78 protein-coding genes, 3 pseudogenes and 1 other annotated feature (1 of these 82 running past the window's edge) are annotated in these 94,553 nt (G+C 67.7%); of the genes and pseudogenes, 41 read left to right on the forward strand and 40 right to left on the reverse strand.

The window, feature by feature from the left end; translation table 11 throughout:
- Window positions 1–17, forward strand: the 3' portion of a protein-coding gene (locus N1F91_RS13100; protein ID WP_289992724.1) for an ABC transporter ATP-binding protein. Its footprint begins 1,051 nt before the window's first position; the window shows 17 of its 1,068 coding nt (coding positions 1,052–1,068); its start codon lies beyond the left edge, outside the window; the stop codon is at window positions 15–17.
- 315 nt (window positions 18–332) lie between these two features.
- Here N1F91_RS13100 and N1F91_RS13105 read toward each other — a convergent pair whose 3' ends face one another.
- The 4 genes from N1F91_RS13105 to N1F91_RS13120 all read right to left on the reverse strand — a co-directional run bounded on the left by N1F91_RS13105 (window position 333) and on the right by N1F91_RS13120 (window position 4,224).
- On the reverse strand, window positions 333–1,298 hold the full coding sequence (locus N1F91_RS13105) for an NAD(P)-dependent oxidoreductase (RefSeq protein ID WP_289992821.1): 966 nt from the start codon (window positions 1,296–1,298) through the stop codon (window positions 333–335).
- Window positions 1,299–1,312: 14 nt separating this feature from the next.
- On the reverse strand, window positions 1,313–2,029 hold the full coding sequence (locus tag N1F91_RS13110; protein WP_289992725.1) for a FadR/GntR family transcriptional regulator: 717 nt from the start codon (window positions 2,027–2,029) through the stop codon (window positions 1,313–1,315).
- A gap of 3 nt (window positions 2,030–2,032) precedes the next feature.
- Entirely contained in the window at window positions 2,033–3,202 is a 1,170-nt protein-coding gene (locus N1F91_RS13115; RefSeq protein ID WP_289992727.1) for a mandelate racemase/muconate lactonizing enzyme family protein, read from the reverse strand.
- Window positions 3,203–3,336: 134 nt separating this feature from the next.
- Window positions 3,337–4,224, reverse strand: coding sequence for a sugar phosphate isomerase/epimerase family protein (locus N1F91_RS13120; protein WP_289992728.1), 888 nt, complete (start codon window positions 4,222–4,224; stop codon window positions 3,337–3,339).
- Window positions 4,225–4,564: 340 nt separating this feature from the next.
- On the opposite strand from N1F91_RS13120, the gene N1F91_RS13125 reads away from it, so the two are divergent.
- From N1F91_RS13125 to N1F91_RS13140, 4 genes are all read left to right on the forward strand, one after another.
- Window positions 4,565–5,623 carry a sugar phosphate isomerase/epimerase gene (locus tag N1F91_RS13125; RefSeq protein WP_289992730.1) on the forward strand — a complete coding sequence of 353 codons (1,059 nt, stop codon included), beginning with the start codon at window positions 4,565–4,567 and terminating at the stop codon, window positions 5,621–5,623.
- A 210-nt stretch (window positions 5,624–5,833) separates the two neighbouring features.
- A complete protein-coding gene (locus N1F91_RS13130) occupies window positions 5,834–7,018 on the forward strand; it encodes a Gfo/Idh/MocA family oxidoreductase (protein ID WP_289992732.1) in 1,185 nt (394 codons plus the stop codon).
- Between the two features lie 28 nt (window positions 7,019–7,046).
- Window positions 7,047–7,895, forward strand: coding sequence for a sugar phosphate isomerase/epimerase (locus N1F91_RS13135; RefSeq protein ID WP_289992733.1), 849 nt, complete (start codon window positions 7,047–7,049; stop codon window positions 7,893–7,895).
- 76 nt (window positions 7,896–7,971) lie between these two features.
- Window positions 7,972–8,559 (forward strand): DJ-1/PfpI family protein, encoded by a 588-nt coding sequence (locus tag N1F91_RS13140; RefSeq protein WP_289992735.1) that lies wholly within the window; start codon window positions 7,972–7,974, stop codon window positions 8,557–8,559.
- A gap of 271 nt (window positions 8,560–8,830) precedes the next feature.
- Here the strand turns inward: N1F91_RS13140 and N1F91_RS13145 are convergent, their stop codons facing one another.
- The 5 genes from N1F91_RS13145 to N1F91_RS13165 are packed head-to-tail and all read right to left on the reverse strand — an operon-like array spanning window position 8,831 to window position 15,024.
- On the reverse strand, window positions 8,831–10,438 hold the full coding sequence (locus N1F91_RS13145; protein ID WP_289992736.1) for a carboxyl transferase domain-containing protein: 1,608 nt from the start codon (window positions 10,436–10,438) through the stop codon (window positions 8,831–8,833).
- A 5-nt stretch (window positions 10,439–10,443) separates the two neighbouring features.
- The gene (locus tag N1F91_RS13150; protein ID WP_289992737.1) at window positions 10,444–10,947 is read right to left on the reverse strand and encodes a biotin/lipoyl-containing protein; all 504 of its coding nucleotides are present in this window, start codon (window positions 10,945–10,947) and stop codon (window positions 10,444–10,446) included.
- A gap of 2 nt (window positions 10,948–10,949) precedes the next feature.
- The gene (locus tag N1F91_RS13155; protein ID WP_289992738.1) at window positions 10,950–12,434 is read right to left on the reverse strand and encodes a biotin carboxylase N-terminal domain-containing protein; all 1,485 of its coding nucleotides are present in this window, start codon (window positions 12,432–12,434) and stop codon (window positions 10,950–10,952) included.
- Entirely contained in the window at window positions 12,431–14,248 is a 1,818-nt protein-coding gene (locus N1F91_RS13160; RefSeq protein WP_289992739.1) for an acyclic terpene utilization AtuA family protein, read from the reverse strand. Before N1F91_RS13160 ends, N1F91_RS13155 begins: the two co-directional genes overlap by 4 nt.
- A 5-nt stretch (window positions 14,249–14,253) precedes the next feature.
- Window positions 14,254–15,024 (reverse strand): enoyl-CoA hydratase-related protein, encoded by a 771-nt coding sequence (locus N1F91_RS13165; RefSeq protein ID WP_289992740.1) that lies wholly within the window; start codon window positions 15,022–15,024, stop codon window positions 14,254–14,256.
- Between the two features lie 229 nt (window positions 15,025–15,253).
- Between N1F91_RS13165 and N1F91_RS13170 the strand changes: the two genes are divergently transcribed.
- The 5 genes from N1F91_RS13170 to N1F91_RS13190 all read left to right on the forward strand — a co-directional run bounded on the left by N1F91_RS13170 (window position 15,254) and on the right by N1F91_RS13190 (window position 20,207).
- Window positions 15,254–16,459, forward strand: coding sequence for an acyl-CoA dehydrogenase family protein (locus N1F91_RS13170; protein WP_289992741.1), 1,206 nt, complete (start codon window positions 15,254–15,256; stop codon window positions 16,457–16,459).
- Window positions 16,456–17,421, forward strand: a complete 966-nt coding sequence (locus N1F91_RS13175; protein WP_289992742.1) for an SDR family oxidoreductase — start codon at window positions 16,456–16,458, stop codon at window positions 17,419–17,421. Before N1F91_RS13170 ends, N1F91_RS13175 begins: the two co-directional genes overlap by 4 nt.
- Window positions 17,418–17,867: a MaoC/PaaZ C-terminal domain-containing protein gene (locus tag N1F91_RS13180; protein WP_289992743.1), complete on the forward strand. Its 450-nt coding sequence runs from the start codon at window positions 17,418–17,420 to the stop codon at window positions 17,865–17,867. The genes N1F91_RS13175 and N1F91_RS13180 overlap by 4 nt, the downstream gene beginning before the upstream one ends.
- Window positions 17,868–18,104: 237 nt before the next feature.
- Window positions 18,105–19,010 carry a site-specific integrase gene (locus N1F91_RS13185; RefSeq protein ID WP_289992744.1) on the forward strand — a complete coding sequence of 302 codons (906 nt, stop codon included), beginning with the start codon at window positions 18,105–18,107 and terminating at the stop codon, window positions 19,008–19,010.
- Window positions 19,011–19,013: 3 nt separating this feature from the next.
- On the forward strand, window positions 19,014–20,207 hold the full coding sequence (locus N1F91_RS13190) for an IS91 family transposase (RefSeq protein WP_289992745.1): 1,194 nt from the start codon (window positions 19,014–19,016) through the stop codon (window positions 20,205–20,207).
- Window positions 20,208–20,970: 763 nt separating this feature from the next.
- Here N1F91_RS13190 and N1F91_RS13195 read toward each other — a convergent pair.
- From N1F91_RS13195 to N1F91_RS13220, 6 genes are read right to left on the reverse strand one after another with little or no spacing between them, the layout of a single operon-like run.
- Window positions 20,971–21,852, reverse strand: coding sequence for a VOC family protein (locus N1F91_RS13195; RefSeq protein ID WP_289992746.1), 882 nt, complete (start codon window positions 21,850–21,852; stop codon window positions 20,971–20,973).
- 13 nt (window positions 21,853–21,865) lie between these two features.
- Window positions 21,866–23,173, reverse strand: coding sequence for a TRAP transporter large permease (locus N1F91_RS13200; RefSeq protein ID WP_289992747.1), 1,308 nt, complete (start codon window positions 23,171–23,173; stop codon window positions 21,866–21,868).
- Window positions 23,174–23,177: 4 nt separating this feature from the next.
- Window positions 23,178–23,657: a TRAP transporter small permease gene (locus tag N1F91_RS13205; RefSeq protein ID WP_289992748.1), complete on the reverse strand. Its 480-nt coding sequence runs from the start codon at window positions 23,655–23,657 to the stop codon at window positions 23,178–23,180.
- 2 nt (window positions 23,658–23,659) lie between these two features.
- Entirely contained in the window at window positions 23,660–24,685 is a 1,026-nt protein-coding gene (locus N1F91_RS13210) for a TRAP transporter substrate-binding protein (protein WP_289992749.1), read from the reverse strand.
- Window positions 24,682–26,343 (reverse strand): FAD-dependent oxidoreductase, encoded by a 1,662-nt coding sequence (locus tag N1F91_RS13215; RefSeq protein ID WP_289992750.1) that lies wholly within the window; start codon window positions 26,341–26,343, stop codon window positions 24,682–24,684. Before N1F91_RS13215 ends, N1F91_RS13210 begins: the two co-directional genes overlap by 4 nt.
- 51 nt (window positions 26,344–26,394) lie before the next feature.
- Entirely contained in the window at window positions 26,395–27,252 is an 858-nt protein-coding gene (locus N1F91_RS13220) for a fumarylacetoacetate hydrolase family protein (protein WP_289992751.1), read from the reverse strand.
- A gap of 107 nt (window positions 27,253–27,359) precedes the next feature.
- On the opposite strand from N1F91_RS13220, the gene N1F91_RS13225 reads away from it, so the two are divergent.
- Entirely contained in the window at window positions 27,360–28,094 is a 735-nt protein-coding gene (locus tag N1F91_RS13225) for a GntR family transcriptional regulator (protein ID WP_289992753.1), read from the forward strand.
- Window positions 28,087–29,334 (forward strand): MFS transporter, encoded by a 1,248-nt coding sequence (locus N1F91_RS13230; protein ID WP_289992755.1) that lies wholly within the window; start codon window positions 28,087–28,089, stop codon window positions 29,332–29,334. The genes N1F91_RS13225 and N1F91_RS13230 overlap by 8 nt, the downstream gene beginning before the upstream one ends.
- Here N1F91_RS13230 and N1F91_RS13235 read toward each other — a convergent pair.
- The 4 genes from N1F91_RS13235 to N1F91_RS13250 all read right to left on the reverse strand — a co-directional run bounded on the left by N1F91_RS13235 (window position 29,324) and on the right by N1F91_RS13250 (window position 32,965).
- Window positions 29,324–29,746 (reverse strand): hypothetical protein, encoded by a 423-nt coding sequence (locus N1F91_RS13235; protein ID WP_289992757.1) that lies wholly within the window; start codon window positions 29,744–29,746, stop codon window positions 29,324–29,326. The genes N1F91_RS13230 and N1F91_RS13235 overlap by 11 nt on opposite strands.
- A gap of 57 nt (window positions 29,747–29,803) precedes the next feature.
- Window positions 29,804–30,031, reverse strand: coding sequence for a TetR family transcriptional regulator (locus N1F91_RS13240; protein WP_289992759.1), 228 nt, complete (start codon window positions 30,029–30,031; stop codon window positions 29,804–29,806).
- A gap of 352 nt (window positions 30,032–30,383) precedes the next feature.
- On the reverse strand, window positions 30,384–31,652 hold the full coding sequence (locus tag N1F91_RS13245; RefSeq protein WP_289992760.1) for an IS3 family transposase: 1,269 nt from the start codon (window positions 31,650–31,652) through the stop codon (window positions 30,384–30,386).
- Window positions 31,215–31,333 (reverse strand) — a sequence feature (AL1L pseudoknot). Its footprint overlaps the gene before it by 119 nt.
- A gap of 341 nt (window positions 31,653–31,993) precedes the next feature.
- Window positions 31,994–32,965, reverse strand: a complete 972-nt coding sequence (locus N1F91_RS13250; RefSeq protein WP_289992761.1) for an aldo/keto reductase — start codon at window positions 32,963–32,965, stop codon at window positions 31,994–31,996.
- A gap of 134 nt (window positions 32,966–33,099) precedes the next feature.
- Here N1F91_RS13250 and N1F91_RS13255 point away from each other — a divergent pair, with 134 nt between their 5' ends.
- Window positions 33,100–33,981, forward strand: coding sequence for an AraC family transcriptional regulator (locus tag N1F91_RS13255; RefSeq protein ID WP_289992762.1), 882 nt, complete (start codon window positions 33,100–33,102; stop codon window positions 33,979–33,981).
- Between the two features lie 465 nt (window positions 33,982–34,446).
- Here N1F91_RS13255 and N1F91_RS13260 read toward each other — a convergent pair.
- Together N1F91_RS13260 and N1F91_RS13265 are read right to left on the reverse strand one after the other, a co-directional pair.
- Window positions 34,447–35,474, reverse strand: a pseudogene (locus tag N1F91_RS13260) (IS91 family transposase); the annotation flags it as partial.
- 590 nt (window positions 35,475–36,064) lie between these two features.
- Window positions 36,065–36,346, reverse strand: coding sequence for a hypothetical protein (locus N1F91_RS13265; RefSeq protein WP_289992763.1), 282 nt, complete (start codon window positions 36,344–36,346; stop codon window positions 36,065–36,067).
- A 3-nt stretch (window positions 36,347–36,349) separates the two neighbouring features.
- Here N1F91_RS13265 and N1F91_RS13270 point away from each other — a divergent pair, with 3 nt between their 5' ends.
- Window positions 36,350–36,946 (forward strand): tyrosine-type recombinase/integrase, encoded by a 597-nt coding sequence (locus N1F91_RS13270; RefSeq protein ID WP_289992764.1) that lies wholly within the window; start codon window positions 36,350–36,352, stop codon window positions 36,944–36,946.
- An 81-nt stretch (window positions 36,947–37,027) separates the two neighbouring features.
- Here N1F91_RS13270 and N1F91_RS13275 read toward each other — a convergent pair.
- From N1F91_RS13275 to N1F91_RS13295, 5 genes and pseudogenes are all read right to left on the reverse strand, one after another.
- A pseudogene (locus N1F91_RS13275) lies at window positions 37,028–37,222 on the reverse strand (transposase zinc-binding domain-containing protein); the annotation flags it as partial.
- Between the two features lie 3 nt (window positions 37,223–37,225).
- Window positions 37,226–38,134, reverse strand: a pseudogene (locus N1F91_RS13280) (tyrosine-type recombinase/integrase).
- 230 nt (window positions 38,135–38,364) lie between these two features.
- A complete protein-coding gene (locus N1F91_RS13285; RefSeq protein WP_289992766.1) occupies window positions 38,365–39,912 on the reverse strand; it encodes an AMP-binding protein in 1,548 nt (515 codons plus the stop codon).
- A gap of 44 nt (window positions 39,913–39,956) precedes the next feature.
- Entirely contained in the window at window positions 39,957–40,664 is a 708-nt protein-coding gene (locus N1F91_RS13290; protein WP_289992768.1) for a TetR/AcrR family transcriptional regulator, read from the reverse strand.
- Complete coding sequence (locus tag N1F91_RS13295) at window positions 40,661–41,476, reverse strand: enoyl-CoA hydratase/isomerase family protein (protein WP_289992769.1); 816 nt, start codon at window positions 41,474–41,476, stop codon at window positions 40,661–40,663. The genes N1F91_RS13290 and N1F91_RS13295 overlap by 4 nt, the downstream gene beginning before the upstream one ends.
- Window positions 41,477–41,737: 261 nt before the next feature.
- Between N1F91_RS13295 and N1F91_RS13300 the strand changes: the two genes are divergently transcribed.
- The 9 genes from N1F91_RS13300 to N1F91_RS13340 all read left to right on the forward strand — a co-directional run bounded on the left by N1F91_RS13300 (window position 41,738) and on the right by N1F91_RS13340 (window position 52,170).
- Window positions 41,738–42,526 carry an ABC transporter ATP-binding protein gene (locus N1F91_RS13300; RefSeq protein WP_289992771.1) on the forward strand — a complete coding sequence of 263 codons (789 nt, stop codon included), beginning with the start codon at window positions 41,738–41,740 and terminating at the stop codon, window positions 42,524–42,526.
- The gene (locus N1F91_RS13305; RefSeq protein ID WP_289992773.1) at window positions 42,523–43,299 is read left to right on the forward strand and encodes an ABC transporter ATP-binding protein; all 777 of its coding nucleotides are present in this window, start codon (window positions 42,523–42,525) and stop codon (window positions 43,297–43,299) included. Before N1F91_RS13300 ends, N1F91_RS13305 begins: the two co-directional genes overlap by 4 nt.
- On the forward strand, window positions 43,296–45,140 hold the full coding sequence (locus N1F91_RS13310) for an AMP-binding protein (RefSeq protein ID WP_289992774.1): 1,845 nt from the start codon (window positions 43,296–43,298) through the stop codon (window positions 45,138–45,140). The genes N1F91_RS13305 and N1F91_RS13310 overlap by 4 nt, the downstream gene beginning before the upstream one ends.
- The gene (locus tag N1F91_RS13315; protein ID WP_289992776.1) at window positions 45,140–46,012 is read left to right on the forward strand and encodes a branched-chain amino acid ABC transporter permease; all 873 of its coding nucleotides are present in this window, start codon (window positions 45,140–45,142) and stop codon (window positions 46,010–46,012) included. The genes N1F91_RS13310 and N1F91_RS13315 overlap by 1 nt, the downstream gene beginning before the upstream one ends.
- On the forward strand, window positions 46,012–47,058 hold the full coding sequence (locus N1F91_RS13320) for a branched-chain amino acid ABC transporter permease (protein WP_289992777.1): 1,047 nt from the start codon (window positions 46,012–46,014) through the stop codon (window positions 47,056–47,058). Before N1F91_RS13315 ends, N1F91_RS13320 begins: the two co-directional genes overlap by 1 nt.
- Window positions 47,059–47,099: 41 nt before the next feature.
- Window positions 47,100–48,269, forward strand: coding sequence for an ABC transporter substrate-binding protein (locus tag N1F91_RS13325; protein WP_289992778.1), 1,170 nt, complete (start codon window positions 47,100–47,102; stop codon window positions 48,267–48,269).
- A 57-nt stretch (window positions 48,270–48,326) separates the two neighbouring features.
- Window positions 48,327–49,262, forward strand: a complete 936-nt coding sequence (locus N1F91_RS13330) for a nitronate monooxygenase family protein (protein ID WP_289992779.1) — start codon at window positions 48,327–48,329, stop codon at window positions 49,260–49,262.
- Window positions 49,263–49,382: 120 nt separating this feature from the next.
- Window positions 49,383–50,156, forward strand: a complete 774-nt coding sequence (locus N1F91_RS13335; protein ID WP_289992780.1) for a cyclase family protein — start codon at window positions 49,383–49,385, stop codon at window positions 50,154–50,156.
- Window positions 50,157–50,223: 67 nt separating this feature from the next.
- Entirely contained in the window at window positions 50,224–52,170 is a 1,947-nt protein-coding gene (locus tag N1F91_RS13340) for a TRAP transporter large permease subunit (protein ID WP_289992781.1), read from the forward strand.
- Window positions 52,171–52,312: 142 nt separating this feature from the next.
- Here N1F91_RS13340 and N1F91_RS13345 read toward each other — a convergent pair whose 3' ends face one another.
- Both N1F91_RS13345 and N1F91_RS13350 read right to left on the reverse strand, forming a co-directional pair.
- Window positions 52,313–53,317 carry a TRAP transporter substrate-binding protein gene (locus N1F91_RS13345; RefSeq protein ID WP_289992782.1) on the reverse strand — a complete coding sequence of 335 codons (1,005 nt, stop codon included), beginning with the start codon at window positions 53,315–53,317 and terminating at the stop codon, window positions 52,313–52,315.
- Between the two features lie 132 nt (window positions 53,318–53,449).
- Window positions 53,450–54,358 (reverse strand): LysR family transcriptional regulator, encoded by a 909-nt coding sequence (locus N1F91_RS13350; RefSeq protein WP_289992784.1) that lies wholly within the window; start codon window positions 54,356–54,358, stop codon window positions 53,450–53,452.
- A 105-nt stretch (window positions 54,359–54,463) separates the two neighbouring features.
- Here N1F91_RS13350 and N1F91_RS13355 point away from each other — a divergent pair, with 105 nt between their 5' ends.
- The 5 genes from N1F91_RS13355 (at window position 54,464) to N1F91_RS13375 (ending at window position 59,152) form a co-directional block, all read left to right on the forward strand.
- A complete protein-coding gene (locus tag N1F91_RS13355) occupies window positions 54,464–55,621 on the forward strand; it encodes a prolyl oligopeptidase family serine peptidase (protein ID WP_289992785.1) in 1,158 nt (385 codons plus the stop codon).
- A gap of 17 nt (window positions 55,622–55,638) precedes the next feature.
- Window positions 55,639–56,580 (forward strand): VOC family protein, encoded by a 942-nt coding sequence (locus N1F91_RS13360; protein WP_289992787.1) that lies wholly within the window; start codon window positions 55,639–55,641, stop codon window positions 56,578–56,580.
- Complete coding sequence (locus tag N1F91_RS13365; RefSeq protein WP_354670542.1) at window positions 56,577–56,924, forward strand: Rieske 2Fe-2S domain-containing protein; 348 nt, start codon at window positions 56,577–56,579, stop codon at window positions 56,922–56,924. Before N1F91_RS13360 ends, N1F91_RS13365 begins: the two co-directional genes overlap by 4 nt.
- Window positions 56,921–58,048: an FAD-dependent oxidoreductase gene (locus tag N1F91_RS13370; RefSeq protein WP_289992790.1), complete on the forward strand. Its 1,128-nt coding sequence runs from the start codon at window positions 56,921–56,923 to the stop codon at window positions 58,046–58,048. Before N1F91_RS13365 ends, N1F91_RS13370 begins: the two co-directional genes overlap by 4 nt.
- Before the next feature lie 126 nt (window positions 58,049–58,174).
- Window positions 58,175–59,152 carry a fumarylacetoacetate hydrolase family protein gene (locus tag N1F91_RS13375; RefSeq protein ID WP_289992791.1) on the forward strand — a complete coding sequence of 326 codons (978 nt, stop codon included), beginning with the start codon at window positions 58,175–58,177 and terminating at the stop codon, window positions 59,150–59,152.
- A 108-nt stretch (window positions 59,153–59,260) separates the two neighbouring features.
- Here the strand turns inward: N1F91_RS13375 and N1F91_RS13380 are convergent, their stop codons facing one another.
- Window positions 59,261–59,848, reverse strand: coding sequence for an XRE family transcriptional regulator (locus N1F91_RS13380; RefSeq protein ID WP_289992792.1), 588 nt, complete (start codon window positions 59,846–59,848; stop codon window positions 59,261–59,263).
- A 110-nt stretch (window positions 59,849–59,958) separates the two neighbouring features.
- Here N1F91_RS13380 and N1F91_RS13385 point away from each other — a divergent pair, with 110 nt between their 5' ends.
- The 8 genes from N1F91_RS13385 to ftsZ all read left to right on the forward strand — a co-directional run bounded on the left by N1F91_RS13385 (window position 59,959) and on the right by ftsZ (window position 68,510).
- Complete coding sequence (locus tag N1F91_RS13385) at window positions 59,959–61,098, forward strand: FAD-binding oxidoreductase (protein WP_289992793.1); 1,140 nt, start codon at window positions 59,959–59,961, stop codon at window positions 61,096–61,098.
- A complete protein-coding gene (locus tag N1F91_RS13390; RefSeq protein ID WP_289992795.1) occupies window positions 61,095–62,384 on the forward strand; it encodes a TRAP transporter large permease in 1,290 nt (429 codons plus the stop codon). The genes N1F91_RS13385 and N1F91_RS13390 overlap by 4 nt, the downstream gene beginning before the upstream one ends.
- Before the next feature lie 50 nt (window positions 62,385–62,434).
- On the forward strand, window positions 62,435–63,406 hold the full coding sequence (locus N1F91_RS13395) for a TRAP transporter substrate-binding protein (RefSeq protein ID WP_289992796.1): 972 nt from the start codon (window positions 62,435–62,437) through the stop codon (window positions 63,404–63,406).
- 5 nt (window positions 63,407–63,411) lie between these two features.
- A complete protein-coding gene (locus tag N1F91_RS13400) occupies window positions 63,412–63,960 on the forward strand; it encodes a TRAP transporter small permease subunit (RefSeq protein ID WP_289992797.1) in 549 nt (182 codons plus the stop codon).
- Between the two features lie 4 nt (window positions 63,961–63,964).
- Window positions 63,965–65,416, forward strand: coding sequence for a M81 family metallopeptidase (locus N1F91_RS13405; protein ID WP_289992798.1), 1,452 nt, complete (start codon window positions 63,965–63,967; stop codon window positions 65,414–65,416).
- The gene (locus tag N1F91_RS13410) at window positions 65,413–66,264 is read left to right on the forward strand and encodes an alpha/beta hydrolase (protein WP_289992799.1); all 852 of its coding nucleotides are present in this window, start codon (window positions 65,413–65,415) and stop codon (window positions 66,262–66,264) included. The genes N1F91_RS13405 and N1F91_RS13410 overlap by 4 nt, the downstream gene beginning before the upstream one ends.
- Complete coding sequence (locus tag N1F91_RS13415; RefSeq protein WP_289992801.1) at window positions 66,261–67,238, forward strand: ornithine cyclodeaminase family protein; 978 nt, start codon at window positions 66,261–66,263, stop codon at window positions 67,236–67,238. Before N1F91_RS13410 ends, N1F91_RS13415 begins: the two co-directional genes overlap by 4 nt.
- 234 nt (window positions 67,239–67,472) lie before the next feature.
- On the forward strand, window positions 67,473–68,510 hold the full coding sequence (gene ftsZ, locus N1F91_RS13420) for a cell division protein FtsZ (protein WP_289992802.1): 1,038 nt from the start codon (window positions 67,473–67,475) through the stop codon (window positions 68,508–68,510).
- Between the two features lie 74 nt (window positions 68,511–68,584).
- On the opposite strand, the gene N1F91_RS13425 is transcribed toward ftsZ, so the two are convergent.
- Window positions 68,585–70,255 carry an alpha/beta fold hydrolase gene (locus N1F91_RS13425; protein WP_289992803.1) on the reverse strand — a complete coding sequence of 557 codons (1,671 nt, stop codon included), beginning with the start codon at window positions 70,253–70,255 and terminating at the stop codon, window positions 68,585–68,587.
- 508 nt (window positions 70,256–70,763) lie between these two features.
- On the opposite strand from N1F91_RS13425, the gene N1F91_RS13430 reads away from it, so the two are divergent.
- Genes N1F91_RS13430 through N1F91_RS13440 form a run of 3 tightly spaced genes read left to right on the forward strand, consistent with a single transcriptional unit; the run spans window position 70,764 to window position 74,484 of the window.
- Complete coding sequence (locus tag N1F91_RS13430) at window positions 70,764–71,954, forward strand: hypothetical protein (RefSeq protein ID WP_289992804.1); 1,191 nt, start codon at window positions 70,764–70,766, stop codon at window positions 71,952–71,954.
- 11 nt (window positions 71,955–71,965) lie between these two features.
- A complete protein-coding gene (locus N1F91_RS13435; RefSeq protein WP_289992805.1) occupies window positions 71,966–73,618 on the forward strand; it encodes a PKD domain-containing protein in 1,653 nt (550 codons plus the stop codon).
- A gap of 20 nt (window positions 73,619–73,638) precedes the next feature.
- On the forward strand, window positions 73,639–74,484 hold the full coding sequence (locus N1F91_RS13440) for an autotransporter outer membrane beta-barrel domain-containing protein (RefSeq protein ID WP_289992806.1): 846 nt from the start codon (window positions 73,639–73,641) through the stop codon (window positions 74,482–74,484).
- Window positions 74,485–74,565: 81 nt separating this feature from the next.
- Here N1F91_RS13440 and N1F91_RS13445 read toward each other — a convergent pair whose 3' ends face one another.
- Window positions 74,566–76,059, reverse strand: coding sequence for a pyridoxal-dependent decarboxylase (locus N1F91_RS13445; RefSeq protein ID WP_289992807.1), 1,494 nt, complete (start codon window positions 76,057–76,059; stop codon window positions 74,566–74,568).
- Window positions 76,056–77,147 (reverse strand): pyridoxal-phosphate dependent enzyme, encoded by a 1,092-nt coding sequence (locus N1F91_RS13450; RefSeq protein WP_289992809.1) that lies wholly within the window; start codon window positions 77,145–77,147, stop codon window positions 76,056–76,058. Before N1F91_RS13450 ends, N1F91_RS13445 begins: the two co-directional genes overlap by 4 nt.
- A 138-nt stretch (window positions 77,148–77,285) precedes the next feature.
- Between N1F91_RS13450 and N1F91_RS13455 the strand changes: the two genes are divergently transcribed.
- A complete protein-coding gene (locus N1F91_RS13455) occupies window positions 77,286–79,286 on the forward strand; it encodes a transcriptional regulator (RefSeq protein ID WP_289992810.1) in 2,001 nt (666 codons plus the stop codon).
- Window positions 79,287–79,430: 144 nt separating this feature from the next.
- Here N1F91_RS13455 and N1F91_RS13460 read toward each other — a convergent pair whose 3' ends face one another.
- The 8 genes from N1F91_RS13460 to N1F91_RS13495 all read right to left on the reverse strand — a co-directional run bounded on the left by N1F91_RS13460 (window position 79,431) and on the right by N1F91_RS13495 (window position 93,293).
- On the reverse strand, window positions 79,431–84,317 hold the full coding sequence (locus tag N1F91_RS13460) for an autotransporter domain-containing protein (protein WP_289992812.1): 4,887 nt from the start codon (window positions 84,315–84,317) through the stop codon (window positions 79,431–79,433).
- A 1,465-nt stretch (window positions 84,318–85,782) separates the two neighbouring features.
- A complete protein-coding gene (locus tag N1F91_RS13465; protein WP_289992813.1) occupies window positions 85,783–87,258 on the reverse strand; it encodes a mannitol dehydrogenase family protein in 1,476 nt (491 codons plus the stop codon).
- Window positions 87,246–88,019, reverse strand: a complete 774-nt coding sequence (locus tag N1F91_RS13470; RefSeq protein WP_289992814.1) for an L-iditol 2-dehydrogenase — start codon at window positions 88,017–88,019, stop codon at window positions 87,246–87,248. Before N1F91_RS13470 ends, N1F91_RS13465 begins: the two co-directional genes overlap by 13 nt.
- Window positions 88,016–89,017: an ABC transporter ATP-binding protein gene (locus N1F91_RS13475; RefSeq protein ID WP_289992815.1), complete on the reverse strand. Its 1,002-nt coding sequence runs from the start codon at window positions 89,015–89,017 to the stop codon at window positions 88,016–88,018. The genes N1F91_RS13470 and N1F91_RS13475 overlap by 4 nt, the downstream gene beginning before the upstream one ends.
- An 11-nt stretch (window positions 89,018–89,028) precedes the next feature.
- Window positions 89,029–89,859, reverse strand: coding sequence for a carbohydrate ABC transporter permease (locus N1F91_RS13480; RefSeq protein ID WP_289992816.1), 831 nt, complete (start codon window positions 89,857–89,859; stop codon window positions 89,029–89,031).
- A gap of 13 nt (window positions 89,860–89,872) precedes the next feature.
- Window positions 89,873–90,739, reverse strand: coding sequence for a sugar ABC transporter permease (locus tag N1F91_RS13485; RefSeq protein ID WP_289992817.1), 867 nt, complete (start codon window positions 90,737–90,739; stop codon window positions 89,873–89,875).
- A 108-nt stretch (window positions 90,740–90,847) separates the two neighbouring features.
- Entirely contained in the window at window positions 90,848–92,161 is a 1,314-nt protein-coding gene (locus tag N1F91_RS13490; RefSeq protein ID WP_289992818.1) for a sugar ABC transporter substrate-binding protein, read from the reverse strand.
- 100 nt (window positions 92,162–92,261) lie between these two features.
- Entirely contained in the window at window positions 92,262–93,293 is a 1,032-nt protein-coding gene (locus N1F91_RS13495; RefSeq protein ID WP_289992819.1) for a LacI family DNA-binding transcriptional regulator, read from the reverse strand.
- Window positions 93,294–94,002: 709 nt separating this feature from the next.
- On the opposite strand from N1F91_RS13495, the gene N1F91_RS13500 reads away from it, so the two are divergent.
- Window positions 94,003–94,485 carry a glycosyltransferase gene (locus N1F91_RS13500; RefSeq protein ID WP_289992820.1) on the forward strand — a complete coding sequence of 161 codons (483 nt, stop codon included), beginning with the start codon at window positions 94,003–94,005 and terminating at the stop codon, window positions 94,483–94,485.
- The last annotated feature ends 68 nt before the right edge of the window (window positions 94,486–94,553 follow it).

The following is a 94,553-nucleotide window of genomic DNA, read 5'->3' on the forward strand; positions in this document are numbered from 1 at the left end:
ATCTGGCGGGCGCGTAGCGGGAGGCGATCCGGGCTGCGGCCTGCCGGACACATGTCGCCGAACACGGGCGCACGAGCGTTGCGGCGCGTCGCCGCCCGGCATGGGGGGAGCGGCGTGGGGTATTGGGGGGCGAACCGATGGCGACACCCATGCCGACCCGCCAGCCGTCGATGCGCGGGAGCGTTGCCGTCTTTCGTGCCATGCCGCTCATGCTTGGCTTCCGCGGTCTCCGGTTCGGTCCGGCGGACTCCCCCCCTCCGCCTCGCTTCGCTCGGCACCTCCCCCCACTTCGTGGTGTTGGAGGATGGGCGGCAGCGTTGTCGGCGGGTCGCTCAGGCCGGGAAGCGGTTTTTGTAAGCGTCGAGGGCTTCGGGGTTGCAGAGGTTTACCGGCAGCTCGCCGCGCAGGACGCGGGCGGCTTCGTCGGTTGCGGCCATGCCCATGCGGCGCATGCTGCCTTCGGTGATGCCCGACATGTGCGGCGTGACCATGACGTTGTCGAAGCCGAGATAGGGGTGGTCGGCCGGCAGCGGCTGGCGGGCGAAGACGTCAAGTGCGGCGCCGCCGATGCGGCGTTCGCGCAGGGCAGCCAGCATGGCGTCGTCGTCGATCACCGGCCCGCGCGAGATGTTGATGACCAGTGCGTCGCGTTTCATCAGGCCGAGCACGCGCGTGCCGATGATCCCGCGCGTCTCGTCGGTGAGCGGGCAGCAGAGCACCATGATGTCGCAGCGCGCGGCCAGTTCGTCGAGGCCGAGGAAGGAGGCGTCGTCCGGGATGTCACGCCGGCTGCGGCTGTGGATCAGCACGTCGAGGCCGTAGCCGTGCCGGGCGATGGCGTGGACCTGGCGGCCGATATTGCCGAAGCCGACGACGCCTAGCGTTAGGCCGTCGAGATCGCGGGTGAAATCGGCATGATGGCGGGCGGCGTTCCAGCCGTTGGCATGCAGGTCGCGGTCGACGATGCGGAACCGGCGCAGCAGCGTCATGGCGGCGAAGAAGACGTATTCGGCGACGGTGCGCGCATTGGCGCCCGGCGTGTTGGCGACGATGACGCCGGCCCTGGTCGCCGCGGTCATCGGGATCATGTCCAGCCCCGCGCCATGGCGGATCGCGGCGCGCAGGCGCGGCGCCTGTTCGAACAGGGCAGGGGGCAGCGGCGCGCGCACGATGATGAGGTCGGCGTTCCGGCCCTCGGCGAGAAGCGTGTCGGGATCGTAGGCCGAGGCGAAGCGCAGGCTGCCCAGCGTCCGGAGCCTTTCGGCGACCTGCGGATGCAGGACGTTGGTGGACAGGATGTCGGGCAAGGGCGTCAGGCCTTTTCGAGTGTCTGTGTCGGCCGCTCGCCGTCGGGACCGTCGATCAGGCCCTTCCAGTAGCTCTCGGCGCCCTGGAGGTGGGCGCTCATCAGCGCCTGGGCGAGATTGCCGTCGCGCCGCTGCAGGGCCTCGAAGATGCGGATGTGCTCGGCATGCGAGCGGCGGCCGCGGTCGGGATCGTTGAAATAGATCGGCAGGCGCTGCTCGCCCATGATGTAGTAGACGCTGCAGACCTTGTGAAAGACGCTGTTCTTGGTCGCCCGCACGATCTCGAGGTGGAAATCGCGGTCCTCGCGCGCCAGGCCTTCGCCCGCCGCGATCTTCTGCTCGGACACCTGCAGGATCTCCCGAAGGCGCTCGAAATTTTCCTCCGTCGCCCGATCGCAGGCGAGCTCGGCCGCCTTGATCTCGTGGATCTTGCGCAGCTCGACGGTCTCGTAGATCTGGATCGGATCGAGCGGCACGCCGGCGCGGGCAAACAGCGCCATGGCATCGACGCTCGCCTGGTTGGTGGTGAGATAGATGCCGGACTTGGCCCGGCGCTCGACGATCCGCATGGCCTCGAGGATCGCCAGCGCCTCGCGGATCTGGCCGCGGCTCACGGAGAAATGGTCCGCCAGTTCCCGCTCCGACGGCAGTCGGCCGTTCTCCGCCTTCGACTGCTGGTACAGGAAGGCGGCGAGATCCGGCAGAAGGTTGTTTTCCTTCATGGCTTAGGCCCCGTGCGCGTGCGCCTCCAGGAACGATTCCGCGATCGTGAAACCGAGGCCCGGCCGATCCGGTATTGCGATCAATCCATCCTTGACCGACACGTCGTCCTCGACGAGGTCATGGATCATGGGATTGGCACCGAGCGAGTATTCGATCACGAAGCTTGCAGGCGAAGCCGCGCATACATGCAAGCCGGCGAAGAAGCAAGGCGCGCCGGCCCAGAGATGCGGCGAGAGCCGCAGGTTGAACGCGCTGGCCAGCGCGCCGATGCGCATCGCCTCGGTGATGCCGCCGCAGAAGGCGGGGTCGGGCTGAAAGACGTCGACGGCCTTGAGGATGGCGAGATCGCGGAAGGCGAAGCGGGTGGCCTCGGACTCGCCGCTGGCGATCGGCACCGGGCCGGAAGCGCGGACTTCCGCCATGCCGGCCTTGTCGTCGGCGATCACCGGTTCCTCGAACCAGGTCAGGTCGCAGTCGGCCACCATGTGGACGAAGCGCTTGGCGTCGGCGACGGTGTAGGTGCCGTGCGCGTCGACCATCAGCTGGACGTCCGGCCCGAGCGCTTCGCGCGCGGCCCTGACGCGGGCTGCCGACACGTGCGGCGGGCCGTCCATGGCGCCGACGCGCATCTTCACCGCGCGGAAACCGCCGGCGTCGATGTAGGACTGCAGCTGCTCGCCGATCCGGTCGGCCGGGGCCCAGCCGCCGGAGGCATAGGCCGGCAGGCGCTCGGCCTTGCGGCCGCCGAGCAGGCGCCAGACGGGCTGGCCGAGCGACTTGCCGAGGATGTCCCAGAGCGCGATGTCGACCGCACTGATGGCGGCGACCGAGATGCCGCGGCGCGACAGTTCCGGCATGGCGTGGCCAGCGGCGGCGGCCTTCTCGTGGCGCACGCCGTTGTAGAGCATTTCCCAGATCTGCGAGATGTCGGCGGGATCGCGGCCGATCAGCCGGGGCGCGACCTCGTGGTTGAGCATGTGGACGAGCGCGGCATAGGTGCCGGCGCTGCCGGCGGCGTTCTTGCCCTCGCCCCAGCCGACGAGGCCGTCGTCGGTCTCGATGCGCAGGATCGCCGCGTCGAAGGTGGTGAGCTGGCCGAAGTCGCTCTTGTGCTGGCGGCTCGCCTCGATGGGGATGCGGACCCACCAGGCCCGGGCTGATTTGATGCGCATCTCAGAACCTGCCCCCCCGAACCATCCGCCACACCTCTTCCCGACAAGCCTTCGCAAGCTCCGGCGGCGCAAGGCCGGCCGGATCGGTCGCTGTTGGTGTCATGGCGTCGGTCCTGCTTCGCCGCGTCGAATACCTACTTGATGAGCGGCAGGATGGTTTCCGCCGTGATCCGCATCTGGTCGGTGTAGAATTTCTCCGTCAGCAGGCTCGATCCGTGGTCCTGGATGAACTTGAGCTGCTCGGGCGAGATGTCGACGGGATTGCGCTCGACCATGTCGGGATAGCGGTTCGCCGGGGTGCGATCGACCGGCGCGACGAACTCGTTGGTGAGCGCCCCGTCATAGCCGATGTCCTTGAGGATGCCGACGATCTTTTTCCAGTCGATGGTGCCGAGGCCGGCCGCGAAGCGGTTGTTGTCGGCGATGTGGAAGTCGAACAGCCGCTTGCCGGCCTTGCGGATGGCTTCCTCGACGTCGAACTCTTCCATGTGGATGTGGTAGGCGTCGAGACATACGCCGCATTCGGGGCTGACCGCGTCGGCCAGCGCCAGCGCCTGTTCGCCGCGGTTGAAGAGGTAGGTCTCGAAGCGGTTGAGCGGCTCCACCGCCACGCGAACGCCGACCTTTTTCGCATGCGCGAAGCACTCGCGGGTGGCGTCGACCACCCAGGCCCATTCCTCCGCCTCGGTGCCGTCCGGCACGACTTTGCCGACGGTGGCGGGCACCAGCGTGATGATCTCGCCGTCGAGTTCGCTGACCATCGTCAGGACGTCCTTGACGTACTGGACCGAGCGCTCGCGCTGGCCCTGGTCGGCCGCGGCGAGGTTGCGCTCGCCCAGCATCAGCGTCACCGCGCCCCAGCAGCGGATGCCGTGTTCCTGGAGCAGCCGCCGCGTTTCCTTCGTCTCGTACTGGGCCGGCTCCCCCGAAATCTCGATCGACTCATAGCCGAACTGCTTGATCCGCCGCAGCGTCGTATCCAGCGGCTCCGCGCGCATCCAGTTGTGTGTCGATAGATGCATGGTCAGCGTCCTCCCGATTGCTGCAATATCGCCCGGTCGCCCGGCCCGTCTTTTTCCGTCGGTCAGCCGTTCCGGAGAAACTGGTGCGACCAAACCCGTCTGCCTGAAGCTCTAAACCATTCCCGAATGTGGCGCAAGCATCCGCCAAGGCGGCCGACTTTCGGCTTAGAAGCCTGTTTTACCTTGTATATGACGTGTCCGAGGTGGTCGGGGCTCTCTCAGTCTGGTCGGACCAGCTTGACCAATTCGCTGCATTTGGTATGACCAGAACGCGAAAGCGCGGAGGCCTTACCCGGAGGAGGGGAGGCTTTCGCAGGCAAGCAACGAGGCGAGGAGCATCATGGCGGCACGGATCAAGGGGCCTGCGATCTTTCTGGCGCAGTTTGCGGGCGATGCGGCGCCGTTCGATTCGCTGCCGTCGATCGCGGCATGGGCGGCGGGGCTTGGCTACGAGGGGGTGCAGATCCCGACCTGGGACGGGCGGCTGTTCGACCTGAAGAAGGCTTCGGAATCGCAGGCCTATTGCGACGAGGTCAAGGGCATCTGCGCCGACGCGGGCGTTCAGATCACCGAGCTGTCGACGCATCTGCAGGGCCAGCTGGTGGCGGTGCATCCGGCCTATGACGCGCAGTTCGACGGCTTTGCGCCCGCTTCCGTGCATGGCAATCCGAAAGCGCGGCAGGCCTGGGCCGTCGAGCAGATGCTGATGGCGGCGAAGGCCTCGAAGAACCTCGGGCTTGCCGCCTCGGTGTCGTTCACCGGCGCGCTCGCCTTCCCCTATCTCTACCCCTGGCCGCAGCGGCCGGCGGGGCTGATCGAGGAGGCCTTCGCCGAGCTCGGCCGGCGCTGGCGGCCCATCCTCGACGCCTACGAGGATGCCGGCTGTTCGATCGGCTACGAGATCCATCCCGGCGAGGACGTCTTCGACGGCACCACCTTCGAGATGTTCCTCGATGCGGTGGGCGGGCATCGGCGCTGCACGATCAACTACGATCCGTCGCACTTCCTGTTGCAGCAGCTCGACTATCTCGCCTTCATCGACATCTACCACGAGCGCATATCGGCCTTCCACGTCAAGGACGCCGAGTTCAACCCGACCGGGCGTCAGGGCGTCTATTCGGGCTATGCCTCCTGGACCGACCGTGCCGGCCGCTTCCGCTCGCTCGGCGACGGCCAGGTCGACTTCTCCGGCATCTTCTCGAAGCTGACGCAATACGGCTACGACAGCTGGGCGGTGCTGGAATGGGAATGCTGCCTGAAGCACCCCGAGCAAGGTGCCGCCGAAGGCGCACCCTTCATCCGCAGCCACCTCATCGACGTGACCGAAAAGGCCTTCGACGATTTCGCCGGCGGGACGACGGACCGGGCGGCGTTGCGGCGGATGATGGGGATTGGGTGAGGAGTGCGTGGTGCGTAGTTGGTAGTGCGTAGTGCGTAGTGCGGCGTGCGGAGTTTTGCAGTTCTGACAGCAGCTCACGATTGTCGCATGTAGATGAGCTATCACCTCTGACTACACGCCATTCACTACCCACAACGCACTACCCACTACTCCCTACTCCCTACGCACTACCAACTACGCACTACGAACTCCTCACCCCCGGAGCCCGCCATGGTCAGCGTATCGAACCTCTCCACCCGGTCCGGTCCCATCCGCCTCGGCATGGTCGGCGGCGGACAGGGGGCGTTCATCGGGGGGGTGCACCGGATTGCGGCGCGGCTCGACGGGGACTTCGTGCTCGTGGCCGGGGCACTGTCGTCGGATGCGGAGCGCGCGAGGGCGTCGGGGGCGGAACTGGGGCTCGACCCCGAGCGCAGCTATGGTTCGTTCGAGGAGATGGCGGCGGCGGAGGCGGGGCGGGCCGACGGGATCGAGGCGGTGGCGATCGTCACGCCCAACCACATGCATTTCCCGGCCGCCAAAGCCTTTCTCGACGCCGGCATCCACGTCATCTGCGACAAGCCGCTGACCTCGAACCTCGCCGACGCGAGGACGCTCGCAGCGGCGGTGGAGCGGAGCGGCAAGCTGTTCGTGCTCACCCACAACTACACCGGCTATCCGATGGTGCGGCACGCCCGCGAGATGGTCGCGGCCGGCGATCTCGGCGACATCCGCGTGGTGCAGGCCGAATATCCGCAGGACTGGCTGACGACGCGGCTGGAAGCGAGCGGGCAGAAGCAGGCGGCCTGGCGCACCGATCCGGCGAAATCGGGCGCGGGCGGTGCCACCGGCGACATCGGCACCCATGCCTACAACCTCGCCCGCTTCGTCACCGGGCTGGAACTCGACGCGCTGTCGGCGGATCTCGCCGCCTTCGTCGAGGGCCGGCCGCTCGACGACAACGCCCATGTGATGCTGCGCTTCAAGGCCAAGGGCGGCGCACCGGCGGCGAAGGGCATGCTGTGGGCGAGCCAGGTGGCGCCCGGCAACGAGAACGCGCTGAAGCTCAGGGTCTACGGCACGAAGGGCGGGCTCGAATGGCAGCAGGAGCAGCCGAACCACCTCTGGTTCACGCCCTTCGGGCAGGAAAAGCGGCTGATCACGCGGGCGGGTGCCGGTGCCGGCGCGGCGGCCGGCCGGGTCAGCCGCATCCCGTCCGGCCATCCCGAAGGCTATCTCGAGGGTTTTGCCACCATCTACGCCGAAGCCGCGCGGGCGATCCGCGCCGCCCGGGCGGGCGCCGCCCCCGACGCGGCGGTGACCTATCCTTCCGTCACCGACGGTGTCGAGGGCGTCGCCTTCGTCGAGGCCTGCGTTGCATCGTCGAAGAACGACGCCGCGTGGACGCGGCTGTGAGGGGTGGAGAGCGGACGGAGGGACGGCGATGAAGATCGGCATGTGCATGTTCCTCTGGACGACGAAGGTCACGGGGGAGCACGAGGCTATCCTGCGCGACATCAAGGCGACGGGTTTCGACGGCGTCGAGATTCCGGTCTGCGAAGGCACGCCCGACGACTACAGGCGCCTCGGCGACCTGCTGGATGCGATCGGGCTGGAGCGCACCGCCGTTTCGGCGATGGGCGATCCGGCGATGAACCTGATCGGTGCGGATGCCGCGACGCGGGCGGCCGGCGTTGCCCATGTCAAATGGGCGATCGACTGCGCGGCGGCGCTGGGCGCCAGCACGCTGAGCGGACCGCTGCATTCGACGCTCGGGCATTTTTCGGGCGATGGGCCGACGCGGGAGGAATTCGAGCGGTCGATCGCCTCGCAGCGCGCCATCGGCGAGCATGCAGCCCAGCGCGGCGTGACGATCGGGCTCGAGGCGCTGAACCGCTTCGAATGCTACCTCGTCAACACGATGGAGGCGCTTTGCGCGCATGTCGACGCGATCGGCCATCCCAACATCAGGGCGATGTACGACACCTTCCATGCCAATATTGAGGAAGCCGATCCCATCGCGGCCTTCACGCGCAACCTGAAGACCATCGTCCATGTCCACATCTCGGAGAACGACCGGGGCGTGCCGGGGCGCGGCAACATTCCCTGGGACGAGACTTTCGCCGCCATCAGGGCCAGCGGCTATGACGGCTGGCTGACCATCGAGGCCTTCGGCCGGGCGCTGAGGGACCTGGCGGCGGCCACCAAGGTGTGGCGCGACTTCGCCGAGAGCCCTGAGGCGGTCTACCGCGAGGGCTACGCGCACATCCGCCGCCACCTCGACGCGGCGTAGGGCGGCACGGCGACATTTTCCGGGACGGAGCGATCCCGCCCGGCCGCGACAGGCGCATCAACGGAGGAGAATCCCGATGCCAGGCAAGAAGATACTGATGCTGACGGGCGAATTCACGGAGGAATACGAGATCTTCGTGTTCCAGCAGGGCATGGAGGCGGTCGGCCACACGGTCCACGTGATCTGCCCCGACAAGAAAGCGGGCGACAAGATCCAGACCTCGCTGCACGATTTCGAGGGCCACCAGACCTATATCGAGCGCTTCGGCCATCTGGCCGACATCAACAAGACCTTTTCCGAGGTCCGGCTGGAGGAGTATGACGCGGTCTACTGCGCCGGCGGCCGCGGCCCGGAATACATCCGCACCGACAAGCGCATCCAGGCGATGGTCCGGCATTTCCACGAGACCAACAAGCCGATCTTCACCATCTGCCACGGCGTGCAGATCCTCGTGGCGGTGGACGGCGTGGTGCGCGGCAAGAAGGTCGCGGCGCTGGGCGCCTGCGAGCCCGAGGTGACGCTGGCCGGCGGCACCTACATCGACGTCAAGCCGACCGAGGCCTATGTCGACGGCACGATGGTCTCGGCCAAGGGCTGGACGGGGCTTGCCGCCTTCATGCGAGAATGCCTGAAGGTGCTGGGAACGGAGATCCGGCACAGCTGAGGCGGGGGGCCGAGGGGCGCTGGCCGGGGTGCAGTGACCCCGACGGTCCGCATCCTGAGGCGCGACCCTGAGCTTGTCGAAGGGGAGCCTCGAAGGACGCACGACGATGCCGGCGCGGGCCTCGTGGTCCTTGTCGTTGCAGGGGCTTGATGCGTCCTTCGAGGCTCGCTTCGCGAGCGCCTCAGGATGAGGTCCGGGAGTGGGCTGCACTGACGGGAGTATCCGCTCGGTATCTCCCCTATCTCCGGGAACGCGACTGCAGCGCGCTCCCTCAGAACCGGAACACGCCGTAGCCCGGGTCGGCGAGCGGGGCGTTGAGGGAGGCGGAGATGGCGATGGCCAGGGCGTTGCGGGTGTCGACGGGGTCGATGATGCCGTCGTCCCAGAGTTCGGAGGTGGAGTGGTAGGCGGAGAGCTGCTCCTGGTAGGCGGCGCGGGTCTCTTCCCACAGCTGCCGGACGACCGCCTCGTCGACGCCGCCGCCATTGCGCTTCATCTGGTTGATCTTGACCTCGGCCAGCGTGTTGGCGGCCTGGTCGCCGCCCATGACGCCGATCTGGTGGTTGGGCCAGGTAAACAGGAAGCGGCCGTCGAAGGCGCGGCCGCACATGCCGTAATTGCCGGCGCCGAAGGAGCCGTTGCACATGACGGTGAACTTGGGCACGCGCGAACAGCTCTGCGCCATGATCATCTTGGCGCCGTCCTTGGTGATGCCGCGCCGCTCGTACTCCTTGCCGATCATGTAGCCGGTGATGTTCTGCAGGAAGACCAGCGGCGTGTTGTTCTGGTTGCAGAGCTCGATGAAGTGGCCGCCCTTGAGCGACGAGTCGTTGAAAAGCACGCCGTTGTTGGCGAGGATGCCGACCTTGTAGCCCCAGATGTTGGCATAGCCGCAGATCAGCGTCGTTCCGTAGTTCGGCTGGTATTCGTGGAAGCGGCTGCCGTCGACCATGCGGGCGATGATCTCGCGCATGTCGAACGACTTCTTTATGTCGTCGGGGACGATGCCGTAGATCTCCTGCGGGTCGTAGGCGGGATCTTCCGGCGCGTCGCGCTGGCAATCCCATTTCTTGGCGCGATCCCACTGCGCGACGATCTCGCGGCCGATGTGGATGGCCTCCTCCTCGGTGGCGGCGGGATAGTCGCAGGTGCCGGAGACGGAGGTGTGCATGTCGGCGCCGCCGAGATCCTCGACGGACACTTCCTCGCCGGTGGCGGCCCTGACCAGCGGCGGGCCGCCGAGGAACACCGCGCCGGTGCCCCGCACGATGACCGAGTAGTCGGAGAGGCCGGGAATGTAGGCGCCGCCGGCCGTGCAGTGGCCGAAGACCAGCGCCAGCTGCTTGACGCCCATCTTCGACAGGATCGACTGGTTGCGGAAGATGCGGCCCGCCATGTACTTGTCGGGGAAGACCTCCGACTGGAGCTGCAGGAAGCCGCCGGCGGAATCGCACAGATGGAGGACCGGCAGCCGGTTCTCCATCGCGATGTCGAGCGCGCGCACGATCTTCTTGGCCGTCAGCGGATACCAGGCGCCGCCCTTGACGGTGGGATCGTCGGCGCGGATGACGACCTCGCGGCCCGAGACGATGCCGATGCCGACGATGGAGCTCGCCGAGGGGGAATCGCCGCCATAGGCCATGTTGGCGGCGAGCGAGGAGAGTTCGAGGAAGGGCGTGCCGGGATCGAGCAGCTTCTCGATGCGCTCGCGCGGCCGCATCTTGCCCTGGCTGGCCAGCCGGTCGAGATCGCGCTCCGGGCGCTGGTGGCGCGCGGCCTCCTGGCGGGCGCGGAAATCGGCGAGCATGGCGCGGTTGTGCCGGTCGAAGCGGCGGAAATCCGCCGACGACGTCGAGATCATGGACTGGATCTTGCGCATGCGTGTCAGCCTTCGTCGACCTGTGGCTCGAGTGTCGCGATGACCTCGTCCTTCTCGAACGTCTCGCCCTCGAAGCGGTGGATCGCGGCGAGGATGCCGTCGCGGGGCGCGGCGAGACCCGTCTGGAGCTTCATGCTCTCGATGGTGACGAGGACCTCGCCTCGCGCGACCGCCTCGCCGGCCCGCCTGTGGACCGAGATGACGGCGCCCGGCATCGGCGCGCGGACGACGTCCTGGCTGGCGCCGCCGGCACCCGCCTTCGAGAAGGGGTCGACGGTGCCGACCTCGAAGGTGCGGCCCGCGAGCCGCAGCAGCTGGCGGTCGGCGACCGTGGCGCGGGCGAAGCTGACGGCGTGGCCGCCCATCGCCATCGACGCGTGGCCGCGGCCTTCGGCCGGCAGTTCGGTCAGTTCGTGGTCCTGCCCGTCGATGCGCAGCACGAGATGCGGCCGGCGCCGGACGATGGAGACCTCGTGGACCTTGCCGTCGAGCGTGAGCTTGAGGCTCATCCTCAGTTCCTCCAGCCGCCGATGGCGGCGTGCGGCTCGGGCGTGCCGAGCGCGAGTTCGCGGAAGTCACGCAGGCCGAGCGCGGCGGCGGCGAGCACCTGCGCCCGCAGCTGCGGCGGGATCGGCGGGGGCGCCAGCGCCTCGCGCTGCTCGGCCACGAAGCCGGTGTGCAGGTCGCCTGCGCGGAAGGCGGCGTTGTCCAGCACGCGTGCGAGATAGTCGATGTTGGTGGTGACGCCGAGCAGCGCCAGGCCCTCCAGCGCCGCGATGGAGCGGTCGATGGCCTCGGCGCGGGTGGTGCCATGGGCGACGAGCTTGGCCAGCATCGGATCGAAGTCGGCGGTGATCTTCTGGCCGGGGTCGAGGGCGTTCTCGAAGCGCAGCCAGGGCGCTTCCGGCACGCCGAGATGGGCGAGCATGCCGGTCTCGGGCAGGAAGTCGCGATCCGGATCCTCCGCGCAGATGCGGCACTCGATGGCGTGGCCGCAGACGGCGATCTTCCCTTGCTTCGCGGGGAGTCCCCTGCCGGCGGCGATCTCGATCTGGGCGCGGACGAGGTCGATGCCGGTGACCATCTCGGTGACCGGATGCTCGACCTGCAGGCGCGTGTTCATCTCCAGGAAGAAGAAGCGGCCGTCGGCGCCGAGGATGTATTCCACCGTGCCGGCGTTCTTGTAGCGCGCGGCGGCGGCGAGCCGGACGGCCGAGGCGCAGATGGCGTCGCGCAGGGCGGGATCTAGGCGGGCGGCGGGGGCCTCCTCGATGATCTTCTGGAAGCGGCGCTGGACCGAGCATTCGCGCTCGAACAGGTGGATCGCGCCGCCGTCGCCGTCGCCCAGCACCTGCACCTCGATGTGGCGCGGGCGCTCGACATAGGTCTCGGCATAGACGCGGCCGTCGCCGAAATAGCGCTGCGCCTCGCCGGCCGCGATGCGGGCGGCCTCGCGCAGGCCTTCGGCGGAGCGGACGATCGACATGCCCTTGCCGCCGCCGCCGGCCGCCGCCTTGATCAGCAGCGGAAAGCCGATCGATTCCGCCCGGGCGATGAAGTCGTCGAGGTCGCCGGTGGGCATGACCGAGGGCGCCACCGGCACGCCCTGCGCCTCGGCGAAGGCGCGGGCGGAAATCTTGTCGCCCATCAGGGAAATCGTCGCGGCGTCGGGTCCGATGAAGACGATCCCGGCCTTCTCGACGGCGGCGGCGAAGCGCGCGTTCTCGGACAGGAAGCCGTAGCCCGGGTGGATGGCGTCGGCGCCCGACGCGAGCGCCGCCGCGACGATCGCGTCGATGTCGAGATGGGCTCCGACCGGCGTCTCGCCGTCGATCGCCACCGCCTCGCTGGCCATGCGCACATGCCGGGCGCGCGCCTCGACCGAGTGATGGATCGCCACCGAGGCGATGCCCATCGCGTCCAGCGTGCGGATGACGCGGCAGGCGATCTCGCCACGGTTGGCGATCAGGATCTTGCCGAACAAGGGAGCGGTCATGCGGGGTCCCTGCTCCAGCCTTCCAGCGGACCCGCAGCCTCCAGCCAGCGCGCCGGAACTTCGACGGGGAAGTCCATCATGATCTGCGCCAGCGCCTTGCCCTGCGGATCGTGCCGCAGCGAGGCGATGCCGCCGCCGCCGAGGCCCTGGTGGAGGAGGAAGTTGAAGCCTTCGAGGCCGGGCCATTCGAAACGCTCGACCTTGCCCCTGACGAAATGCGCAAAAAAGCGCCCGACCGCTTCCGGGGTAGCTGCGCGGCGGATGAAGGGCAGGTAGTTCGCATCCCGCGCAAGAACCCCGATGTTGCCGATGTCGCCCTTGTCGCCGCTGCGGCCATGGGCGAGCGCGATGAGCGGCACGGTGGCGAGAGGGCCGTCGAACGCCGCGCATTCGGCCGGTGCGGGCACTGCCGCAGGCGCGGCGTCCGCTGCGTTGGGCAGATATGGCGAAAGCGTCTGCTCGCCGACGTCGCCGGCAATGGTGACGGTCACGTCGTTCTTGGGCGCCAGGAAGGAGAAGAGGCGGATCACCGGCTGCGGCTCGGGGCGGCCGCCGGCGAAACCGGTGAGGCCCTGCGCCATCGCGGTGGCGGCGGGGAAGATCTCGCGGCCGAAGATCTGCAGCGCGTCCTTCGAGACGTGCCGGACGGCGATCTTGAGCACCACCTCGCGGGTGTCGCCTGCACGCGCATGGTCGCCGTAACTGGTCTCGCTGCCGAGGATCTCGATCGAGCGGTCGCTGAAGCCGTCGAAACCGGCGGCCTTCATCAGGCGCTCGGCGCGGGCGAGGATCGCCTCGGCGGTTGCCCTTGCCTTGGCGGCGGCCTCGCGTCCGGCGATCATCATGGTGACGGCGGAGCGGTAGCCGTCGGGGTGAGTGAGGCTCACCTTGTAGCTGTCGGTGGGTGCTGCGCCGCAGGCGCCGGTGACCCGGACGCGGTCGGGACCCGCCTGCTCGAGCCTGACCTCGCTCCAGTCCGCGACGACGTCGGGAAGGACGTATCGCGTCGGGTCGCCGACCTCGTAGACGATCTGCTCGGCGACGGTTTTCGTGCTGACCAGCCCGCCGGTGCCCTGCGGCTTGGTGACGACGAAGCTGCCGTCGGCGCTGCACTCGGCGATGGGAAAGCCCATGTCGTCCCAGCCGGCGACCTCGCGCCAATCGGTGAAGATGCCGCCGGTGACCTGGGTGCCGCATTCGAGCACGTGGCCGCAGAGGCTGCCGGCCGACAGGAGGTCGTGCTGGCCCGGTGCCCAGCCGAATTCATGGATCAGGGGGCCTAGGACGACGGCCGAATCGACCACGCGGCCGGTGATCACGACATCCGCGCCGGCAGCGAGCGCGGCGGCGATTGGGAAGGCGCCGAGATAGGCGTTGACGCTTGCCGCCTGCGCCGGCATCACGGCACCTGAGAACATCTCCCGCACGCCTTGGGCGCGGTAGCGTTCGACCTCGCCCGACAGGTCGTCGCCGCGCACGACCGCGACCTTCAGGTCGACGCCCGCTTCGCGGAAGACCGCCAGGAGGGCGTCGCGGCAGGCGTCGGGATTGACGCCGCCGGCATTGGTGACGACGCGGATGCGCTTCCCGGCGATCTCGCGCGCCAGCGGCTTCATGACCATGGTGACGAAATCGGTGGCATAGCCGAGCTCGGGACGCCTGGCCTTCATCCGCGCCAGGATCGACATGGTGATTTCGGCCAGATAATCCATCACCAGATAATCGATGCCGCCGCTGCGCACGAGCTGCGCCGGCCCCTCCGGCGTGTCGCCCCAGAAGCCGGCGCCGCAGCCGATGCGGACAATCTTGCCCATGCCCGCTACTCCCCCGTCCAGTTCGGCTTGCGCTTCTCGTTGAAGGCGAGGAAGCCTTCCCGCGCATCCTGGGTGCGGGACATGTTGGCCAGCATGAACTGGGCGTATTCCAGCGCCGCGTCGGTGGACATCTCGCGGATCTTGGCGAGCGCCTGCTTGCCGAGCCGGATGCCGGTCGGCGACTTGTCGGTGATGCGCGCGAGCAGCCAGTCCAGCTTTTCGTCGAGCTCGCCCGCGGGGACCGCGTAGTTGACGATCCGCTCGCCGGCCGCCTCGCGCGCCAGCATCGGCTCGCCCGACAGGCACAGTTCCATCATCCGGCGATAGCTGATGACGCGCAGCAGGAAGGGCAGGATCATCATCGGGAATATGCCGACCTTCACCTCCGAGACGCCCAGCATGGCGTCCTCGCGGGCGACGACGAGGTCGCAGGCGCAGACCAGACCGAGCCCACCGGCGAGCGCATGGCCGTTGACCCGCGCGACCAGCGGCAGGCGGCAGGAATCCATGCGGCGCAGCAGGCGGGCGACGTAGTGGCGCGGGTCGGCGACGTCGATGGTGAAGGGCGTGCCGTCGGCCTGGAGCTGCAGGTCGCCGCCGGCGCAGAAGGCCTTGTCGCCCGCGCCGGTCAGCACCACGGCGCGGATTTCGCGGTCGGCCTCGGCCCGGTCGAGACCGGAATGGATCCGTTCGGCCACCGTCTCGTTGAGCGCATTGCGGCGCTCCTCGCGATTGATGGTGATCCACAGCACTTCGCCGCGGCGTTCGATCGTCACCGGTTCCGTCACCTTTTCCCCCATGCTCTGCGGTCGGGTTCGAGCCTAAATGATTCCAATTCATCAGCGTTGTCAACCAATCCCGGCCGATCATCCTGCACGGAGATATTACCGAAAGGGCACATCACAATTGGCCGGCAAACACTTGACATGAGCCGGGCGATCGGATGATGAAATGACTTCATTAGCGGCGGCTGCAATGCCTCCGGCGTGATCGAGGGAGGACGTCTTGGACATTGCAGGATCGAACGAAAAGAACGCCGCCTTCGATCTCGACCCGGAACACGCGATGATCCTCGACAATGCGGACCGCTTCGCGCGCAGCGAACTCTATCCGCTGGCCGCGCGGATGGACAATGAGGAATGGTGGCCGGACGAGGCCTTCCCGAAGATCGGGGATGCCGGGCTGTTCGGCATCACCATTCCGGAAGCCTATGGCGGAACCGGCCTCGACCTGTTTGCCGCAGGGCTGGTGCTGCAGGGCTTCGCGCGCTGGAACCACGCCATGGCGCTGGCCTGGGTGGCGCATGACAACCTCTGCGCCAACAACATCTACCGCAACGGCAACGAGGACCAGCGCCGGCGCTACGTTCCCGACCTCTGCTCCGGCCGCAAGATCGGCGCGCTCGGGCTGACGGAGCCGGGAGCGGGCTCGGACGCGCTGGGCTCGATGCGCACGACGGCGCGCCGCGACGGCGACGACTACGTGCTGAACGGCTCGAAGATCTACATCACCAACGGCCCGGTGGCCGACGTGCTGCTGGTCTATGCCAAGACCGACCGCGAGAAGGGCGCGCACGGCATTTCCGCCTTCATCGTCGAGAAGGGCATGCCCGGCTTCAAGGTGGCGCAGAAGCTCAACAAGATGGGCTATCGCGGCAGCCAGACCGGCGAACTGCTGTTCGAGGAGTGCCGCGTGCCGGCCGAAAACCTCGTCGGCGGCGAGAATCGCGGCGTGGCGGTGGTGATGAGCGGGCTCGACCTCGAGCGGGCTATGATCTCGCCGATCTGCCTTGGCGTCGCCGAGCGCGCGCTGGAACTCTCGATCGACTACGCCAAGACACGCCGGCAGTTCGGCAAGCCGATCGGCTCGTTCCAGATGGTGCAGTCGATGATCGCCGACATGTATGTGCAGGTGGAGACGATCCGCACCTTCACCTACCGCGTTCTTTCGTCGGCAGCGCCGCTGGAGATCGGCGGCGGCGGGCGCGGCGACATCCACATGCTGACGGCGGCTTCGGTGATGTATGCGGCCGAGGCCTCGCACAAGGTGCTCGACCTCGCCGTGCAGGTGCATGGCGGAACGGGCTACATCTGGGAATCGGAGATCAACCGGCTGTTCCGCTCGACCAAGCTGCTCGAGATCGGCGCCGGTACGACGGAAGTGCGCAAGATGATCATCGCCGGCGAACTGCTCAAGGGCATGGAGCGGTGAGCGGGGCGGAGACTTTCGGCTTCACCGACGCCGATCTTGCCGCCCGGCCGACAGTCTACGCGCCCGGTACCTTCGCGGGGCAGGTGGTGCTGGTCTCGGGCGGCGCGGGCGGGATCGGCCGCGCCACCGCCTGGCTGCTTGCCCGGCTCGGCGCGCATGTGATCGTCAGCGGCCGCAGCGAGGAAAAGATCGCGGGCCTCGTCGCCGCCATGGCCGAGCAGGGCCTGACATGCTCCGGCCATGTCGTCGACATCCGCGATCCGGAAGGGGTGGCGGCCTTCTTCGACCGGATCTTTGCGACGCACGGGCGGCTCGACCTCGTCGTCAACAGCGCGGGCGGGCAGTTTCCGCAGGCCGCGATCGACTTCAGCGTGAAGGGCTGGAACGCCGTCATCAACACCAACCTCAACGGCACCTGGTTCATGATGCAGGCGGCGGCGCGCAAATGGCGCGACGCCGGCCAGCCGGGCAGCATCGTCAACATCGTCGTCGTCACCACGCACGGCCTCTACGGCGTGGCGCACACGATCGCCGCGCGGTCCGGCGTCATCGGCCTGTCGCGCGCCGTGGCAGTGGAATGGGCACCGCTCGGCATCCGCGTCAACTGCGTGGCGCCGGGGGCGATCGAGACGGAGGGCTGGAAGGTCTACACGCCGCAGGTTCGCGCCGCCTATCCGATGACCAACCCGATGATGCGGGCGGGCGACGCCTGGGACATCGCGGAGGCGAGCGTCTATCTCGGCGGCCCGGCCGGCAAGTTCATCACCGGCGAACTGCTCACCGTCGACGGCGGCGGCCAGCTCTGGGGCGAGACCTGGACGACCGGCAAGCCGGACTATTTCAACGGTCCCGGCGGCGCCGATGCGGGGGACGGCGGTTCCACGGGCACTGGCGCGGGGGGCGCCGGTCGCAAGAGTGCCGAGGCGAGCGCCGCCCGGCCCGACGGAGGCGAGGAACCATGATCGAGCTTCGGCCCGGCACCACCGTGACGACCCCCGGCCGGACGATCGGGGAGGGCGACATCTCGCTGTTTGCGGGGCTGGTCGGCGACTTCACGCCGATCCATGTCGACGATGTATTCGCCAGCGCCTCGCCGCACGGCGCCCGCATCGCGCACGGCCCGCTGACGCTTGCGACCGCGATCGGCATGGCGACGCAGACCGGGATGTTCGGCCCGCGGGTGATCGGCCTCGTCAACCTCAACTGGGACTTCATGGGCGTGGTGCGGATCGGCGACACGATCCGCTCGACGGTGACGGTGGAGACGCTGCGCCCGACCTCGAAGCCCGGGCGGAGCCTCGGCACGTTCCGGTTCGAGGTGTTCAACCAGGACAAGGCGGTGGTGCACCGCGGGACGATGACGGTGGTGCTGCGGGATGTTGGGGGCGCTGAGGTAGCCGAGGCTTGAGTGGAGGATGGGGTAAGGCGGGTAGGCTCCCTGTGTCTGACGCTTAACCAACATTTGCATTCGCCTGAAGGCGGACGTTGCGGAGATCGCGGACTGCAGTCAGCTTAGCGCCCCCATGCACGAACCCGCTTCGCGGGAGGGGCGCCTTGGCTTGAGATGGCGTAGTATCCGTAGCCTTTGAGCAGGTGTCGGCGGGTGGGCCGATCCTGGAGTTCCCTTCAACGAGAGGAACTCGCCATGTCTAACCCGTCGATCGATGCACCCGTCTCGCCGCTTCGCCAGCGCATGCTGCACGACATGATCATGCGGGGCCTCGGCTCCCATACGCAGCAGGACTATGTTCGTCACGTCCGCTGCTTCGCCGCGTTCCTCGGCCGCTCGCCCGACACCGCGACGCCGGAGGATATCCGCCGCTTCCAGCTGGATCAGCATGAGAAGGGCGTGGGACCTGCGACCATCAACGGCGCGGTCTCGGCGCTGCGGTTCCTGTTCCTGGTGACCCTGCAGCGCCGGGATCTGTCGCGCGCACTGGTGATCACCCGCTATCACCGCAAGCTGCCGGATGTGCTCAGCGTGGAGGAAGCGGGACGGCTGCTCGAAGCCGCACCGGGCCTCAAGTACAAGGCCGCGCTTGGCGTCGCCTATGGCGCGGGCCTACGTGTGTCCGAGGTCGCGCATCTCAAGGTCGACGACGTCGACTCGGGGCGAATGCTCCTTCGTGTTGAGCAGGGCAAGGGCCGCAAGGACCGCAACGCGATGCTCTCGCCGCAGCTCCTGGAACTCTTGCGGCTGTGGTGGCGCGAAGGCCGGCGGCGCGGGGTCATGCTTCCGCATGGCTGGCTGTTCCCCGGCCGCAGCCGCACCGATCCGGTCTCGTCGCGGCAACTGCACCGCGCCGTCCAGGAGGCCGCCGAGGTCGCCGGCATCCGCAAGCGCGTCAGCCCGCACACGCTGCGTCACAGCTTCGCCACCCACCTGCTCGAACAGGATGTCGATATCCGCGTCATCCAGGTGCTGCTCGGCCACAGCAAGCTTGAGACGACCGCGCTCTACGCCAAGGTCTCGACCCGGACGATCCACGCTGTCACCGGGCCGCTCGACCGCCTGATGGCGCTGATGGAGGGCAAGACGCCGCCGGAGTAAGGCGTGCGCGCCTCGATCGAGGTCGCCGACATCTTCCGCGCAGCAGGGCCTGCATACCGGGCCGCCCATGCAGGGCGCTTAAGCCTCGCCCAGCTCAAGGTGATGTCGGCGATCGAGAACTGCCGCACCGCGGCTCTCGGCGGTCATGTCGAGGCCTGCGAGGACTGCGGCCAGTGGCGCATCGCCTACAACTCCTGCCGCAACCGGCACTGCCCGAAGTGTCAGAGCGCGGCAGCGCGGACGTGGCTTGCCGAGCGCGAGGCGGACCTGCTGCCGGTCGGCTACTTCCACGTCGTGTTCACGCTGCCCGCCGAGGTCGCCGACATCGCGTTCCAGAACAAGGCGCTCGTCTACGACCTGCTGTTCCGAGCGGCGTCGGAGACGATGCTGACCGTCGCCGCCGATCCAAAACACCTCGGCGCACGCATCGGCATCACCGCCGTGCTCCACACCTGGGGTTCGGCGATGACCCACCATCCGCACGTGCACATGATCGTGCCGGGCGGCGGCATCGCGCCGGACGGAAGCTGCTGGATCTCCTCGCGTCCAGCCTTCCTGCTTCCGGTGCGTGTGCTCGGCAAGCTGTTCCGACGGCTCTTCCTCACGCGGCTGGTCGCTCTGTACGACGCTGGGCAGCTCGGCCTCTTCGGCACCCTCGCTCATCTCGCCGAGCGGCGAGCCTTCCTGCACCACCTTGCTCCCGTTCGCGGGAAGCGATGGGTGGTATACGCCAAGGCGCCGTTCGCGGGACCGGAGGCAGTGCTCGCCTACCTGTCGCGCTACACCCACCGGGTCGCGATCTCGAACAGCCGCCTGATCGCCTTCGACGAGAGGGGCGTCACCTTCCGCTACAAGGATTATCGCCGCGACGGCGCAGACCGGCAGCAGGTCATGACGCTTGCAGCAGACGAGTTCATCCGCAGCTTCCTGATCCATGTCCTGCCACGCGGCTTCCATCGCATCCGCCACTACGGCCTGCTCGCCGGCTCCGCCCGCAGGGCCAGCCTCGCGCTCGCCCACAAACTCCTGGATGTCGCCGCGTCGCCTGATGACGACACACCAGGCGAACCGGACGACTACCGCCCGCCATGCCCATGCTGCGGCGGACGCATGATCGTCATCGAGACCTTCGAACGTTGGGGGCAGCCGCGTGGACCGCCGCACGCATCAGCGACGAACCGGGAGACCGCGCCATGACCCGGCATGGCATGGTCGAGCCTACAGCCGCAGACGTTCCGCCTCCGGCAACGAACCCGCGCGCGGCCACAGCAATCGCTGACGCCGACATGGGTCTCCCCGAACCAGTTCCGGGTCGCCTATGTCGCCAATACCGCGCGGAGGCGCAACGAAGCAGCCTGTCCGCATCCTCCATCGCTCCTCCCAGCGCCGGTCGCGCCATCGCCGACATCGGCCGCAGTTCGAAATCCCCATAGCCGTCGATGGTGGCCCGCGGGTTCCTGCATGAGAGGCTTTCGTACGCCTGCCGGCACCCGAAACCCTTCACCATTCTGGACGTACAGCTCTTGATGGTGGCTTCCCGAAAGCAGCCATTGATCGACCCCATGCGCTGACGACGCCGTTCGGGCCATCTTTAGGCAGTAACTTACTTCGCTGATGCGCTAAAAGGCTATGTACGCGACATAACACGCAGTTCGCGTTGTCACTTCCTCAAACGATCGCCGGCGTCACACCGCCATCTATGCAAAAAGCAGCGCCATTCGGCGCTGGGACGGTGGGCTCGCGATTTCCTCGTTTCCGGCTCGCGCGAAAGTCCGTTTCATACGCTGGCAAGTTCCGCGGCGGTGTCACCGGCGATGGTTGAGATGGGGGGCTCATCGCGAAGTCACCACTGCACCGGTTCGTGGAGTTCACTGGGAAGGGGCCACGCGGCGCTGGAACGCCGCGACAGAGAGATTGCTCATTGTCGAAGTGGATGCGGCTTCCTTAGCGAACCGAAGCGTCAGCCTTGCGCTAGGTCGAAGCCGAACTCGACCTCCCAGGCGCTGAACTGCGGATCCCAGCGCCTGGGCTTCATGGGATAGTGCTCGTGCCACGGGCGGGGTTGGCACATGCCGAGTCCCGGAACGAAGACATCCATGTCGGTGTAGAGCTCGATCAGGTTCTTGTCGGGATCGTAGTGGTAGGCCGCTACATTGTGGCCAGCGGTGTGGCGCGATGGGCCCCACTTCGTGGGAACGCCATCGGCGATCAGCCGATCGGCCGCACGGAACTGATGGCTGTTGTCCTGCAGTTGGAAGGCGATGTGGTGGACCTTCGACAGCGGCGCGTTGACGATGTTGACGACATGGTGTTCGTAACTGCAGGTGAGGAAGTTGGCCAGGTCGCCGATCCAGTCGGTTTCCCAGAAGCCCAGGAAATCGCGATAGAAAGCGATGAGTTTGCCCGCCTCCGGCGAGATCACGGCGACGTGGCCGAGGCTCAGCGGCGAAACTGTGCCCGACTTGAAGCCGGGTGCGGGTGCGTCGATCGTTTCATAGAACTGGAAGACGTTGCCTGCTGGGCCTTCCACCTCGACGAGTTCGGCGATGCCGGGCTGGGAATCGGTCTTCCTCTCCGCCTTGAGCCCGAGGGCGCGCACGTCCTTCGCGAAGGCATCGAGGCCAATTCCGGGCGTGAGCTGGTAGCCGAGATGCAGGAGCGACTTGCCGTCGGCCGGCCGCAGGACGATGTCGTGGTGATGATAACCGAGGCTGAGATAGACGGTCCCGTCCTTCTCCCGGTCGACTTCGGTCGTTCCGAACGTGTCGACGTAGTAGTCCCGCGTCCTGGCGAAGTCGGCGACTGCGAGAGCGACGAAACCGAGCTCGAATACCTTGGGCATGCTGGCCTCCATTTCAGTGAAGTTGCGAGGGGAGCCAGAGCGCCAGCTCCGGCCACAGGATGAGCATGGCGATCAGCACGAGGGGCGCGGCGAGGAAGGGGAAGGCGCCGCGATACATCTGCGCTATCGTGATGCCCGGGCTGACGGCCCGGATGACGAAGAGGTTCATTCCCATGGGCGGCGTGATCAGGCCGATCTCGATGAGGATGACCAGCATGACGCCGAACCAGACCGGATCGAAGCCGAAGGACAGGATCAGCGGCAGCGTGATGGGCACGGTGATCAGGATCATCGCTACGCCTTCGAGGAAGCAGCCCATGAGGATGTAGACGGCGCACAGGAGGAGGATCACCCCGGTCGCGCCGATGCCGGCCGACAGCATGGCGGACGAGATCGCATCGGCCACGCCGGTCTGCACGATGAAATAGGAGAACATCGTCGAGGCCATGACGATGAAGATGATGCTCGACACCAGCCGCACCGTCTCGGTGAAGGACAGCGCGAGGTCGCGCAGGCCCATCCGGCGCAAGGCGATGCCGAGGATGATCGCGCCGAGCGCGCCGACGGCGGCCGCTTCCGTCGGCGTGAACCAGCCGGCATAGATGCCGCCCAGCGTCACGACGAACAGAAGCACGACGTGCCAGATGCGGGCGAGCGCCGGCAGCACCGGCTCGCGCGGCGCAGGGGCCGGGGCGGCGTCGGCCTCGCCTTCGGACGTGCGCCGGACGAGCAGCAGCGCCACCGCGCAGTAGAGCACGGTGAGCACCAGGCCGGGCACCAGTGCTGCCATGAAGAGCTCGGCCACCGACTGCTGGGCGATGATGGCGTAGATCATCAGGATGAGCGACGGCGGGATGAGGATGCCGAGCGTGCCGCCGGCCGCGACGGATCCGGCCGCCAGGCTCGGTCGGTATCCGGCCGCCAGCATCTGCGGGATCGACACCTTGCTCATGGTCAGCGCGGTCGCGACCGAAGAGCCGCAGACCGCGCCGAACAGGGCCGAGGCGAAGATCGAGGCGATGGCGAGCGACCCGCGCGTGCCGCGTAAGAGCGCGTTGCTCGCCCGGAAGAGGTCGCTCGACAGGCCGGCGCTGGCGGCCACCGCACCCATGAGCGTGAAAAGCGGGACGACCGAGAAGCTGTAGGCCTGCGCGAGCTCGATAGGGGCGGCGCCCGCCGTGAGGCTGGCCCGGTGGAACCCTTCGACGAGGCCGTAGCCGACATATCCGACCAGACCGAGCGCGACCGCCACGGGCATGCGCAGCATGATGAGGGCCACGAGGACGACGATGCCGATCCAGCTCAGCGTGATGGGTTCCATCGTCCTATCGCTCCCCGCCGGCGATTTCGCGGAGCATCGTCGCCGCGCATGTCAGGATCGAGGCGGCGAAGGCGAAGATGATGAGCGCATAGAGCGGCCAGACCGGCATGCCGAGGTCATATTTGAGGTCGCCGAACTGGCGGGCGTCCAGCATCGGCTGGAAGACGTTCAGTGCGATGGTGCCGAGCAGGATCACCGAGAGAGCGAGGCCCGCGATCTTGAGAAGAGCCAGCGCGCGCCGCGGCACGAACCCGTCGACGAGATCGACGCGGATCTGCTCGTCGCGCAGGAAGGTTTCGGGGAGCCCGAGCATGGCGCTGGCGAGCACCATGATCTCGACCAGCTCCACGACCCCGTGTAGCGGCCTGTTCGCCGCCCATCGGGCGACGATGTCCCAGCAGGTCGCGAGCATCATCACGGCGATGGCGAGCGCACCGACAAACGTGCAGACCCGGGCCAGCCGTTCGAGGGTGCGCCTCGCCATGGTCAGAGCTCGGCCATCTTCGCCTTGATCTCGGCGATCATCCCGTCGATGTCCTGGCCCGCGGCCTTCAGATCGGCGATCTGCTTGTCCGCGACGGGCTGCAGGGCGGTCCGGAAGGCTCTCGCGGCGTCGCCCCTGAGGTCGATCACTTCGATCCCGGCGTCCTCCATGAACTTCCGGCCGACACCCTCGGCGGCGTCGTAGAGCCCGCCGACCCGTGCGGCGGCATCGGGGCCCGTGGTCTCGGCGATCGCGCGCCGCCCTTCCTCGGGCAGACCGGCGAGCCTGTCACCGTTCATGACGAGCGCGAAGTAGCCGACGGAGTTGGCGAGCGTGCTGACCTTGGTCACCGACTGCTGGAGCTGGAACGCCTTGCCGCCCTCGAAATTGAAGATGGCGCCGTCGACGACTCCCTTGGCGATCGCGTCGGCCAGTTCGGTCGGCGGGATGGTGGCCGGCGAGGCACCCAGCGCGGCGATCTGGGCAGTAGCTGCGGCACTGGTCGGGCGTATCCGGAGGCCCTTCATGTCGTCGGGCGTGCGGATCAGCTTGTCGCGCATGAACCAGCCGCCCGAAGTCGTGACGACGGCGTAGAGCAGTTCGATCCCCTGGAACTCGGCCGCGGTGCGGGCCTTGATCGACGTGGCGATCCGCGAGGCCTCGGCAGTGGTGACGGGGTTTCCCTCCTCGTCGGCGAAGAGGAACGGCAGGGACAGCGCGTCAACGAGCGGGAAGCGTCCCGGCGTCAGCGCAGTGAAGATGAAGGAGATGTCGGACACGCCGGTGCGGGCGAGGTCGTACTGGCGCGGCGGCGGTCCCATCTGCCCGGCCGGAAACACCTCGATGTCGGCCGCGCCGCCGGACTTCTCGCGGACCTCGTCGGCCCAGCGCATCAGCTCGGCGTTGATCTGGTGCTGCGGCGGCAGATAGTGCGACAGCTTGAGCTTGCCCGCCTGCGCGCGCCCGATCGCCGGCATGGCCAGCGCCGCGGCGGTCGCCGCCACGAATCCACGTCTCGTAAGCTTCATTTTCCTCTCCCTTTTGCTGTAGCTGCCGCCATTCGCGGGTCCGTCGCAGGCTTGCCGCGGATGCGGTCGAGCAAGGCTGCGGGCGCGGCTAGCCGGCTTCCGCGCCAGGCGACGTGCTGGTCGGGGCGGACGAGCGCGTAGTCGGCGCCGTAGCGTTCGCGCACCGCCGCGTCGCGCGGCGCAAACAGCGTCAGCGGCAGGTTCCGCTCGGCCGCGGCCTCCGTCAGCTCCCGCTCCGCCGCCGCGTCGGGCTCGCCGAGCCGCAGCAGCGTGAAGCCCGCGCCGAAATGGTCGTAGAGCGCCGATCCGTCGTCCAGCCACGCATGCGGCGCGAGCGAGCCGGGATAGGCCGTCGGCGTGTAGCGCGTCACCGAAAATGCCGGCGGATCGCCCGCCTCGTCGACCACGACCAGCGGCGAGGCGTAGCGGTAGCCGAGCACGACGCCGAGCGAGCGGAACTCGGGCGCCTTCGCCTCCTCCACGGCCCTGGCGGCGGCCGCACGCGCGTCCGCGCCTTGCGGCGTGTCGTCGCCGAGGCCCGGCGCGAGGAACTTGTCGCTCAGCGCCGCGACGTTCTCCGTCGATGTCTCGATGACCAGGCGATGCGCAGGCTTGCGTTCGGTCTCGTAGCTGTCGAGCAGGTCGTCCCCGGCCCATCCCTCGAGCGCGGCCGACAGTTTCCAGCCGAGATCGACCGCGTCGGCGATGCCCAAGTTCATGCCGTGCCCGCCGAAGGGCGAATGGAGGTGGCAGGCGTCGCCGGCCAGGAACACGTCGCCGTCGCGGTAGCGGTCGGCCAGGAGCTTGTGCACGGTCCAGGGGTCGCGCGCCAGGATCTCCATGGCGAAGTCCCTGCGCATCGCCTTGCGGACGGTGGCGAGCAAATCCTCGTCGGACATCTCCCGGCCCGGCGGCAGAGGCATGCCCCAGAACCAGACGTCCTCCTTGTCCATCGGTCCCATGACGCATGGCGCGTCGGGACTGACCAGCCAGTGGAACAGCGCCGGCTGCAGCGCCGGGTCGGCATTGAGGCCCGGGATGCGCAGGATCAGCGTCACGAAGGACACCAGCGAGTGCAGGCCCTGCATCTGGATGCCAAGCAGCTTGCGCACGCTCGAGCGGGCGCCGTCGGCGCCGACCAGGAAGCGCGCCGTCACCCGTTCGACCAAATCGGTTTCGAGATCCCGCACCGTGGCGGCCAGCCCGCCTCCGGCCATCCGCTCGAACGATTCCAGCCGCGTGTGGAAGCGGACGGTGGCGAGCGGATGCGCCGTCACGTGGTCGAGCAGGATGCCTTCGACGACGTATTGCGGAATGAACTCGGCATGTTCGGGAAAGCGCTCGTCGCGGACGGGCGAGGCGCAGAAGGCATTGTCGAAGGCGAAGATGTCATGGCCGAAGAGGCCCGTCGCGAAGCGGACGCGGCGCGGGAAACCCGGCGCGAGCGGCGAGCGGCGGCGCATTTCGGGCGCCAGGCCCCAGCGCCGCATGTGCGTCATGGTGCGCACGTTGGTGGTCTTGGCGCGCGGCTGCACGCCGACGCGGTCGTTCTGCTCGATGACGCAGACGCTATGGCCGCGCGCGGCGAACTCCGTGGCGAGCGCCAGGCCTACCGGCCCTCCGCCGATCACGGCGACGTCGTAATCCCAGTTCCTCACATGCTCCTCCCGCATGAAGTCGAGGTCTGTCGTGCCCTTGGGCGGGCCTCGTCACCCGCCTTGCGACACGATCCTGTTCCTCAGCGTCCCGATGCGCTCGATCTCGACCTCGCAGATGTCGCCGGGCTTCATGAACACCGGCGGCTTGCGCGCGGCGCCCACGCCCGAGGGCGTCCCAGTCACGATGACGTCGCCGGCCTCCAGCGTCATGGCGATGCTGAGCAGCGAGACGAGCTTGCGCACGTCGAAGATCAGGTCGCTCGTGCTGGCGCTCTGCATGACTTGGCCGTTGAGCCGGGTCTCGATGTGCAGGCCGGCCGCGCCATCCGGCAGTTCGTCGGCCGTGACGAAGACCGGGCCGAAGCCGCCGGTCCCGTCGAAGTTCTTGCCCACAGTCCATTGCGGGGTGCGCAGCTGGAAGTCGCGGATCGAGCCGTCGTTGAAGATCGAGTAGCCGGCGATGTGGTCGAGCGCGTCGGCCTCGGCGATCTCGCGGCCGCGCTTGCCGATGACGGCGACCATCTCGCCCTCGTAGTCGAACGCGTCGGAGGCGTTCGGCTTCACCAGCGGCGCACCATGCGCGACCAGCCCCGAATTGAAGCGGGCGAAGACGGTGGGGAAGTCGGGCGCCTTCATGGCGCTTTCGGCGGCGTGGTCGCTGTAGTTCAGGCCCACGCACAGGATCTTGGAGGCGCGCGTCAGCGGCGGCCGGTGGATGGCCGACGCGGGATCGACCGACGAACCCGCCTGCAGCCGCCTAGCCGCGCCGGCAAAGTCGCCGCTGCGCACGATGTCGTCGAGGGTGCCCGGAAAGGCCTCGGACGACGCCAGCAGGCCCCGGAACTCGCCGGTTCCCGTGTCGACGGCCAGGCCGCCCGTTCCATCGACTTCGTAACTGAGGAAGCGCACGACACCATCCATTGCGATCTGCGTTTCCAATGCACTTACGGCGATAAAAAGTATCAGTCAACAAAAAATACATTTTTTTGGCCGGCCAAGTCGGATATGGTGACGCCATGAAATCCCCCGACGAGACGGACGGCGTCAGCGTCCACAAGAGCATGACCTCGCGGACCTACGACAGGCTCCGCCACGCGATCATCACCGCGCGCTACCGGCCCGGGGAGAGGCTGCGCATCGACGCGCTCAAGGAGGAATTCGACGCCAGCCTTGGCGCGGTGCGCGAGGCACTGGCGCGGCTGACCTCGGAGGGACTGGTGACGGCGGAGCCGCAGCGCGGGTTCTCCGTGTCGCTGATCTCGCGTCAGGACCTGATCGACCTCACCCAGGCGCGCATCGTCATCGAGACCACCTGCGTGGAGTCCTCGATCGCCAACGGCAATCTCGCCTGGGAGGGCAGAGTGCTCTCGGTGGCGCACCAGCTTTCCAGGCTCACCCTGTCGATCGGCAAGGTGAGCGCGGACACCGAGACGTGGCATCGCTATCACGAGCGCTACCACGACGAGATCGCGTCGGCCTGCACCAACAGCTGGTGGCTGCGGCTGCGCAAGCAGCTCTTCGTGCAGTCGGAGCGTTACCGCCGGCTGTCGGGCCCCTTCGCCGAGTACGACCGCGACATCGACGCCGAGCACCGCGCCATCTCGGCGGCCGTGCTGGCACGCGACGGCCCGCGCGCGAAGACGCTCCTTGCCGACCATCTGCGCGTGACGACAGACATTCTGCTGGCCTCCAAGATGCCGTTCTCCTCCGATCCCGCCCCGGCTCAGCTAGCCAGGTCCGCCGGTGGGTGAAGCGGCCCTGTCGAAGCCGGCCGGACGCCAAGGCTACCGCTGGTTCCTGCTCTTCGGCATCTGGCTCGTCTATTTCTGCTTCGGGCTGGTCGCCGCGTCGATGGCGCCGCTCATCCCCGTCATCAGCGCCGAACTCGGCATCTCCAACGCCGGCATGGGAGCGATCCTCGGCGCCTGGCCGCTCGTCTACATCGCCGCCGCCATTCCGTGCGGGGTGATCCTCGACCGGCTGACGGCCCGCTGGTCGCTGCTCGTCGGCAGCGCGATCGTCGGGCTGTCGGCGCTCCTGCGCGGCTTCGCCTGGGACGAGCTTTCGCTCTTCGCGGCCGTCGGGCTGTTCGGGATCGGCGGACCGCTCATCTCCGTCGGCGCGCCGAAGCTGACCGCCCGATGGTTCGACGGGCGCGACCGGGGCAGCGCCATCGGCATCTACACGACCGGCCCGGCGCTCGGCAGCGCGGCCTCGCTGGCGCTCATGACGAGCGTGCTCATGCCGCTCTTCGACCAGGACTGGCGCATGGTGATGGTCGCCAACGCCGCCGTGGCCTTCGCAGCGGGCGCCGCATGGTTCCTGCTCGCCAGCCATCCGCTGGCCGACCCCGCGCCAGCCGCCGACGCGATCGCGCCGCGCGCCTTCGACCCGGGCACCGCGCTCGCCCTCCTCGCCAAGCCGTCCGTGCAGGTGCTGCTCGTCATGGGCGTCGGCATCTTCCTGATCAACCACGGGTTCAACAACTGGCTGCCCGAGATCCTGCGCGCCAAAGGACTCACGGCAGCGGAGGCCGGGCTCTGGGCGTCGCTGACGCAGATCGTCGGCATCGCCGGGTCGCTGGTCGTGCCGCGCTATGCCGTCGCGGGGCGGCGGCTGGCGCTGATCGGGCTCATCTTCGCCGGCATGGCGGCCGCCAGCCTGCTGCTGCTCCTGCCCGCGGGCGCAGCCCTGGTCGCCTCGCTCGTGCTGCTCGGTATCGCGCGCACCTCGGCCACGGCGATCGTGATGCTGCTCCTGCTCGACCTGCCGGGCATCGACCGGAAGCGGCACGGCCTGCTCGGCGGCCTGTTCTTCGTCGCGGCCGAGATCGGCGGCGTCCTCGGTCCGACGACGATCGGGCTGCTGTCCGACCGCAGCGGCGGCTTCGCGAGCTCGCTTTGGGCCCTCTCGGCAACCGGCATCCTCCTCGTCACGCTGGCGGGGCTGCTCGCGCGGGTCGGCCACCGCGGGCACGCCATCACTCGCTGATCAGCGCCCAGAAGTCGGAATCGCCCGAGATCGGCAGCTCGGGCACCTTCATCCGGCAGACACGCCGCGCCCGTTCGGCGTCGACCCCCAGGCCGATGAAGGGGACCATCAGTGTCTCGCGCACATGGTCGGGCTGTGTCCTGCCCAGGATGACCGGCTGAATGCTGCGGACGAGGCCGCCCAGGATTGCGTCATGCGCAACCTGCACCGCGGAAAGCCGAAAGTCTCCGTTGCCTGCGGCCATCTGGATGTCGTGCGGGAGGTAGACGTCGACCAGCTTGCCGCCCGCCTCACCCTGGGTGCCCACCTGAACGATGAAGCGCCCCCCGGCCCCGCTCTCGATGGCCAGCGACATGTAGGCGAGGCAGCCCGCGGCGATCCGCTCAAGCGGATCGTCGAAGGTCAGCACCATCTTGTCGATCACCTCCAGCACGCCGTCCGAAACCCCGGCGTTGACAGCCTGCAGCAGTTAGTGGATCGAGCGGAAATGGTTGTAGAAAGTCCCGCGCGACACGCCGGCCTGCTCGATGAAATCGTCGATCGAGGCGGCGTCCGGGCTCTTCTGTGCAAACACCGCGACCGCTGCCGCCACAGCTTGCGGCGCGTCTGCTCGCGCCGCACGATTCCGTTGCGCGTGCGGTGATCGCCATTCACGGCTTCGTCGATCGGGGCGGTCTGGTCGTGGGGCCGCATTCATGCGCGTCTCCCCTGGGCCGATTGCGGCAACACGAGCCGGAAGTCATCTAGTCGGTCATTCCGGTAGCCGGCCAGAAGCAGCGGCTCTCGGAAGACATTCAAGCCAGTGCAGATGTCCAATATGGGGTCGACTCCTGCCAGACTCCGGTCACGGGGCGTCCCGCGCGCCTGCACGGCTCGATCGGGGTGATTCCCGCTGGGCGGCTTTCAGTGAGCTAGGGACAAAGGACTGCACCGCTCATCTACAGCGGCTTTCGGGATATCCGATAGACGGACGCGGGTGGAAAGTTCAGCAGCGCGCGTCCGATGAGCTTTGAACCGCCCCGGGTTTGCCGGAGGCTGTTTCGTTTGAGTCACGCTGCCATGGCCGGTTCCTCCAGCATGGCGTAGTAGCGTTCCTCGGCTTGGGCCGGCGGGATGTTGCCGATGGGCTCCAGCAGCCGGCGATTGTTGAACCAGTCGACCCAGGTCAGGGTGGCGAACTCGACAGCCTCAAAGCTCCGCCACGGTCCCCTGCGATCGATGACCTCGGCCTTGTAGAGGCCGTTGATCGTCTCGGCGAGAGCGTTGTCGTAGGAGTCGCCGACACTGCCAACGGAGGGTTCGATGCCAGGTTCGGCCAGTCGCTCGGTGTAGCGAATGCTGACATATTGAGAGCCCCTGTCGGAATGATGCACGAGGCCGCCGCGATGAATGGGCCGCCGTTCGTGCAGGGCCTGTTCGAGAGCATCGAGGACGAAGCTCGCGTGCGCCGTCCGGCTCACCCGCCAGCCGACGATCCGACGGGCGTAGGCGTCGATGACGAAGGCGACGTAGACAAAGCCCGACCAGGTGCTGACGTAGGTGAAGTCCGACAGCCAGAGCCTGTTCGGTGCCGGGGCATGGAACACCCGGTTCACATGGTCGAGCGGGCATGGCGCCGCCTTGTCCTGCACCGTGGTGCGGACGATCTTGCCGCGGATGACGCCCTGAAGGCCCAAGTCGGCCATCAGCCGCTCGACCGTGCAGCGTGCGACAGCGAAGCCTTCGCGTAGCATCTGACGCCAAACCTTGCGCGCGCCATAGACCTCGAAATTCTCGGCAAAGACGCGCTCGATCTCGGGCTTCAGCATCAAGTCCCGCTTCGCCCGCGCCGACAGCCTCTCGGGATCGAGACGCTTGGCGACGTGGTCGCGGTAGGTCGACGGGGCGATCGGCAGCACCCTGCAGATCGGCTCGACCCCATGCGCCTCGCGGTGATCGTCGATAAACGCGATCATCGCTTGAATGGGCGGTCGAGCTCCGTCCCGCTGCCCGGCAGGCGTTTGCTTGCAAACGCCGAGAGGGGGGGCAAAGTAAGCGCTCGCCTTGCGCATAACCTCGTTGGCCTGCCGAAGCTCACGGTTCTCCCGCTCCAGAGCCTTCAGCTTCGCTACCATGTTCGTCGGCATACCGGCCCGTTTGCCGGCGTCGACCTCCGCCTTCGTCACCCACTCGTTCAGCGTTTGGCCCGTGCAGCCGATCTTGGACGCGATCGACATGATCGCCGCCCAGCGGGAGGGGTGTTCATGTTCGTGATCCAGCACCAGCCGCACGGCTCGCTGGCGCACTTCCGGGGAAAACTTGTTCGTCGTCTTGCTCATGATGGCTCCATCCTACTCATGAGTTGGAGCCTCCGGCAAACCCGGGGCGGTTCAATCGTGGTGCGGCCAACCGCTCAGGACTGAGTGCAGAAACGACGGAATCTTGGCGCCGAACAGAGGCTGAGGGTCTAGTCCTGCGTCGTCGGTCGGACAGTTCGCAATGAGGTCGACTCCTGCCAGTCCCCGGTCGGGCGCGCCGCGCGCGCCTGGACGGCTCGAACGAGGCGGTTTGACGTCTGTCCCCTTCTGGTCTCGCAATCACCTTCATCTGACATCGACGTGTGAAGCCTCTCGTCAAGGGCAGTTATGGGTGGCGGGCAATGCCGGCCACCCAACGTTTGTCAAACCCAGTCTGGGACCATATCGCCGGCGTAGCGCGCGCCGAAAGCGCCATCAGGCAGGATACTGCCGATATGGACCAGTTCATCGGCGGCCAGGGTGACGTTTGCAGCAGCCAGGTTTTCTTCGAGGCGCTCGATCCGGCGTGTACCGGGGATCGGCACGATGTTGTCGCCCTGCGCCAGGATCCAGGCCAGCGCCAGCTGGGACACCGTGATTCCTTTGACCTGGGCCAGGGCTTCAAGCTGGCGAACCGCATCGAGGTTCCTTTCGAAATTTCCAGGCTGCCAACGGGGATCAGAGCGACGCATGTCGCTCTCTTCATAGTCGGCGGCCGGCCTGACGGCACCGGTGAGGAAGCCGCGGCCCAGCGGCGAATAGGGCACAAAACCGATGCCCAGTTCGCGCAAGGTCGGGAAAAGCGTTTCGACGTCGCGCTCGAACACCGAATATTCGGTCTGCAGTACTGTGACGGGCTGCACGGCATGGGCTTTGCGAATGGTTTGCGGCCCAGCTTCGCTGAGGCCAAAATACTTGACCTTGCCCTCGGAGATCAGGTCCTTGACCGTGCCTGCGACTTCCTCGATCGGCACATTGGGATCGACGCGGTGTTGGTAGAGAATGTCGATCTGCTCGACGCCGAGATAACGCAGGCTGTTCTCGGCGACCTTGCGGATATGCTCGGGCTGGCTATTGGCGCCGAACGTGCCGTTATCGAAGGTGAAGCCGAACTTGGTGGCAATGGTGATGTCGTCGCGAAAGCCTTTCACGGCCTGGCCGATGAACTTCTCGTTCTCGCCCCAGCCATAGAGTTCGGCGGTGTCGAAAAAGGACACACCCAGATCATAGGCGCGCTTGACGAGGTCGAGGCCCGACTGGGCGTCGGCCGCGCCATAGGCCAGGTGAAACCCCATGGCACCGTATCCGATAGCCGAAACGTCCGGTCCGTTCTTGCCGAGTTTGCGCTGCTGCATCGCAATATCCTTTCCTGCGTGTACTGCCGGAATGTAGGACGAGAGGCGCCGGACTGGATGTCTGATGGTCCCGAATGATTGCCTGATCCTGCCGATCACTTGACCTTTTGAGGCAAGCACCGTCGGATAGCGGCATGACAGACCTCGACGATATCCGCGCCATCGCCAGGCGCCATGCAGGCCCGCCGAATCCGGCCATGCCGCGGCTTCACATTTATCGCGTCGACAACCCCACCGATGTCGGCGGGCTGATCTATGAGCCGGTTGTCTGCCTGCTCGTCCAAGGGCGCAAGCGCACTTTCATCGGCGATGGCACATTCGAATATGGTGCCGGCGAATGCATCGTGGTGGCCGCCGAGGTCGCGGCCATGGGGCAGGTCTGCGAAGCCTCGACGGACGAGCCCTACCTGGCGGTCAATCTCTATCTCGACCCAGCGGTGATCGCGACCATCCTGCTCGACATGAACGGTTTTGCCGAACCCGCCATAGGGTCCGCCTTTGGCGTGGCCAAGGCGGGACCGGCGCTGCTCGAGACCTGGCGCCGCTTCATCAGTCTGCTCGACCGCCCGGACGAAATCGCGGTTCTGGCGCCACATCTTGAGCATGAGTTGATGTTCCGGCTGCTGATGGGCCCGCACGGCACTCTGCTGCGCCAGATGGCCGGGGCCGACACCCGCCTGGCGCATATCCGCCGCGCCATGGCATGGATTCGCCAGCGCTATGCCGAGCGGCTCAGCGTTGACGCCATGGCTGCGGTTGCCGGCATGAGCGTGTCGGTGTTTCATCGTCGGTTCAAGGCGCTGACCGATGTCAGTCCCTTGCAGTATCAAAAGCAGATACGGCTCCACGAAGCGCGCCGCCGTCTGGTCACCGAGCACGCCGAAGCCGCCATCGTGGGCTACGCGGTTGGATACGAAAGTGCGTCCCAATTTTCGCGGGAGTATAAGAGACTGTTTGGCGCCCCGCCGCGCCGCGACGTCGACACCTTAAAGTCAGCCGTTGAGGCCGGTCCTTGAAGACCTCGTGATCTCAATCGCCATCCTCGGCAGCTTTCGGCACACCATAGAAGGGCGAACGACGGCAATGGGGTCGTGCGTTGACGAGGCAAACTTTGCCCGATGACGCTAAGCTGTAACGGCGGCTTACCGCCGAGCGCTTCCCAGAACCGGACCGTCCGGTGTCGTGAAGAGTTTCGGGCGCCGGCAGGCGTACGAAAGTCCCCGAGGAAGGAACCCGCGAGCCACGATTCGATGGCTATGGAGATTTCGATCTGCGGCCGATGTCGGCGTTGGCGCGACCGGCGCTGGGAAGCGCGATGGTGGATGCGGATAGGCCGCTTCGTTGCGCCTCTGCGCGGTTTAGGCGACCCGGAACTGGTTCGGGGAGACCCGTGTCGGCGTCAGCGATTGCCGTCGCCGCACGCGAGTTCGTTCCCGGAGGCGGAACGTCTGCGGCTGTAGGCTCGACCATGCCATGCCGGGTCATGGGGCGGTCTCCCGGTTCGTCGCCGACGCGTGCGGCGGTCCACGCGGCTGCCCCCAACGTTCGAAGGTCTCGATGACGATCATGCGTCCGCCGCAGCATGGGCATGGCGGGCGGTAGTCGTCCGGTTCGCCTGGTGTGTCGTCATCAGGCGACGCGGCGACATCCAGGAGTTTGTGGGCGAGCGCGAGGCTGGCCCTGCGGGCGGAGCCGGCGAGCAGACCCCCGGATCAAGTCCGGGGCAGGCTCCATGCCGGATGCGATGGAAGCCGCGTGGCAGGACATGGATCAGGAAGCGGCGGATGAACTCGTCGGCCGCAAGCGTCATGACCTGCTGCCGGTCCGCGCCGTCGCGGCGATAATCCTTGTAGCGGAAGGTGACGCCGTCCTGGTCGAATGCGATCAGGCGGCTGTTCGAGATCGCGACCCGGTGGGTGTAGCGCGAAAGATAGGCAAGCACCGCCTCCGGTCCTGCGAAGGGCGCCTTGGCATACACGACCCAGCGCTTCGTCCGGACAGGAGCAAGGTGGCGCAGGAAGGCTCGGCGGTCGATGAGGTGCGCCAAGGTTCCGAAGAAGGCGAGCCGCCCGGCGTCGTGGAGAGCGATCAGCCGGGTGAGGAACAGTCGGCGGAACAGCTTGCCGAGCACGCGCACCGGAAGCAGGAAGGCCGGCCGCGAGGAGATCCAGCGGCTTCCGTCCGGCGCGATGCCGCCGCCCGGCACGATCATGTGCACGTGCGGATGATGGGTCATCGCCGATCCCCAGGTGTGGAGCACGGCGGTGATGCCGATGCGCGCGCCGAGATGCTTCGGATCGGCGGCGATCGTGAGCATCGTCTCCGACGCCGCCTTGAACAAAAGGTCGTAGACGAGCGCCTTGTTCTGGAACGCGATGTCGGCGACCTCGGCGGGCAGCGTGAACACGACGTGGAAGTATCCGACCGGCAGCAGGTCGGCCTCGCGCTCGGCAAGCCACGTCCGCGCTGCCGCGCCCTGACACTTCGGGCAGTGCCGGTTGCGGCAGGTAATGGGCGACGCCCATTACCTGCCTTATGGGCAAAGCCGGTAATGGGGAGCTGCCAATCGCGATCACCGTATTTTCCTGTGCATTGCCGCTCTCGATCTCTCCATTACAAGTCGCCCGTGCGGCCCCGTTGGGTCGGCCACTGATGGCTGATCACATACGGAGACGGACATGTTGGAAACATACTTCTCGGCAGCGAAGATGCTGGGGCATCTGCGAAGTGGGCCGAGCGGGCCGTACCTTGACGGGTTTGCAGCGGCGCTTGAGCGGCAGGGCTATGGCCCCGAGACAGCGGTTCGCTATTTGCGAGCGGCGGCTCACATCGGCCATTTTGTGGCCGAGCAAGGCGCGGGCCCGACGGACGTTGATCTCGCCGCGTTCGGCGAACACGTGCGGACTTGCCGGTGCCCACGCGCCAAAGGCGGCCGGCGCAACCATCACACCATCTACGGTGCAAGGTTCTTTCGTCGACACCTCGTCGAGCTCGGCCTTTGCCAGTCCGCAGCCGTGGGGGCAGCACCCGCTGAGCCGCAGCTGGTCGCCGACTTCAAGACGTGGCTGCGCAAGCATCGCGGCGCATCCGATGCCACCGTCAGGCTTTACGCCCGCGATGCCGCAGGCCTGATGATGGAGCTTCGATCTGACCCGGCCGATCGATGCCGGGCTCGTCAGCACCTTCCTTGAGCATCTTGAGGACGAGCGCAAACACGCGGCCGTAACGCGCAACGTTCGCCTGGCGGCGATCAAGTCGTTCGTCCGCTTCCTCGAGTACCGGCAGCCGGCGGCGCTCGAGCAAATCCGCTGTGTACTGGCGATCCCGTTCAAGAAAACTGACACGCGCCTTGTGCCCTACCTTCTGCGCGAAGAGCTCCAAGCCGTGCTCGACGCTCCCGATCCGACGACACGCGATGGCATCCTTTATCGCGCAATGCTGCACGTGGCCGTCTGCGCAGGGCTGCGCGTCTCCGAGCTGACGGGCCTCAAGGTCGATGACATCGACCTGCCTTCGATGAGCATCCGCGTGCTCGGCAAGGGACGCCGGGAGCGGACGCTTCCATTGTGGAAGCCAGCGGCCGCTGCGCTGCGTGCCTGGCTGGCCATCCGCAAACAGGTCGCGACACCCGAGGTATTTGTCAACGCCCGTGGTGAGCCGCTGAGCCGATGGGGCTTTGCCTATCTGCTCAGACAGCACGCCGCGACTGCGGCTCGCAAGCAGCCCGGTCTCGCCAAGAAACGCATCTCGCCCCACGTGCTCAGGCACACCTGCGCGATGGTCGTTCTGCAAGCGACGGGGGACATCCGGAAAGTGTCGCTGTGGCTGGGCCACGCTACGCTGACGACCACGGAGGCCCATACGCGCGGCGATCTAACCGAGAAGCTCGATGCGATGGAGGCGATCCTGCCGCCCCACCTGTGCCGCGGCGTCTTCCAGCCCACCGATCGGCTGATCGAACTCCTCAGGCGTACCTCGTAATGGAGAGCAGGATTGGCGGTGATTGGTGCCGGAGCGCGATCAAATTGCCGCCAGCTCCCCATTACCGGCTTTGCCCATAAGGCAAGAGTTGTAGGCGATGCGCCACTGGCCGCAGTCCTCGCAGGCCTCGACGTGACCGCCGAGGGCCGCGGCACGACAATGCTCGATCGCCGACATGACCTTGAGCTGGGCGAGGCTTAAGCGCCCTGCATGGGCGGCTCGGTAGGCAAGCCCTGCGGCTCGGAAGATGTCGGCGACCTCGATCGAGGCGCGCACGGCTCAGCCGTCGGGCGAGATCTCTGCCGGTCTGAACAGGCCGAGCTCGTCGAGCGGGCTCGTGACCGTGCGCACCGTCCGTGTCGCGACCTTGGCGTAGAGGGCGGTGTTGTTGAGCTTGGCATGCCCAAGCAGCACCTGGATGATCCGGATGTCGGTGCCGTCCTCCAGCAGGTGGGTCGCGAAGCTATGGCGTAGAGTGTGCGGCCCGACCCGCTTGGCGATCTCGGCGGCCCGGGCCGCCTCGACGACGATGCGATAGAGCTGCCGTGTGCTGATCGGCTTCATCGCGTGCTGTCCGGGGAACAGTCAGCCGTCGCGGTGCATCACGCCCTGCTGCCGTCCGACCTTCCACCACTCACGCAGGAGAGCGAGCAGATCCTCGGAAAGCATGGCGTTGCGACAGCGCCCGCCCTTGCCGCGTTCGACGCGCAGCAGCATGCGCTCGCTGTCGACGTCGGCAACCTTCAGCATCGACACCTCGGCGACGCGCAGGCCAGCCCCATAGGCGACAGAGTGCGCGGCCTGGTGCTTGAGGCACGTGGTGGCATTGAGCAGGCGGGCAACCTCGTCGCGACTGAGCACCACGGGCAGATTACGCCGATGCGCCAGCTGGACGAGCCTGCGCGCCAGGTCCGGGCGGTCGAGCGTGTGGGTGAAGAAGAAGCGCAGCGCCGACACGATGCTGTTCATGGTCGGCACGGGCACGCCGTCCGCCTGCTGCTCGATCTGGAACCGGCGCTGGTCATCGGCGGTCGCCGTGTCCGGTGAACGCCCGAGGAATGCCGCCAGGCGTCCGATGTCGCGGAGGTAGTTGCGTTGCGTCTCGCGTGAGAAGCGCCGCATGTTCATGTCGTCGATCAACCGCTGGCGCAGCGGGCTGATGCGCGTGTCGAGATGTGGGTGCTGCATGGTCAGGCTCCTTGTTGAAGAAGCCCATCATGCTCTGCCGCTATCGGGCGACGCTCAATGGATGCGCAACGTCCGGCCTGTGCCCTCTACCTCAACCCAAGGCGCATTCCCGCGCAGCGGGTTCGTTCTCCGGCCCCGATCCCGCCTCTCGCGATGCGCCGACCAAACGTCTGGTCATGGGCGACGACCTTAGCTTCCCCGCCGCCCACAACCGCTTCCCCCGCCCCCCCTCACCCCCTCCTCAACCTCTCCTCCATCTCATGCCGCAAAATCTTCCCCGTCGTGCTCCGCGGAAAATCCTCGAACGGAATGAATCGCACGGCCTTGGGGCGTTTGTAGGCGGCGAGTTGGGTGCGGCAGAGGGTTTCTATTTCGGGAGCGGTGAGGGTTTCGTCGTTGCGGGCGATGAAGGCGACGGGGACTTCGCCCCAGCGGTCGTCGCGCTGGCGCACGACGATCGCGTCGCGGATGCGCGGGTCGGACAGGAGCACGCGCTCGATCTCGGCCGGATAGATGTTCTCGCCGCCGGACTTGATCATGTATTTGGCGCGGTCGACGAAATCGTAGGTGCCGTCGGGGTTGCGGCGGAAGAGATCGCCCATGCGGAACCAGCCGCCGGCGAAATCGCGGGCATTGGTCTCGGCGGCGTTCCAGTAGCCGCTGAAGACGGTGGGGCCGCGTACCGCCGCCTCGCCGGGCGCGCCGTCGGGCACCTCGTTGCCGTCGGCGTCGAGGAGGCGTAGGTCGCAGAGCGCGCTGCGGCGCTTGGAGAGGCTTTCCGGGATCGTGCCCGGCGGGATCAGGTGGGAGGAGGCCGGCGGCAGGCCGGTCTCGGTCGAGCCGAAACTGTTGAGATAGGGGGCGCCGGTCAGCCGCGAGAGCTCGGCGATCTGGTGCCTGGGCACGAGGTCGGCCATGGCGCCGACCGCGCGGATGCTCTTCGGGCGGCGCCCGCTGCGCTGCAGCAGGTCGATGACGGGTTCGATCGAGCCCGGCATCAAAAGCATCCAGCCGATTTCGTGCCGCTCCATGGCGTCGACGATGGCCTCGGCGTCGAAACCGTCGACGACGATCACCGTCGCGCCCGACATCAGCGCGCCGAGCACCTGGTCGGTCGAGCCCATGTGGAACATCGGCGCCCAGGCGACGAAGCCGTCGCGCTCGGAGGCGTGCATGTCGACGCGCAGCACCATGTTGCGGGCGATCTCGGCACGGTGGCTGATCAGCGCGCCCTTGGGCATGCCGGTGGTGCCGCTGGTGTAGAGGATGACGAGGCCGTCCTCGGGTTCGATCTCGGGCAGCCGGTCGAGAGGGCGGGCCTCGAGGAGGGGCTCGTAGTCGCGCTCGAGGACGAAGTGCTGCCGCGTGCCCGTGTCGAGGGCGGCGAGCGTCGCTTCGAACCGCTGCGAGACGACGATCAGCGACGGGTCGACGAGGTCGATGCAGTGCTGCAGCTCGCCAGGCGCCAGGCGCCAGTTCTGGCAGGCGACGATGGCGCCCAGCGCTGCGCAGGCAAGCTCGATCTCGGCATATTCGAGACGGTTCTCCGACAGGAGCGCCAGCCGGTCGCCGCGGCACAGGCCAAGACCGTGCAGCGCGCCGGCGAGGGCCGCGACGCGGCGGTCGAGCTCGCGGTAGCTCACCTTGCGAGCGCCCGCCTCGATGGCGATCGCATCCGGATCGCGCCGCGCACAGGCGCGAAAAAGGCCGTGGACGGTGAGGCGGCCGGAAGCCACGACGTCCTGGCGCCAGGACGGTGTCGTGGTTGGTGACTGCATCAGATCCTCCCTGCCGATCCGCCCCGCGCACGGTCCGGCGCCTGCTACGGCGCTGCCGGACCGGTCATCCGCTCCAGCCTCGCCACCGCCCGTTCCAGCCGTTCGGCGAGGTCGGGCGCCGGCGGCGTGTCGGGCCTGCGCCGTTCGAGGCCGCTGAGCACGAGGTCGGCGATCATGTCGGCGGTGGCGTCGGGGTCGAAGTCGCCTTCGCCGCGGAGATAGGCGAAGGTGCGGTGCTCGGTGCAGCCGTAGATCATGTCGCGGATCAGCCGCAGCGGCACGTCCTCGCGCAGCTCGCCCGCCGCCATGCCTTCCTTGATGATGTCGAGCGTGCGACGCGTGTATTCGCGGTTGAGCTCGTGCACGGCGGTGTGGCTGTAGTCGCGGCCGGTGCGCAGGTGCTGGAACATCAGGTTGCAGAGCGCCGGCTCGTCGTGGATCGTCGACAGATGGCGCCAGATCATGAAGCGCAGCCGGTTGCGCGTGCCGCGGATGCCGGAAAGCTGCAGGTCGTAGTCGGCGAGCATGCCCTCGTACCAGTCCTCGATCACCTTGACGAGCAGGTCGCGCTTGTTCTCGAAGTAGCGGTAGATGCTGCCTTCGACCACGTTGGCGCGTTCGGCGATGTCGGAGAGGGGGGCGTCCTCGTAGCCCTTTTCGCGAAAGACGGCGCGGGCGGCCGACATGATCTCGGCGACGCGCTGCTCGCGGGAGAGACGGAAGACCTGCCGGCGGGGGGTGCCGCTGTTCATCGAGCCTCCAATCGGAAGGACGGGGCCCGTTTTTCGGTGAAGGCGGTCATGCCCTCCCGCCATTCGGGTCCGGCTGCTGCAACCGCGACGGCGTCGAGCGCGATCCTGTCGGCTTCCTCCGCCGTCGCGGTTTCGCAGCGGTACAGCGCGCGTTTCGTCTCCGCAACGGAAATCGGGCTGCAGAGCAGGAAGCGCCGGGCGAAGGCGAGCGCCGCTTCCGTAAGCTCGGCCTGCGGATGCACGGCCGCGACGAGGCCGATGCCGAGTGCTGCGTCCGCCGTCCAGGGCTCGCCGGGTAGGGCGAATTCCAGCGCCTTCGCGCGGCCGACGAGCCGCGAGAGGAGCTGGACGCCGCCCCCGCCGGGGACGGCGCCGAGGCGGGTCTCGGTCAGCCCGATCCGCGCCTCGCCCGACATCAGCCGGAAATCGCAGGCGAGCGCCAGTTCGCAGCCGCCGCCGAGCGCGTGGCCGCCGATCGCGGCCACCGTGACGAAGGGGCCGTTGCGCAGCCGCGCGAAGACCGCAAGGATGCGCTGCACGTAGTCGCGGATACCGCGCGGGTCGGCGTAGAGCGGCGAGGCGGGGTCGGTGAAGTAGCGGATATGGGCGCCGCCGCAGAAGGTGCGGCCGGAGCCGGTGACGATCAGGGCGCGCGCGCCCGCCGCCTCGACCTCGCCCAGCAGGGCCTCGAGCGCGGCCAGCAACTCGGTCGTGAGGGTGTTGTGCGTCTCGCCGCGGGCGAGCGTGATGCGGGCGATGCCGCCTGCCGGCCAGTCGATCGTCGCGGGCGGGTTCATCTCGGTCGAGGTCATTCTCAGCTCCGCGGGAAGCCATCGGATTCCGGGTTGACAAACCGATGGCTTCACCCGTTAATGAACACAATTCATCATCTTGCAGCAATAGGCAAGAGGTGGAATGAAAGCGCGATCGAGCGTCCTGGGAGGGGCAATGTCGGACAAGTCAATCGTTTCCAGCGGTCGCCCATCCTGCGGTGTCGATGATCGCCTGAGCGCCCGTCAGCCATTTCCGTCGGTTTAGATAAACAGAATTCATTACGAGGCGGCGGCAGGGCGATGCTCGCTTTGAACAACATCCAGATTCTCTACGACCGCGCCATCGAAGCGGTGCGCGACGTGTCGCTCGAGGTGCCGCAGGGCGCCATCGTGGCGCTGCTCGGCTCGAACGGGGCGGGCAAGTCGACGATCCTGAAGGCGATCTCGGGCGTGCTCTACCAGGAGGACGGCGAGATCATGAGCGGCTCGATCCTGCTCGAGGGCGAGCGGATCTCGGGGGCCGCACCGCGCGACATCGTCCGCAGGGGCCTGCTGCAGGTGCCGGAGGGCAGGGCGCTGTTTTCCACGCTGACGGTGGAGGAGAACCTCGTCATGGGCGGCTTCACGCGCAGCCGTTCCGAGACCGCGGCTGGGCTGGAGACGGTCTACGGCCTGTTCCCGCGCATCAAGGAGCGGCGGACGCAGATTTCGGGCTATCTGTCGGGCGGCGAGCAGCAGATGGTGGCCGTCGGCCGCGCGCTGATGGGCCGGCCGCGGCTCCTGATGCTGGACGAGCCCTCGCTCGGGCTCGCGCCGCAGATCGTCGAGACGATCTTCGAGGCGATCGTCAAGCTCAATGCCGAGAGCGCCATGACGGTGCTGCTGGTGGAGCAGAACGCGCAGCTGGCGCTGCAGACGGCCTCCTACGGCTACATCATCGAGAACGGCCGCATCGTGCTCGACGGGCCGGCCGAGACGCTGCGCTCGAACCAAGACGTGCAGGAGTTCTACCTCGGCTTCTCCGGCGGCGAGCGCAGGAGCATGCGCGACGTCAAGCACTACAAGCGTCGCAAGAGGTGGCTGTCGTGACCGCCTTCCTCGAACTCCATGGCGTCGTCAAGCGCTTCGGGGGGCTGGTGGCGGTGAACGACGTCAGCCTCTCCGTCGAGCAGGGCCAGATCTACAGCCTGATCGGCCCGAACGGTGCGGGCAAGACGACGCTGTTCAACCTGATCAGCGCCGTCTTCCGGCCGACGGAGGGCCGCATCCTGTTTCAGGGGCAGGACCTGACGCGGCTTCCCACCCATGCGCTGGCGCGGCTCGGCATCGCGCGGACGTTCCAGAACCTCGCGGTCTTCAAGCACGAGACCGTGGTGAACAATCTGCTGGTAGGGATGCATTCGCACCTGCGCTCCGGTCCCGTCGCGGCCGCCCTGTTCTGGGGCCGCACGCGGCGCGAGGAGATCGCGGCGCGCGAGCGCGTCGAGGAGATCATCGACTTCCTGGAGATCGAGGACATCCGCGACCACCCGGTCGGGACCCTGTCCTACGGCCAGCAGAAGCGGGTCGAGCTCGGCCGGGCGCTGGCGATCTCGCCGAAGCTGCTGCTGATCGACGAGATGGTGTCGGGCATGAACCAGGAGGAGCGGGAGGACATCGCCCGCTTCATCCTCGACCTGAAGGACGAACTGGGGATGACGGTGTTCATGGTGGAGCACGACATGGGCATCGTCATGGACATCTCCGACCACGTCTGCGTCATGAATTACGGGCGCAAGATCGCCGAGGGGACGCCTGCCGAGGTGGCGGCGAACCAGGCCGTGATCGACGCCTATCTCGGCAGCAGCCGGAGCGCGGCATGAGCGGCGCGATCGATCCGGGCGCCATGACGATGCCGCAGGTGCTGAAGCGGCACGCCGCCACGCAAGGCGCGGCGCTGGCGCTGCGCGAGAAGCAGAAGGGGCTGTGGCGGCGCACCAGCTGGCGCGACTATTTCGAGACCGCGCGGCTTGCCGCCATCGGCTTCTGCGCGCTGGGCTTCCGGCCCGGCGACCGGGTGGCGGTCGCGGGCGACGACAGCCCGGAATGGCTGTTTTCCGACCTCGGCGCGCAGATGGCCGGCGGCGCCTGCCTCGGCATCTATCCGACCAATCCCTGGCCGGAGCTGCAGTATATCGTGCGCCATTCGCGGTCGCGGATCGTCGTCTGCGGCGACCAGGAGCAGACCGACAAGGTGCTGGAGGCGCGGCGCCAGGACGGCGGGCTGCCCGACCTGGAGCACATCGTCTGCGTCGACATGAAGGGCATGCGGCAGTACCGCGAGCCGGGGCTGATCTCGTTCGACGACCTGGTGGCGCTCGGACGCGAGCGGGAGGCCGAGCTCGGCCCGATCGTCGATGCACGGATCGACGGCGGCAGTCCCGACGACGTCGCCATCGTGGTCTACACGTCCGGCACCACGGGCATGCCCAAGGGCGCGATGCTCAGCCACCGCAACATGCTCTATTCGGCGGCCGAGGTGGCGCGCATCCACGGGCTGACGCGCGAGAGCTATTCGGTGCTGTGCTACCTGCCGCTCTGCCACGTGGCCGAGCGCAGCTTCTCGACGGTGCTGCAGCTGGTGACGGGCTGCACGGTCTCCTTCGCCGAGTCGGTCGACACGGTGGTGGTCAACCTGCGCGAGATCGCGCCGAGGGGCTTTCTCGGCGTGCCGCGCATCTGGGAGAAGATGCAGCAGAGCGTCGCCTACCGCGTCAAGGACACGACGCCGTTGCAGCGCCGGGTCTACGAGGCCTGCATGGCGCGCGGGCGGCCGATCGCCGAGCGGCGGCTGGCCAATGGCGGGGCCTTCGCCAGCCTGTCCGACCGGCTGAGCTTCGCGCTGCTGTCGCTCGTCTGCTTCCGCAGCCTGCGCAACTTCCTCGGCCTGAACCGGGTTCGCGCCGGCTTCTGCGGCGGGGCGACGGTCTCGCCCGAGGTGCTCCTGTTCTTCTGGATCCTCGGCGTGCCGGTCTACCAGATCTACGGCATGACGGAGAGCGCGGGCGTCTCGCACAGCCAGCGGCGCGGCGCCACGACGCTCGGGCGCTCGGGACCGCTGATCGACGGGCTCGACCAGACGACGGCGCCGGACGGCGAACTGCTGCTGCGCGGCCCGAGCGTCTTCAAGGGCTATCTCTTCGACGACGAGGCGACGAAGCGCGCCTTTTCCGACGGCTGGCTGCACACCGGCGACATCGTCGAGGTGGAGGCGAGCGGCGAGGCGCATGTGCTCGACCGCAAGAAGGACATCCTGATCACGTCGGGCGGCAAGAACATCACGCCCTCGCTGATCGAGAACGCGCTGAAGGACTCTCCCTACATCCGCGAGGCGATCCTGCTCGGCGACGGCCGAAACTTCCTCGCCGCGCTGATCCAGATCGACCTCGAGACGACGGGCAAATGGGCGCAGGAACAGAACATCCAGTACACCACGTACCGGACGCTGGCCCAGAACGAGAAGGTGGTGGAGCTGATCGGCGCCGAGGTGAAGCGCGTCAACGACCGCTTCGCCCGCGTCGAGAACGTCCGCAAGTTCCTGATCCTGGCCAAGGAGCTCGACCATGACGACGGCGAGCTGACCGCCACGATGAAGGTGCGCCGACGGATCATCGAGGAGAAGTTCAAGACCGAGATCCGGTCGATCTACGGGGATGCCGCCTGATGGATTTCCTGCTCCTCCTCCTCGCCAGCGGTCTGGTCTCGGGTGCAGCCTACGGGCTGATCGCCATGGGCTTCGCGCTGATCTTCAAGTCGACCGGCGTGGTGAACTTCGCCCAGGGCGAACTGGTGATGCTGACGGCCTACATCTCGTTCACGCTCTACTCGACCTTCGACCTGTCCTTCTTCCCGCTGATGCTGGTCACCATCCCCATCTCGATGGCGATCGGGCTTGCGCTCGAGCGGCTGTTCATCCGGCCGATGCTGGGCGAGCCTATCTTCGCCATCGTGATGGTGACGGTGGGCCTGGCGGTCGTGCTACGCGGCATCACCATCATGATCTGGGGGCCGGATCCGTTCAACTTCAACGCCGGCATCCCGACGGAGGTCGTCGAACTGGGCGGCGTGCCGTTCTATCCCGCGCAGCTCTACCTGATCGGCGCGCTGGCGGTGCTGACGGCGGCGGGCTGGGCCTTCCTGCGCTTCTCGCGCATGGGCATCGCCATGCGGGCCGTGGCGGCCAACGAGACGGCGGCGCTGCTCGTCGGCATCAGCGTCAGCCGCATCCACGCCATCGCCTGGATGCTGTCGGCGGCGATCGCCTCGATCGCAGGGGTGCTGTTCGCGGCCAATTTCAAGCTGGCGCCGGACCTCTGGTTCCAGGGGCTGCGGTCCTTCCCGGCCGTCATCCTGGGCGGCATGGATTCGGTCATCGGCTCGGCGGTGGCCGGCCTCGTCATCGGCGTGATCGAGAACCTCTTCCAGGGATATGTCGGGCAGGGGCTGCGCGAGATCTCCGGCTTCATCGTCATCGTCATCGTGCTGATGGTCCGCCCCTTCGGACTGTTCGGCTCCAGGGACATCGAGCGGGTCTGATGCGCACAGGTCACTTCAAGGAACGCACCGCCCAGCTCGTCGCGCTCAGCGACAGCAAGGTGGTGTGGTCGTTCGCCGGGCTCCTGCTCGCGCTCGTGCTCGCCGCGCCGTTCCTGATCGGCAACTACCAGGTCACGCTGCTCGTCTCGGCGATGATCGCGATCGTCGGCGCCGTCGGGCTCAACATGCTGACGGGCACGACCGGCCTGATCTCGCTCGGGCAAGCCGGATTTCTTGCCGTCGGGGCCTACACCAACGCGATCCTGATGATGGACCATGGCTGGCCGGTGTGGCTGTCGCTGCCGGCGGCGGGCGTTGTGTCGGCGCTCGTCAGCCTTCTGGTCGGCGTGCCGTCGCTCAGGCTCAAGGGGCTCTACCTCGCCATCACCACGCTCGCCTTCGCCTTCATCATCAACCATGTGATCCTCTATGCGGAATGGCTGACGCACGGGCCGAACGGCATCTTCGTGTCGGGCGCCAAGGTGATGGGCGTCGACCTGCAGCGCGGCAAGGCGCTCTACTACCTGACCTTCGGCATCACGGTCCTGGTGGTGTTCGCGGCGCTCAACATCCAGCGGTCGCGGGTCGGCCGGGCCTGGATGGCGATCCGCGACCACGACATCGCGGCGCGCGTGATGGGCGTCGACCTCCTGCGCTACAAGCTCTACGCCTTCATGGTCAGCTCCTTCATCGTCGGCATCGCGGGCGCGCTGATCTCGCTGCAGATCCGCTTCGTCAACATCGACGTCTTCGCGCTGATCCTGTCGATCGAGGCGCTGGCGATCATCATCCTGGGCGGGCTCGGTTCGATCGCGGGCGCCATCCTCGGCGCGATCTTCCTGTCGCTGCTGCCGGAAGCGATCCGGCTCTTCTTCGACGCCTTCGCCGACACGAATTCGAGCTTCTACACGACCTACGTCTACGAGATCCGCGGCATCACCTACGGCATCGTCATCATCGCCTTCCTGCGGCTGAAGCCGGAGGGGCTGATCGGGCTGTGGCGCGACGTCAGGAAATACTGGAGCAACTGGCCGCTCGCCTACTAGCCGCGGAAACGGCGGGCGAGCAAAACAACGTGGAGGAAACAATGAAGAACGGACTGCTCGCGCTCAGCGCATTCCTGCTTGCCTCGACCGCCGCCTATGCCGCCGATCCCGGCGTCTCGGACACCGAGATCAAGATCGGCGACGTCAACATCATGACCGGACCCGCGTCCTTCATAGGCCGCGCCGTCTCGGTCGGATCGAAGATCGCGGCCGCCGAGATCAACGAGGCCGGCGGCGTCAACGGCCGCAAGATCACCATCATCACCGAGGACGACGGCTATGTGCCGGCGCGTTCGTTCCAGGCACTGACCAAGCTCATCGAGGTCGACGAGATCTTCGCCCTCAACGGCACCTCGGGCACGGCCAACGTGCTCGCCATGATGCCGCTGATCGAGGAGAACAACCTGCCGACCGTGGTGACGACGGCGCCGAACGAACTCGTCTACAATCCGGTGCGTCCCTCGGTCTTCACCGTCGGCGCCAGCTACTCGGACGCCTTCTACGCGCAGCTGAAATACATCCACGAGAACAGCGAGCCCGCGAACGCGGTCTACGGGCTGATCCGGCAGGACGACGATTTCGGCGGCGCCGTGGAGGCCGGCTACGACCGCGCCGTCAAGGAGTTCGGGGTCAAGGACGGGCTGCGCATCCGCTTCAAGAAGGGCACCGCCAATTTTGCCGCCGAGGTGGCGCAGATGAAGCAGGCGGGCGTCAACGTGCTGGCCAATGGCGGCATCATCGCCGGCGCGGCCAACATCCTCGGCGAAGCGCGCAAGCTGTCGATGGACCTGCAGGTCGCCTCGGTGTGGAGCGAGGACATGCCGCCCTCGGTCAATCTCTCGGCGCCGGCCGGCTACGACTACCTCGTCGCCGACTACGTGGCGCTGAGCGGCCCGGCGATCGACGCCTTCCTCGAGAAGGCCAAGAAATATGCCAGCGACGAGGAAGTGGGCGCGATCAACCGCTACACCTACGTCACCTATGTCGGCCTGAAGGCGCTGGCCGAGGCGATGGGCCAGTGCGGCCAGGAGCTTACCCGCGCCTGCACGGTGGAGAAGCTGCGCGGCCTGAAGGACTTCGACACCCAGGGCATCAGCGCGCCGCTGAGCTTCGACAATCCCGAGCAGCTCTCGGGCAAGGCGGTCGCGGTCTACCAGCTGAATGCGGCCGAGAAGACCTTCAAGGCACTGACCGACTTCGCCGATTATTGAGACAGCCGCGCGGACCCGCCGCTCGGCGGCGGGTCCGCCCTTTCCATCGGAGACCTCATGGCCATTCCCGCCGCGTGGCGCGGGCGCCTGCGCCTGCCGGTGCTGTCTGCGCCGATGTTCCTGATCTCCGGCCCCGACCTCGTGGTCGGCGCCTGCAATGCGGGCGTGGTGGGGTGCTTCCCGGCGCTCAACCAGCGCAGCAGCGAGGGCTATGGCGACTGGCTCGACGAGATTCTGGCGCGGCTTGCCGCGGACGCTGCCCCCTTCGGCGTCAATCTCGTGGTCCACCGCAGCAATCCGCGGCTCGAGGCCGATCTCGCCATCACCGTCGAGAAGAAGGTGCCGCTGGTGATCACCTCGCTCGGGCTCAGCCGCGACCTGATCGAGGCGGTGCATGGCTATGGCGGGCTGGTCTTCCACGACGTGACCAACCTGAAGTTTGCCGAGAAGGCAGCCGCTGCCGGGGTCGACGGGCTGATCGCGGTCGCGTCGGGTGCCGGCGGTCACGGCGGATCGCTCAATCCCTTCGCCGCCGTGCATGAGATCCGCCGGATCTTCGACGGGACACTGCTGGTCGCCGGCGGGATTTCGACGGGCCGGCACGTCGCCGCCGCGACCATGATGGGCGCGGACATGGCCTATATGGGGACGCGCTTCATGGCGACGGCCGAGAGCCTGGCGGTTCCGCGCCAGCGCGCGATGCTGCTCGAGGCCAGGGCGGCGGACATCGTGCTGACGCCGGCGGTCAGCGGCATCCCCGGCAATTTCCTGCGGGCGAGCCTCGCGGCGGCCGGGCGCGATCCGGACGACCTGACGCCGCCCGACAAGCTGAACTTCGGGACCACCGATGCCAGGGCCTGGCGCGACCTCTGGGCGGCGGGCCAGGGCGTCGGCGCGATCGACGACATGCCGCCGGTGGCCGCGCTCGTCGAGACGCTGCACCGCGACTATGTCGCCGCTTTCGCGAGCGCGGAGGTCTCCCGGTTCCGCTGACCCCCCGGCAAACCGGCGCTCCAGGTATTCACGAGCCGGCGCCGAGGTATTTCGACTATTCATTCGACTGATGCTTCACCGGGCGGCTAGTGTGCGGCCCGCAGTGGAGGAGCATGCGGGATGGCCAGGACAATCATCGACCTCGCGGTCGCGCTGACGGCGGGTATCAGGTCCGATCCGCCGGGACTGGGTCCCGAGATCGACTACATGGGCCATGCCGAGGGCGGGCGCGAATTCGAGGCGATGTTCGGCGTTCCGGCCGGCGCGCTGCGCGACGGCGCGGGCGCGGCCGCCGAGCGGTGCCGCATCACCACGCACAACGGCACGCACATGGATGCGTCCTGGCACTATCACCCGACCATGGATGGCGGGAAGCCGGCGATGACGATCGACCAGGTGCCGCTCGAATGGTGCTTCGGGCGCGGCGTCAAGCTCGATTTCCGCCATCTGCCGAACGGGCATACGGTGACGGCGGCCGAGGTCGAGGCGGAACTGGCGCGGATCGGCCACAGGCTTGCGCCGGGCGACATCGTGCTCGTCAACACGGCGGCCGGCGCCCGCTACGGGCAGGACGACTATGTCGGCACCGGCTGCGGCATGGGCCGCGAGGCGACGCTCTTCCTCACGGGGCAGGGTGTGCGGGTGTGCGGCACGGACGCCTGGAGCTGGGATCCGCCGCTGGCCTACCAGGCCGCCCGCGCGCGGCAGACCGGCGACTGGTCGGTGTTCTGGGAAGGGCACAAGGCGGGCGCCGACAGCGTCTACTGCCACATGGAAAAGCTCGCGAACCTGCACCTGCTGCCGTCGACCGGCTTCGAGGTGATCGCGCTGCCGGTCAAGGTCGAGCGCGCATCGGCCGGCTGGTGCCGGCCCGTCGCCCTGATCGACACGTGATGTGCGCAGACGGAGCGGCCGGCGCGCCCCAACGCGTGTCGACGGACAACCATCCGGGGCGCAGACGATGACGGAGACCTTGCCTGCCGCGCGCATGCGGCCGGCCGGCAGCGGCCTCTCGCGCTGGACCCTCGCCGGCACCGGCATGATCTCGCTGGCGGCCGTCGCGGGCATCCTGGCGGGTGCTCTGGTGATCTGCATCGACGTTCTGGGGCGCTGGTTGTTCGGCACCTCGGTGGTGGCGCTGAACGAGATCATGTCGGCGGTCTTCGCGGTGGCCATTGCGGCGACGCTGCCGGCCGGCGCGGCGCGGCGCGTCAACCTCAGCATCGACCTTCTCGGGCACATGACCGGGCCGCGCCTGACGGCCTGGCTCAAGGTGGCCGGATCGATCCTGCTGCTCGCCTTCTTCGCGCTGCTGGCCTGGCGGGTCTTCGGACTGGCCCTTCGCTACCATGCGCAGGGACGGGCGAGCTCGATCCTGCGGTGGCCGCTGGCGCCGACCTATTTCGCCGTCTCCGTCTCGATGGGCCTGGCGGGGCTGGTGCAACTGGTCAACGCGGTGGACGACGTGCGCGAAGCGATCGCGGTCCGGCCCGGCTGGCGATCGAGCCCGGTGGTGCTCGCACTGGTCGGAACGCTGACGGTCTTCGCCGCAGCGACCGGTCTGTGGATCGTCGTCGACTTCGACGGCTTTTCGGGCGCGGTGACGGGCCATCCCGCCGTCGCGGTGATCCTGGCCTTCCTGCTGCTCTGGGTGGGCGTCCTGGCGCAGCTGCCGCTCGCGACGGTCACGGCGATGATCGGCCTCGTCGGCACGCTCGCCTATGTGGGCGGGCCGGCGGCGGCAAACACGTTTGCCTCCGACGCGCTCGACTTCCTGCGCAACGAGCAGGTGGCGACCCTGCCGATGTTCCTGATCATGGGCGCCTTCGCAGTGGTGGCCGGCGTTTCCGACGACCTCTTCCGCGTGGCGAATGCCGTCCTCGGCCGCTTCCGGGGTGGGCTCGCCTATGCGACGGTTGCGGGCTGCGCCGGCTTCGGCGCCGTCTCGGGCAATTCGATCGCGACTTCGGCGACCTTCGGGCGCATGGCGCTGCCGCAGATGAAGCAGCGCGGCTATGCGCCGACGCTGTCGAGCGCCACCGTGGCGGCCGGCGGGACGCTGGGCGCGCTGGTGCCGCCGTCGGGCGTGATCATCCTCTTCGCGCTCCTGACGGAGCAGTCGATCGGCGCGCTGTTCATGGCGGCGATGGTGCCGGCGCTGCTCGCGGTCCTGCTCTATTTCGCCGCCATCTTCGTGGTGCTGCGGCTCGATCCGGCATCGGCGCCTGCGGCCGAACCGTCATCGGCGGGCGATCTGCCGGCCGCGCTGCGCGGTTCGCTGCCGGTCGCGGTCCTGTTCACCGTGGTGATCGGGGGTCTCTATGGCGGGGTGTTCACCGCGACCGAGAGTGCGGCGGTGGGCGCTGTCGGCGCGTTCCTGCTGGCGCTGGCGCGCCGGCGGCTGAACCGGACGAGCATGCTTGCCGTGTTCTCCGAGATCACGGCCTCGACGGCGATGATCTACGGCCTGATCTTCGGCGCGCTCGCCTTCTCCTTCTTCGTCAATCTCGGCCAGACTCCGACGATGGCGGCTGAATGGATCGCCTCGTTCGACGCGCGGCCGGTCGTCATCCTCGCGGCGCTCATCGTGTTCTACCTGCTGCTCGGCTCGGTCATGGACAGCTTCGCGGTGATGGTGATCACCGTGCCCGTGGTGACGCCGCTCGTGCTCGGCCTCGGCTACGACATGCTGTTCTGGGGCGTGCTGATGCTCGTCGTGGTCGAGACCGGCATGATCACGCCGCCCTTCGGCATGAACCTCTTCGTCATCAAGAGCCTGCAGCCGGATGTGCCGCTGTCGGTGGTGATGCGCGGCGTGCTCCCGTTCGTGCTGGCCGATCTCCTGAAGATCGTGCTGCTGGTCGCCTTCCCCGCGCTGTCGCTCTGGCTGCCCTCGACGATGAACTGACCGGCGGCCCTTGCCTTCGACCTTCGGCACAGCAACCGCCTGCGGCGAGAGCCGCGCGGTCTTCCTCCCGAAAGAAGAACGGCCGGCGAGCCCGAGAGCTGCCGGCCGTTTCCCGTCCGGTCGGACGAAGGGAAGGCGGGGATCAGGGCTTCGCGGCGGCGAGTTCCTCGCGGAAAGCGGCGATCAGCTCGACGCCGCCGGGGACGCGCTCGGCGAAACCGGCCTCGATGCGGCTGCCCAGCCGCGCCACGAGTTCGGCCACCTCCTCGGGCGAGCCGACCGTGAAGGTGTGGCTGCCGTGGGCGGCCACGAAGCCGCGGGCTTCGGCTTCCCAGCCGTCGACCGTGGCGCCCGCGGTGCGCGACGCCTCGCAGCCCGAATGCTTCGTCAGAACCGCGCGCGCCTCGTCCGATAGCGCGTCCCAGCGGTCCTTCGCCATGAAGACCAGACCGAGCGCCCCGCCGAGCGGCAGGTCGAGATGGTTCGTCGTCACCTCGTTGAGGCGGAAGCCGGGGAAGGCGGTGTAGTTCATGATGGTGCCGTCGGCTGTGCCGCGCTGCAGCGCCTGGTACTGCTCCGTGATGGTGATCGACAGCGGCGTGCCGCCATAGGCCTGGATGATGGCGGCCGAGATCGGGCTGCCGGAGATGATCTTCTTGCCGGCGATCTGGTCCATGGCGGTGAGTTCGGCGCCGTTCAGGTGGGCGGCCGACTGCGGAAACTGGACGAAGAGCAGCGGCACGATGGCGCCCGTCTCGTCGGCGAAGGCGCCCTTCTCGTGCATGCGGCAGAGCGCCAGCGATCCCTGCTGCGAATTCTCGACCATCAGCGGCAGGGTGGAGACCAGCATGCGCGGAAACCGGCCCGGATCGAAGACGGTCATGCCCCAGACCACCTGGACGACGTCGTCCATGACGCGGTCGTAGTAGTTCTCGTGGTTGACCATCGTCGGGCCGTGCCGCATCTCGATGGCGACGGCGCCGCCGCCTTCGGCGTTGACCGCGTCGGCCCAGGGCTTCAGCACCTTGGTGACGATCGGATGCTGCTCGGCGTTCGAGGTGCCGAAGAGCAGCGTTTCGGCGAATGCGGCCGTGCAGGCCGTCAGCGATGCGCCGCACAGCAGCGCCGCGATCAGGTGGCGTCTCATGGTTTTCCTCCCGTTTCAGAATGCCGGCCGATCCTCGATCGGCCCGCTGGCGGGAAAACTACCGGGCGACGATGCGTTTGGAAATTTGATTGGTTGAATGCCAGTTATTGATCCTGGTGATGGATGAACCCATCAATCCGGCGCCGCCGCGATGCTGGCGTGGAGTTCGATCCGCAGCCATTCGAGCGCCGGGTCCTGGCCGCGGATCGAGTGCCACTGGACGCACTGCTCCAGCGCCGGGAGGGCGAGCGGCGGATCGACGACGGCAAGGCCGCCGAGCTTCGCCATGCGGCGGGCGAGCCGTCCCTGCACCAGCGCGATGCGCCGGGTGGACCGCACGAGATCCGGCAGCGAGGCGAAGGAGAAGCTCGTCACCGCGACCTGGACGGTGAGGCCGGCCTCGCGCAGCACCCGCGCGGCATAGCTCTCTCCGGCATTCGGCGGCAGCATGACGACGTGCTCGGCATCGAGGAAGGCCGCCATCGTCAGCTTGCCCCGCGCGGCGGGGTGGTCGGCGTCGAGGACGCAGACCATCGGGTCGATCAGCAGCCGTTCGGAAGGGTGGTCGGGGGAGCAGTAGATTCCCGGCGCGATCAGGAGATCGGTGTCGCCGCGTTCGAGCTGCTGCTGCGGCAGGCTCTGCTGCGGCTTGACGTCGAAGCGCATGAACGGAGCCTTGCGCGCCACCGCCGCAAGAAAGGGCGGCACGACCGTGTGCAGGCTGTAGTCCGACACCATCAGGCCGATGCGGCGGCTGGAGGTCGCTGGTTCGAAACCCGGAGGCGTCGCCACCGCCGCGTCGATGCGCACGAGGATGTCGCGCACCGGCTGCTCGAGGGCGATGGCGCGCGGCGTCAGTTCCATGCGGCGGCCGACCTGGACGAGCAGCGGATCGTCGAAGTGCTGGCGCAGCCGGTTCAGCGCGTTCGACATGGCGGACTGGGTGATCGACAGTTCCTCGGCCGCGCGGCTGACGCTGCGCAGACGGATCAGCTTGTCGAGCGCGGCGAGCAGGTTGAGATCGAGGTTCTTGAAGCGCACGGTCGACCCTCCAGTTTCGTGAATACCTCGCATTGAAACTTACAATTTCATCAATGCCAAGGGGGTGGCTAATGTCCCGCCACTGGCCGCGACAGGAGGAGCCGCGTGTTTCGTTACTTCCCCACGAACTACGTCTGGGACCTCTCCGTGAACCTGTCGATCGAGATGGGCGCGCGGATGGGCGAGATCGCGGAGATGTGCGCGCCGCTGGCGGAGGCCGCCAAGGCGCCCGACGCGGAGGGAACCCGCGCCTTCCGCGAAAGCTGGGAGCGCATGGCCGACAGGTTGTGCGGGCTGGCGCAGGACGACCTCGTGCGCGGCCGCACCCTGTCGGCCTCGGGCAAGCTGATGCGGGCGGCGAACTACATGATCATCGCCGAGCGGATGCAGGCGCACGGGGCGGAAGGGCGGCTTTCGCTCTACCGGCGGCATCTCGCGACGTTCTACCAGGCGCTCGCCATGGGCGCGACCGGCGCGCATCGCGTCGAGATTCCCTATGCCGGGAAGCACCTGGCGGGCATCTTCGTGCCGGCGCAGTGCGCGAGCGGCCCGCAACCGCTTCTCGTCCAGGTCAACGGCTTCGACAGCACCAAGGAAATGCGCCTGATGGCGCAGCTGCCCGGCTTCCTGTCCAGGCGCGGCATCGCCTCGCTGGTGCTCGACCAGCCGGGAACCGGCGAGGCGCTGCGGCTGCAGGACATCGTGGCGCGCCACGACGCCGAGCACTGGGCGACGCCGGTCTACGAGTGGCTCGCCGCACGGCCGGACGTGGACGCCGCGCGGATCGGCATGGAAGGCGTCAGCCTCGGCGGCTACTACGCGCCGCGCGCGGTGGCCTTCGAACCGCGCTATGCCTGCGGCGTGAGCTGGGGCGCCAACCACGACTGGCGCGACGTGCAGAAGCGGCGCCTCGAGCGCGAGGGTGATTTCCCGGTGCCGCACTACTGGGCGCATGCCTGCTGGGTGTTCGGCGCAGCCGACGTCGACGACTTCATGAAGAAGGCCGAGCACATGCATCTCGACGGCGTGCTCGACCGCATCCGGGTGCCCTTCCTCGTCACCCACGGCAAGCACGACACCCAGATCCCGCTGAAATGGGCGCACCGAACCTACGAACAGCTGGTCAACAGCCCGCGCCGCGAACTGGTGATCCTCGACGAGCGCACCGGCGGCGTGATGCATTCCAGCGTCGACAATTCGGGGGCCGCCCTCGATTGCATTTCCGATTTCGTCGCCGAGTGCCTCGGCGGCCGCACGTCCTGAACCACGGAGACAGATCCATGCAGATCATCGGACCGGATTCCCTCGTCTTCGGCGTGGACGACGTGCCCGCCTGCCACGAGTTCCTCACCGCCTACGGGCTCGACGCCCATGACTACACGCCGGAGAAGGGCGGGCACTTCCTGTCGCTCGACGGAACCGGGCTGGAGATCCGCCGCCGCGACGACCCCTCGCTGCCGCCGGCGCTGAAGACCGGCAACATGCTGCGGATGCAGGTGCTGGGCGTGGTCGACGAGGCGGCTCTCGAGGCCGTGGCGGCGGAGCTCGGCAAGGACCGCCAGGTGCTGCGCCTTGCGGACGGATCGCTGCGGACGCAGGACGACCAGGGCTTCGAGCTGTCGTTCCGCGTGACGACGCGCAGGCAGCTCGACCTGCCGGCGGAGAAGGTCAACGCGCCGGGCGACTTCGGCCGCAAGCCCAACCAGATCGGGGTCTGGCAGGAGATGCCGACGAAGCCGCGCACGCTCAGCCATGTCGTGCTGTTCGTGCCCGACATCGAGCCGGCGCTGGCCTTCTATCGCGACAGGCTCGGCTTCCGCGTCACCGACACGTTCATCGGCACCGGGCCATTCCTGCGCCCGCAGGCCAATCCGGACCACCACACGCACTTCTTCATCCGCACGCCGCCCTACATGCAGGGCTGCGAGCATCTGGCCTTCCACATGGGCGGCCCGACCGAACTGATGCTGGCCGGCGGCAAGATGATCAAGGCGGGCTTCGAGAGCTTCTGGGGGCCTGGCCGCCACAAGTTCGGCTCGAACTGGTTCTGGTATTTCAAGAGCCCGCTCGGCTGCAACGTCGAGTTCGACGCCGACATGGACACGCATGACGACGACTGGGTTCCGCGCGAGACGCCGATGGGGGCGGAGGCGGCGCAGGCGTTCCTGTTCCAGCATCGCGACAAATGGGCGCCGAGCGGCGGGCCCAAGCCGGGCCATTGACGCGGCTCTGCCATCTCGACGACCTGCCGGAGGGCGGCGCGCGGGGCTTCGAGGTGCCGGGTCTGGCCTGCAAGGTCATCGTCGTGCGCCGCGGAGGGCGCGTCCATGGCTGGCGCGACTTCTGCCCGCACTACAGAGGCGGGACGCCGATGGCCTGGAAGCGCGACGCCTATCTCAACGGCGCCGGCGACCACATAGCGTGCCATGCTCACGGAGCCTGGTTCGACATCGAGACGGGGGCCTGCGTGCAGGGACCGTGCCTCGGCAAGCGGCTGATCCGCGTGCCGCTGATCGTTGACGAGGCCGGCGCGGTGCGCCTGAGGCCGGGGGAGGAGAGAAGATGAATGCAAAGGTGCGACGGGCGCTGGTGATCGGCGGCGGATTTTCGGGCATGGCGGCCGCCATCCAGCTGAAGCGGGCGGGGGTGGACGTTGACCTGGTGGAGATCGACCCGGGCTGGCGCAGCTACGGCGCGGGCATCAGCCTCAATGGCGGGACGTTCCGGGTGTTCCGGACGCTCGGCATCCTCGACGGGTTCCGGGCCGAGGGAGCGATGAGCGATGGCGTCGAGATCCGTGGCCCGCAGGACCAGATTCTCGCGAGCCTGCCAACACCTTCGGTGGTCGAGGGCATGCCCGGGAACGGCGGTACGATGCGGCCGCTGCTGGCGCGTCTGCTGGCCGAAAAAGTCAGGGCCGAAGGCGTCAACGTCCGGCTCGGAGCAAGCTTCACCGGGATCGAGGACAGCGCGGACGCCTGTCGGGTCGGCTTCACCGACGGAACGACCGCCGACTACGACCTGGTCGTCGGCGCCGACGGACTCTACTCCGCCGTCCGTCGCACGCTCTGGCCGGAGGCTCCGAAGCCGCGCTATGTCGGCCAGGCGGTGTGGCGGGCTGTGATCCCGCGGCCGGCAAGCCTCCCCACCACCGCGATGTGGATGGGGCCGAAGCTGAAGGCCGGCATCAACCACGTCTCGGCGGCGCAGTCCTATCTCTTCCTGACCGAGGACCGGCCGACCAACGACCATGTGCCCGTGGAGACGCAGCTGGCGACGCTGAAGGCGCTGCTGGCGCGGTTCCCGTCGCCGACCCTGAAGACGGTCGCCGAGGGCCTCGGCGAACACAGCCAGATCGTCTACCGGCCGCTCGAACAGCTCCTTCTGCCTGCGCCCTGGCACAAGGGCCGGGTCGTGCTGATCGGCGATGCCGCGCATGCGACCACGCCGCACATGGCGGCGGGCGCGATGATCGGGCTCGAGGATGCCATCGTGCTCGCCGAGGAACTCGCGGGCGCAGACAACCTGCCAACGGCGCTCGCCGCGTTCCAGCAACGGCGTTGGGAACGCTGCCGGATGGTGGTCGAGAATTCCGGCCGCCTCGCCGAGATCGAGCAGGGCCACGGCACGCAGGAGGAGCACTCCAGGCTGATGGGCATGACGCTCGGCGCGCTGGCGCAGCCGATCTGATACCGACCGATCGCGAAGCCGCCCGCGCGGGTCCGGACTTGCCGTCCGCCGTGAGATCGGCATAGGGAACCGAACGACCGCCGATCGCGGCGCAGGACACGGGCGAAAGCCGGGGGAGAAACACGCATGAAACTCGCCACCTACAAGGATGGAAGCCGGGACGGCCAGCTCTGGATCGTCAGCCGCGACCTGAGCATGGCCACGCCCGCCCATGGCATCGCGCCGACCCTGCGGGCGGCCCTCGAGGCCTGGGACAGCACGGCACCCGCGCTGCGCTCGCTGGCGGCCGATCTGGACGCCGGGCGTGTGGCCGGGGCGACGCCCTTCGATCCCGCACGCTGCATGGCGCCGCTGCCGCGCGCACCGGGCTGGCTCGACGGCTCGTCCTTCCTGCATCACGGCCGGCTGATGGAGAAGGCGTTCAACGCCCCGCCGATCCCCGATTTCGAGACCGTGCCGGTGGTCTACCAGGGCGGCAGCGACGACCTGCGCGGCCCGCGCGAGCCGATGCCCTTCGTCGCCGAGGAGCACCAGATCGACATGGAGGGCGAGTTCGGCTTGATCGTCGGCGACGTGCCGATGGGGACGACGCCGGAAAAGGCGCTGGATCACGTGCGCCTGCTCGTCCAGCTGAACGACTGGTCGCTGCGGAAGCTCGCGCCCTACGAGATGAGCCGCGGTTTCGGCTGGGTGCAGGCGAAGCCCTCGACCTCGTTTGCGCCGGTGGCGATCACGCCGGACGAACTGGGCGACGACTGGCGGGACGGCCGCATCCAGCTGCGGCTGCACGTCGCCATCAACGGCCGCGAGGTCGGACGGGCGCATGGCGGCGCGGCGGCTTTCTCGTTCGGCCGGCTGATCTCGCATTGCGCGGCGACGCGGCGGCTGTCGGCGGGGACCATCATCGGCACGGGGACGGTGTCGAACGACGATCCGGAGGCCGGCTCGTCCTGCCTGTCGGAGGTGCGCGTTCTGGAAATCCTGCGCGACGGGGCGCCGAAGACGCCTTTCCTCTCCTTCGGCGACCGGGTGCAGATGCAGGCGCGGGCCGATGACGGCAGCACGCCCTTCGGCGCGCTCGACCAGGAGGTCGTGCGGGCCTGACGCACGGCCGCTAAAGCGTGTCGCGATCTTTCAGATTCGCTCCGCACGCTTCAGGTCTCTGTTCGCGCATATATCCCGAAACCGGTGCCCACTTTCGGGAGACAGGCTTTATCTCGGGCCGGCGCAGACCACGAGGATCCGCGCGTCGTTCTCGCCGCTCGACGCGCAGAGATGGCCGCGCGAACTGTCGAAATAGATCGAATCGCCCTGCTGGAGGACGACAGGGTCGCGGCCTTCGAGATGGACGGTGACCGCACCTTCCATGACGACGAGGAACTCCTGGCCGGGATGGCGGACGAACTCGTCGAAGTCGAGGATGTCGTGCGCCTTCAGCGTGCCCATCATCGGGGTCATGGCCTTCTGCCACAACTCGGGAAACAGCATCTCGTAGACGTAGTTGCTCGTCTCCTGGCGGATGAACTCGCCCTTGCGGGCGACGGCGAAGGCGCCGTCCTCGAACCGGCTGCCCCGCGCGTCGAAGAACGCGGCCATGTCGGCGCCGAGGCCGTTCGCCAGTTGCGCCAGACGGTCGTAGGTCAGGGCGATCACGCCGCGCTCGGCCTTTGAAATAGTCGAGACCGCGAGGCCGGAACGCTCGGCGACCTGCGCCAGGGTCCAGCCCTTGTCGCGTCTCAGCGCGCGGATGCGCTTTCCGAACTCGACCCGCTGGGTATCGGCCTTTTCCATCTGCAGCATGGTTCCGTTTTAGGGCCGACCACCCCGCGTGGAAAGTCATTTTCCGATTGGAAAATGATCTTTTCCAATCGGAAAATCGATGCTAGCTTTCTGTCCCGAAGGGGATGGGGATGGCTGACGACCTCTACGACATCATCGTGATCGGCGCAGGCATGGCGGGTGCGTCGGTAGCGGCAGAGCTCGCCGTGGGACGGCGCATCCTCCTGCTCGAGGCCGAGAGCCGGCCCGGCTACCATACGACCGGCCGCTCCGCGGCACTGTTCACCGCCGCCTACGGCCCACCGGTGATCCGGGCGCTGTCCCGCGCTTCGCTGCCCTTCTACCGCAATCCGCAAAGCCCCTTCGTGACGCATCCGCTGCTGAAGGATCGCGGCGTGCTCTTCATCGCCCGGAGCGACCAGGCGCGCGGGATGGCCGAACTCGTGTCGGAACTCGGCGACGCCGTGCGCCCGATCGATCCCGAAGCGGCGCAGGCGCAGATGCCGCTGTTGCGGCGGGGGCACGTCGCCCAGGCGGTGATGGACGATTCCGCCGCCGACATCGACGTGGACGCGCTGCACCAGCACTACCTCAAGTCGCTGCAGGCGACGGGCGGAGTGGTGCGGACCCACGCCGGCGTGACGGCGCTCGGCCGGGTCGGGGGCGACTGGGTCGTGGAGACGCGGGCCGGGCGCTTCCGCGCGGCCGTCGTGGTCAACGCGGCAGGCGCCTGGGCCGACGAGATCGCCGCCATGGCCGGCGTCGCCCGCATCGGCCTGGTGCCGAAGCGCCGCACCGCGGTGCTGATCGATCCGCCGGCAGGCGCCACGCCCGACCATCCCGCGATCTGGCCGGCCGTCGTCGACGTCGACGAGCAGTTCTACATCAAGCCCGATGCCGGCAAGCTGCTGATCTCGCCGGCCGACGAGACGCCGTCCGCGCCCTGCGACGCGCAGCCGGAAGAACTCGACGTCGCCATCTGCATCGACCGCATCGAGACCGCCTTCGACATTTCGGTGCGGCGGATCGAGCACAAATGGGCCGGCCTTCGCTCCTTCGTCGCCGACAAGGCCCCCGTCGCCGGCTATGCCCCCGACGCGCCGGGCTTCTTCTGGCTGGCGGGGCAGGGCGGCTACGGCATCCAGAGCGCTCCGGCCCTGTCGCGCACCGCGGCTGCGCTCGTGCTCGGGCGGGCGGTGCCGGACGACGTCGCCGCGGAAGGCGTCGAGCCCTGGATGCTCGGGGCGGAACGCCTGGGGGGCGCGGCATGATCTGGCTGGTGCCGATCATCGGCGTTCTGCTGCTGGGCTCCGGCCTTGCCATCGCCTACGTCATCGGCGCCGCTGCCGTGCTGGCCTTCGTCGCGACCGACAACACGCGCTACCTGGCGGTCCTGCCGCAGCAGATCTTCTCGAAGATCGACGTCTTCGCGCTCATGGCCATGCCGCTGTTCATCCTGGCCGGCGAACTGATGAACCGCGGCGGCATCACGCGGGTGCTGATCGACCTGGCGATGGCGATGGTGGGGCGGCTGCGCGGCGGGCTCGGCCACGTCAACATCATGACCAGCGTCTTCTTCGCCGGCATCTCCGGCTCGGCCGTGGCCGACGCCGCGGCCGTGTCCAACACTCTGGTGCCGGCCATGCGCGAACGCGGCTACGGGCTGGAATATGCGGCAGCCATCACCGCCGCCTCGTCGATCATCGGCCCGATCATTCCGCCTTCGATCATCCTGATCTTCTACGGCGCGCTGATGAGCACGTCGGTGACGGCGCTGTTCATTGCCGGCATCGTCCCCGGCCTGCTGCTCGCGGCCGCGCTGATGGTGCTCAACGCCATCTTCGCGCGGACCCAGAACCATCCGCGGCTGGAGAGGCACGAGGTGCCGGCCTTCTTCCCGGCGCTCCTCCATGCGCTGCCCGCGCTGCTGGTGCCGGCCATCATCCTCGGCGGCATCGTCTTCGGCATCATGACGCCGACCGAGGCCGCTGCCGTCGCGGTCGCCGTCGCCTGGCTCGGCGGACGCTACTACGAGCGTCTCGCCCTGAGCGAGGTGTGGCAGGCCTTTCGCCGCACCGCGATGCTGTCGGGCGCCATCTTCCTCCTGATCGCAGCGGTTTCGGCGCTTGGCCATCTCAGCGCGCTGGAACGCATTCCCGAAGCGATTTCCGAACTCGTGCGCGACATGGGGCTTGGGCCGGTTGGCTTCATGATCGCCATCAACGTGCTGTTTCTGCTGGCGGGCATGATCCTCGACATTCCGGTGGCGCTGGCGCTGCTCGTGCCGCTGCTGGCGCCGACCGCGCTGGCTCAGGGCGCCGATCCGGTTCACCTGGGGATCGTTCTCTGCTTCAATCTGTGCATCGGACTGGTGTCGCCGCCGCTGGGCGGCTGCCTGATCATGGTCGCGACGGTGACCGGGATCAACTACTGGCGCCTGGCGCGGGCTGTGCTGCCCTTCGTCGCCGTGCAGATCCTCGTGCTGGCGCTGCTGATCGCGGTACCCGAGCTCAGCCTGGCGCTGCCGCGTGCCTTCGGGCTGGTCGGCGGAGGGTGACGGCCATTCCGATCCAGTGGGACTTCAACAACGACAACGGGAGAACATCGATGAGACGTCTTGCATTTCTTGCCGCGATCGGAGCCGCGCTGGCCCTGACGCCGGCCGCCTTCGCGCAGGTGAAGGTCTCGCTCGACAGCCCGCCGGATCTCAGCGGTTCCGGCAGCTACGTCTGGGCGCACGCCTTCGTGGAACACATGAACGCCAACGGCCTGAAGGCCGAGGAATTCCAGCGCGGCGCGCTCGGCAACGACGACGAAGTGTTCGACCAGGTCAGCCAGGGCCTCGTCGAGGTGGCGCTGGCGCCGCTCAACATCGTCGGGTCGCTGGACAAGCTGATCTACGGGCTGCGCCTGCCCTATTTCTTCGCCGACATAGAAGAGGTCGACAAGGCGCTCTACGAGGGCGGCATGCTCGAGAAGATCAATGCGGGCACGACGCCGGGCGGCGTCCGCGTCGCGGCGATGACGACGGTCGGTCCGGCGAGCGGCATCTTCAACACCAAGCGCAAGGTCGAAAAGGTCGCCGACATGGCCGGGCTCAGGATGCGCGCGCTCGACGAGAGCCAGATCGAGCTCTACGAGGCCTGGGGCGCGGCGGGTACCGTCGTCAACTGGGCCGAGGTGCCGAACGCGCTGCAGACCGGCGTCGCCGACGGCTATCTCAACCCGGCCTTCGTGCCGCTGCTGTTCGGCCACACCGACTTCATCAAGCACTTCACCGACGCGGCCGTGTCGCCGTCGCTGCGTATCGTGATCATGTCGGAGCAGTGGTACGAGGGACTTTCGGAGGCGGATCGCACGATCGTCGACGGCGCCATCGCGGCGGCCGACAAGGCCAATCGCGACTGGCTCGGCACGCAGGGCGGCGTCATCGACAAGCTGAAGGAAGCGGGCGTCGAGGTCGTCGAACTGTCCGAGGAGGCCCGCGCGGAGTTCCGCAAGGCGTCCGAGCCGACCTACCAGAGCGGCCTGATCACCGACGAGCAGCTCGCCGAATGGCGCAAGGCCAAGGGCGAGTAACGATCATGCAGACCCTCGCCATGGGCCTCGACCGCCTGTCGGCGAGGATCGACCGCATCGCGATGGTGCTCGCGGTGGCGGCGATCGGCATCATGCTGGGCGCCGCGCTGTGGCAGACGGTGGCGCGCTACATGTTCAACTCGCCGCCGATCTGGACGGAAGAACTGGCGCGGCGCGCCATGGTGTGGGCGGGCATGTTGGGTGCGTCCTGCGCCTTTCGCGCCGGCGCCAACCCGATGCTGTTTCCGGGGATGCTGAAGATCCGCGGCGGTACGGGCGTCGTCCTGTCGCTGCTGCGCGCGGCGGGCGTCGTCGTGTTCGTCGGGCCGGTGCTCTGGTTCTGCGTCTTCGCGCCGGGCATGAACCTCGCGCGCGGTTTTCTGGGGCGCAGCCTCGAGCGCCAGGCCGAGATGCTCGGCGTTCCGATGATCTGGTTCACCGCGGCGGTTCCCGTCGCGCTCGCCATCATCCTCATCCACATGCTTGCCGTGCTGGCGTCGGAGCTTGCCGCCCGCAACGAAACCGCCCCTGCCGACGAAACGAGTGAGACTTGATCGAATGAAGCTGTTCATCGCGGGCCTGAGCACCGAAACCAACTCGTTCTCGCCCTTGCCGACCGGTATGCTGAGCTTCGCGGAGGCCGGCATCCGCCATGGCGACGCGACACGCTATCCGAAGGAATATTTCACCGCGCCGCTGCACATCTGGCGCGCGCTGGCCGAGGCGCGGGGCTGGGAGGTCGTGGAATCGCTTTCCGCCCACGCCCAGCCGGCCGGCCTGACGGTGCGCTCGGTCTACGAGGGCTTCCGCGACGAGATCGCGGCGGACCTTGCCCGCTGCGGCGGCGCCGACATCGTGCTCCTGGCGCTGCATGGGGCGATGATCGCCGACGGCTACGACGATTGCGAGGGCGACCTGATCGCCCATTGCCGCCAGGCATCGCCCGATGCGGTGATCGGCGGCCTGCTCGACCCGCACTGCCACCTGACGGAGACGATGCTGACCAAGGCCTCGCTGCTGGTCTGCTTCAAGGAGTATCCGCATGTCGACATCCCCGAACGGGCGGACGACCTGTTCCGGCTGGCGGCGGAAACCGCCGAAGCGAAAATCCGGCCGGTCATGCGCGATTTCGACTGCCGCATGATCCTGGCGATGCCGACGCCGAAGGGACCGATGCGCGATTTCGTGGATGCCATGAGCGCGCGGGAGGGCAGTGGCGGCATCCTGTCGCTGTCGATCGCGCACGGCTTCCCGTGGGGCGACCACGAGCGGACCGGCGCGCGTGCGCTGGCGATCGTGGACGGCGACGCAAAGAGGGCGCAGTCCGTGGCCGAGGAACTCGGCCGCTCGCTCTATGCGATCCGCCACCAGCTGCTGCCCGACATGGCCGACATCGCGCGGGCGCTCGACGAGGCGCAGGCCGAGCCGCGCGGCCCGATCGTGCTCGCCGACGTCTCCGACAATCCCGGCGGCGGCGCGCCGTCCGACGCGACGTTCCTGCTTCGGGCGATGATCGAGCGCGGGATGACATCGGTGGCGACCGGCCTGTTCTGGGACCCGGTGGCGGTGCGCATCTGCCGCGAGGCGGGGGAGGGCGCGACCCTGTCCCTGAGGCTCGGCGGCAAGTGCGGACCGATGTCGGGCGATCCGCTCGACCTCGTGGTGACGGTGCGCAAATGTGCGTCCGGACTTACCCAGCGCTTCGGCACGCTGCCGGCGCCGATGGGCGAGGCGGTGTGGGTGGAGGCTGACGGCATCGACATCGTGATCAACGACGTGCGCGGCCAGACCTTCCACCCCGAGGCCTTCGAGCAGCTCGGCATCGTGCTCTCGGAGCGGCGCTATGTCTGCGTCAAGTCGTCGAACCACTACCAGGCCGGCTTCAACCCGATCGCCGCGAAGGTGATCCCGGTCGCCACGCCCGGCTCGATCACGCCCGACTACGCCAACATCCCCTACACGAAGCGCGCCCGAGACTACTGGCCAGCCGTACCGGATCCCCTGTCATGACCAATCCTCTGATCCAATCCCGCGATGCGTTCGCGGCACGCCATCCCGAGCAGCGGGCGGTTCTCGGCGGCCGGGACTGGGGATATCGCGACGTCGGCAAGGGTCCGGTGCTGGTCCTGATCCCGGGAACGCTCGGCCGCGGCGACATCTTCTGGAACCAGATCGAAGCGCTCTCCGACCGGCTGCGTCTCGTGGCGGTGAGCTATCCCGACAGCGGCGGCGTCGTCGACTGGGCGCAGGACCTTCTCGCCTTGTTCGGCCGGCTCGGCATCGGCCGCGCGACGGTGCTCGGCAGCTCGCTCGGCGGCTATCTGGCGCAGCAGATCGCGGGCGTCGCGCCCGAGCGCGTGGAGGCGCTCGTCGCCGCGAACACGCTGCATTCGGCGGAAGGGATCAAGGAGCGTCCGCCCTATTCGCTCGATCTCCTGGCCGCGCCGATCGGAGAGCTCCGCGCGGGGTTCGGGACGGGGATGGAAATCTGGCGCAAGGCGCATCCCGACCAGAGCGACCTCGTCGACCTGCTTTTGCAGGAGGCGGGCGGGCGGATCCTCGAACCGGAACTGCGCGCGCGGCTCAATGCCCTGAAGACGGCGCAGGAGCTGCCGCCGATGGGCCTGCCCGGCGACCGGATCTTCACCGTGGAAGCCGACGACGACCCGCTGATCCCGCCCCAGATGCGCGCGGCGGTGCGGGCGCGGCTGCGGCCGGCCGTCGCCTACCGCTACCTGCAGGGCGGGCACTTCCCCTATATCGCCCGGCCGGCGCTCTACACCGCGATGCTGGAGCAGATCATGGGCCTCGACGTGACCGGTCACGACTGGGGCACGGCGGCGGAACGCAGCGCATGATCGTGCTCAGCCACGCCGACATCGAGACGCTGTTTCCGATGGAGAAGGCGATCGGCGTCGTCCAGCGCGTCATGATCGAGGTGTCGGCGCGCCGCGCCGAGCTGCCGCTGCGCAGCGTCGTACCGGTGGGCGGGGCCAACCGCATGGGCGTGATGCCGGGCGCACTCGCCGATCCGGCCTGCTTCGGGGTCAAGCTGGTCAGCCTGTTTCCCGGCAATCCGGCGAAGGGCCTGTCGTCGCATCGCGGCGCGGTCGTGCTTTTCGAGGCCGAGACCGGCGAGGCGATCGCGATGATGGATGCGAGCCTGCTCACCGCCGTGCGGACGGCCGCCGCCAGCGCGGTCGCGACGCGGGCACTGGCGCGCAAAGACGCGACCGCGCTCGCCATCATCGGCTATGGCGAGCAGGCCTGGCACCATCTCGACGCCATGCTGGCCGTGCGGCGGATCGAGCGGGTGGCGGTCGCCGGGCGATCGGCCGAGAAGGCCGACGACTTCTCGCTGAAGGCTTCGAAGCGTCATCCAGGCGTCGTCTTCACGTCGGGGAGCGACGTGAAGGCGGCGGTGGAAGACGCAGACATCGTCTGTACCGTCACCGCCTCGGCGGCCCCGATCCTGATGGGCGACTGGCTGCCGGCCGGATGCCACGTGAACGTCGTGGGCTCCTCGATCCCCTCCATGCGGGAAGTGGACGACCGCCTCGTCGAGCGCGCGGCCATCTGGGTCGACTACCTGCCGTCGACGCTCGCCCAGGCGGGCGAGATCGTCGAGATGATCGCGGCGGGCCGGTTTTCGGCCGACGACCTCCGCGGGGAGATCGGTTCGGTCCCTGCGGGCGATGCGGCCGGGCGTTCGTCGCGCGACGAGATCACGGTCTACCGCTCGCTCGGGATCGCAGCCCAGGACCTCGCTTCGGCGCATTTCATCCATGCCGAGGCAAAGGTGCGCGGCATCGGACAGCACGTGGCGCTCTAGGCCCGGCCGCGCGCGCTTCCGGGGCATGGCCGACGACTGTGCGGGTCGGTCGTGGTCGGGCCGTGCGGGTGCCCGCCACGGGGCCAATCACGCGGCGTCACGCAAAGAGCGATTGCGGCGCGCGGCCGAGTCTGATTCCTTGGCGGGAGAGGGGCTGATTCGAACCAGCCGTCGGAAGCCAGCGGCGTCCGACGAGCGCCCCGACCCGCGGGCATTTGCCGGAAGAGAAAAGCCATGGCCGATCACAACAACCCCATCGCCGAGATGCGGCCGAAGATATCCATCATCGGAGTCGGCGGCGGCGGCGGAAACGCCGTCAACAACATGATTGCCGAGAAGCTGCAGGGGGCGGAGTTCATCGTCGCCAATACCGACGCGCAGGCGCTGGCCATGTCCAAGGCGCCAAAGCTGATCCAGCTGGGCGCACAGGTGACGCAGGGGCTCGGCGCCGGCTCGCTACCCGAGGTGGGGCAGGCGGCTGCGGAAGAATCGATCGACGAGATCATGGATCACCTCGCGGGCACGCACATGTGTTTCGTGACGGCGGGCATGGGCGGCGGCACCGGCACGGGTGCGGCGCCCGTCATCGCCGAAGCGGCGCGGCGCGCAGGCATCCTCACCGTCGCCGTCGTCACCAAGCCCTTCGCCTTCGAGGGGCGGCGGCGCATGCAGATGGCGGAGGCCGGCATCGAGCGGCTGCGGCAGGTGGCCGACACGGTGATCGTCATCCCCAACCAGAACCTGTTCCGCGTCGCCGACGCCAAGACGACCTTCGCCGACGCCTTCGTGATCGCCGACCGGGTGCTCTATTCTGGCGTCGGCTGCATCACCGACCTGATCGTCAAGGAAGGCCTGATCAATCTCGACTTCGCCGACGTGCGCTCGGTCATGCGCGACATGGGCCGGGCGATGATGGGCACCGGCGAGGCGTCGGGCGAGGGCCGGGCCAGGAACGCGGCCGAGGCGGCGATCGCCAATCCGCTCCTCGACGAGGCGACGATCAAGGGCGCCAAGGGCGTGCTGGTCTCCATCTCGGGCGGCATGGACATGACGCTGTTCGAGGTCGACGAGGCCGCGTCGCGGGTGCGGGCGGAAGTGACGGACGACGCCGACATCATCGTCGGCGCCATCTTCGACAAGAGCCTGGAAGGCAATTTCAGGGTGTCGATCGTCGCGGCCGGCCTTCAGGGCCCGGAGGCGACGGACGCTCTCCACAATCAGCAGCCGCTCGGCCACCATCTCCAGCAGTCCGGGGGGCGGGTGCTGCAGTAGCGGTCGGGTCCGGCGACTCCCGGACCCAGCGCGTTTTTCCCTCGCCCGGGAAAAAAGACCGCGCGGGGGCGGCCTCAGGCAGCCTCCTGCGGTGCCACGCCGTCCCTGCGCCGGATGGCCTCGAAGACCTGCTGCCAGTGGCTGAGGAAGAGGAGCTGGCCTGCGCCGTCGACGAGTTCGACGCTCGTGCCCGGAACGACTTCCGCGAAGGCCAGCGACTGGGACGGATGGACGATGACGTCGTCGCGCCCGTGCAGGATCTGGAACTTGTGTCCCGTCGCCCGGGCCTCCGGCGAGAAGTCGAACATCGCCAGACGGGTCTCCCGGCAGAAAGCGTCGACACCGTTGCGAAGCGCCTCGACCGATCCTTTGGCGATGAGATCGGCGATCTCGGGGTTGCGTCGCATCGCCAGAACATCGACTTCGCTGTCGCGGCAATTGTAGACGACGAAGTCGTTCGCAAACGCGGTCTCCATGACGCTGACCATCGCCCAGGTGACCACGGGCAGCAGCTGCGGCAGGCTCCTGGCCATGCGCAGCATGAAGCGCTGGCGCTGCGGGGTCGACTTCAGCCATTCGTCGCGCCAGATCGGGGCGCGAGAGACGGCCACCAGCCGCCTGACGCACTCGGGATGGAGCCGTGCGAAACGCAGGGCGAAGGGCGCCGATGTCGAGTGGCTGACGACGACGGCGCGCACGATGCCGAGCTGGCCGAGCAGGTCGCGCATGTCGCCCGCGGCGCTGTCGATCAGATCGTCGTCGCTCGCCACGGCGACCATGTCGGACCCGCCGAAGCCCGCGCGAAAGGGTGCGACGATGCGCAGGCCGTCCCTGTGGGCCTGGCGGATGGCCGCCTCCGGCAGCTCCGCGCCGTAGGGCAGGTTGTGCAGCATCAGGACCGGCTCGCCGTCGGCCGCGCCCTGCTCTAAGTATTGCAGGCGGCGGCCATCGCGCAGGACGATCTGGCGGCGAACCTTGACGGGGGCCGAGCCGGCCTGCGCGGCGACCGGCTCGACCCGCCTTGACGTCGGGCCGAGGACGCCCGCCGAGAAGCCGCAGAGCAGTCGCACCAGGGCGGGGATGTCGCGGACGGACGTCTTGTTCTTGATGAGCTTGATCTGGGTCCGGACGGTATCGACGGAAACGCCGCGCTCGGCGGCGACGTCCGGCAGCCGCAGGCCGCTGGCGAGCAGCACCGCCACGCGGGCTTCGGCCTGGGTCAGCCCGTAGGCGCTGCGGAAGAGCTCGACCGCCGCCTCGTCGAAGCCGAAATCGACGATGGACAGCAGGAAGACGGGCTCCTCGCCGGCGCCCTGGAAACCGTTCTCGACGCGTTTCACAAGCACGCTGGTCTGCGTCCGGCTGCGCGGATCGGCATGGCCGGCCACCGCGAGCAGCCGACCGGTATCGGCCGACGACAAGTACTCCCGCACCCGCCGGAGAATGCCCGGATCGGCGAGCAGGTCGCGGAGCATCGCGGGCATGCGGTCCTGCCGCGCATGCGCCATCGCGTTGGCGGCGATGACGGTCTCCGAACGGCGAACGAGATAGGACGGGTTCGGCACCGACTCGAGGACGGCCGTGGCCCTCTGGTCGTCGGTCCGTGCCCGGACGAGCCGCTCCTGGATCGAGCGCACGATCTCGATGTGGCCGAGCGCGCTTTCGTCCACCAGAGCGGCGACGTCTTCGTCCGGCCTGCCGTCGGCACCCCGGGCGAAAAAGAGTTCATCCAACCGGTCGAACATCCGGTTGAAATCTCCCGGTGGAAGTGTAGCGGCGTAGATCGCTGCAACCAGATCGTGCTTGTCAATGCTTGGCATAATCTTCCCAGAAAAGCCCAACTTTTCGTTATTGGCCCACCGCGCGGCGGTTCGTCAACGGGATACTTAACAGAGGGTTAAGCCTCTCCCGGCGGCTGCTTCGCGGCGGCCTTTCGAGTGCCGTTCGCGAGGGCAATTGACGGACTATTGGGCATCGCAGGGCGAACTCGTCCAGTTTTCGCAGGGTTCCAGGCGCGATCTCGGCTGATTCGCGGCGATGACGGCGCCAGCCTCCGGGCCGCCGCCGCGTCGGGGCGGGCCCGGGCCCTGCGGGATCCGCGCGATTTTGCACGTGTTTCCAGTGGCATACCCAAATGTGGGTATGCGGATTTCCGGCCACGCGGCTAATTCTCCGTCGGGGACTTTCGACTGGGGACTGCTCACAGTGATCTACGGCGCGAAATCGGTTCGGTGCGTTGCAGCGAAGCTCAGGGTGGCCGTCGCGGCAGGGCTGCTGACAGCGGGGGCGATCGCATCGCCGGCCTGGGCCGGCACGCTGTCGGACTCGGCCTCAGTTTCGGAGCGGACCACCGAACTCGGCACATGCCGGGTCGTCGTCAACCACCATGTGGATGGCGTGTGGCGTGCCGCCTCCATCGAACTGTATTCGGACGGCAGCCCCGGTTCCATCGCCACGGCTGGAGGAGCGGGCTACGAGACTGTGTCCGAGGTGACGACGACGTACCCAGACTCCCCTGTCGCCGAACAGGCGCTGGCCGATTGTCTCGGCGTCGAGGCCGACGACGTCTCGATCGTGTCGCAGAACGGCGCCGAGGCGGGGGACAATTCCTATTTCGTCGATGAGGGGATGAATCTCGACTTCGTCGTCCTCGTACCGGCCGGCGGCCGGCAGGCGGGGTCCTACAGCTTCAACCTGTCCGGAACGGACACGGTTCCGGACCCCTATGACACGCCCGTCGCCGATGCCGGGCAGGACCAGGAGGTCGAGTCGGGTACGGAAGTGACGCTCGACGGCGGGGGCACCGGCGGGCAGGACAAGCTGTCCTTCCTGTGGGTCCAGACCGCCGGCGAGACGGTGACGCTTTCGAGCGGGACGGCGCAGAAGCCGACCTTCACCGCGCCGACGCTCGCCCCGGGCGCGCAGGACGCGGTGCTGACCTTCTCGCTGGTGGTCGACGACGGGCTCGTCGACAGCGAGGCGGACGAGGTGACGATCACGGTGAAGGCACCGGCCGGGGCGCAAGGGGCGCTGTCGCAATCAGGGAACGTGGTGCGCTCCACGATGATCGGCGACTACTGCATGATCGGTCTCGAGCATGTCATCGACGACGACGGCGTGCGTGCTCTGCTCGTGCTTATCCACCGAAGCGACGTGTACCATGCCGGTGGAGCATACTACGACAAATACTCGACTTTCAGCGGTATGGAGACGGTAACGTACACCGGTAGTCCCGTCACGAAGGATATCCTCGCCACGTGCTTCGGGATCGACGCGTCGGAGGTCACGATCACATCGCAGAACGGTGCAGAGACCGGCGGCAGGAACGCCTATCTGGCCGACGAGGGGATGAATCTCGACTTTTTCGTCTCCGTTCCGGCGGTGGGCCGCAAGTCAGGATTCTACAGCTTCAACCTGCCGGGCACGGACAGCATGCCGGCCTGACGGCGGAAAACGTGGCGCCGGTCGCCGATGCCGGCGGCGACCAGGAGGTCCAGCCGGGCGACGAGGTGACGCTCGACGGTTCCGGGTCGAGCGATGCCGATGGCGACGGCCTGGCCTATCTCTGGACGCAGACCGGCGGCGAGACGGTGACGCTGTCGAGCGCGACCGCCAAGGCGCCGACCTTCACGGCGCCGGCCACGGCGGGCACCCTCACCTTTTCGCTGGTGATGAACGACGGGCTCGCCGACAGCGAGGCGGACGAGGTGATCGTCACCGTCGCCGGTGCGAACACGCGGCCGGTCGCGGCTGCCAGCACCGATCAGCGCGTGGCTCCAGGCGGCTTCGTCGGCCTCGACGGATCGCGTTCGAGCGACGAGGACGGCGACGACCTGACCTATCTGTGGACGCAGACGGATGGCACGACGGTCACGCTGTCCGACGCCACGGCGGCGCGGCCTACCTTCACCGCGCCGGACCAGCCGAGCGATCTCACCCTCTCGCTCGTCGTCAACGACGGCACCGAGGACAGCGAGCCGGATACGGTGACGATCTTCGTGATGGAACCGAACAAGCCGCCGCTCGCCGATGCGGGCGCGGACCAGGAGGTGGAATCGGGCGCGAGCGTCACGCTCGACGGTTCCGGCTCGAGCGATCCCGAGGAAGACCAGCTCAATTTCGAGTGGAAGCAGACCGGCGGTCCGGACGTGACCCTGGAGAGCAGCGGCACCGGCGACAGCCAGACCTTCACCGCGCCGACGCTTATGCCGGGCGACGATGACGTCGTCCTGACCTTCTCGCTCAGCGTCCATGACGGCATGTCCTACAGCGACGAGGCCGACATGGTGACGATCACCGTGAAGGCGCCGAAGCCCGGCTTGAAGATCGCGCAGGTGATCTCGTTCACTTCCGACATCCCCGAGACCGCATTCGTCGGCGAGACGCTCGACGTGGCTGCCACGTCCGATTCCGGCCTGGACGTCACGCTTTCGGTCGGCAACGGCGCCGGACAGGGTGATGTGCCCTGTGCCATCGACGGCGGGACCGTGACCTTCTCGGAGGAGGGCGTCTGCGAGATCACGGCCTCGCAGGAGGGCGACGATACCCACGAGGCGGCGAAGCCCCTTGTGGCGCAGGTGACCGTCGGACCGGCGATGACCATTTCGCCGCCTCCGGGCAAGCTGCCCGTTGCGGTCGTGAACGAGCCGTACGAGATCATAATCACGACCAGCGTCACCGTGACCACATCCGTCTGCACCGGCGATCTGCCCCCCGGGCTTATCCTCGATATCGACGGCTACCTCACCGGAACGCCGAAGAAGGTCGGAGCCTATGATTTCTCGGTCTGCGTCGACCCGTCGATTTCCACCGCGCGTGTGAGCATCAGCGCCCGGACGACGCCTCCGGTCGGCCAGCAGATCGTGAACTACACGCTCGACGTGAAGCCCGCCTTCGACAGCAGCGCCATCCAGGAGCTTGCGGACGCCGCGACCGAAGCCTCCGCCATCGTCTCCGGCGACGTGATCGTGGAGACGGTCTCCGACGCGGCGATCACGGCTTTCAGCGACACGCCGCCGCTGGTGACGGCCTATTCCGACGGCGTGCGGATCACGCTCGGCAAGCAGGCGCGCCTGACCCCGCCGCGTCGGACGCCATCGAGGCGCTGACCGCGGAGGACCGCAAGGCGGTGCGCGAGCGCGCCGGCGGAACGCTGCCGGGACTCTTCGCCTATTCCGGAGAGGGGGGCAGCGACGCGGTCGACCAGGTCGATCCGTCGCGCTGGTCGTTCTGGGGATCCGCACGGCTGACCGGCGTGGACGTCAATGCGACCGAGGCCGATCTCGAGGGCACGCAGGTCAATGCGCTCGCCGGTGCCAGCTACCGGTTGAACGACCGACTGGTGATGGGCGTCTTCGCCGGCTACGAGGTGATGGACTTCGAGGACGACGGCGACGCCCGCTTCGAGGGCGACGGCTTCACCGGCGGCGTCTATGCGGCCTGGCGGCCGACGGCAGGGCTGCGGTTCGACGCGCAGCTCTCCGGTACCTCGCTGCTCTATGACGTTCGGTCGGGCGCGGTCACCACGAGCTTCGGCGCGAACCGGCTGATCGCCGCGGCGGGCGTCACCGGCATGCAGCGCTTCGGAGCGATCGCCTTCGAGCCGAGCCTGCGGGCGACCGGCGTCTGGGAAGACCAGGATGCCCATTTCGACAGCGCCAGCGTGGCGCATGCCGCCCGCAAGTTCCACTTCGGGAAGATCTCGGCCGGCACGAAGGCGTCGACGGAGATCTATCTCGGCGAAGGCCGGTCGCTCATCCCCTATGTCGCCGCCTATGCCGACTACCGCTTCTCCGGCGGCGAAACCACGGCGACGCTGGAAGCCTTCGACGATCTCTCGGCCCGTTTCAGTGCCGGCTTCACGGCGCGCCTCAACGCGTCCACATCGCTCGGCTTCGATGCGGACGTCTCCGGGCTGGGGCTCGAGGACGTGCTGATGTGGTCGCTGAAGGCAAGGCTCGGCATCGCGTTCTGACGGTGCCTGGCGCAGCCGGCCCGACGATGCGGGTCGTTCGTCCGTGCGGCGCGGGGCCGCGGGCGTCCGTGTCCTGCCCGCTCAGGCGCTCTCGATGTCGCGGCCCAGCCGGATCACTTCGGCGACGAGAAGCTCGAGATCCTCCCGCGTCGTCCGGTGGTTGGCGATCGCGACCCTGAGGCAGTGCTGCCCTCGAACGGTCGTGTCCGAAAGGACGGCCGTGCCCTCCTCCTGGAGCCGGAGCATGATCTCGACGTTGAGGTCCTTCCGGCGGTCGGGTCCCAGAGCGGCGGCCCTGTAGCGAAAGCAGACGATGTCGATGCCGGGCGGCGCGACAAGCTCCAGCAGCGGCTCCCGATCGATCATCGCGGCCAGATGACGGGCCTGGGCGATGTTCTGGTCGATCAGGCGGCCGAACTTCGCGACGCCGTGCTCCTTCAGCGCGATCCAGATCTTGAGCGCGCGGAACCCGCGCGTGGTCTGCAGGCCGTATTCGTGCAGCCACTCCGCCGCCGCCAGCCCTCTCGGAGCGGTTTCGAGGTATTCGGGCGTGACCGCGAAGGTGCCGCGATGCGCGTCTGCGTCGCGTACCAGGGCGCAGCCGGCCTCGAAGGGGGCGTGCAGCAGCTTGTGGGGGTCTAGGGCGACCGAATCCGCGCGTTCGATCCCCGCCACCAGATGACGGTTCGCCGGCGCGATGCACAGCAGGGCGCCGATGCAGCCGTCGACATGCAGCCACATCCGCTCGCGCACCGCCATGTCGGCCAATGCCGGTAGGTCGTCGATGGCTCCCGTGTTGACCGTACCGGCCGTGGCGATGATGCAGGCGGGGTGAAGACCGGCGGCGCGGTCCCTTGCGATCGCCGTCTCCAGTTCACGCAGGTCGATGCGAAAACCCGCGTCGGTGCCGACGCGGCACAGGGCCTGATTGCCGAGGCCCAGCGATTCCATGGCCTTGCGGTGGCAGGAATGGACCTGGTCGGAGCCGTAGAACCGGAGCGGCTTCGGGATCGCGGCGACGCCCCGTTCACGCACGTCGATCCCGGCCTTGCTGTTGCGGGCGACGGTCAGGCCGATCAGGTTCGCCATCGAGCCGCCGCTGACCAGGGTGCCGCTGGCATGGGCGGGGAATCCCAGCATCTGCTTGCACCAGTCGATGACCTGGCCATCCAGCAGGGCCGCCGCATGGCTGCCTCCGCCGAGGTTCGATCCCTGGACGGCCGCCAGGAATTCGCCGAGTGCACCCGTGTAGTTGCTGGAGCCCATGTACCAGGCCCAGAAGCGCGGATGGATGTTGCCCATGGGATAGGCCATCACGTTTTCGGCGACGTCGCGGTACACCTCTCCGATCGCGGTCGCTTCCAACGGCAGCTCTGCCCTGAAGAAATCGCGCACCTCCCGTGGCATCTCGCGCCAGGCCGGGCGTTCGCGGACATCGCGCAGATACGCCACGGCGTCGTCGACGATACGATGGGAGAGCGCCTGGATGTCCGACCAGTCGGGCGGATCGAGCGTCTCCTCCGGCGCGGCAGGGCTGTCCATGGCGTTCATCCCGGGCTCGACCGTCTTCATCATGCGGCTGCCGGAAACTGGAAGCCGGGGGCCGAACGGGACAAGGCCGTCTCCTCTTCGTTCATCTCCGCGTCGATCCCGTCGAACAGGGGGGTCGTCATGTAGCGCTCGCCGGTATCGGGCAGCATGCAGAGCACGACCGATCCGGGGGGTGACCGCTCGGCGACCATCCGTGCCACGGCGAAGGTCGATCCGCCGGAGACCCCGGTGAAGATGCCTTCCCTGCTTGCCAGGGTTCTCGCCCAGATCATGCCGTCGGCGCCCGCCACCGGAACCACCTCGTCGTAGAGGTTCAGGTCGATGGCCTCCTGCAGGACGTTCGGGATGAAGTCCGGCGTCCAGCCCTGGATCGGGTGCGGCTCGAAGGCCGGGTGGCTGGCCGATGGCGCGCCATCGGGGTCGCGGCTCTGGATGAGGCCGCTGCCGAGCAACTGGGCGTTGGCGGGTTCGCTCAGCACGATCCGCGTTTCGGGTCGCTCGCGCCGCAGCACGCGCGCCACCCCGGCCAGGGTCCCGCCGGTTCCATAGCCGGTCACGAAGGCATCGAGCCGCGTGCCGGCGAAGTCATTGACGATCTCGCGCCCCGTCGTCGCCTCGTGGATCGCGGCATTGGCGCGGGTCTCGAACTGGCTGGCCAGGAACCAGCCATTGGCCTCGGCAAGTTCGACCGCCTTCCGGTACATCCCGAACCCCTTCTGCACGCGGGGTGTCAGCACCACTTTCGCCCCCAGCATCCGCATCAATCTGCGCCGCTCGACCGAAAAGCTGTCGGCCATGGTCACGACGAGCGGGTAGCCTTTCTGCGCGCATACCATCGCCAACCCGATGCCGGTGTTGCCGCTGGTCGCTTCGACCACGGTCTGGCCCGGTTTCAGGGCACCGCTGCGCTCGCCCTCTTCGATGATGCCGATGGCGAGGCGATCCTTCACCGATGCGGCCGGATTGAAGAATTCCGCCTTGACGTAGATCGTCGCGTGCTGCGGACCGAGATTGTTGATGCGGATGCACGGCGTGTCGCCGATCGAGTCCAGAACGCTGTCGTAGAGCCGGCCGCGACCCCTGGTGGTCCTGATGCCCTGTTGCGAAGTCATCCTGCGCTTCCTTCTCGTCGCGCGGTTCGAAGACGACCGCGCCAGGTTGGGTCGACGACGCCGTCGGGTGCAGCGCCATCTGATTGATGCTATGACAGGCGGCGTGTTCGGGACGTGGTATCAATCGTGGAAACGGCAGTGGAAACGAGAGGGCAGCAGGACCTGAGCATCCAGTTGCTCGGCCCGCTGGCCGTCAGGCGGGACGGCGCTCCGGTGGAACTGCCGCGATCGCGCAAGCTGCGCGCGCTGCTGGCCTATCTCGTTCTCGCGCCGCGACCCGTCAGCCGCAGCAGGCTCTGCGACCTGCTGTGGGATGGGCCGAACGACCCGCGCGGCGAACTGCGGTGGTGCCTGACCAGGCTGCGGAGCGTGCTGGACGACGCGGGCGTGCAGCGGGTGGAAACGCCGGGGGATGCCGTCGGCGTGAACCTCGCGGGCTGTTCCATCGATGCCACCCTGCTTGCCTCGGCGGTCGCGGACGGGCTCGACAGGCAGACGACCAGCGGTCTCGTCTCCCTGTCGGCCGCGAGTTCAGGTCCGTTCCTGGACGGCCTCGAGATCGACCGATGCCCGGATTTCCTCGCTTGGCTTTCGGCGCAGCGCCGGCGGTTCCATGCGATGCAGGTCGCCGTGGCCGAGCAGGCGATCACGCGGTTCCCGATTGGCGACGAGGCGGCTGCGCCGCATGTCGAGCGGTGGCTCGACCTGTCGCCGTTCGACCTTCGCGCGCACCATGCCCTGCTCGCCGGCCTCTGCGCCAATGGTCGCTTCGACGCCTGCGAGCGGCATCTCGCCGAGGCCTCCGATCGTTTCACGTCCGAGGACATGGATCCCTCGGTTCTGACCGACATGTGGCGAAAGCTGCGCAGCGTTCCGATCGCAGCCCAGGCCCGGAACCTGCTCCCCGACCATGAAGGCCAGGTTCGCACATCCATCGCCGCCGACCGGAACCAGAAGCGGGCCTCGCTCGCGGTCATGCCGTTCGTGGAGCAGCGATCCGGAGGCGTCGTCCGTGGCGGGCTTGCCGACGGTCTCACGCACGACATCATCACGCGGCTGGCCAGGCTGCGGGACTTCTTCGTCATCGCCCGGGGATCGGTCTTCGCGCTGGCGGACCGCGGGCTCGGACCGGAGGAGGCCGGACGGCGGCTCGATGTCGACTACGTCGCCAGCGGCTTCGTGCGCCGGAACGGCGGCCGCGACTCCGTGAGCGTGGAACTCGTCGATGTGCCGTCGGCGCGGATCATCTGGTCGGACACGTTCGAGCCTGACGGGGACGATCTCTTTCTCGTTCTCGACGACATCGGCAACAGCATCGTGGCGTCGATTTCGACGGAGATCGAGATGACGGAGCGAAATCGCGCGATCCTGAAGGCACCGAGTTCGCTGAATGCGTGGGAAGCCTACCACCGCGGACTCTGGCACATGTACCGCTTCACCCGCGAGGAGAACGAGAAGGCCCGGCAGTTCTTCGGCGTCGCGACGAGCCTCGACCCGACCTTCGCGCGCGCCCATGCCGGGCTCTCCTTCACCCATTGGCAGAGCGCGTTCCAGCGCTGGGGAGACCGCGACCGCGACATCGCGCTCGCCTACGAGGCTGCGGGCGAGAGCGTGCTGATCGACGATCACAATCCCGCCGCGCACTGGGCCATGGGGCGGGCACTCTGGCTGCGCGGCAGCAACGAGGAGTCGCTCAGCGAACTGGCACGCGCCGTGGATCTCAGTCCGAACTTCGCGCTGGGACATTATGCGCTGTCGTTCGTCGCGTCCCAGTCCGGCGATCCGCTCGCTGCGATCGGATCGGCCGACCACTCGCGACACCTCAGTCCGTTCGATCCCCTGCTGTTCGGCATGCTGGCAGCCCGAGCCATGGCACATGTCCGCCTCGGCCACTTCGAGGAGGCGGCCGAGTGGTCGCTGAAGGCCGCCGCGCGGCCCAACCCGCATGCCATCATCCTGGCGATCGCCGCCTGCTGTCTCGGTCTTGCCGGTCGCATCGCCGAGGGCCGGGCGCTGGCCGGGCGCATTCGCGAAAGCCTGCCGCACTACGGCGTGGACGCGTTCCTCGCGGCGTTCCGCTTCGAGCCCGATGCCGCCGCCCTGTTCCGGCAGGGCGCTCGGAACATCGGAATGGACTGACGGGAATGCGCAGGCTCCGGACCATTGCCGGGCTGCGAGCCGTCGGTCCGTCTCATCTGTGTCCGCGGAGTAAAAACGTCGACGCAGGAGCAGCCTTGAACTGCCCCTGCGTCGGCACGGCGTTGTGCCGTTTTGGTTCCCCGATCAGAAGTTGACGCTGAACTTTGCGCCGCCTGCGTTGATCGTGGTGTCCTGGCCGAAGGCGCCCTCGTAGAAGATCTGCAGGGTGCCCATGTCGCCCTTCAGGATGTCGACGCCGGCCGAGACGGTCCACAGGACGTCTTCGGAGGAGGTGCCGATGGTGAAGGCCGTGGCGGCGTTGCCGTCGGCGTTGAAGACGCCGGTCAGCGAGTAGTCGTTGCCGGTGTAGAGGCCGACGCCGCCGCGCAGGTAGGGGCGCAGCAGGATGTCCCCGCCGAGTTCGACCTGGCCGCCGATCTCGACCGCCGGCATCAGCGCCAGCACGGTGTTGTCGACGCCGTCGGTGCTGACCGAGGCGAGGCCGCCGCTTTCGGTGAAGGCGCCGGTCTTCACATAGGTCACCGAGGCGTCGACCATCGGGCGCAGGTAGAAGCCGCCGGTCTGCATGGTGTAGGCGGCGCGCAGGCGGCCGCTGACGGTGGTCACGTCGGTCTCGCCCGACAGGAGGTCGGTGAAGTTGCCGAAGGCGATGGGCCGCAGCGTGTCGTAGCTGCCGTGCGATGCCGACAGCGACGCTGCCAGCAGCAGCGGCCCGGGCGCGTACTTGACGACCGCGCCGGCCGAGAAGCTGTCGCCCTCGCTCGATGCGCCGCCGTCACCGTCGCGGTCGGACGAGCGGTAGCCGATGGAGCCGCCGATCCGCCACGGGGTGCCGTCGATGGCCATCTGCACGCCGCCCATGACCTCGGTGGAGCGGGTGTTGAAGCCGGTCAGGTCGCCATTGGCCTGAAGGTCGTACTCGCTGTAGACGGCGCGGCCCCAGGCGCATTCGCCCTCGGCTGCGAAGGCGTTCTCGCCGCCGGCCATGCGGCAGCTCAGCATCGCGTCCGAGAAGGTGTCGATGTCCTGCACGGCGGCGATCTGGTCGGCGACGTAGATGTTGGGCGAGAGCTGGTTGAGCGCGTCCTCGCCCTCATCGACCGAGCCGAGGTTGAGCAGCGCGACCGCGAGCGGCTCGAGCCCGCCGGGGCCCTCGATGCTGGCCTGGATGGCGTTGCCGATCGAGCTTGCATTGTCGCCCATGCCGGCCGGCGAGAAGTCGAAGCCGTCGATCGACAGCTCGACGTCGTCGCCGCCATTGACGGTGTTGATGTCGGCCAGGACGAAGGGGTTGAGCAGCGTCAGCGTCTGCGAGGTGACGCCGTTCGCCGTGGTGACGATCGTGTAGGTGTCCGGCGTGCCGTTGGCGGTGATGAAGTTCAGCTGCAGGTCGCCGTCGAGCGCCGCCGTCTCCGACACGTCGATGCGGTCGGCAGTCGTCGCGTCCATGTCGATGTCGAAGAGCAGCGTGCCGGTCGCCTCGTTGACGAGCACGCCCGTCAGCGTCGTCGTGAAGACGTTGTCGTCGCCGCCCGGCGACAGCGTGCCCCAGTTGGTGAGGACGTTGCCGCCGTCGAGGTTCACCATGCTGCCCATGTTGAACAGCGCGCCCGAGCGGTTGTTGAAGGCGTTGCTCCATTCATACAGGTCGATGTTGCCGGTGATCGTGCCGTAATTGTCGATCAGCGTGTCGCCGCGATCGGCCTGCACCGCCATGCCGGCGATGCCGTCGGCGCTGGCGATCGTGCCGTAGTTGTAGAGGTTGTTGTAGTTGGCCTGCTCGAAGTAGACGCCGGTGAAGCCCGCACCGCCGAGGACCGCGCCGTCGCTGCCGATGGTGACCGACTGCGTCCCCCAGGTGCGGAGGTGGATGGCGTCCTGGGCGCCGGAGACCGTGCCGTCGTCATAGCTGATGGTGATCGTGCCGCTGCCCGAATAGGCCTGGATGCCGGCACGGGTGCTGGAGCTGATGTCGCCGGTGGTATCCACGGTCACCGAGTCGCCGCTGATGTTGCGGGCATAGATGCCGTCGAGCACCGAGCTGACGCCGCCAAACTGTGTGACGCTGACCGCACCTGAAGCGGTTTCGGCATAGATGCCATACTTGGTCTCCGCGTCGATCGTCCCCGTATGGCTGATCGTGATGGCGCCGTCGCCGCCGCCCTCGGCGAAGATGCCGCTCTCGTAGGACGAGATGTCGCCCGAGACCATGGTGATAGTGATCGGACCGTTCGAGGTGTAGGCGTAGATGCCGTTCCCCGTCTCCGACGTGATGTCGCCGGTGCGGTCGATGGTGATGGACTTGCCGTTGCCCATCGTCGTGGCAAAGACGCCGTGACGTCCGGAGTCGATGGCACCGTACTGGTTAACGACGACCGCTCCGCTCCGCGACACGGCGTAGACGCCGATGCCATTCGAGCCTGCATCGATCGTGCCGGTCTGGGTGACGCTGACCGTCTCACTGCTGACGTTCTCGGCGAAGATGCCAGTGCCGCCCGCATCGATGTTGCCGGACGCCACCGTCACGGTCACGGCGCCGTTCTTCGCGTAGGCGTAGATACCGAAATTGGCGCTGCTGACGTCGCCGGTCTGCTGCACGGTCACCGACTTGTCCGTGCCGTTTGTGGAGGCGAAGATGCCGTGGCTGTTGTCGGCGTCGATGATCCCCACATGCGTCACCGAGATCTGTCCGGCGGCCGATTCGGCGAAGATGCCGTTGGAGCCCGCGAGGATGTCGCCGGTCTGGACGATCGTGATCGCGTCGTCGCTCAGGGACTTCGCGAAGATGCCGTCGCCGGATGCATCGATGTCGCCGGACGTCATCGTGACCATGATCGACCCGTCGGTCGTGTATGCATAGATGCCGTCCCGGTCGCTGGACGTGATGTCGCCGGCCTGCTCGATCAGGATGTTCTTGTCCGTCCCGTAGGTGCGGGCGAAGATGCCGTCGGAATAGGAGGCGATATCGCCCTGGTTGCGGATCTCGATCGAGCCGGCCGGTGTCTCCGCGAAAATGCCGTAGCCCGACGTCGAGGCGATGTTGCCGGCGGAGGTGATGTCGATCGTGCCGGTACTGGTGTTGCGGGCGAAGATGCCGGTACTCGATGAGGAGATGTCGCCGTAATCGCGTGTGATCGTGATCGGGCCGTCGGCCGAGGAAGCGTAGATGCCGCGGCCACCCGTCGAGGTGATGGCGCCGTCCTGATCGATCGTCACGCCGTCGTCGTCGCCGGTGGTCGAGGCGAATATGCCGTCGTCGCCGGACTGGATCGAACCGTACTGGTTGACGGTCACAGCGGCATTGGACGACGAGGCATAGATGCCGCGGCCCGAGGACGTGACGTCGCCGTAGACGTCGATAAGGATCGCGCCGTCCGCGCTCGTCGCGCTGATGCCGGTCGTGCTCTGCAGGATGTCGCCGGTCAGGTCGATCGTGACGGAGCCGCCGCCGGCTGCGCGCGCATAGATGCCTTCGGCGCCGGCCGTGATGTCGCCGATCGTCGTGATGTCGATCGCCCCATGCACCGCATCGGCGTAGATGCCCTTGCCGGAGGCCGCGACGATGTCGCCGCTGCGGTCGATCGTGATGGTACCGGTGTCGGAGGTTCGGGTGAAGATGCCGTCGTTGCTCGCGCTGATCAGGCCATGCTGTCCGATGTCGATGTTGCCCGTCGCCGAGGAGGCAAAGATGCCGTCGTTGCCGGCCGTGATCCCGCCGACGAGATCGATGTCGATGGCCGTGCTGCCGTAGTTCTGCGCGAAGATGCCGTATCCCGATGCACTGATGTCGCCGCCGGACATCGTCACACCGATGGCACCGGTCGCGGAGTAGGCATAGATGCCGTCGCTTGACGTCGAGTTCAGGTTCCCGGTGCGATCGATGGTCACCGTGGCCGAGCCATAGTTCTGCGCAAAGATGCCGGTTCCGGTGGAGGTGAGCGCGCCGTACTGGTTGACGGTGACGGCACCGGACGACGAATAGGCGTAGACGCCCTTGCCGCCGGCATCGATCATCCCGGTCATGTCCACGGAGACGGATGCGCCGCTGCGGTTTTCCGCGAAGATGCCGTCATCGGCGGAGGTGATGTCGCCGCCGCTCATCGTCACCGAGACCTGGCCCATCGACGAATAGGCGTAGATGCCACGGCCCGTGCCGCGCGTCGTGTCGATGTCGCCGGTGTGGTCGACGGTCACCGATTCCGCATTGCGGTTCTCGGCGAAGATGCCGTCGCCGTAGGAGTCGATCGCGCCGTACTGGTCGACGAGGACGGCATCGAGGGCTGAGTAGGCGTATACGCCCTTGCCCATCTCGGACGTGACCGTTCCGTCCCACTCGATCGTCGCGCTGCCATCGCCATTCTGGCCGGTCGACTGCGCAAAGAGGCCGTCCCCATAGGCCTCGACGTCGCCGCCACCCGTCAGTTCAGCATCGCCGTCCGGCGCGTCGACCACGATGCCCGAGCCTGCGGACGACGTGACGTCGCCATTGCTGTACACCGAGACGTCGCCGAACTCGGAGTAGGCACTGATGCCGCCGAGCGTGCCGCTGATGTCACCGATGAGGTCGACCGAGGTGTCGTCCTGCGAGAGGGTACGGACGCCGAAGCCGCCGGTGGATACGATCTCTCCCTCGTGGTCGATTGTGATGGAGCCGCCCGTGGAGTTGGCGTAGATGCCGTCGGCGTCGACGGCAATGGTTTCGAAGCTGCCGGTGTCGCTCGTGATGGTGATCGGGCCCGACGACTGGAAGTCGATAGCATTGACGCCGGCATTGTCGGGCCAGATCTTGCCGGTCACGTTATTGATCAGCAGCGTCTCGACGGGGCTGGTCGCGGCAACGCCGTCGCCCAGCAGGCCGGTGCAGGTCTGGGTAGTGCCGTCGATGGAGCAGGCGGCCTGGGCGCTGCCGGGCGCGCCGAGGCAGAGGAAAACGGTGGTCAGGGCCGCGCCGCTCAGCAGCGAACGTCTCCGCGCAGGCTTCCTGCCGGCTGCCTTGCTCAAACCAGCCAAAGAGCTGCCTCCGCGTGCAACAACGTCGTTCATGCCTGAATGCCCCCTGCAAAAAAGCAAGCTCGCGCAGAATCAATCCGCGTGCCTGTACGGCAGGTGTAGCCTGTCAGGCTCTTGTCGCGTTAGCATTGCTTGCCTTCACTTGCGGTATTCCGCGCGACTGTTGCGTCGCTGCCACACGCCCGGGCCGGTGTTGCCGCTTCTGGTGCAGCGCATCAGCGACGGCAGGGGAGGGGCAGGCCGGGGACGACAAAGGTCGATCTCCGGAAGCTGGCGAAGCAGGAGGCGCAGCAGCGCGATATGCAAGCCCGCCGGAGCACGGAAGGCGGGGCCGCCAGCCCGGCGCGGAAGCCGCGGTTCACGGGCGACCTGCAACACGCGCGCTCCGCAAGAACGTCTTCGCCGACTTGCAGATCGAAGGAGGGGCTGCTTGATGCAGCATGCCGTCGACGCCGCGAGCGGAGAGGGTGGAGGATGGCGCCATATCCATGCCGGCGCCAGACATGCGTCCGTCATTGGGTTTCCCGTATTGCGGTTGTCCAGCTGCCGCAATGCTGTCCGTGGTGCGGAAGCATCTTGACAGGTCGCCCGCTCGCGCAAGGTCGGTGGGTTGACAGATCGGACGAGCGCCTGCGGCCATCGAGGCCGAGCAAGGACCGAAGGCGCCGCCACGCTATGCGCACAAGCCATCTCTCCCATGCCTGCGTATGCTGGCTACATTTGCCAGCCATGCAGCGCGGCAATCTACGCGTGTCGAAAGCCTTATTCTTAACGTCCCGTTAACCATGGCTAGGTATGACATGCCTGCAACCAACGGTCACCCCGGTTGCACCTTGGCAAGACCCGCCGGCGCCCCCCCCCGATGCCGGCGGGTTCACTTTGTCTGCATGGGGGTGGGCCAAGCATCCGCCAACGCGGCCCGAACCGGTCCAGCCCGCCAAACACCGGCCTCGGCCTCTTGTCCGTCGAGAGGCATGCCGACGCGGGCCCGCGGGCATTGATGCATCCGGAACTTGACGGTCTCACGGTGGCTGCTGCACAATCGCTCGTTGACCGATGATATGGACGGTAGTCCGGCTGTTCGAACTTAACGGCTTCAAGTGCAATGGCAGCGTCGGAGCGAGAACTGGACCAAGACGATAGCCGCCGGTGGGGTCCGCTCCTGAGGGAGGTCGCCGCGTGGATCATGTTCGCGGCCGGAGTCCTTTCCTTGACCTACGTCGGCCTCATCCATCCCGTTTTCTGGGAGTAGGTTTCCGCCCTGTCGTTCGTTCGGACGGCATTTGCCGGCAGCGCGCCGTCGATCCGCCGCACCTGTATGGCCCATATCGGTGCCGACATGCCTGGACAGGGCAGGCGAACGTGCTGTCAGCCTCGCGGGCGAGGGCGGGACGGGACGGGAAGAGCAAGCGCCGCTTCCGGCGTCCGGCGGCGCGGACGGACCCTAAACCCTAATGCCACTGCTTCAGGCTGCCAGGTATGATCTCAAGGCGGCCTGGCTTCCCTCCGACCAGATCAGCGAGAGCCAGCGGACGAATGGGCCGGCAAAGCGTGGGACCTCCGCGAGGTCGCCGTAGACCTGACGCTGCTCGAGCCAGGCGCGGGGCCGTTCCCTCGCGGCGCGGGCGGCGGCCTGCAGTTCCCCCCAGAACGGGTCGTTTGGGGAAATCGTCGTCCCGTCCTCGCGCGTGCCCTCGCACATGCGTGCCCAAAGCGCTTCGACCAGAGCCAGGCCTTCGACGGGCGCGCCCGAGGCGAGGGCGTCGCGCAGGATCGGCAGGATGAAGCCCGTATGGCGCGACGAGCCGTCGAAGGCCACGCGGCGGGTCGTGTCGGCGATCGCCGTGTTGGAGAAGCGCCGGTCGATGAGGTCGACATAGGCCTGCGGGGTCATGCCCGGCACCGGCCTGACATGCGGCACGATCTCCTCGGCCTGCACCTTGCGGAACAGGCCGGCGATCAGCGGGTGCGCCATGCAGCCGGCGATCGTCTCCACGGACAGGATCTCGCCGGCATTGGCGATCACCTGATGTCCGCCGTTGAGGATGCGGATCTTCATCGACTCGTAGTCGTGGACATGGGGCGTGAAGGTCGCGCCGACGTGATCCCAGTGGGGCCGGCCGGCGCAGAAATCGTCCTCGATCACCCACTGGCGAAAATTCTCGTGCGTCACCGGCGCGCGGTCGTCGATGCCGAAGCCGTGCGCCAGCGCAATCTCGCGCGGACCGGTCGCCGGCACGATGCAGTCCACCATCGAGTTGGGGAAGCTGCAGGTCGCGTCGATCCAGTCGGCGAGATCGGGATCTGAGAGGCGCGCCAAGGAGACGACCGTGTGGCGCAAGATAGCGCCGTTGCCCCGGAGATTGTCACAGCTTAGCCCGGCGAAGGGACCGTGCCCGCCCCGCCGCCGCAGCTTCAGTGCCGCCACCATCGCGCCGAAGGCAGTGCGTGGACGGTCCGGGCCTGCCGCATCGTGCGCGATGTCGGGATGTGCCACATCGAAGCCGCCTGCGGGGTCGACATAATAGCCGCCCTCGGTCACCGTCAGCGCGACGATGCGGATCGCCGGGTCCGCCATCCGTGCAATGAGCGTGGGGTTGCCGGCCTCGACCGGCGCGTAACCGATCATCGATCCGGTGATTTCGGCCGACGATCCGGACGGATCGAGCTCGATCAGCGTCGTAAGGCAGTCCTGCTCCAGGAGCTTGGCGCGCTGCAGGGCATCTGCCTGGCGCACGCCAGCGCCGACGATCGCCCAGTCGAGGCAGAGCCCCTCGTCCATCAGGCGGTGCAGGTACCAGGCCTGGTGGGCGCGGTGGAAATTGCCGAGGCCGATGTGGACGATGCCCGGCGTCAGCGCCGCGCGGTCGTAGCGCGGCCGCCGTACTGCCGCGGGCAGTGCGGCGAGCGTGGCGTTCGACAGGCGGATCAGCTCATCCATTGGCCACCGTCGACATTGTAGGTCTGGGCGACGATGTAGTCGGCCTCGTCGCTGGCGAGGAAGATCGCCATGCCGGTGAGATCCTGCGCGGTTCCCATGCGCCCGAAGGGCACTGCGGCGCCGACCTCCTTCTTCTTCTGGCCCGGCGCCTTGTTCTCGTATTTCGCGAAGAAGGCGTCGACGCCGTCCCAGTGCTCGCCGTCGACCACGCCCGGCGCGATCGCGTTGACGTTGATGCCGTGGCGGATCAGGTCGAGACCGGCCGACTGGGTCAGGCTGATGACCGCCGCCTTGGTGGCGCAGTAGACCGCGACCAGCGCCTCGCCGCGGCGGCCGGCCTGGCTCGCCATGTTGATGATCTTGCCGCCGCCGCCGCGCGCGATCATGTGGCGCGCGACCGCCTGCAGCATGAACAGCGTACCGCCGACATTGACGTCGAAGACACGGCGATAGTCGGCGACGTCGATCTCGACGATAGGCGCGGCGGTGAACAGGGCCGCGTTGTTGACCAGGATGTCGATGCGGCCGAGCCCCTCGACCGTGTCGGCCACCGCCCGTCCGATGCTCTCCGGGCGCATCACGTCGAGCGGCACGGCGATCGCCGCCGCGCCGATCTCCTCTGCCGCGCCGCGGGCGCGCTCTATGTCGATATCGGCGATGGCGACGCGGGCGCCCTCCCGCACATAGGCCTGAGCGAAGGCGAGCCCTATGCCGCGGGCGGCCCCGGTGACGAGTGCCGTCTTTCCGGCGAGACGTTTCATGATATGCGCAGGCCCTTGTCGTCGAAGCGGTGAAACTGGTCGGTGCGCGGCGACAGGCCGACGCGGTCGCCGTGGCGCATGCCGACTTCGCCCGGCGCGCGCACAGTGATGGTGTCGGCAAGGCCGGTGTCGTGGATGTGCAGGAAGGTGTCCGAGCCGAGATGTTCGGCGACGCCGACCCGGCCTTGCCAGCGGCCGTCCGCCGCCACGTCGATGTGCTCGGGCCGGATGCCTATCGTGTGGGCGCCGTGGCGCGCCGCCTCCGCGCCGGCGATCACGTTCATGCGCGGCGAGCCGATGAAGCCTGCGACGAAGAGGTTGCGCGGGCTGCGGTAAAGCTCGAGCGGCGAACCGACCTGCTCGATGCGGCCGGCGCGTAGCACGACGATCTTGTCGGCCATGGTCATGGCCTCGACCTGGTCGTGGGTGACGTAGATCATCGTGGTCTTGAGCCGCTCGTGCAGCTCGCTGATCTCGAGCCGCATGCCGACGCGCAAGGCCGCGTCGAGGTTCGACAGCGGCTCGTCGAACAGGAAGGCCGAGGGCTCGCGCACGATGGCGCGGCCGATGGCGACGCGCTGACGCTGGCCGCCGGAGAGCTGGCCCGGCCGGCGGTCGAGATAGTCGGTCAGGTTGAGCGCGGCGGCGGCCTGGGCGATCCTCCGGTCCTGCTCGGCCTTGTCGATGCCGGCCATCTTGAGGGGGAAGGCGATGTTCTTGCGCACGCTCATGTGCGGGTAGAGCGCGTAGGACTGGAACACCATGGCGAGCCCGCGCCGGGCCGGCGCGATGTCGGTCGCGTCCTTGCCGTCGATGCGGATCGTGCCGGAGGTGACGTCTTCCAGTCCCGCGATCAAGCGCAGGAGCGTGGACTTGCCGCAGCCCGACGGGCCGACGAAGACGGTGAACTCGCCGTTCTCGATTACGAGGTCGAGAGGCCGTATGACGTCGACCTCGCCGAAGCGCTTGGTGACCTGTTCGAGCGTGATCTGTCCCATGGTGATCGTTCCTATTTGACCGCGCCGAAGGTGAGTCCGCGCACGAGCTGCTTCTGGCTGAACCAGCCGAGGATCAGGATCGGCGCGATGGCCATGGTCGAGGCCGCCGAGAGCTTGGCGTAGAACAGGCCTTCCGGGCTCGAATAGCTGGCGATGAAGGCCGTCAGCGGCGCGGCGTTGGCCGCCGTCAGGTTCAGCGTCCAGAAGGCCTCGTTCCAGGCCAGGATGATGTTGAGCAGGATGGTCGAGGCGATGCCCGGCACCGCCATCGGCGTCAGCACGTAGAGGATCTCCTCCTTCAGCGTCGCGCCGTCCATGCGCGCCGCCTCCAGGATCTCGCCCGGAATCTCGCGGAAATAGGTGTAGAGCATCCACACGATGATCGGCAGGTTGATCAGCATCAGGACGATGGTCAGCCCGACGCGCGTGTCGAGGAGGCCGAGCTGGATGAACACGAGGTAGATCGGATAGAGCACGCCGACGGCGGGCAGCATCTTGGTCGAGAGCATCCACAGAAGGATGTCCTTGGTGCGCTTCGACGGCACGAAGGCCATCGACCAGGCCGCCGGCACCGCGACCAGGATGCCAAGCAGCGTGGAGCCGCCGGCGATGATCACCGAGTTCCACAGGAAGCGCATGTAGTCGGAGCGCTCCTGCACGACGGCGTAGTTTTCGAGCGTCCAGTCGAAGAAGAGGAAAACAGGCGGGTCGGCAATCGCCGTCGCCTCTGTCTTGAAGCTGGTCAGGATGGTCCACAGGATCGGGAAGAAGATCAGCAGCCCGATCGCCCATGCGGCGAGCGTGTTGACGGTCTTGCGGCGGGTGGTGACGGCGCGGGGCATGGCGGGGCTCTCCTCACGCGTCCAGGTTCTTGCCGACGATGCGCATCAGGAAGATGGCGACGACGTTGGCAAGGACGACCGCATAGATGCCGCCGGCCGAGCCGAGGCCGACGTTCTGGCTCTCCAGTACGCGCTGGTAGATCAGGTAGGTCAGCGTGCGGGTGCCGAAGGAGCCTTGCGTGGTGACGAAGATCTCGGCGAAGACCGACAGGAGGAAGATCGTCTGGATCAGCACGACCACGGTGATCGCCCGCGCCAGGTGCGGCAGGATGATGTGGCCGAAGCGCGACAGCGGCGGCGCGCCGTCCATCTCGGCAGCCTCGAGCTGCTCGCTGTCGAGCGACTGGATGGCCGTGAGCAGGATCAGCGTCGCGAAGGGCAGCCATTGCCAGCTGACGATCATGATGATGGAGGCGAGCGAGGCCTGGCTCAGCCATTCCACGGGCACCAGCCCGAATGCCTTCCAGAGATGCGCGAAGAGACCGTTCACCGGGTCCATGAACATGTTTTTCCAGACCAGCGCCGAGACGGTGGGCATGACGAAGAACGGCGCGATCACCAGGATGCGCACGATGCCCTGCCCCCACATCGGCTGGTCGAGCAGCATGGCGAGCAGCACGCCGAGGACGACCGTGATGAGGAGGACGCCGCCGACGATGACCAGGGTGGCCTGCACGCTCGGCCAGACGGAGCTCGAGGTGACGAAGCGGACGTAGTTCTCGAAGCCGACCCAGCCGAGGTCCCCGCCGCGCAGCGGCAGGTATTGCTTGAAGGAGAAGGTGAGCGTCATGGCCAGCGGCACGAGCATCCAGCCGAGGAGAAGCACGACCGCGGGCGCCATCATCAGCCTGGCTGCGGATCGGGAATGCTGCGTCGCCATGACCTGCCTCCTCGCAGCCGCGGCCGAGCCGCGGCCATCGGACCGGACGGTGTTGGAAAGGGGGTGGCCGGGGAGCGGCGCGAGCCGCCCCCCGGCCGGGAGGAACCGTCAGTAGCCGGCGGCTTCCATCTCGTCGGCGGTCAGCGCCTGCGCCTTCCCGAGCGCCTGCTCTACCGTCTGCTGGCCGGCGAGCGCCGCGGAGAACTCCTGGCCCACCTGCGTGGCGATGCCCGCGAATTCCGGGATCGCGACGAACTGGACGCCGGTATAGGGCACCGGGTCGACCGTCGGCCGGTTCGGGTCGGCGGTGTTGATCGAGGCGAGCGTCATGTCGGCGAAGGACGCGGCCTTGGTGTATTCCGGGTTCTCGTAGAGCGAGGTGCGGGTGCCGGGCGGCACGTTGGCCCAGCCTTCCTTGTCGGCGACGAGCCGGGTGTATTCCTTGCTCGTGGCCCAAGCGACGAACTTCTTCGCCGCGTCGGTGGCGTCGGAGCCGGCGGGGATGGCGAGCGACCATGCCCAGAGCCAGTTGCCGCGCTTGCCGAGGCCGTTGTCGGGGGCGAGCGCGAAGCCGACCCGGTCGGCGACGGCGGAGTCCTTCGGGTTGGTCACGAAGGAGGCCGCCACCGTGGCGTCGATCCACATGCCGCACTTGCCCTGCTGGAACAGCGACAGGTTCTCGTTGAAGCCGTTGGTGGAGGCGCCGGGAGGACCGTAGTTGGTCATCAGGTCCATGTAGAAGTTCAGCGTGTTCGCCCACGCCTCGCCGTCGAACTGCGGCTTCCACTCCCCGTCGAACCACTTGGCGCCGAAGGAATTGGCCATGGCAGTCAGGAAGGCCATGTTCTCGCCCCACCCGGCCTTGCCGCGCAGGCAGATGCCGTAGACTTCCTTGTCCTTCTTCGTCATCGCGGCCGCGGCCTGCTTGATGAACTCCCAAGTCGGCGCCTCGGGCATCTCAAGCCCCGCGGCCTGCATCAGGTCCTTGCGGTACATGACCATCGAACTCTCGCCGTAGAACGGCGCGGCATAGAGATCGCCCTCTACCGTCAGGCCGCCGCGGATGGCGGGCAGGATGTCGTCGGCGTCCCATTCGGCTGGCAGGTCGTCGAGCGACACGAGCCAGCCCTGCTTGCCCCAGATCGGGACCTCGTAGGTGCCGATGGTCATGACATCGAACTGGCCGCCCTTGGCGGCCACGTCCTGCGTGACGCGCTGGCGCAGCACGTTCTCCTCGAGCGTGACCCACTCGAGCTTGATGTCGGGGTTCTTCGCGGTGAAGTCCTCGGTCAGCCCCTGCATGCGGATCATGTCGCCATTGTTCACAGTGGCGATGGTGATGGTGGTGGCCTGCGCATGAGCGGCGGTGGCAGCGGCAAGCGCAATGACGCTCGCCACGCACAGTGACGTCTTCGGGTACATCCTATCTCCTCCCTTGGCGTTGGATGGTCCGGCGTCCACTATCTCCCGATCTCGCGCGGAGTCAATAATAAATTCACGCGCGTAAATTTTCTACGTCGGCTCAGGCAGATGCGCGCATGACGAGCCTGCCTTCGAACAGCACTTCCAGGCGGTCGCCCTGCGGCGCGCCGTTCTGGATGAGGGCGAACAGCGCCTCGACGCTGCGGTCGGAGATCGCCTCGTAGTTCTGGGCAACCGTCGTCAGCGGCGGGCAGGTGAAGCGGGAGAAAGGGTGGTCGTCGTGGCCCGCGACGCGCAGCGCCGAGCCAGGGCCGCGTCCCACCCGCAGCCCCCTCTCGTAGCAGGCGGCGATAAAGCCGATCGCCAGGCGGTCATTGCTGCACAGCACCGTGCTGGTGGGAAGGAGCCGCTGTTCGATGGCCCGCAGCCCCTCGATGTACCCGACCTCCTCGAAGCCCCAGCCCTCGCCCTCGGCGCGGACTACCTGCGGCGCATGGCCGAGCCGCTCCATCGCCTGGATATAGGCGTTTCGCCGCTTGTTGGCGTTCGGATTGGCCGGCGTGCGCATCTCGAAGAAGCAGGGCGGCTCGCCGGTGCGGCACAGGTAGTCCACCATCAGCGAGACGAACTGGAAGTTGTCCGAGCCGATGAAGGCGTGGCCGACGCCTTCGATGTTGCTGTCGAACAGGATCGTCGGCACGTCCTGGCAGAACCTTTCTACCGCCGCCCGGTCGGAAGCGCGGCCGAGCGGCGCGAGCAGCACGCCGGCAGGCCGGAGCGAGCGCAGGCTGTCGAGTATGTCGTTCTCCAGCTTCCGCTCGCCGTGCGCGCTGAACAGGATCGGCCAGAACCCGGCGTCGATGCAGCGCCGCTCGATGTTCCGCGCGATCTCGGCGAAGAAGGGATCGGCGAGGTAAGGCACGACGATGCCGATGTTCTTGGTCAGCCGCCTGTTCTGGTTCATCGCGAAGATGTTCGGACGGAAATCGTATCGCTCAAGCGCCTCCTCGATCCGGACGCGCGTCGACTGCCGCACGCTCGACGGGTCGTTGAAGTACTTGGACACGGTCGGCCGCGAGATGCCGGAGATCGCGGCGAACTCCTCCATGTTCCTGATCTTGCTTTCGTTCATTGCTTCCCGGCCTTTCTGGAGGAAGGAAATGCGGCGGACCCTCGGGCAAACCCGGAGGGCTCGCAGATGACTGGAATTTTCCGCGCGTAAAAATATTTCCGCCAGTATGTAACAACGAGGACGCGGGTCAAGATGCTCCTGGCGCGGCCGCCGAGGCGGGGCGGCCTCGGAGCCTGCCTCCGCGTGCATAGCCGGGTTGCGGCCTGCGAGCCGCGCGGGCGCGGCTGCAGCCGGCGCCATGGCGGCGGCGGGACGCTCCTGCAGGCAGTCGCGCCCCGACGCTTCAAGCGGCGGCCCCGTGCGCCTGCGGCCGCAGCCGAAAACGGGCAGCGCCGAGACCCGCCGGCCCGCCGGCGGACCGCCCGAGGATGCCTGCGCCCGGCGTCGCATCCACTGCATGGGCCTGTCCGGGCCCCCGGGCGATCGATGCTTCGCCGATGCGGAGCGGCCTCGCTTCCTTGGCGGCGGCAATGCCGTCCGCCGAAGGCCGGGGCCTCCTTCGCCTCGGGCCTGTCGTTCCGTTCACCGGGGCCAGGAGACGGTTCTCCCGGATCGGCCGGCTGGGAGGTCCGGATGCGGCAAGTTGTTTCTGTCCTGTCTATTCTGCTACAAGGGTTCGTATCCCGCCGTCGCCTTAAATCGCTCTGTCGATGTTCTCGGCCGCATCGGGCATGCCCCGGAGAGAACACCCCGTCGACAAGGCTTCCGCATGAAAAAGCTCGCGCCGTGGGACCGGATGATCCGCCACAAGCTGGTGAAGATCCTCGGCAACGGACTCAAGCCGGTCTTCGCCATCCATCACCGGCTTCTTCCGGAGAAGCGCTACGTCATTCCGGAGGTGTCCTATGCCCGGCGGCCAAGCGTGCCGCATGGACCGATTCCCTACGTCGTGTGGCAGACGAACTACTCGAACGAGGTCACCCTGTCGGTCTATGCCAACTACCTGTTCAACCGCTGGCTGTCGCCCGAATTCGAGTTCCGGTATTCGAGCGACGAGACCTGTGACGCCTTCGTCCGGGACAACTACCCGGCCGCCGTATACGGGGCCTACGCGCGGCTGAACGTCGGCGCGTCGCGGGCCGATTTCTGGCGCGTGCTCGTCCTCCTCAAGCACGGCGGCATCTACCTCGACATCGATTCCAACGTAACCGGGGCAGATTTCCGGGCGATCAGGCTTGAGCGGCTTGCCTGACGAGATCGGGGAGTCGCGGTATCGGCTGGTGGGCGGGTATGCCGAGGCGATCGCCGAGATATCGGAAG

Origin of the sequence: Aquibium sp. ELW1220, from assembly GCF_030398385.1 — a bacterium.
GTDB lineage: Bacteria > Pseudomonadota > Alphaproteobacteria > Rhizobiales > Rhizobiaceae > Aquibium.

Bases quoted from the DNA above. Each gene is read 5' to 3' on its own strand.
- N1F91_RS13110 (WP_289992725.1), bottom strand. From the start codon at position 2,029: ATGAAGGAAAACAACCTTCTGCCGGATCTCGCCGCCTTCCTGTACCAG.
- N1F91_RS13115 (WP_289992727.1), bottom strand. From the start codon at position 3,202: ATGCGCATCAAATCAGCCCGGGCCTGGTGGGTCCGCATCCCCATCGAG.
- N1F91_RS13120 (WP_289992728.1), bottom strand. From the start codon at position 4,224: ATGCATCTATCGACACACAACTGGATGCGCGCGGAGCCGCTGGATACG.
- N1F91_RS13125 (WP_289992730.1), top strand. From the start codon at position 4,565: ATGGCGGCACGGATCAAGGGGCCTGCGATCTTTCTGGCGCAGTTTGCG.
- N1F91_RS13130 (WP_289992732.1), top strand. From the start codon at position 5,834: ATGGTCAGCGTATCGAACCTCTCCACCCGGTCCGGTCCCATCCGCCTC.
- N1F91_RS13135 (WP_289992733.1), top strand. From the start codon at position 7,047: ATGAAGATCGGCATGTGCATGTTCCTCTGGACGACGAAGGTCACGGGG.
- N1F91_RS13140 (WP_289992735.1), top strand. From the start codon at position 7,972: ATGCCAGGCAAGAAGATACTGATGCTGACGGGCGAATTCACGGAGGAA.
- N1F91_RS13145 (WP_289992736.1), bottom strand. From the start codon at position 10,438: ATGCGCAAGATCCAGTCCATGATCTCGACGTCGTCGGCGGATTTCCGC.
- N1F91_RS13150 (WP_289992737.1), bottom strand. From the start codon at position 10,947: ATGAGCCTCAAGCTCACGCTCGACGGCAAGGTCCACGAGGTCTCCATC.
- N1F91_RS13155 (WP_289992738.1), bottom strand. From the start codon at position 12,434: ATGACCGCTCCCTTGTTCGGCAAGATCCTGATCGCCAACCGTGGCGAG.
- N1F91_RS13160 (WP_289992739.1), bottom strand. From the start codon at position 14,248: ATGGGCAAGATTGTCCGCATCGGCTGCGGCGCCGGCTTCTGGGGCGAC.
- N1F91_RS13180 (WP_289992743.1), top strand. From the start codon at position 17,418: ATGATCGAGCTTCGGCCCGGCACCACCGTGACGACCCCCGGCCGGACG.
- N1F91_RS13185 (WP_289992744.1), top strand. From the start codon at position 18,105: ATGTCTAACCCGTCGATCGATGCACCCGTCTCGCCGCTTCGCCAGCGC.
- N1F91_RS13195 (WP_289992746.1), bottom strand. From the start codon at position 21,852: ATGCCCAAGGTATTCGAGCTCGGTTTCGTCGCTCTCGCAGTCGCCGAC.
- N1F91_RS13200 (WP_289992747.1), bottom strand. From the start codon at position 23,173: ATGGAACCCATCACGCTGAGCTGGATCGGCATCGTCGTCCTCGTGGCC.
- N1F91_RS13205 (WP_289992748.1), bottom strand. From the start codon at position 23,657: ATGGCGAGGCGCACCCTCGAACGGCTGGCCCGGGTCTGCACGTTTGTC.
- N1F91_RS13210 (WP_289992749.1), bottom strand. From the start codon at position 24,685: ATGAAGCTTACGAGACGTGGATTCGTGGCGGCGACCGCCGCGGCGCTG.
- N1F91_RS13225 (WP_289992753.1), top strand. From the start codon at position 27,360: ATGAAATCCCCCGACGAGACGGACGGCGTCAGCGTCCACAAGAGCATG.
- N1F91_RS13235 (WP_289992757.1), bottom strand. From the start codon at position 29,746: ATGGTGCTGACCTTCGACGATCCGCTTGAGCGGATCGCCGCGGGCTGC.
- N1F91_RS13240 (WP_289992759.1), bottom strand. From the start codon at position 30,031: ATGAATGCGGCCCCACGACCAGACCGCCCCGATCGACGAAGCCGTGAA.
- N1F91_RS13245 (WP_289992760.1), bottom strand. From the start codon at position 31,652: ATGAGCAAGACGACGAACAAGTTTTCCCCGGAAGTGCGCCAGCGAGCC.
- N1F91_RS13250 (WP_289992761.1), bottom strand. From the start codon at position 32,965: ATGCAGCAGCGCAAACTCGGCAAGAACGGACCGGACGTTTCGGCTATC.
- N1F91_RS13255 (WP_289992762.1), top strand. From the start codon at position 33,100: ATGACAGACCTCGACGATATCCGCGCCATCGCCAGGCGCCATGCAGGC.
- N1F91_RS13285 (WP_289992766.1), bottom strand. From the start codon at position 39,912: ATGCAGTCACCAACCACGACACCGTCCTGGCGCCAGGACGTCGTGGCT.
- N1F91_RS13290 (WP_289992768.1), bottom strand. From the start codon at position 40,664: ATGAACAGCGGCACCCCCCGCCGGCAGGTCTTCCGTCTCTCCCGCGAG.
- N1F91_RS13295 (WP_289992769.1), bottom strand. From the start codon at position 41,476: ATGACCTCGACCGAGATGAACCCGCCCGCGACGATCGACTGGCCGGCA.
- N1F91_RS13300 (WP_289992771.1), top strand. From the start codon at position 41,738: ATGCTCGCTTTGAACAACATCCAGATTCTCTACGACCGCGCCATCGAA.
- N1F91_RS13310 (WP_289992774.1), top strand. From the start codon at position 43,296: ATGAGCGGCGCGATCGATCCGGGCGCCATGACGATGCCGCAGGTGCTG.
- N1F91_RS13315 (WP_289992776.1), top strand. From the start codon at position 45,140: ATGGATTTCCTGCTCCTCCTCCTCGCCAGCGGTCTGGTCTCGGGTGCA.
- N1F91_RS13320 (WP_289992777.1), top strand. From the start codon at position 46,012: ATGCGCACAGGTCACTTCAAGGAACGCACCGCCCAGCTCGTCGCGCTC.
- N1F91_RS13325 (WP_289992778.1), top strand. From the start codon at position 47,100: ATGAAGAACGGACTGCTCGCGCTCAGCGCATTCCTGCTTGCCTCGACC.
- N1F91_RS13330 (WP_289992779.1), top strand. From the start codon at position 48,327: ATGGCCATTCCCGCCGCGTGGCGCGGGCGCCTGCGCCTGCCGGTGCTG.
- N1F91_RS13335 (WP_289992780.1), top strand. From the start codon at position 49,383: ATGGCCAGGACAATCATCGACCTCGCGGTCGCGCTGACGGCGGGTATC.
- N1F91_RS13340 (WP_289992781.1), top strand. From the start codon at position 50,224: ATGACGGAGACCTTGCCTGCCGCGCGCATGCGGCCGGCCGGCAGCGGC.
- N1F91_RS13345 (WP_289992782.1), bottom strand. From the start codon at position 53,317: ATGAGACGCCACCTGATCGCGGCGCTGCTGTGCGGCGCATCGCTGACG.
- N1F91_RS13360 (WP_289992787.1), top strand. From the start codon at position 55,639: ATGCAGATCATCGGACCGGATTCCCTCGTCTTCGGCGTGGACGACGTG.
- N1F91_RS13370 (WP_289992790.1), top strand. From the start codon at position 56,921: ATGAATGCAAAGGTGCGACGGGCGCTGGTGATCGGCGGCGGATTTTCG.
- N1F91_RS13375 (WP_289992791.1), top strand. From the start codon at position 58,175: ATGAAACTCGCCACCTACAAGGATGGAAGCCGGGACGGCCAGCTCTGG.
- N1F91_RS13380 (WP_289992792.1), bottom strand. From the start codon at position 59,848: ATGCTGCAGATGGAAAAGGCCGATACCCAGCGGGTCGAGTTCGGAAAG.
- N1F91_RS13385 (WP_289992793.1), top strand. From the start codon at position 59,959: ATGGCTGACGACCTCTACGACATCATCGTGATCGGCGCAGGCATGGCG.
- N1F91_RS13390 (WP_289992795.1), top strand. From the start codon at position 61,095: ATGATCTGGCTGGTGCCGATCATCGGCGTTCTGCTGCTGGGCTCCGGC.
- N1F91_RS13395 (WP_289992796.1), top strand. From the start codon at position 62,435: ATGAGACGTCTTGCATTTCTTGCCGCGATCGGAGCCGCGCTGGCCCTG.
- N1F91_RS13400 (WP_289992797.1), top strand. From the start codon at position 63,412: ATGCAGACCCTCGCCATGGGCCTCGACCGCCTGTCGGCGAGGATCGAC.
- N1F91_RS13405 (WP_289992798.1), top strand. From the start codon at position 63,965: ATGAAGCTGTTCATCGCGGGCCTGAGCACCGAAACCAACTCGTTCTCG.
- N1F91_RS13410 (WP_289992799.1), top strand. From the start codon at position 65,413: ATGACCAATCCTCTGATCCAATCCCGCGATGCGTTCGCGGCACGCCAT.
- N1F91_RS13415 (WP_289992801.1), top strand. From the start codon at position 66,261: ATGATCGTGCTCAGCCACGCCGACATCGAGACGCTGTTTCCGATGGAG.
- ftsZ (WP_289992802.1), top strand. From the start codon at position 67,473: ATGGCCGATCACAACAACCCCATCGCCGAGATGCGGCCGAAGATATCC.
- N1F91_RS13425 (WP_289992803.1), bottom strand. From the start codon at position 70,255: ATGTTCGACCGGTTGGATGAACTCTTTTTCGCCCGGGGTGCCGACGGC.
- N1F91_RS13445 (WP_289992807.1), bottom strand. From the start codon at position 76,059: ATGATGAAGACGGTCGAGCCCGGGATGAACGCCATGGACAGCCCTGCC.
- N1F91_RS13450 (WP_289992809.1), bottom strand. From the start codon at position 77,147: ATGACTTCGCAACAGGGCATCAGGACCACCAGGGGTCGCGGCCGGCTC.
- N1F91_RS13465 (WP_289992813.1), bottom strand. From the start codon at position 87,258: ATGGATGAGCTGATCCGCCTGTCGAACGCCACGCTCGCCGCACTGCCC.
- N1F91_RS13470 (WP_289992814.1), bottom strand. From the start codon at position 88,019: ATGAAACGTCTCGCCGGAAAGACGGCACTCGTCACCGGGGCCGCCCGC.
- N1F91_RS13475 (WP_289992815.1), bottom strand. From the start codon at position 89,017: ATGGGACAGATCACGCTCGAACAGGTCACCAAGCGCTTCGGCGAGGTC.
- N1F91_RS13480 (WP_289992816.1), bottom strand. From the start codon at position 89,859: ATGCCCCGCGCCGTCACCACCCGCCGCAAGACCGTCAACACGCTCGCC.
- N1F91_RS13485 (WP_289992817.1), bottom strand. From the start codon at position 90,739: ATGGCGACGCAGCATTCCCGATCCGCAGCCAGGCTGATGATGGCGCCC.
- N1F91_RS13490 (WP_289992818.1), bottom strand. From the start codon at position 92,161: ATGTACCCGAAGACGTCACTGTGCGTGGCGAGCGTCATTGCGCTTGCC.
- N1F91_RS13495 (WP_289992819.1), bottom strand. From the start codon at position 93,293: ATGAACGAAAGCAAGATCAGGAACATGGAGGAGTTCGCCGCGATCTCC.
- N1F91_RS13500 (WP_289992820.1), top strand. From the start codon at position 94,003: ATGAAAAAGCTCGCGCCGTGGGACCGGATGATCCGCCACAAGCTGGTG.